The organism is Pseudomonas sp. MWU16-30323 (assembly GCF_020515595.1).
Lineage (GTDB): Bacteria > Pseudomonadota > Gammaproteobacteria > Pseudomonadales > Pseudomonadaceae > Aquipseudomonas > Aquipseudomonas yamanorum.
Genome location: NZ_JAIWYM010000006.1, coordinates 53583 through 167034, shown reverse-complemented (window position 1 = coordinate 167034; position 113452 = coordinate 53583). Strand labels below are relative to the sequence as shown.

The 113452-nt window shown below is 59.7% G+C and carries 114 protein-coding genes and 1 tRNA gene (2 of these 115 only partly in view); 71 read left to right on the top strand and 44 right to left on the bottom strand.

The annotated features are described in order from the left end of the window. Positions 1 to 466 carry the 3' portion of a hypothetical protein gene (locus LIY45_RS30795; RefSeq protein WP_177026302.1) on the top strand. The gene continues 56 nt to the left of window position 1, outside the view, so only the last 466 of its 522 coding nucleotides appear in the window; its start codon lies off the left edge, out of view; it ends in the stop codon at positions 464 to 466. A 239-nt stretch (positions 467 to 705) separates the two neighbouring features. Here the strand turns inward: LIY45_RS30795 and LIY45_RS10165 are convergent, their stop codons facing one another. After that, complete coding sequence (locus LIY45_RS10165; RefSeq protein ID WP_226476211.1) at positions 706 to 2037, bottom strand: LLM class flavin-dependent oxidoreductase; 1332 nt, start codon at positions 2035 to 2037, stop codon at positions 706 to 708. A 74-nt stretch (positions 2038 to 2111) separates the two neighbouring features. Continuing rightward, entirely contained in the window at positions 2112 to 2636 is a 525-nt protein-coding gene (locus tag LIY45_RS10160; RefSeq protein ID WP_226476210.1) for a MarR family winged helix-turn-helix transcriptional regulator, read from the bottom strand. Between the two features lie 120 nt (positions 2637 to 2756). On the opposite strand from LIY45_RS10160, the gene LIY45_RS10155 reads away from it, so the two are divergent. Further along, positions 2757 to 3557 (top strand): SDR family oxidoreductase, encoded by an 801-nt coding sequence (locus LIY45_RS10155; RefSeq protein WP_226476209.1) that lies wholly within the window; start codon positions 2757 to 2759, stop codon positions 3555 to 3557. A 14-nt stretch (positions 3558 to 3571) separates the two neighbouring features. Here LIY45_RS10155 and LIY45_RS10150 read toward each other — a convergent pair whose 3' ends face one another. Beyond that, positions 3572 to 3826, bottom strand: a complete 255-nt coding sequence (locus tag LIY45_RS10150; RefSeq protein ID WP_017477111.1) for a hypothetical protein — start codon at positions 3824 to 3826, stop codon at positions 3572 to 3574. Positions 3827 to 3912: 86 nt separating this feature from the next. After that, complete coding sequence (locus LIY45_RS10145) at positions 3913 to 4218, bottom strand: putative quinol monooxygenase (RefSeq protein ID WP_093198599.1); 306 nt, start codon at positions 4216 to 4218, stop codon at positions 3913 to 3915. Positions 4219 to 4370: 152 nt separating this feature from the next. Between LIY45_RS10145 and LIY45_RS10140 the strand changes: the two genes are divergently transcribed. Then, positions 4371 to 6086 carry an amidase gene (locus LIY45_RS10140; RefSeq protein WP_226476208.1) on the top strand — a complete coding sequence of 572 codons (1716 nt, stop codon included), beginning with the start codon at positions 4371 to 4373 and terminating at the stop codon, positions 6084 to 6086. On the opposite strand, the gene LIY45_RS10135 is transcribed toward LIY45_RS10140, so the two are convergent. From LIY45_RS10135 to LIY45_RS10125, 3 genes are all read right to left on the bottom strand, one after another. After that, the gene (locus LIY45_RS10135) at positions 6077 to 6352 is read right to left on the bottom strand and encodes a hypothetical protein (RefSeq protein ID WP_017477108.1); all 276 of its coding nucleotides are present in this window, start codon (positions 6350 to 6352) and stop codon (positions 6077 to 6079) included. The two genes, LIY45_RS10140 and LIY45_RS10135, sit on opposite strands and share 10 nt — an antisense overlap. 137 nt (positions 6353 to 6489) lie before the next feature. Continuing rightward, positions 6490 to 8640: a phospholipase C, phosphocholine-specific gene (locus LIY45_RS10130; protein ID WP_226476207.1), complete on the bottom strand. Its 2151-nt coding sequence runs from the start codon at positions 8638 to 8640 to the stop codon at positions 6490 to 6492. 54 nt (positions 8641 to 8694) lie between these two features. Next, a complete protein-coding gene (locus LIY45_RS10125; RefSeq protein ID WP_017477106.1) occupies positions 8695 to 9906 on the bottom strand; it encodes a DNA-binding transcriptional regulator in 1212 nt (403 codons plus the stop codon). Positions 9907 to 10059: 153 nt separating this feature from the next. Between LIY45_RS10125 and xylA the strand changes: the two genes are divergently transcribed. From xylA to LIY45_RS10105, 4 genes are all read left to right on the top strand, one after another. Further along, the gene (xylA, locus tag LIY45_RS10120) at positions 10060 to 11376 is read left to right on the top strand and encodes a xylose isomerase (RefSeq protein ID WP_017477105.1); all 1317 of its coding nucleotides are present in this window, start codon (positions 10060 to 10062) and stop codon (positions 11374 to 11376) included. A gap of 57 nt (positions 11377 to 11433) precedes the next feature. Next, complete coding sequence (xylF, locus tag LIY45_RS10115; RefSeq protein WP_093198614.1) at positions 11434 to 12435, top strand: D-xylose ABC transporter substrate-binding protein; 1002 nt, start codon at positions 11434 to 11436, stop codon at positions 12433 to 12435. A 68-nt stretch (positions 12436 to 12503) separates the two neighbouring features. Continuing rightward, positions 12504 to 14063 carry a D-xylose ABC transporter ATP-binding protein gene (gene xylG, locus LIY45_RS10110; RefSeq protein ID WP_226476206.1) on the top strand — a complete coding sequence of 520 codons (1560 nt, stop codon included), beginning with the start codon at positions 12504 to 12506 and terminating at the stop codon, positions 14061 to 14063. Continuing rightward, a complete protein-coding gene (locus LIY45_RS10105) occupies positions 14064 to 15200 on the top strand; it encodes a sugar ABC transporter permease (protein WP_017477102.1) in 1137 nt (378 codons plus the stop codon). It begins immediately after the preceding gene. A gap of 13 nt (positions 15201 to 15213) precedes the next feature. Here the strand turns inward: LIY45_RS10105 and LIY45_RS10100 are convergent, their stop codons facing one another. Beyond that, positions 15214 to 15360 carry a hypothetical protein gene (locus LIY45_RS10100; RefSeq protein ID WP_226476290.1) on the bottom strand — a complete coding sequence of 49 codons (147 nt, stop codon included), beginning with the start codon at positions 15358 to 15360 and terminating at the stop codon, positions 15214 to 15216. 73 nt (positions 15361 to 15433) lie between these two features. Here LIY45_RS10100 and LIY45_RS10095 point away from each other — a divergent pair, with 73 nt between their 5' ends. After that, a complete protein-coding gene (locus LIY45_RS10095) occupies positions 15434 to 15994 on the top strand; it encodes a fasciclin domain-containing protein (RefSeq protein ID WP_017477100.1) in 561 nt (186 codons plus the stop codon). Positions 15995 to 16050: 56 nt separating this feature from the next. On the opposite strand, the gene LIY45_RS10090 is transcribed toward LIY45_RS10095, so the two are convergent. Beyond that, positions 16051 to 16248, bottom strand: coding sequence for a hypothetical protein (locus LIY45_RS10090; protein ID WP_017477099.1), 198 nt, complete (start codon positions 16246 to 16248; stop codon positions 16051 to 16053). Between the two features lie 220 nt (positions 16249 to 16468). Between LIY45_RS10090 and LIY45_RS10085 the strand changes: the two genes are divergently transcribed. Further along, positions 16469 to 16723 carry a hypothetical protein gene (locus LIY45_RS10085; RefSeq protein WP_226476205.1) on the top strand — a complete coding sequence of 85 codons (255 nt, stop codon included), beginning with the start codon at positions 16469 to 16471 and terminating at the stop codon, positions 16721 to 16723. Positions 16724 to 16956: 233 nt separating this feature from the next. After that, positions 16957 to 18285 (top strand): OprD family porin, encoded by a 1329-nt coding sequence (locus LIY45_RS10080; protein ID WP_226476204.1) that lies wholly within the window; start codon positions 16957 to 16959, stop codon positions 18283 to 18285. Between the two features lie 128 nt (positions 18286 to 18413). On the opposite strand, the gene LIY45_RS10075 is transcribed toward LIY45_RS10080, so the two are convergent. Next, positions 18414 to 18872, bottom strand: a complete 459-nt coding sequence (locus tag LIY45_RS10075; RefSeq protein ID WP_017477093.1) for an Hsp20 family protein — start codon at positions 18870 to 18872, stop codon at positions 18414 to 18416. Between the two features lie 747 nt (positions 18873 to 19619). Here LIY45_RS10075 and LIY45_RS10070 point away from each other — a divergent pair. The 3 genes from LIY45_RS10070 (at position 19620) to LIY45_RS10060 (ending at position 23049) form a co-directional block, all read left to right on the top strand. Then, positions 19620 to 21245, top strand: coding sequence for a methyl-accepting chemotaxis protein (locus LIY45_RS10070; protein WP_226476203.1), 1626 nt, complete (start codon positions 19620 to 19622; stop codon positions 21243 to 21245). Positions 21246 to 21331: 86 nt separating this feature from the next. Further along, positions 21332 to 21838, top strand: a complete 507-nt coding sequence (locus tag LIY45_RS10065; protein WP_226476202.1) for a GAF domain-containing protein — start codon at positions 21332 to 21334, stop codon at positions 21836 to 21838. Between the two features lie 299 nt (positions 21839 to 22137). After that, entirely contained in the window at positions 22138 to 23049 is a 912-nt protein-coding gene (locus LIY45_RS10060; protein WP_226476287.1) for a bifunctional GNAT family N-acetyltransferase/nucleoside diphosphate kinase regulator, read from the top strand. Between the two features lie 259 nt (positions 23050 to 23308). On the opposite strand, the gene LIY45_RS10055 is transcribed toward LIY45_RS10060, so the two are convergent. Then, positions 23309 to 23399 (bottom strand) — tRNA-Ser (locus LIY45_RS10055). A gap of 152 nt (positions 23400 to 23551) precedes the next feature. On the opposite strand from LIY45_RS10055, the gene LIY45_RS10050 reads away from it, so the two are divergent. From LIY45_RS10050 to LIY45_RS10020, 7 genes are all read left to right on the top strand, one after another. Further along, entirely contained in the window at positions 23552 to 24223 is a 672-nt protein-coding gene (locus tag LIY45_RS10050; RefSeq protein ID WP_003219636.1) for a Bax inhibitor-1/YccA family protein, read from the top strand. A gap of 89 nt (positions 24224 to 24312) precedes the next feature. Continuing rightward, positions 24313 to 24705 carry a sulfurtransferase complex subunit TusD gene (gene tusD, locus LIY45_RS10045; RefSeq protein WP_226476201.1) on the top strand — a complete coding sequence of 131 codons (393 nt, stop codon included), beginning with the start codon at positions 24313 to 24315 and terminating at the stop codon, positions 24703 to 24705. A gap of 1 nt (position 24706) precedes the next feature. Continuing rightward, positions 24707 to 25057, top strand: a complete 351-nt coding sequence (gene tusC / locus LIY45_RS10040) for a sulfurtransferase complex subunit TusC (RefSeq protein WP_017479529.1) — start codon at positions 24707 to 24709, stop codon at positions 25055 to 25057. After that, complete coding sequence (gene tusB, locus LIY45_RS10035) at positions 25057 to 25350, top strand: sulfurtransferase complex subunit TusB (RefSeq protein WP_017479528.1); 294 nt, start codon at positions 25057 to 25059, stop codon at positions 25348 to 25350. The genes tusC and tusB overlap by 1 nt, the downstream gene beginning before the upstream one ends. Continuing rightward, entirely contained in the window at positions 25347 to 25682 is a 336-nt protein-coding gene (locus LIY45_RS10030) for a TusE/DsrC/DsvC family sulfur relay protein (RefSeq protein WP_226476200.1), read from the top strand. Before tusB ends, LIY45_RS10030 begins: the two co-directional genes overlap by 4 nt. Continuing rightward, complete coding sequence (locus LIY45_RS10025) at positions 25679 to 26680, top strand: glycosyl transferase family protein (RefSeq protein ID WP_226476199.1); 1002 nt, start codon at positions 25679 to 25681, stop codon at positions 26678 to 26680. The genes LIY45_RS10030 and LIY45_RS10025 overlap by 4 nt, the downstream gene beginning before the upstream one ends. Positions 26681 to 26768: 88 nt before the next feature. Next, positions 26769 to 27764, top strand: coding sequence for a glutathione S-transferase family protein (locus LIY45_RS10020; protein ID WP_226476198.1), 996 nt, complete (start codon positions 26769 to 26771; stop codon positions 27762 to 27764). Between the two features lie 145 nt (positions 27765 to 27909). Here the strand turns inward: LIY45_RS10020 and cysG are convergent, their stop codons facing one another. Genes cysG through LIY45_RS09990 form a run of 6 tightly spaced genes read right to left on the bottom strand, consistent with a single transcriptional unit; the run spans position 27910 to position 35415 of the window. Beyond that, entirely contained in the window at positions 27910 to 29304 is a 1395-nt protein-coding gene (gene cysG / locus LIY45_RS10015) for a siroheme synthase CysG (protein ID WP_226476197.1), read from the bottom strand. After that, positions 29305 to 30585 carry a serine--tRNA ligase gene (gene serS / locus LIY45_RS10010; protein WP_226476196.1) on the bottom strand — a complete coding sequence of 427 codons (1281 nt, stop codon included), beginning with the start codon at positions 30583 to 30585 and terminating at the stop codon, positions 29305 to 29307. 16 nt (positions 30586 to 30601) lie between these two features. Next, positions 30602 to 30976 (bottom strand): fluoride efflux transporter CrcB, encoded by a 375-nt coding sequence (crcB, locus tag LIY45_RS10005; protein WP_010172479.1) that lies wholly within the window; start codon positions 30974 to 30976, stop codon positions 30602 to 30604. Then, on the bottom strand, positions 30976 to 32298 hold the full coding sequence (locus LIY45_RS10000) for a replication-associated recombination protein A (RefSeq protein ID WP_226476195.1): 1323 nt from the start codon (positions 32296 to 32298) through the stop codon (positions 30976 to 30978). Before LIY45_RS10000 ends, crcB begins: the two co-directional genes overlap by 1 nt. A 27-nt stretch (positions 32299 to 32325) precedes the next feature. After that, on the bottom strand, positions 32326 to 32949 hold the full coding sequence (gene lolA, locus LIY45_RS09995; RefSeq protein ID WP_026078226.1) for an outer membrane lipoprotein chaperone LolA: 624 nt from the start codon (positions 32947 to 32949) through the stop codon (positions 32326 to 32328). A gap of 57 nt (positions 32950 to 33006) precedes the next feature. Then, a complete protein-coding gene (locus tag LIY45_RS09990; protein ID WP_226476194.1) occupies positions 33007 to 35415 on the bottom strand; it encodes a DNA translocase FtsK in 2409 nt (802 codons plus the stop codon). A gap of 487 nt (positions 35416 to 35902) precedes the next feature. On the opposite strand from LIY45_RS09990, the gene aat reads away from it, so the two are divergent. The 3 genes from aat (at position 35903) to infA (ending at position 37665) form a co-directional block, all read left to right on the top strand. Further along, complete coding sequence (gene aat, locus LIY45_RS09985; protein ID WP_076016782.1) at positions 35903 to 36583, top strand: leucyl/phenylalanyl-tRNA--protein transferase; 681 nt, start codon at positions 35903 to 35905, stop codon at positions 36581 to 36583. Between the two features lie 55 nt (positions 36584 to 36638). Continuing rightward, positions 36639 to 37346 carry an arginyltransferase gene (locus tag LIY45_RS09980; protein WP_177042653.1) on the top strand — a complete coding sequence of 236 codons (708 nt, stop codon included), beginning with the start codon at positions 36639 to 36641 and terminating at the stop codon, positions 37344 to 37346. Positions 37347 to 37446: 100 nt separating this feature from the next. Continuing rightward, positions 37447 to 37665 carry a translation initiation factor IF-1 gene (gene infA, locus LIY45_RS09975; RefSeq protein WP_002553999.1) on the top strand — a complete coding sequence of 73 codons (219 nt, stop codon included), beginning with the start codon at positions 37447 to 37449 and terminating at the stop codon, positions 37663 to 37665. A 260-nt stretch (positions 37666 to 37925) separates the two neighbouring features. Here infA and clpA read toward each other — a convergent pair whose 3' ends face one another. Then, complete coding sequence (gene clpA / locus LIY45_RS09970) at positions 37926 to 40196, bottom strand: ATP-dependent Clp protease ATP-binding subunit ClpA (protein ID WP_010172706.1); 2271 nt, start codon at positions 40194 to 40196, stop codon at positions 37926 to 37928. Positions 40197 to 40225: 29 nt separating this feature from the next. Further along, positions 40226 to 40594 (bottom strand): ATP-dependent Clp protease adapter ClpS, encoded by a 369-nt coding sequence (gene clpS / locus LIY45_RS09965; protein ID WP_003219604.1) that lies wholly within the window; start codon positions 40592 to 40594, stop codon positions 40226 to 40228. Positions 40595 to 40813: 219 nt separating this feature from the next. Between clpS and cspD the strand changes: the two genes are divergently transcribed. Beyond that, positions 40814 to 41080, top strand: coding sequence for a cold shock domain-containing protein CspD (cspD, locus tag LIY45_RS09960; RefSeq protein ID WP_275948701.1), 267 nt, complete (start codon positions 40814 to 40816; stop codon positions 41078 to 41080). 73 nt (positions 41081 to 41153) lie between these two features. Here cspD and icd read toward each other — a convergent pair whose 3' ends face one another. Beyond that, positions 41154 to 42410: an NADP-dependent isocitrate dehydrogenase gene (gene icd, locus LIY45_RS09955; RefSeq protein ID WP_226476193.1), complete on the bottom strand. Its 1257-nt coding sequence runs from the start codon at positions 42408 to 42410 to the stop codon at positions 41154 to 41156. Positions 42411 to 42905: 495 nt separating this feature from the next. On the opposite strand from icd, the gene LIY45_RS09950 reads away from it, so the two are divergent. From LIY45_RS09950 to aceA, 9 genes are all read left to right on the top strand, one after another. Beyond that, positions 42906 to 45131 (top strand): NADP-dependent isocitrate dehydrogenase, encoded by a 2226-nt coding sequence (locus tag LIY45_RS09950; RefSeq protein ID WP_226476192.1) that lies wholly within the window; start codon positions 42906 to 42908, stop codon positions 45129 to 45131. A 228-nt stretch (positions 45132 to 45359) separates the two neighbouring features. Further along, positions 45360 to 45806: an NUDIX hydrolase gene (locus tag LIY45_RS09945; protein ID WP_226476191.1), complete on the top strand. Its 447-nt coding sequence runs from the start codon at positions 45360 to 45362 to the stop codon at positions 45804 to 45806. Positions 45807 to 45865: 59 nt separating this feature from the next. Continuing rightward, positions 45866 to 46990, top strand: coding sequence for a tRNA 2-thiouridine(34) synthase MnmA (gene mnmA / locus LIY45_RS09940; RefSeq protein ID WP_226476190.1), 1125 nt, complete (start codon positions 45866 to 45868; stop codon positions 46988 to 46990). Further along, positions 46987 to 47610, top strand: coding sequence for a high frequency lysogenization protein HflD (gene hflD, locus LIY45_RS09935; RefSeq protein WP_226476189.1), 624 nt, complete (start codon positions 46987 to 46989; stop codon positions 47608 to 47610). The genes mnmA and hflD overlap by 4 nt, the downstream gene beginning before the upstream one ends. Positions 47611 to 47734: 124 nt before the next feature. Further along, positions 47735 to 49105 (top strand): adenylosuccinate lyase, encoded by a 1371-nt coding sequence (gene purB, locus LIY45_RS09930; RefSeq protein WP_226476188.1) that lies wholly within the window; start codon positions 47735 to 47737, stop codon positions 49103 to 49105. Positions 49106 to 49189: 84 nt separating this feature from the next. Then, positions 49190 to 50356 carry a cupin domain-containing protein gene (locus LIY45_RS09925; RefSeq protein ID WP_226476187.1) on the top strand — a complete coding sequence of 389 codons (1167 nt, stop codon included), beginning with the start codon at positions 49190 to 49192 and terminating at the stop codon, positions 50354 to 50356. Then, a complete protein-coding gene (locus tag LIY45_RS09920; protein ID WP_017479509.1) occupies positions 50349 to 50771 on the top strand; it encodes a GNAT family N-acetyltransferase in 423 nt (140 codons plus the stop codon). The genes LIY45_RS09925 and LIY45_RS09920 overlap by 8 nt, the downstream gene beginning before the upstream one ends. Positions 50772 to 50992: 221 nt before the next feature. Further along, entirely contained in the window at positions 50993 to 51730 is a 738-nt protein-coding gene (locus tag LIY45_RS09915; RefSeq protein WP_226476186.1) for a secretin N-terminal domain-containing protein, read from the top strand. A gap of 494 nt (positions 51731 to 52224) precedes the next feature. After that, positions 52225 to 53550, top strand: a complete 1326-nt coding sequence (gene aceA / locus LIY45_RS09910) for an isocitrate lyase (RefSeq protein WP_003219577.1) — start codon at positions 52225 to 52227, stop codon at positions 53548 to 53550. A 948-nt stretch (positions 53551 to 54498) separates the two neighbouring features. Here aceA and LIY45_RS09905 read toward each other — a convergent pair. After that, complete coding sequence (locus tag LIY45_RS09905; protein ID WP_226476185.1) at positions 54499 to 55587, bottom strand: LLM class flavin-dependent oxidoreductase; 1089 nt, start codon at positions 55585 to 55587, stop codon at positions 54499 to 54501. A gap of 250 nt (positions 55588 to 55837) precedes the next feature. Between LIY45_RS09905 and LIY45_RS09900 the strand changes: the two genes are divergently transcribed. The 3 genes from LIY45_RS09900 (at position 55838) to LIY45_RS09890 (ending at position 58233) form a co-directional block, all read left to right on the top strand. After that, positions 55838 to 56701: an ABC transporter permease gene (locus tag LIY45_RS09900; RefSeq protein ID WP_226476184.1), complete on the top strand. Its 864-nt coding sequence runs from the start codon at positions 55838 to 55840 to the stop codon at positions 56699 to 56701. A 1-nt stretch (position 56702) separates the two neighbouring features. Continuing rightward, the gene (locus LIY45_RS09895) at positions 56703 to 57470 is read left to right on the top strand and encodes an ABC transporter ATP-binding protein (protein WP_226476183.1); all 768 of its coding nucleotides are present in this window, start codon (positions 56703 to 56705) and stop codon (positions 57468 to 57470) included. A gap of 139 nt (positions 57471 to 57609) precedes the next feature. Next, entirely contained in the window at positions 57610 to 58233 is a 624-nt protein-coding gene (locus tag LIY45_RS09890) for a hypothetical protein (RefSeq protein WP_017475049.1), read from the top strand. Here LIY45_RS09890 and LIY45_RS09885 read toward each other — a convergent pair. The 3 genes from LIY45_RS09885 to rfaH form a co-directional block, all read right to left on the bottom strand. Continuing rightward, on the bottom strand, positions 58185 to 58532 hold the full coding sequence (locus LIY45_RS09885; protein ID WP_063030996.1) for a hypothetical protein: 348 nt from the start codon (positions 58530 to 58532) through the stop codon (positions 58185 to 58187). The two genes, LIY45_RS09890 and LIY45_RS09885, sit on opposite strands and share 49 nt — an antisense overlap. Next, positions 58529 to 58837 (bottom strand): phosphomannomutase, encoded by a 309-nt coding sequence (locus tag LIY45_RS09880; RefSeq protein WP_226476182.1) that lies wholly within the window; start codon positions 58835 to 58837, stop codon positions 58529 to 58531. Before LIY45_RS09880 ends, LIY45_RS09885 begins: the two co-directional genes overlap by 4 nt. 120 nt (positions 58838 to 58957) lie before the next feature. Beyond that, complete coding sequence (gene rfaH, locus LIY45_RS09875; RefSeq protein WP_226476181.1) at positions 58958 to 59467, bottom strand: transcription/translation regulatory transformer protein RfaH; 510 nt, start codon at positions 59465 to 59467, stop codon at positions 58958 to 58960. Between the two features lie 232 nt (positions 59468 to 59699). Between rfaH and LIY45_RS09870 the strand changes: the two genes are divergently transcribed. The 17 genes from LIY45_RS09870 (at position 59700) to LIY45_RS09790 (ending at position 77817) form a co-directional block, all read left to right on the top strand. Next, positions 59700 to 60140, top strand: coding sequence for a low molecular weight protein-tyrosine-phosphatase (locus tag LIY45_RS09870; RefSeq protein ID WP_226476180.1), 441 nt, complete (start codon positions 59700 to 59702; stop codon positions 60138 to 60140). Positions 60141 to 60185: 45 nt separating this feature from the next. Next, positions 60186 to 62414 carry a polysaccharide biosynthesis tyrosine autokinase gene (locus tag LIY45_RS09865; protein ID WP_226476179.1) on the top strand — a complete coding sequence of 743 codons (2229 nt, stop codon included), beginning with the start codon at positions 60186 to 60188 and terminating at the stop codon, positions 62412 to 62414. Positions 62415 to 62519: 105 nt separating this feature from the next. Next, complete coding sequence (locus tag LIY45_RS09860; protein ID WP_346269015.1) at positions 62520 to 63791, top strand: DUF6369 family protein; 1272 nt, start codon at positions 62520 to 62522, stop codon at positions 63789 to 63791. Then, positions 63788 to 65248 (top strand): oligosaccharide flippase family protein, encoded by a 1461-nt coding sequence (locus tag LIY45_RS09855; RefSeq protein WP_226476177.1) that lies wholly within the window; start codon positions 63788 to 63790, stop codon positions 65246 to 65248. The genes LIY45_RS09860 and LIY45_RS09855 overlap by 4 nt, the downstream gene beginning before the upstream one ends. Further along, complete coding sequence (locus LIY45_RS09850; protein ID WP_226476176.1) at positions 65245 to 66396, top strand: polysaccharide pyruvyl transferase family protein; 1152 nt, start codon at positions 65245 to 65247, stop codon at positions 66394 to 66396. The genes LIY45_RS09855 and LIY45_RS09850 overlap by 4 nt, the downstream gene beginning before the upstream one ends. Beyond that, the gene (locus LIY45_RS09845) at positions 66386 to 67261 is read left to right on the top strand and encodes a polysaccharide lyase (RefSeq protein WP_226476175.1); all 876 of its coding nucleotides are present in this window, start codon (positions 66386 to 66388) and stop codon (positions 67259 to 67261) included. The genes LIY45_RS09850 and LIY45_RS09845 overlap by 11 nt, the downstream gene beginning before the upstream one ends. Further along, positions 67262 to 67804, top strand: a complete 543-nt coding sequence (locus LIY45_RS09840; RefSeq protein ID WP_226476174.1) for an acyltransferase — start codon at positions 67262 to 67264, stop codon at positions 67802 to 67804. A gap of 53 nt (positions 67805 to 67857) precedes the next feature. After that, on the top strand, positions 67858 to 68820 hold the full coding sequence (locus LIY45_RS09835; protein WP_260525289.1) for a glycosyltransferase family 1 protein: 963 nt from the start codon (positions 67858 to 67860) through the stop codon (positions 68818 to 68820). A gap of 92 nt (positions 68821 to 68912) precedes the next feature. Next, entirely contained in the window at positions 68913 to 69311 is a 399-nt protein-coding gene (locus LIY45_RS09830) for a polysaccharide biosynthesis protein (RefSeq protein WP_017475061.1), read from the top strand. Continuing rightward, positions 69312 to 69788, top strand: a complete 477-nt coding sequence (locus LIY45_RS09825; protein WP_226476172.1) for a glycosyltransferase — start codon at positions 69312 to 69314, stop codon at positions 69786 to 69788. A gap of 54 nt (positions 69789 to 69842) precedes the next feature. Continuing rightward, positions 69843 to 71270: a mannose-1-phosphate guanylyltransferase/mannose-6-phosphate isomerase gene (locus LIY45_RS09820; protein ID WP_226476171.1), complete on the top strand. Its 1428-nt coding sequence runs from the start codon at positions 69843 to 69845 to the stop codon at positions 71268 to 71270. Between the two features lie 12 nt (positions 71271 to 71282). Next, a complete protein-coding gene (locus LIY45_RS09815) occupies positions 71283 to 72626 on the top strand; it encodes a UDP-glucose/GDP-mannose dehydrogenase family protein (RefSeq protein ID WP_226476170.1) in 1344 nt (447 codons plus the stop codon). 179 nt (positions 72627 to 72805) lie between these two features. Further along, a complete protein-coding gene (locus LIY45_RS09810; RefSeq protein ID WP_017475065.1) occupies positions 72806 to 73093 on the top strand; it encodes a hypothetical protein in 288 nt (95 codons plus the stop codon). A gap of 86 nt (positions 73094 to 73179) precedes the next feature. Then, a complete protein-coding gene (locus LIY45_RS09805; RefSeq protein WP_152416316.1) occupies positions 73180 to 74292 on the top strand; it encodes a polysaccharide export protein in 1113 nt (370 codons plus the stop codon). Positions 74293 to 74306: 14 nt separating this feature from the next. Continuing rightward, the gene (locus tag LIY45_RS09800; RefSeq protein WP_346269012.1) at positions 74307 to 74966 is read left to right on the top strand and encodes a YjbF family lipoprotein; all 660 of its coding nucleotides are present in this window, start codon (positions 74307 to 74309) and stop codon (positions 74964 to 74966) included. Continuing rightward, positions 74963 to 75730 carry a capsule biosynthesis GfcC family protein gene (locus LIY45_RS09795; protein WP_226476169.1) on the top strand — a complete coding sequence of 256 codons (768 nt, stop codon included), beginning with the start codon at positions 74963 to 74965 and terminating at the stop codon, positions 75728 to 75730. Before LIY45_RS09800 ends, LIY45_RS09795 begins: the two co-directional genes overlap by 4 nt. Further along, positions 75727 to 77817 (top strand): YjbH domain-containing protein, encoded by a 2091-nt coding sequence (locus LIY45_RS09790; protein WP_226476168.1) that lies wholly within the window; start codon positions 75727 to 75729, stop codon positions 77815 to 77817. The genes LIY45_RS09795 and LIY45_RS09790 overlap by 4 nt, the downstream gene beginning before the upstream one ends. A 279-nt stretch (positions 77818 to 78096) precedes the next feature. Here LIY45_RS09790 and LIY45_RS09785 read toward each other — a convergent pair whose 3' ends face one another. From LIY45_RS09785 to LIY45_RS09765, 5 genes are all read right to left on the bottom strand, one after another. Further along, positions 78097 to 79491: an undecaprenyl-phosphate glucose phosphotransferase gene (locus tag LIY45_RS09785; protein ID WP_026077666.1), complete on the bottom strand. Its 1395-nt coding sequence runs from the start codon at positions 79489 to 79491 to the stop codon at positions 78097 to 78099. A gap of 220 nt (positions 79492 to 79711) precedes the next feature. Then, a complete protein-coding gene (locus LIY45_RS09780) occupies positions 79712 to 80401 on the bottom strand; it encodes a winged helix-turn-helix domain-containing protein (protein WP_226476167.1) in 690 nt (229 codons plus the stop codon). Positions 80402 to 80433: 32 nt separating this feature from the next. Further along, positions 80434 to 81189 carry an EAL domain-containing protein gene (locus LIY45_RS09775; RefSeq protein ID WP_226476166.1) on the bottom strand — a complete coding sequence of 252 codons (756 nt, stop codon included), beginning with the start codon at positions 81187 to 81189 and terminating at the stop codon, positions 80434 to 80436. Next, entirely contained in the window at positions 81182 to 81910 is a 729-nt protein-coding gene (locus LIY45_RS09770) for a winged helix-turn-helix domain-containing protein (protein WP_017475074.1), read from the bottom strand. Before LIY45_RS09770 ends, LIY45_RS09775 begins: the two co-directional genes overlap by 8 nt. 290 nt (positions 81911 to 82200) lie before the next feature. Beyond that, positions 82201 to 83052: a helix-turn-helix transcriptional regulator gene (locus LIY45_RS09765; protein ID WP_226476165.1), complete on the bottom strand. Its 852-nt coding sequence runs from the start codon at positions 83050 to 83052 to the stop codon at positions 82201 to 82203. Between the two features lie 108 nt (positions 83053 to 83160). On the opposite strand from LIY45_RS09765, the gene LIY45_RS09760 reads away from it, so the two are divergent. Then, positions 83161 to 83571 (top strand): hypothetical protein, encoded by a 411-nt coding sequence (locus LIY45_RS09760; protein ID WP_226476164.1) that lies wholly within the window; start codon positions 83161 to 83163, stop codon positions 83569 to 83571. 91 nt (positions 83572 to 83662) lie between these two features. Further along, on the top strand, positions 83663 to 84571 hold the full coding sequence (gene glsB, locus LIY45_RS09755; protein WP_226476163.1) for a glutaminase B: 909 nt from the start codon (positions 83663 to 83665) through the stop codon (positions 84569 to 84571). A 61-nt stretch (positions 84572 to 84632) separates the two neighbouring features. Here the strand turns inward: glsB and LIY45_RS09750 are convergent, their stop codons facing one another. From LIY45_RS09750 to LIY45_RS09725, 6 genes are all read right to left on the bottom strand, one after another. Next, positions 84633 to 84980: a DUF6124 family protein gene (locus tag LIY45_RS09750; protein WP_226476162.1), complete on the bottom strand. Its 348-nt coding sequence runs from the start codon at positions 84978 to 84980 to the stop codon at positions 84633 to 84635. Positions 84981 to 85301: 321 nt separating this feature from the next. Then, the gene (gene mddA, locus LIY45_RS09745) at positions 85302 to 86024 is read right to left on the bottom strand and encodes a methanethiol S-methyltransferase (protein WP_226476285.1); all 723 of its coding nucleotides are present in this window, start codon (positions 86022 to 86024) and stop codon (positions 85302 to 85304) included. 146 nt (positions 86025 to 86170) lie between these two features. Further along, positions 86171 to 87439: an FAD-binding oxidoreductase gene (locus tag LIY45_RS09740; RefSeq protein ID WP_226476161.1), complete on the bottom strand. Its 1269-nt coding sequence runs from the start codon at positions 87437 to 87439 to the stop codon at positions 86171 to 86173. Further along, positions 87436 to 88188, bottom strand: coding sequence for an amino acid ABC transporter ATP-binding protein (locus LIY45_RS09735; protein ID WP_226476160.1), 753 nt, complete (start codon positions 88186 to 88188; stop codon positions 87436 to 87438). Before LIY45_RS09735 ends, LIY45_RS09740 begins: the two co-directional genes overlap by 4 nt. Then, positions 88185 to 88853 (bottom strand): ectoine/hydroxyectoine ABC transporter permease subunit EhuD, encoded by a 669-nt coding sequence (gene ehuD / locus LIY45_RS09730; protein ID WP_017475082.1) that lies wholly within the window; start codon positions 88851 to 88853, stop codon positions 88185 to 88187. Before ehuD ends, LIY45_RS09735 begins: the two co-directional genes overlap by 4 nt. Further along, positions 88850 to 89632, bottom strand: a complete 783-nt coding sequence (locus LIY45_RS09725) for an ABC transporter substrate-binding protein (protein WP_226476159.1) — start codon at positions 89630 to 89632, stop codon at positions 88850 to 88852. The genes ehuD and LIY45_RS09725 overlap by 4 nt, the downstream gene beginning before the upstream one ends. A 215-nt stretch (positions 89633 to 89847) precedes the next feature. Between LIY45_RS09725 and LIY45_RS09720 the strand changes: the two genes are divergently transcribed. Further along, positions 89848 to 90627, top strand: a complete 780-nt coding sequence (locus LIY45_RS09720; RefSeq protein ID WP_017475084.1) for an IclR family transcriptional regulator — start codon at positions 89848 to 89850, stop codon at positions 90625 to 90627. Positions 90628 to 90836: 209 nt separating this feature from the next. Here LIY45_RS09720 and LIY45_RS09715 read toward each other — a convergent pair whose 3' ends face one another. Then, positions 90837 to 92081 (bottom strand): saccharopine dehydrogenase family protein, encoded by a 1245-nt coding sequence (locus LIY45_RS09715; protein ID WP_017475085.1) that lies wholly within the window; start codon positions 92079 to 92081, stop codon positions 90837 to 90839. 29 nt (positions 92082 to 92110) lie between these two features. Further along, on the bottom strand, positions 92111 to 93208 hold the full coding sequence (locus LIY45_RS09710; protein ID WP_226476158.1) for a carboxynorspermidine decarboxylase: 1098 nt from the start codon (positions 93206 to 93208) through the stop codon (positions 92111 to 92113). A gap of 445 nt (positions 93209 to 93653) precedes the next feature. Here LIY45_RS09710 and LIY45_RS09705 point away from each other — a divergent pair, with 445 nt between their 5' ends. The 7 genes from LIY45_RS09705 (at position 93654) to LIY45_RS09675 (ending at position 100621) form a co-directional block, all read left to right on the top strand. Continuing rightward, on the top strand, positions 93654 to 94658 hold the full coding sequence (locus LIY45_RS09705; protein WP_226476157.1) for a LacI family DNA-binding transcriptional regulator: 1005 nt from the start codon (positions 93654 to 93656) through the stop codon (positions 94656 to 94658). Next, the gene (locus tag LIY45_RS09700) at positions 94658 to 95662 is read left to right on the top strand and encodes an ABC transporter substrate-binding protein (RefSeq protein ID WP_226476156.1); all 1005 of its coding nucleotides are present in this window, start codon (positions 94658 to 94660) and stop codon (positions 95660 to 95662) included. Before LIY45_RS09705 ends, LIY45_RS09700 begins: the two co-directional genes overlap by 1 nt. Further along, complete coding sequence (locus tag LIY45_RS09695; protein WP_017475089.1) at positions 95663 to 96484, top strand: ABC transporter permease; 822 nt, start codon at positions 95663 to 95665, stop codon at positions 96482 to 96484. Then, complete coding sequence (locus tag LIY45_RS09690) at positions 96481 to 97275, top strand: ABC transporter permease subunit (protein ID WP_017475090.1); 795 nt, start codon at positions 96481 to 96483, stop codon at positions 97273 to 97275. The genes LIY45_RS09695 and LIY45_RS09690 overlap by 4 nt, the downstream gene beginning before the upstream one ends. Next, positions 97272 to 98303, top strand: a complete 1032-nt coding sequence (locus tag LIY45_RS09685; RefSeq protein WP_226476155.1) for an ABC transporter ATP-binding protein — start codon at positions 97272 to 97274, stop codon at positions 98301 to 98303. The genes LIY45_RS09690 and LIY45_RS09685 overlap by 4 nt, the downstream gene beginning before the upstream one ends. 16 nt (positions 98304 to 98319) lie before the next feature. Beyond that, positions 98320 to 99153, top strand: coding sequence for a phosphodiesterase (locus tag LIY45_RS09680; protein ID WP_226476154.1), 834 nt, complete (start codon positions 98320 to 98322; stop codon positions 99151 to 99153). 148 nt (positions 99154 to 99301) lie between these two features. Then, the gene (locus tag LIY45_RS09675; protein ID WP_226476153.1) at positions 99302 to 100621 is read left to right on the top strand and encodes an OprD family porin; all 1320 of its coding nucleotides are present in this window, start codon (positions 99302 to 99304) and stop codon (positions 100619 to 100621) included. A gap of 45 nt (positions 100622 to 100666) precedes the next feature. Here LIY45_RS09675 and LIY45_RS09670 read toward each other — a convergent pair whose 3' ends face one another. Further along, positions 100667 to 101116, bottom strand: a complete 450-nt coding sequence (locus LIY45_RS09670) for a GNAT family N-acetyltransferase (RefSeq protein ID WP_226476152.1) — start codon at positions 101114 to 101116, stop codon at positions 100667 to 100669. Between the two features lie 239 nt (positions 101117 to 101355). Here LIY45_RS09670 and LIY45_RS09665 point away from each other — a divergent pair, with 239 nt between their 5' ends. Further along, positions 101356 to 102201, top strand: a complete 846-nt coding sequence (locus tag LIY45_RS09665) for a LysR family transcriptional regulator (RefSeq protein ID WP_026077672.1) — start codon at positions 101356 to 101358, stop codon at positions 102199 to 102201. A 1-nt stretch (position 102202) separates the two neighbouring features. Here the strand turns inward: LIY45_RS09665 and LIY45_RS30725 are convergent, their stop codons facing one another. Then, positions 102203 to 102328 carry a hypothetical protein gene (locus tag LIY45_RS30725; RefSeq protein WP_017475098.1) on the bottom strand — a complete coding sequence of 42 codons (126 nt, stop codon included), beginning with the start codon at positions 102326 to 102328 and terminating at the stop codon, positions 102203 to 102205. Between the two features lie 213 nt (positions 102329 to 102541). On the opposite strand from LIY45_RS30725, the gene metE reads away from it, so the two are divergent. Further along, complete coding sequence (gene metE / locus LIY45_RS09660; protein WP_226476151.1) at positions 102542 to 104830, top strand: 5-methyltetrahydropteroyltriglutamate--homocysteine S-methyltransferase; 2289 nt, start codon at positions 102542 to 102544, stop codon at positions 104828 to 104830. Between the two features lie 265 nt (positions 104831 to 105095). Here metE and LIY45_RS09655 read toward each other — a convergent pair whose 3' ends face one another. Beyond that, positions 105096 to 106154 (bottom strand): HoxN/HupN/NixA family nickel/cobalt transporter, encoded by a 1059-nt coding sequence (locus LIY45_RS09655; protein WP_226476150.1) that lies wholly within the window; start codon positions 106152 to 106154, stop codon positions 105096 to 105098. A gap of 103 nt (positions 106155 to 106257) precedes the next feature. On the opposite strand from LIY45_RS09655, the gene LIY45_RS09650 reads away from it, so the two are divergent. Next, positions 106258 to 106806 carry a DUF924 family protein gene (locus LIY45_RS09650; protein ID WP_226476149.1) on the top strand — a complete coding sequence of 183 codons (549 nt, stop codon included), beginning with the start codon at positions 106258 to 106260 and terminating at the stop codon, positions 106804 to 106806. On the opposite strand, the gene LIY45_RS09645 is transcribed toward LIY45_RS09650, so the two are convergent. Next, positions 106803 to 108233, bottom strand: a complete 1431-nt coding sequence (locus LIY45_RS09645) for a lipase family protein (protein ID WP_226476148.1) — start codon at positions 108231 to 108233, stop codon at positions 106803 to 106805. The genes LIY45_RS09650 and LIY45_RS09645 overlap by 4 nt on opposite strands. Positions 108234 to 108402: 169 nt before the next feature. On the opposite strand from LIY45_RS09645, the gene yfcF reads away from it, so the two are divergent. Both yfcF and LIY45_RS09635 read left to right on the top strand, forming a co-directional pair. Next, positions 108403 to 109035, top strand: a complete 633-nt coding sequence (gene yfcF, locus LIY45_RS09640; protein WP_226476147.1) for a glutathione transferase — start codon at positions 108403 to 108405, stop codon at positions 109033 to 109035. A gap of 33 nt (positions 109036 to 109068) precedes the next feature. After that, complete coding sequence (locus LIY45_RS09635; protein WP_226476146.1) at positions 109069 to 109800, top strand: GntR family transcriptional regulator; 732 nt, start codon at positions 109069 to 109071, stop codon at positions 109798 to 109800. A gap of 15 nt (positions 109801 to 109815) precedes the next feature. Here the strand turns inward: LIY45_RS09635 and LIY45_RS09630 are convergent, their stop codons facing one another. Beyond that, on the bottom strand, positions 109816 to 110079 hold the full coding sequence (locus LIY45_RS09630) for a hypothetical protein (protein WP_226476145.1): 264 nt from the start codon (positions 110077 to 110079) through the stop codon (positions 109816 to 109818). 143 nt (positions 110080 to 110222) lie between these two features. Here LIY45_RS09630 and LIY45_RS09625 point away from each other — a divergent pair, with 143 nt between their 5' ends. Beyond that, the gene (locus LIY45_RS09625; protein ID WP_226476144.1) at positions 110223 to 110861 is read left to right on the top strand and encodes an ATPase; all 639 of its coding nucleotides are present in this window, start codon (positions 110223 to 110225) and stop codon (positions 110859 to 110861) included. A gap of 29 nt (positions 110862 to 110890) precedes the next feature. Beyond that, entirely contained in the window at positions 110891 to 111232 is a 342-nt protein-coding gene (locus tag LIY45_RS09620) for a hypothetical protein (protein WP_017475107.1), read from the top strand. A gap of 155 nt (positions 111233 to 111387) precedes the next feature. On the opposite strand, the gene LIY45_RS09615 is transcribed toward LIY45_RS09620, so the two are convergent. Together LIY45_RS09615 and LIY45_RS09610 are read right to left on the bottom strand one after the other, a co-directional pair. Next, positions 111388 to 112137 carry a creatininase family protein gene (locus LIY45_RS09615; RefSeq protein ID WP_008435386.1) on the bottom strand — a complete coding sequence of 250 codons (750 nt, stop codon included), beginning with the start codon at positions 112135 to 112137 and terminating at the stop codon, positions 111388 to 111390. 86 nt (positions 112138 to 112223) lie between these two features. Further along, positions 112224 to 112937, bottom strand: coding sequence for a murein L,D-transpeptidase catalytic domain family protein (locus LIY45_RS09610; RefSeq protein WP_226476143.1), 714 nt, complete (start codon positions 112935 to 112937; stop codon positions 112224 to 112226). 37 nt (positions 112938 to 112974) lie between these two features. On the opposite strand from LIY45_RS09610, the gene LIY45_RS09605 reads away from it, so the two are divergent. Then, positions 112975 to 113452: the beginning of a L,D-transpeptidase family protein gene (locus LIY45_RS09605; RefSeq protein WP_226476142.1), read on the top strand. Its footprint extends 1085 nt past the window's final position; only the first 478 of its 1563 coding nucleotides appear in the window; it begins with the start codon at positions 112975 to 112977; its stop codon lies off the right edge, out of view.

Sequence of the window (113452 nt, the reverse complement as noted above, 5' to 3'; positions counted from 1 at the left end):
GTTCATCATCTTCATCATCAGCATGCAGCAGTTGTTCATCATGTCCATGCTCATGCCAGGCATCGGCATCATGGTGCAGGTCATGCAGTCGGCTTCCATCTTGCATTCCATGACGCACTTCATCATCGGCATGGGCATGCCCATCGGCATCATCATCGGCATGTTCAGGGTGGACATGCTGTTCATCATCGCCATGCCGTCCTTCGACATGCACATCATCGACATGTTGGCGCACTGCATCATCATCGGCATGCCGCAGTTCATCATCATCGCCATCATTTCGGCGTTGTTCTTGAACATCGCCATGTCCATGCCGGCGGCCGGCTTCATGGTGCACATCATGGCCTCGTCGGTCATCGTGCAGGTCATGGTGGCCATCATCATCGGCATGCCCATCATCGGCATCATTGGCATCGCGTTGTTCATTGGCATCTGCATGGCGTTCATCATGTTCGAAACTCCGTAATCGACAGGAAATGAGTAAGTTCTGGGGCCGATTCTAGAGATGCGCCGCAACGGCGCAAGGCGTTGGCCCAGCAGCAGAAATGGACGTTGCATAGGGGTTTATCGGAGCGAGACAGCCGATAATTCCGCGATGACAGATTTAGTCACGCGATCACGCCGACCCGCTCCGTTATCAGGGCCGAACCGGCGTGATGGATATGCGATTGGGGAATGGCCTCCAATCATAAGGAAATAAACGATCTAACCAGCGTGAAAATACCGGTTTACCGGACGCGGCAGCCCGAGGTTTTCCCGCAGGGTAGAGCCTTCGTACTCCCGCCGGAAGATCCCGCGCCCCTGTAACTCGGGCACCACCTTGGCGACAAAATCATCAAGCCCACCCGGCAGCCACGGGAACATGATGTTGAAGCCATCGCTGCCCTCTTCTTCCAGCCACTGCTGCATCTCGTCGGCAATGCTGCGGGCCGTGCCGACAAACGACAAGCCGGCATACCCGCCGAGGCGTTGGGCCAACTGGCGCACCGTCAACTGCTCGCGATCAGCCAGCGCCAGCACCCGCTCGCGAGCGCTTTGGCTGGCGTTGGTTTGGGGAATCGCCGGGAGGTATTGGTCGGGATCAAACTTCGTCGCGTCTGTACCCAGCGCTATGGACAGCGAGGCCATCGCGCTTTCGTAATGCACCAGGCTGTCGAGGTGTGCACGAATCCGCCGCGCGTCTTCCAGCGTATCGCCGACCACCACAAACGCCCCGGGCAGAATCTTCAGGTGGTCGGGATGCCGACCGACCGCCAGCATCCGGCGCTTGATATCCCCATAGAACTTGCGCCCTTCTTCCAGGGTGCCCGGCGCGACAAAAATCACCTCGGCGGTTTCCGCCGCCAGCTGACGCCCGGGTTCCGAGGCACCGGCCTGCACGATCACCGGCCAGCCCTGCACCGGCCGCGCAATGTGCAGCGGGCCGCGCACGTTGAGGTAGCGACCGTGATGGTTGAGGGTGTGCAGCTTATCCGGATCGAAGTACACGCCGCTGTCAGCATCGCGAATGAAGGCATCATCGGCCCAACTGTCCCAGAGCCCGGTCACCACATCGTAGAACTCCCGCGCACGGGCGTAGCGCTCGTCGTGATCGTAGGCCTGTTCCAGGCCGAAATTCTGCGCGGCATCCGGGTTGGCGGTGGTGACGATATTCCAGCCCGCGCGGCCGTTGCTCAGGTGATCCAGCGACGCGAAGCGACGGGCGATGTGGAACGGTTCGTCGTAGGTGGTCGAGGCCGTGGCCACCAGGCCGATGTGCTCGGTGGCTTGACTGAGGGCCGACAACAAGGTGAACGGTTCGAACGACGTGGCGGTATGGCTGCGCTTCAACGCGTCGATGGGCATGTTGAGCAAGGCCAGGTGGTCGGCCATGAAGAAGGCATCGAAACGCGCCTTCTCCAGGGTTTGGGCAAAAGCCTTGAGGTGCGTGAAGTTGAAGTTGGCGTCACGGTAAGCGCCGGGATAGCGCCAGGCGCCGGTGTGAATGCTGACCGGGCGCATGAACGCGCCCAGTTTCAGTTGGCGTGGAGTGGTCATGGAAAGCCCCTGATCGAGAGGGGCTCAGCATCGGATGCGCGAACGGCGTCTGTCTAATAACGAAAGGATCTGGCTTATGCCTGCGCGGACTGGCTGTTGTAGTCCGCCAAAAACGCGTCGGAGGCGATATGGTCTGCCATGGCCCGCAACTGCGCGGCCGAATCATGCCCCAGCACCTCCTCCACCCGGTTGTTGGCAGACGCCCAGAACACCAGGGCCTCATTGAACAGCGCTTCGCCCTTGGGCGTGAGCACACAGCGCTTGGTGCGCTTGTCCAAGGCATCCGGACGCAGCTCGACGATCCCGTCACGCACCAGCGGCTTCATGGCATGGGTCAGCGCCGACATCAGGATCGCCAGGCGTCCGGCCAGCTCCTGCAACGTCGGGCCCGCCTGCTCGTCGACCGCCGCCAATCGGGCGATTTCACCCAGCAAGCCGACCTGTGTGGCCTTCAGGCCGATCGGCGCCAGCGCTTCGTCATACAGCTGCCCCAGCCGCCTGGCGGCGCGGCGCAGTGCGTTGTTGGTGCACGCCACGTCCCCCAGCAGACTCAAAAGGTCGGCGCGAGCATCAGGCTTGTCAGTCTTCTCAGTTGGCATTTTCAGCTCCTCTCTGCCCCTAGAATGATTGAGTACTAAACCATTGACAAGGACAAACACCCAGCCTATAACTTGAGCCCTCAACAATATTGGTTGAGTACTCATCTATTGGAGCCGTTCATGTCGACCCCCGCTTCCACAAAAATTGCCCTCATCACTGGCGCGTCTTCCGGTATTGGCGCTGTGTATGCCGACCGATTGGCGGCTCGCGGCTACGATTTGATCCTGGTCGCCCGTCGCGAAGACCGCCTCAAAGCCCTGGCGGCGAAGATCACTCAAGCCCACGGGCGCCAGGTCCAGACCGTCGGCGCCGACCTGGTCAACCCCGCCGACCTCGCCCGTGTCGAAAGCCTGCTCGCCAGCAACCCGGCAATCCACGTGCTGGTGAATAACGCCGGCCTGGCCCGCCTGCACCCGCTGGCTCAATCCTCGGTCGAAGATTCCATGACCCAGATCGCCCTGAACATCACCGCCCTCACCCGCCTGACCCACGCGGCGCTGCCGGGCATGCTCGTGCGCAATGAAGGTGTGATCATCAACGTGGCGTCAGTGTTGAGCGTGCATTCGCTGCCGGTCAGTTCCGTGTACAGCGGCACCAAAAGCTATGTCCTGGCGTTCAGCCGTGGCCTGCAAGCGGAACTGGCGGAAACCGGGGTGAAGGTGCAGATTGTGTTGCCGGGGTCTACCGCTACCGAGATCTGGGACGCCTCGGGCATTCCGCTTTCGGCCCTGCAACAGGAGTCGGTCATGACCACAGAAAACCTGGTGGACGCGGCACTGGCCGGGCTGGATCAGGGCGAGACGATCACCTGGCCGTCGGTGGCCGATGGTTCGCTGTGGGATGCCTATGACGCGGCGCGTGGTGCGTTGTTTGCGGCAACGCAGACGGGTAAGCCGGCGCCCCGGTACGGGATTGTCTGAGGCGTCAACCGGTCTTATTGAATACCGATGGAAAAACGCCGCACAGTCTGCTCCTCACGGGGCAGGCTGATGTCGCCTTCGTAGGTGCACTCGCGGCCGGTGCAGCTGTTTTCCACGGTCACGGGCGCAACGCTTTTGACCGGGAAGCGCGGCTTGGGCTCAGCCTGCGGCGTGAGGGGGACAGCGCTGAGGATCGGTGCCTCGTAGGTCAGGTCCAGGTTGGACGCGTGGGCCGGGGTGGCCAGAACGGCAAGCAGTGCGCTCGCCATGACAGTCCTTGTAAACAACATCGAAATCTTTCCGGGCAGCAAAAAATGAAGGGCCAATGATAAACCCTTGAGCCACCGGGTTGAAGTCAGCGTACCTGGACCGCCGGTTCCAGCACCAATACGTTGGAGGGGCCCGCACGGAATGTCGGGTTGTGCTTGGCGGCTTCCAGCATGTGAGGAGCTGCGTGGTGATCCTTGAGCGCCGCCTTTGAAGCCCACGTCTCGATCAACACGAAACTGTCGCTGTTACCCTCAACCGGATGCAGGTCGTACTGGATGCAACCCGCTTCAGCCCGCACCAGCGGCGCCAGTCTGGCAAACGCGGCCAACTGGTCCGCCCCCCGCCCAGGCTGGGTATTAATGATGACGACAAGCCGCACTTCATCGGACATAAACCGCACCGTTATCGATAAGGAAATTGAGGGGCCACAGTAAGGGATGCCATGCTCTGGCGCTATGAAAAATCTATCAGTAAGCTACTTTCACTGAATGGATTGAGTCAGCACTCAACCCCTCCCCCTTTTCTGCACCCGGCGATAACCACGTGATCGAAGTAACCGAAGTTTCCATTGCCCAGTTGCGCGCTGCGCTCGAGTCCGGCCAGACCACGGCAGTTGAGTTGGTAGAGGCCTACCTCGCCAGGATCGACGCCTACGACGCGCCCAACACCGCCACTGCCCTCAACGCCGTGGTGGTGCGCAACCCTCAGGCACTGGAGGAAGCGCGCGCTTGCGATGCACGTCGGGCCAGCGGCAACACTCTGGGCCCGCTCGACGGCATTCCCTATACCGCCAAAGACAGCTACCTGGTCAAAGGCCTCACCGCCGCCTCCGGCAGCCCGGCTTTCGCGAACCTGGTTGCCTACCGCGACGCGTTCACCATTGAGCGGCTGCGCGCCGCCGGCGCCATTTGCCTGGGCAAGACCAACATGCCGCCCATGGCCAACGGCGGCATGCAGCGCGGTGTGTATGGCCGGGCCGAGAGCCCGTACAACGCCGACTACCTGACCGCGCCGTTCGCCTCGGGCTCCTCCAACGGCGCCGGCACGGCCACTGCGGCGAGCTTCGCGGCATTTGGCCTGGCGGAAGAGACCTGGTCCAGCGGGCGCGGCCCGGCGTCCAACAATGGCCTGTGTGCCTACACCCCGTCCCGTGGCGTGATCTCGGTACGCGGCAACTGGCCGCTGACCCCGACCATGGACGTGGTCGTGCCCTACGCCCGCACCATGGCCGACCTGCTTGAAGTACTCGACGTCGTGGTCGCAGAAGACCCCGACACACGCGGCGACCTGTGGCGGATGCAACCCTGGGTGCCGATCCCCAGCGTCGCTTCGGTTCGCCCCGAATCCTACGGCGCCCTGGCCGCGACCGGCGATGCACTCGCCGGCAAACGCTTCGGTGTACCACGCATGTACATCAATGCCGACCCCGAGGCCGGCACCAGCGACGCCCCGGGAATCGGCGGCCCCACTGGCCAGCGCATCAACACCCGGGCCTCGGTGATAGACCTCTGGGAAGCCGCGCGCAAGGCACTCGAAGCGGCCGGTGCAGAAGTGGTCGAGGTGGATTTCCCGCTGGTTTCCAATTGCGAAGGCGATCGCCCGGGCGCACCGAAAGTGTCTACCCGAGGCCTGGTGTCGAAAGAATTCCTCCACGACGAATTGTGGGAACTGTCGGCCTGGGCGTTCGATGATTTCCTGCGCGCCAACAACGACCCTGCGTTGAACCGCCTGGCCGATGTCGACGGCCCGAACATCTTCCCCCACGACCCCGGCACCCTGCCCAACCGCGAAGACGACCTGGCCGCGGGCATGGACGAATACGTGCGCATGGCCGAGCGCGGCATCACGCCGTGGGACAAGATCAGCACTGTGCCCGACGGCCTGCGTGGCCTGGAACAAACTCGGCGCATCGACCTTGAAGACTGGATGGATAAGCTGGGGCTGGATGCGGTGATTTTCCCGACCGTCGCCGACGTAGGCCCGGCGGATGCGGATGTGAATCCCGCGTCGGCGGATATCGCGTGGAGCAACGGTGTATGGGTGGCCAACGGTAACCTCGCCATCCGCCATTTGGGCGTGCCGACAGTGACGGTGCCCATGGGTGTCATGGCGGACATCGGCATGCCGGTGGGGCTGACCTTTGCCGGGCGGGCTTATGACGACTCGGCGTTGCTGCGATTGGCGTCGGCGTATGAGGCGACGGGGAGCAAGCGCCGGGTGCCGCCGCGTACGCCGGTGCTGGTGGCTCGTCAGGCCTGATCGGTTTCGCTGCTGATTTTGCGCATCAACCGATCGGCTTCCGACCCGGGTTCAAATCGAAAGCCGTTCATCTCGTCGAGGAGCAGGCAGTCGCTGATGGCCTCCCACAGCTGCGCCTGGGTCGGCTTGTTGCGCAGCAGAATGTACGAGAGCAAAAGTCGCTCGATGGGAACGCCTCGATTGGAGGCGGTTTCAATGATTGCCAGCAGGATAAAGCGCAGTCGAACTTCCCGCTCCGTGGGCCATACCGTTTTTCGCTTACCCAATGCCGGGCCTCAGTGTCAGGAAAAGCGTGAGGCTATGGCCGCGAGGGGTAGTGTTTCAAGCGCTGCATGGGAAGAAAGCCCTGCTCCTACGGAAAACAGGGAAAGGACCTACGCCCCCCCCAGTGATCAACAGCCTTTTACCCGCGCTTACCCATCAACGGATCACTGATACTGTGCGCCCCCGTCTCGATCCGCCCCGCCACTCGCCGCCCCCAGCCATGCTCGTCACGTAGCTTGAAATCATACCAGCCCCCATTCGGCTGGCAGGAGAACGTCCGTTGCACGGTACTGCCGCCCGCAATCTCAAGCAGCCAAGGCCCTTGTTTGGTGTAAGGGCAACGCTCGATGGTCACCGAGGCAGCATGCTTGCCGGGGTTGGCCAGGGTCAGCAACAAGCTGTCGCCGTGATACGCCAGGGATAACTCGGGCTCGCGACGCTGCAGGTGCCCCTTGAACGACCTGTGGAACCCATTCGGCCCCAACAGCCAGAGCTTGTAGGCCCCCGCGACTTGCCAGGTGTCGCTGAGGTGTTTGCCCGCTTCCACCGTGTAGCGGCGCGGGACCTCGTCCAGGTGCAAGCGATCGTAGACATGGAAGACCGCGCCTTGTTCGCCATTGTTGAAGAAGTCCAGGCTCACTGAGCTGGCGCGACGATCAACCGAGCTTTCGACGTTCAACTGGTACGGCAGCGCTCGGGATGGCCGCGCCATTCGCGCCTGGAACGGTGCCTGTTGCTGGCCCACGGTTGGCAGGGCGACCTGGGGCAGTTGCTCCTGACGTTGACGCAGGGAGTCGGCGGCCTGGCGGCTGATGGTGTGCAGCGGTGGCAAGGTCTCGGTGTTTGGGTTGACGAAGTTGAAGGCGGAGGTGAGGTCACCGCAGACGGCACGGCGCCAGGCGCTGATATTGGGTTCGCGTACGTGGAAGCGCTTTTCCAGAAATTGCAGCACCGAGGTGTGATCAAACGCCTGGGAGTTGACCCAACCACCACGGCTCCACGGCGACAGCACCAGCATCGGCACCCGCGGGCCGGGCCCGTACACGCCGCCGTCGGGCGCGGGTTGCTGGCTAGAACCGGGTGGCGCCGGGTGGGTGAAGATCTCGCTGTCGAACTTCACTGTGGACTTGCCGGCAAAGCTGCCGTCCAGGCGTTTGGAGGGGGCCGATGGCGACGGCACGTGGTCGAAGAAGCCGTCGTTTTCATCGTAGTTGACCAGCAGTACCGTCTTGCTCCAAACGTCCGGGTTGGCGGTCAGCGCCTTGAGGATTTCCTGGGTGAACCAGCCACCCTGCACCGGGCTGGAAGGCCCTGGGTGTTCGGAGTAATCGGCCGGGGCCACCAGCCAACTGACCTGGGGCAGGCGCCCGTCGTTCACGTCTTTGCGAAAGCCCTGGATGATCGCCTCAAGGTCGCTGCCGCTGACCGCCGGCAGGGTGTTGCCATTGCCTTTGTACAACGGCACCCGGGCATTCAGTTGGTCGCTGTAGGGCACGAAGTCTTTAAAGTCTTTCGGTGGCACGGCGGGGTTGCCGGCCGCGACGCTGGCCGCGCGAAACTGACGAAACCCGGCCAAGGGGTTGTCGCCAAAGTTATCCGGCAAGTACTGGTAAACCTTCCAGCTCACGCCCGCTTCTTCCAGGCGCTCGGGATAGGTTTTCCAGGTGTAGCCCACGCTCACGGCACCGGGGCCGTCCCATTCGTTGACCACCGCCGCCACATTCGCGCCGGTGGGGCCGTTGGTGCCGGTCCAGTGGAACAGCCGATTGGGATTGGTGCCGGCGTGCACCGAACAATGGTAGGCATCGCACACGGTAAAGGTGTTGGCCAGGGCGAACTGGAACGGCACTTCCTGCTCGCGGTAGTAGCCCATCGAGGTGGGCGTCTTGTACGTTGGCCAGGCATTCATCCGGCCACTGCCCCACGCGGCGTGCTCATCGACCCAGGAGTGGGGCGTACCACTGACCCGCTGCGCGTTGCCACGGGAACTGTCCAGGTGATAGGGCAAAATCCGCCGCCCGACGCCCTGCTGCTCCCACACCCGATGCCCACCCTGCAGTGGAATGGTGAAGCGGTCACTGAACCCGCGCACGCCGGGCAAGGTGCCGAAGTAATGATCGAATGAGCGGTTTTCCTGCATCAGGATCACCACATGTTCGACGTCCATGAGGGTGCCGGTGCGGTTGTTGGCGGGGATCGCCAGGGCCTGGCGAATGGAGTCGGGCAACAGGGTGTAGGCGGATCCGATGGCAGCTGCCTGCAGCAGCTTTCTGCGCGTAAGAGTCGGCATAAGACGATTCAATCCCTTGAGGTTCTGGAGCGAGGCTCAGGACAAAATAGGCACTCAAGGCGACAAAGAAATGACATCGCGCGAATCGCGTTCGAGCTGCCCCACCTGATACTCCCTCGGCGTACACCCGAACTCGCGCTTGAACACCGTGTGCAGGTACTGCGCCGATTTGAACCCGCAGTCGTAGGCAATATCAGCAATGCCAGCCCCGGTCTTTTCCAGGCTCGCCACCGCCGCCGCGAGTTTGAAGCGCAGGATTTCGTCGTGGACGCTGCGGTTCAGTTCGCTGCGAAAATGCGCTTCCAGGGACGACCGCGACACACCGACGTAGTTGGCGACCTGGGCGGTCTTGATGCCCTGGCAGGCGTACTGGCGAATGAAGTGCAGCGCCTGCATCACGTAGGGATGGCCGAGGGGTTGGTGCAGGCTTGAGGTCTGCACGTTGACCGCTTCCGGCGGCACCAGGATCTGGCTGCCCGCCGAGGGCATGCCGTGCAACATCTGATGCAGCAAGCGCGCGGCAGTGCGGCCCATTTTTTCGGTGCCCTGGATCACCGAGCTCAGCGGTACGCGGGTCAGGGTGCGGGTCAGCGGGTCGTTGTCGATGCCGATCAGTGCCACTTGCTCCGGCACCGGGATCCCGGCGGTGAGGCAGGCTTGCAGCAACTGCCGGGCACGGGCGTCGCTGACTGCAATGATGCCGATGGGCTTGGGCAGGCTGTGCAACCAGGCGATCTGCTGCTCCACCGCCGAGTCCCACAGCGGAGCACTGGTGCCCAGCCCGCGATACACCTCCACGGGCAGGCCATCGCGCTCCAGCAAACGGCGGAAAGCTTTTTCGCGCTCCTGGGCCCAGCGGTTGATATCGGCCTGCGGCAAGCTGAAACAGGCGAAACGCGTCAACCCGGCTTCGATCAGGTGTTCATACGCCAGCTTGATCAAGGCGAAATTGTCGGTGGCCACGTACGGAATATGCCGTGGGTAAGCCCGCTCATCTTCGTAGGACCCGCCCACCGCCACCACCGGCACATGCACACCCGCCAACGCCGGGCCCATCGCCGGGTCGTCGAAGTCGGCAATGATCCCGTCACCATGCCAACGCTCGATACCCTTGAGCCGGCAGACGAAATCCTCCTCCAGAAACAAATCCCACGACACCCGCGTGCTGCTCAGGTAGTTGCCGATCCCGGTGATGATGCCGCGGTCGTAGATCTTGTTGCCGTTGAACAGCAGGGCAATCCGGTGCACAGGCGGGACGGTTTTCACAGGGGCGGCTCCATGGGAGGTGTCGATCAACTATGCGCCCAAAACTACTCAAAATCGAACCCGGCTCTGGTGATTTTCATAATCGGTTGGCCGGGGGCCGTTGCTAGTATCGAGGCAAGGTTAACGTGCACTCATAACAACAAGGATCTGGCGATGCCCTACTTTCCCGCTGTCGATAAAATCCTTTACGAAGGCCCGCAAAGCGACTCCCCCCTGGCCTTCCGGCACTACGATGCAAACAAGCTGATCCTCGGCAAACCGATGCGCGAGCACCTGCGGATGGCCGCGTGTTATTGGCACAATTTCGTCTGGCCCGGCAGTGACATGTTCGGTTCCGGCACCTTCCAGCGGCCCTGGCAGCAACCGGGGGAAGCCATGCAAGTGGCACGCGGCAAGGCCGACGCAGCGTTCGAGTTTTTCTCCAAGCTGGGCATCGACTACTACAGCTTCCACGACACCGACGTCGCCCCCGAAGGCGCAAGCCTGGCGGAGTACCGCAACCACTTCGCACAAATGGTCGACGAACTCGAACGCCATCAGGAAGAGACCGGCATCCAGCTGCTGTGGGGCACGGCCAACTGCTTCAGCAACCCGCGCTTTGCCGCCGGTGCCGCGAGCAATCCCAACCCCGAGGTGTTTGCCTATGCGGCGGCCCAGGTGTTCAGCGCGATGAATGCCACCCACCGTCTCAAGGGTTCCAGCTATGTGCTGTGGGGCGGCCGCGAAGGCTACGAAACTCTGCTCAATACCGACCTCAAGCGCGAGCGCGAGCAACTCGGGCGCTTCATGCGCATGGTGGTCGAGCACAAATACAAGATCGGCTTCACCGGCGAGCTGTTTATCGAGCCCAAGCCACAGGAGCCGACCAAGCACCAGTACGACTACGACAGCGCCACCGTGTTTGGCTTCCTGCATCAGTTCGGCCTGGAGAAAGAGATCAAGGTCAACATCGAGGCCAACCACGCCACCCTCGCCGGCCACAGCTTTCACCATGAGATCGCCACCGCCGCGTCCCTGGGGATTTTCGGCAGTATCGACGCCAACCGCGGCGACCCCCAGAACGGCTGGGACACCGACCAGTTCCCCAACAGCGTCGAGGAACTGACCCTGGTCACCTACGAGGTACTCAAGGCCGGTGGTTTCAAAGGTGGCGGCTACAACTTCGACTCCAAGGTGCGCCGCCAAAGCCTCGATGAAGTGGACCTGTTCCATGGTCACGTGGCCGCCATGGACGTGCTGGCGCTGTCCCTGGAACGTGCAGCCGCCATGGTCCAGAACGATGCCCTCGAGCAGTTCAAGGCCCAGCGTTATGCCGGCTGGGACCAATCCTTCGGGCGCGCCGTACTCGGCGGGGACTTCAGCCTGGAGTCGCTGGCCGAGCATGCCTTCAGCCACCAACTCAACCCTCAAGCGGTAAGCGGCCGCCAGGAGATGCTCGAAGGCGTGGTGAATCGCTTTATCTATCCATGACCGCTACGCTCCAAGTCCAGAAGTGCGTCTAAACAACAATAAAAGGGACTCACCATCATGAAACACCTGAAAACCGTCTTGATCACCAGCGTTCTGGCACTGCTTTCCAATTCGGTCATGGCCGACGCGGCCCACCCGAAAATCGGCTTTTCCATCGACGACCTGCGCCTTGAACGCTGGGCCCGCGACCGTGACTACTTCACCGCCGCCGCCGAGCAGCTGGGGGCCAAGGTCTATGTGCAATCGGCAGACGCCAACGAACAGCGGCAGATCTCGCAGATTGAAAACCTGATCTCCCGAGGCGTCGACGTGATTGTGATCGTGCCATTCAATGCCACGGTGCTGAACAACGTGGTGGCCGAGGCCAAGAAAGCCGGGGTGAAAGTGCTGTCCTATGACCGGCTGATCCTGAATGCCGATATCGACGCCTACATCTCCTTCGATAACGAAAAGGTCGGCGAGATGCAGGCCCAGGGCGTGTTGAACGCGCAGCCTAAAGGCAATTACTTCCTGCTGGGCGGTGCGCCTACCGACAACAACGCGAAGATCCTGCGCCAGGGCCAGATGAAGGTGCTGCAACCTTCAATCGACAAGGGCGACATCAAGATTGTCGGCCAGCAATGGGTCAAGGAATGGAACCCCACCGAAGCCCTGAGCATTGTCGAAAACGCCCTGACCGCCAACAACAATAAAATCGACGGCATCGTCGCCTCCAACGACGCCACCGCCGGCGGCGCAATCCAGGCCCTGGCGGCACAAAAACTCGCGGGCAAGGTGCCGGTCTCGGGGCAAGACGCCGACCTCGCCGCGATCAAGCGCGTGATCGCCGGCACCCAGACCATGACCGTCTACAAACCCCTGAAGCTGCTGGCGTCCGAGGCGGCCAAGCTGTCGGTGCAACTGGTGCGCGACGAGAAACCGGCCTACAACTCGCAGTACGACAACGGCAGCAAACAGGTGTCGAGCATCCTGCTCAAGCCGACCGCATTGACCAAAGACAACGTCAACGTGCTGGAAGAAGACGGGTTCTACACCAAAGCGCAAATCGCCGGGCAGTAAGCGTACGGCTCACTGCAGGAGCGGCTTGAAGCCGCTCCTGCCTTTTCGCTGTGGAATGAGTGCCCGCCATGTCCGACTACCTGCTGGAAATGAACAACATCGTCAAAACCTTCGGTGGCGTCAAAGCCCTGAATGGCATCGACATCAAGGTAAAACCCGGGGAGTGCGTGGGGTTGTGCGGCGAGAACGGCGCCGGCAAATCGACCCTGATGAAGGTGTTGTCGGCGGTGTATCCCCATGGCACCTGGGACGGCGAAATCATCTGGGACGGCCAGCCGCTGCGCGCCCATTCCATCGCCGAAACCGAAGCCTGCGGCATCGTGATCATCCATCAGGAACTGACCCTGGTGCCCGACCTCTCGGTGGCCGAAAACATCTTCATGGGCCACGAGCTGACGCTGCCCGGCGGGCGCATGAACTACCCCGCCATGATGCACCGCGCCGAAGCCCTGATGCGCGAGCTGAAAGTGCCGGACATCAACGTCGCCCTGCCGGTGTCTCAGTACGGCGGCGGCTACCAGCAACTGGTGGAAATCGCCAAGGCCCTGAACAAGAAAGCGCGCCTGCTGATCCTCGACGAACCCTCCTCGGCGCTGACCCGTTCGGAAATCGAGGTGCTGCTGGACATCATCCGTGGGCTCAAGGCCAAGGGCGTCGCCTGCGTGTACATCTCCCACAAGCTCGATGAAGTCTCGGCCATCTGCGACACCATCGCGGTGATCCGCGACGGCAAACATATCGCGACCACGGCCATGGCCGACATGGACGTGTCGCGCATCATCACGCAGATGGTGGGCCGTGAGATGAGCAACCTCTACCCCACCGAACCCCATGCGGTCGGCGAGGTACTGTTCGAGGCGCGCCACATTACCTGCTACGACGTCGATAACCCAGGCCGCAAGCGCGTGGACGATGTCTCGTTCAGCCTGCGCCGTGGCGAAATCCTCGGCATCGCCGGGCTGGTGGGCGCGGGCCGTACGGAACTGGTGTCGGCGCTGTTCGGCAGTTACCCCGGGCGCTACGAAGGCGAGGTGTGGCTGGACGGCAAACCCATTGATACACGCACGCCGCTGAAGTCGATTCGCGCCGGGCTGTGCATGGTCCCGGAAGACCGCAAGCGCCAAGGCATCGTGCCGGACCTGGGGGTCGGGCAAAACATCACCCTGGCGGTGCTGGACAGTTTCTCGCACCTGACGCGCATCGATGCCGAGGCAGAACTGGGCAGCGTCGAGCAGGAAATCAAACGCATGCACCTGAAGACGGCGAACCCGTTCCTGCCGATCACCAGCCTGTCCGGCGGCAACCAGCAAAAAGCCGTATTGGCCAAGATGCTCCTGACCAAACCCCGGGTGCTGATCCTCGACGAACCCACCCGTGGCGTGGACGTGGGCGCCAAATATGAGATCTATAAATTGATGGGCGCACTGGCGGCCGAAGGCGTGTCGATCATCATGGTGTCGTCGGAGCTGGCCGAAGTGCTTGGGGTGTCCGACCGGGTGCTGGTAATCGGCGAGGGCCAACTGCGCGGGGACTTCATCAACCAGGGCCTGACCCAGGAACAGGTACTCGCCGCCGCCCTCAGCCAACCGAACGGGCATGACAATAATAATGATCGGAAGTCCGCGTAAATGAACCAGGTCAAACAGCTTTTTACCCGCTACAAAATGCTCGCCCTGTTGATCGCCGTGGTGCTGATCTGGGTGTTTTTCAGCTGGCAGACCGAAGGCGGTTTCCTGACCCCGCGCAACCTGTCGAACCTGCTGCGGCAGATGTCCATCACCGGCATCCTGGCCTGCGGCATGGTGCTGGTGATCATCAGCGGCGAGATCGACCTGTCGGTGGGCTCGATGCTCGGTTTGCTCGGCGGCGTCGCGGCGATCCTGGATGTGGTTTATCACATTCCGCTGCCGCTGAACCTGGCCATTGTCGCCCTCTGTGGCTTGTTGATTGGCCTGGGCAACGGCTACATGACCGCGTACCTGCGCATCCCCTCCTTCATCGTCGGCCTGGGTGGCATGTTGGCGTTTCGCGGGGTGCTGCTGGGCATTACCGGCGGCACCACGATTGCGCCGGTTTCACCACAACTGGTGTACATCGGCCAGGGCTATCTGCCGACGGTGGTGGGTGTGATCCTCGGCGTGTTGCTGTTCGGGCTGGCAATATTCCTGACCTGGCGCCAACGCCACAACCGCGCCCTGCACGGCTTGGCGCTGCCGTCGATGCTGCGGGACAGCGTGCGCGTGGTGTTGATCGGTTTCGTACTGGCGGGCTTCGTCTACACCCTCAACAGTTACGATGGGATTCCCGTACCGGTGCTACTTCTGCTGGTGCTGCTGGGGGTGTTCAGCTACGTCACCAGCCAGACCGTCTTTGGCCGGCGCATCTACTCGGTGGGCAGCAACATGGAAGCCACGCGCCTGTCGGGGATCAACGTGCAGGCGGTCAAGCTGTGGATCTTCGGGATCATGGGCGTGATGTGCGCCTTCGCCGGGCTGGTCAATACCGCGCGCCTGGCGGCGGGTTCACCCTCGGCGGGCAACATGGGGGAGTTGGACGCCATCGCGGCCTGCTTCATTGGCGGCACGTCGATGCGCGGCGGCTCGGGCACGGTGTACGGCGCCCTGCTCGGTGCGCTGGTGATCAGCAGCCTGGACAACGGCATGTCGATGCTGGATGTGGACAGCTACTGGCAGATGATCGTCAAGGGCAGCATCCTGGTGCTGGCGGTGTGGGTGGATGTGAGTACGCGGACTGGGCGGCGCTGAGAGTGCCAGCCGGTCACTGCGTCGGCAGGAAACTCATCAGCAGCAAGGAGCTCAGTGCGGCCAGGTCGCGCTGATCCCCAAGAGTGGGCAGCGGCTGGCGAGGTTCGATGGCCTGGCGAACTTGCCGGGGGCGGCAAACCGAATAATTTTTTCGACACATGCATCCACTTTGCTCCTTGGTACGTAGATTCAATACCCTCATCTGGAGGGCATACGAACCCAGGAGATACATCATGCATGCTTTCTACAAAAAAATGGCTGCCGTCGCCTGCTTCACGATCCTCTCCATCACCACCACCCTCAGCGTTGCCGCCGACACCGTGATGGTGGGCGGCGCGGCGATGTATCCGACAAAAACCATCGTCGAAAACGCCGTCAACTCCAAGGACCACACCACTCTGGTGGCGGCGGTCAAGGCAGCGGGTCTGGTTGATACCCTTAACAGCAAAGGCCCGTTCACCGTATTCGCACCGACCAACGAAGCCTTCGCCAAACTCCCCGCAGGCACCGTGGATACGCTGGTGAAACCTGAGCACAAAGCCGACCTGACGAAAATCCTGACCTATCACGTGGTGCCTGGTACCCATACCTCTGCCCAACTGATGGCCGATGCCAAGAAAAACGGCGGCATGGTGATGTTGAAAACCGTGCAGGGTGAATCCCTGACGATCAAGCTGCACGACGGCAAGCTGTGGGTGGTGGATGCCAAGGGTGGCAAGGCCGGCATCAGCATTGCGGATGTGATGCAGTCCAACGGCGTGATTCATGTGGTTGATTCGGTGCTGATGCCGTAATCGCCGCTCGATACCGAAAAGCCCGGCGCAGCGTGCGTCGGGCTTGTTCGGAGGCGTCAGTTGTCGGGGTGTTCACTCGCGACAGCATCAGCGGCATCCACGTCCGACATATCCTCCTCCAGAGGCGCGTCATCGTCCGGTGGTAGAGGCGCTTCAGGTTGATCGCGCCGAGGATCATGACCGGCTTCATTGTCTGTACCACGGGTTACGCCTTGCTGGGATAGGTTTCCAGGGGCCTTCTCGTCAATTTCCATGCTGGCTCTCCGTTCTGGCGCGCGGGATGTCCGTGCTTGAACATGAGAAACGATGCGGTGTCGCAAGTGCCGGGCGATGGACGAACGGCTTATCACGCGAAAGAACCGCGTACAGCTTGATGAAATGAGTGTATTGAAAGAATGCGTCCACTTGCGGCCGCACGCTGGCGCGGTGTATGAGCGGGTGGCACTGAACAACTTCTTTGGGGAGCACGGGTAAATGGCAGAACTGATGGAAATGCTCGACGGCCCAAGGACCGCACAACAGGAACTGTTCTACGACCTCGAAGATGCGATGGCTGTTATCGCCTGGTCGGTCAATGAGCTGGCCACTATCGCGGGGGTCGCCAAATCGCCCGACGAAGCTGTCGCCCTCATGAAGATGGGCGCCCTGCTCGCAGCTCAGCAGGAAAAGCTCAGCGGGTACGCGGATGAGGTGAAGGCCGGAAGGATTGTGCGGGGGGAGGATCAATAGCGGTCAATACGCTACGCCCCCAACAACCTTTCACATCCCTTTCACAGTTGAGCGCTTATGGTTACCCCAGCTCCTAAGTGAACACCTTTAAGCCCGCACTCCCCATCGCGGGCTTTTCTTTGCCTGGAATTCAGTAAAAGGGATATCAAAACATTCATCCAGTTTCATTTGTTGATGGCCTGGGCTGTCGCCTTAATGCTCCAACACGAACTCGTGCACAGGAGCAAAAAATAATGAAAAAACGTCAACCGTTACTTCAGCTCAATACCTTGGCAGTGGCGCTGGCATTTACCTTGCCGGCCATGAGCTACGCCAGCGATCAGTCCGACTCCAAGGGCTTTGTCGCCGACAGCAGTTTGAATATCCTCAACCGCAACGTCTTCTGGAACCAGAACGGCAGCGGCAACCACACCCGTGACTGGAGCCAGGCGCTGATGGCGACCTACAGCTCGGGGTTCACCCAAGGTACCGTTGGCATCGGCATTGATGCGTTTGCCGACCTGGCGTTGCGCATCGACGGGAACACCGACCGTGCCGGTGGCCCGACCATGCCATCCGACGCCAATGGCAATCCGGATCGAGGCTATGCGAAGGCCGGCGGAGACATCAAATTCCGTGTTTCCAACACCACGCTCAAGATCGGCGACTTGCAGCCCACGTCGCCGGTATTCGCCACCGCCGACAACTACCTGATGCCCCAGACCGCATCAGGCTTCCAGATCGACAGCCATGAAATCACCGGCCTGAACCTGGAGGCCGGCCATTACACCTCCGGCACCGGTAACACCACCACCTCGCGCAGCGGCGACATTCTGGCCAGCTATGCAGGCGTGGCTGCGTCGTCGGCCAGCTTCGCCGGGGGCAAGTACCAGTTCAGCAAGGAATTCACCGCGTCGCTGTACGGCGCGCACCTGGAAGACGTCTGGAACCAGTACTACGTCAACTTGAACCTTGTTCATCCACTGACCGATGACCAATCCGTCGCGCTGGACTTCAACCTCTATCGCACACTGGATGATGGCAGCGCCAAGGCCGGGACCATCGACACCACCGCCGCCTCGCTGGCGGCTGCCTACACCCTGGGCGCGCAGACCTTCACCCTGGCCGGACAGAAAGTTCATGGTGACGAGCCATTCGACTACGTCGGCTTTGGGGAGACCAATGCCGGTGTCGGTGCTGGCCGCTACGGCAACTCGATCAACCTCGCCGACTCGGTGCAGTACTCCGACTTCAACGGCCCGGGCGAGCGGTCCTGGCAGATGCGCTACGACCTGGACATGGGTGCCTTCGGCGCCCCGGGCCTGAGCTTCATGGCCCGTCATATTCGCGGTTCCGGCATCGACGGAACGCATACTCCCGGCAATTCGGCCTACACCGGGTTCTATGGTGCCAACGACCAGGAACACGAAACCGACGCCGAAGTGAAATACGTCGTACAGAGTGGCCCGGCCAAGAAACTGTCCTTCCGCCTGCGGGAAGCTTGGCACGATGGCGATGCGTCCACCGGGGGGCATCTGGTGCAGACGCGCCTGATTACCGAGTATCCGTTGAATATCTTCTAAACAGACGGGAGTGCCCGGTTGATGGATCGACCGGGTACTCTGCGTGGCCAGGTATTGTTCGGTAGGCGTTTTGATTCCACACGCACAAAAAAGGCGCTACCAAGAGCGCCTTTTTTGCTACCGCTGACTTATTGCAAACTAACCTGACGCAGTTCGGGTTCTTTCCCGCTGCCAATCGTGATGCGCTTGGGTTTGGCCTCTTCAGGAACCACGCGCAGCAAGTCGATGCTTAGCAGCCCGTTGTTCATCGAAGCACCGCGCACCTCAATGTGATCGGCCAGACGGAACGACAACCGAAATGCTCGTTGCGCGATGCCCTGGTGCAGATAGGTGACTTGTTTCTCGGTTTCGCGCTTGTCGCCAACGACTGTCAAAACGCCCTTCTCGACCTGAATATCCAGATCCGCTTCAGTAAGCCCAGCGACTGCAATGACAATGCGATATTCGTCATCACCGTGCTTTTCCACATTGTGAGGCGGATAAGTGTTCGGAGCCTCGCTGCGAAGCGCCGACTCAAACAGGTCATTGAAGCGATCGAAGCCCACGGATTGACGGAACAAAGGGGCCAACGAAAGGGTAGTAGCCATCTCAAAATCTCCTGATTAAATCCAAGTGATTAAGTGCGCGACCCGCATTCGGCGTCGCGTGATGAAAATTTATGTTCGCCGGAAAAATTTTCAAGAGGGCAGATAAAAATTTTTACGTTTGAGTGCCAGTCGGGGGCGACTGGCTCGGTTGGATAAACAGGCCGCCAGCCTACCTCGAGCGCCCTTCGTTACGATTTTGTTGTTTTCTTACGCCTTTCCCGGTTATTCGTTCGTATTGGTGGTGAATAAACCACACGACCAAGAGCAGGCCAGACAAACCAATAACGAACAACAACAGCTCTAGTGCGGGACCTTCGTGTGAAAACATTTTTCGTTCCTCATCCTGAAGTAGTGTGACCTGAAAATGGTCACCACCGAAATTGTTCGTAACAATTCATACATTCTCAGGGTAGTCGCCATAATCCCAGGTGGCAACCCTGAATGACTCTAAAACCCTTGATCTAGACACTTCTCTCGGCCAGGGCCCTTTGTGCACGGCGCTTGGGGATCACGGCCGTACTGGGCGAAAGACCGGGCTCGCGACTTGCGGTAGTCAGTCACACCACCCATCAAGAAGCTAAGCGCACAATTATTTAGCGCGCCTATTATCTTGATTCATTTTTTTGTATTCCTTAACCCACACACAACCACCAAGCTGCGATCGAGATCAAAGGCTTCCCTTGCACGCGATCAACAAATTGACGTAACGGGCTCCCTCCCCTGACACCTCGGCCCTCGGAGGCCTATATGAAATTAAGATCCATGAATATCGCACGCAGAGCCTTCATCTGTTTTGGTCTAATCACGCTTTTACTGATCAGCCTGGCAGGTTTTTCTTATCTACAAATCGGCCACTTACGCACTGCAGAGCAGGATATCGAGCAAAACTCCCTGCCCAGCATCCAGGTAATTGACGACATTCAAATTGCCCTTCTTCATGCCCGCCTGGAGAGCATCCGCATGCTCTCAAGTACCACCAAAGATGTGCATGATGCATCCCTGTCAAAAGTTGAAGAGGCCATACGGACACTTCAGTCAAAGACAGAGTTTTATCGTAAAAATTTGATATCTGGCGAGCAAGATCAAATTCAATTTGAAAAGGCAAGCCAAATGATGAACACCTATATTGAGGGGCTCAAAAAAGTACTGGCACTGGATTTATCTGATCATGAGCAAGCGGTGACGTTTGCTAATACGGAACAGGCGCAACGAGCAAGCGTCTATCAAGACCAACTGACAATCCTACGTGAGCAAAATGCAAGTCAGGCAGTTGTGTCTGGCCAGGAGGCGGCGGACGTATATGCCCATAGCGTAAACGTACTCATCGCCGTACTGGTTGTTGCATTTGCGCTCACCCTTCTCCTGGCTACTTTATTTACCAAGAGCATTGTGAGTCCTATCAGCTCATCTCTGAAATTGGCAGAGGATATAGCGGCAGGCGACCTTACCCATGACCTTGATGTCACTGGCTCAGATGAAGCATCGCGCTTAATGCACGCGCTCAATTTGATGCAGAAGAACCTCAGGAACACCATATTGGAAATCTCAGGAGCGTCAGCTCAGCTGAGTACTGCAGCCGTCGAAATGACCTCAATCACAGAAAGTGCTGATCGCACCTTACAACAGCAGAACAGCGAGATAGAGCAAGCTGCCACAGCGGTCACCGAGATGAGCGCTGCTGTTGAAGAGGTAGCGCGGAATGCCAACTCCACCTCTGAAGCGGCCATGCAGTCGAGCTTGGCAGCAGATCTCGGCAACAAAAAAGTGACTGAAACGCTTACCGCCATGCGAGGCCTTACTGAACTGGTCGAGGTTTCCTCAGATCAAGTAAAAGAGCTCGCGGGCCAGGCTCAAGACATTAGCAAAGTTCTAAGCGTCATCAGGGCGATTGCCGAACAAACCAACCTGTTGGCTTTGAACGCTGCCATTGAAGCCGCGCGTGCAGGAGAACAAGGCCGTGGCTTTGCGGTGGTCGCCGATGAAGTTCGCGCCTTGGCGCACCGGACCCAAACGTCGACTCAAGAAATTGAACAGATGATTTCGACGATTCAAGCCGGTTCGTCTGCCGCAGTAGAATCGATGCAAAAGAGCACGTCTGAGGTTTACAGCACGCGAGATACGGCAGAGCAGGCAGGCCAATCGCTTCGACAAATCATAGATTCAGTGCTCGAAATCAATGACCGCAATATCCAGATTGCAACGGCCTCCGAAGAACAAGCTCACGTAGCACGTGACGTTGACCGGAGCTTGATTAGCATTCGCGACCTGGCCATTCAGAGCAGTGAGGGTACCCGACAGACGCTGACGGCGAGTAATGAACTGTCACGATTGGCAGTCAACTTGAACGACTTGGTTCTGCGATTCAAGACATAGAGGCTGGATAAAGCGCCCCACCAGATTCATCAAACAAATTTATAAAGCCCGGTCACCCGCTCAGCTACAGATAGCAGAGGATAAAAATGGATTCTCATGAGATCGCCTTGCACTCTGTGCTGAGCACAGATGAACGCTCAGCAATAGCTGAACTTGAGGCCACAAGCGCTATCTTGCAGCTTATTACGCGCCTGACAGGGATGCGATTTGCCGGAATTGCCAAATTCACCGAAACGGATTGGATAGTTTGCTCAGCTTACGACCCCGTCCATCTGGGTATAGAGTGTGGAGATACTTTAGAGTTGGAGATCACACTTTGCAGCGAGCTCCGAAAGGACCCCAAAGCACTCTTTATTCCAAAAATCAGTGAAGACGGCAGGTACTCAAATCGCCCCGTAGTCAAGCGATACGCAATAGAAAGCTATGCAGGTGCTCCTATCTTCCTTCCTGACGGCCGGCTTTACGGTGCTCTGTGCGCGCTGGACTCACGACCCATGCTGTTTGACGATCCGTGCCTCGAAGGCACGTTGACCTTGTTTGCTCGGTTAATTGGCTGCATCTTCTTCGCAAGCCTAAGTCCGGACGGAAACTAACAAAGCAATATTGTCTGTCGCTGTTACTTCACATGCCCTAAATCGCACCGGGTTTCAATGCGCAATAGCCGTGACATACACCTGGCACGCCCACAGTGCGATCACGGCGTTATCCTCGCTTGCTCTGCAAGTTCAGGTTGCAGATGAAGCCAGGTTCAGGTTCAGCAAGCGATGGTCTCTTGGAACTCTCTGGGACGTTCGCCATTACTTGCGGTATGTCTTAAAATATCCGGTTGCCGAAGAACCGCCATGACATATCCATGAAGGGCTTCAATCCTTTACAAATAAGTGTGGTCAAGATGAACAAGCCTTTCATTTCGCTGTGCCCAGAAATTACTCGGGCGCACGCGCTGACGTTGATGGATTGGTTAGAGGATGAGCGCATCACCTGCTATCTGAGCGATTCGCGTCATGTCTCCCGCTCCATTGAGCACGTCATTGATCGGACTCAGTTGCCGATCCTGACTCATCTATTCAACCGGGGCGGCAGATTCTTTATGGCCTATGACCGGCATGACGCCCCGGTGGGCTTTGTCCGTCTTATCAAGACCGGCTCAAATTGCGAGATAGTCCTGGTCATCGGAGACAGCGACAAATGGGGTCGAAATCTCGGCGCCCGCACGATCCGCGAAGGCATGAAACTGGCCTTCCTCGACATGCGGGCCGAGAAGCTCATCGCCAAGATTCACCCGGACAACTCGCGCTCGCTGAAAGCCTTTCTGCGCAGCGGCTTTATGCTTGAGAGCGAAACGCCGACATTGAAGTCATTTTCCATGACAGCGGCGCGCTATCTCCAGTTCTTGCGCGAAGGCGCCGGTGGCGACTCCACCAGGATCTACATCACTGAAATCGACAAGGCCAGGCTCGAGGAGCTAATCGCGTTCGAGCAAGGCCCGGCGGTTGTTGAACTCGAACATGAGCTTGAGCGAGCCATTGTCGTCAAGCCGCAGCAGGTGGCGCGTAATGTCATCACGATGAACTCCAGGGCGTTGCTGCAACTGGACGACGAAGAGTTCGAAGTGGCCTTGGTCTACCCTGAAGACGCGGACAGCAACACAGGAAAGCATTCCGTGTATTCCGACATAGGCGCCGCCATCCTTGGCTATCAGGAGGGAGACGCCATCGACGGGCGAATTTCGGATCGGACCCGCCGGATTGAGATCAAGAAAGTGCTTTACCAGCCGGAGGCTGCGGGCCATTTTCACCTATAACGGCGCCTTTTTCTCAGTAACGAATCACGCTAGCTGGCTCGCCCGGCTTGGGCGCCTGACTTATCCGGAGTGAACTGATAAACGGGACGGTTTATCGGCGCGTGGGTGAGATCGTGAAACCTACCCGTTGACTCCCACATTTGGCAGAGTTGCGGAAACTGCCTGAACTGATGCGGAAACGATTAGATGTTTCACTGCCAATATTCCTGAACCCCAGAAACGCAAAAGCCCCGCAATAGCGGGGCTCTTGAGTCAATCTTGGCGGGAAACCAGGGATTCGAACCCTGGGAACGCTATTAACGTTCGCCGGTTTTCAAGACCGGTGCATTCAACCACTCTGCCAATTTCCCTTGTGCAACACAGGATTAGCGTAGCCCATCCTGTGTCAGCGGGCGCCATAATACCCGAATGAAACACACTGTCAAACTCTCGCCATAGCTTGTTACAGAGCGTCTGTTATGATCCTTGCGACTGAATGTTTCAAAACTGAAGGAGTGTCGCCATGCGCGAACAAAATTACGCAGTGAATGGAAACGCGCAGGCTGAGCAGCTAGAAGTTAGCCGCGTCCTGCGCAATACATACGGTTTGCTCGCTCTCACCCTCGCTTTCAGCGGCGTGATGGCCTTCGTAGCTCAGCAAATGCGCGTCGGCTACCCGAATATCTTCGTCGTGTTGATCGGCTTCTATGGTCTGTTCTTCCTGACCAACAAGCTGCGCGACTCGGCCTGGGGCCTGGTGTCGGCGTTTGCCTTGACCGGTTTCATGGGCTTTATCCTTGGCCCGATCCTTAACCGTTACCTCGGCATGGCCGGCGGCGCGGAAGTGGTCAGCTCGGCATTTGCCATGACTGCCCTGGTATTTGGCGGCCTGTCGGCTTACGTGCTGATCTCCCGCAAGGACATGAGCTTCCTGGGTGGTTTCATCACCGCCGGTTTCTTCGTGTTGCTGGCTGCCGTGCTGGCAGGCATGTTCTTCCAGATCAGCGGCCTGCAATTGGCGATCAGCGCCGGTTTCGTGCTGTTCTCCTCGGCGTGCATCCTGTTCCAGACCAGCGCGATCATCCAGGGTGGCGAGCGTAACTACATCATGGCCACCATCAGCCTGTATGTATCGATCTACAACCTGTTTATCAGCCTGTTGCAGATCTTCGGCATCATGGGCCGCGACGACTGATCGCAGCCACATGCAAAAAGCCCGCTTCGGCGGGCTTTTTGTTGTCTGCGGCTTTATCATTGCCACAGGTTTTGCCTTCAGAGTGTTCCATGAAGTTCGCGATTGCGCTTTTTTCCGCCGCCCATGCGCCCTCCTCGCGCCGTGCCTTGCTGTTCGCCCAGGCGGCACTGGCCGGCGGGCATGAAATTGTGCGGCTGTTTTTTTATCAGGATGGCGTCTACAGCGCGTCCACCAACATTGTTGCGCCGCAGGACGAGCAGGATATCGCCCGTCAGTGGCGCGAGTTTGTCAGCGATCATCAGCTTGATGGCGTGGTGTGCATCGCGGCGGCCCTGCGTCGTGGGGTGCTGAATGCCGAAGAGGCCACCCGCTATCAGCGCAGTGCGGTAAACCTGGAAGCGCCTTGGGCGTTGTCCGGACTTGGGCAACTGCATGACGCCGCCCAGGCCGCTGACCGTTTGATTTGCTTTGGAGGGCCGTGACATGTCGAAATCCTTGCTGGTGATCAGCCGACAGGCACCGTGGTCCGGCCCGAGTGCCCGCGAAGCGCTGGATATCGTGTTGGCTGGCGGCGCGTTTGATTTGCCGATTGGCTTGTTGTTTCTGGACGATGGCGTGTTTCAACTGGCTGCAAGCCAGGACGCCAAGGCCGTGCAACAGAAAGACCTCAGCGCCAACCTCCAGGCCCTGGAGTTGTTTGGGGTTGAGGATGTGTTTGCCTGCAGCCATAGCCTCACCGAGCGTGGCCTGACCGCATCCGGCAACGCGCAGCCGCTGAGCAGCGAACAGATCTCACAAATGATTGACCGTTACGACCAGGTGATTACCCTCTGATGTCGACTTTGCATGTGGTCTCCCACTCCCCGTTTGCCGATAGCCGGCTGGACAGCTGCCTGCGCCTCTGTGGCGCCTCGGATGCGATCCTGCTGTGTGGCGACGGTGCCTACGCCCTGCAACCCGCCAGCGCACCCTGCCAAGCCCTGCAAGCCAAGGGCATAAAGGTGTTTGTACTGGCCGAAGACAGTCAGGCGCGCAGTCTCGCCGTGCCTGCGTGGGCCGCCAGCGTCGATTACCCGGCCTTCGTCCAGCTGTCGATCGATTACGACAAGGTCAACACCTGGCTATGAACACCCTGACCGTAGGCGAACGCACCCTCGAACTGGACAAGGACGGCTACCTCGTCGACTTGAACGCGTGGTCCAGCGACGTGGCCAACGCCCTCGCCACCACAGAAGACCTGAAGCTGAGCCCGGAACACTGGGAAATCCTCGAACTGTTGCGAGGCTTCTACAGCGAATTCCAGCTGTCCCCCGCCACCCGGCCGCTGATCAAGTACACCGCCTTGAAGCTGGGCCCGGAAAAGGGCAACAGCCTGCACCTCAACCGACTGTTCAAAGGCACTCCCGCCAAACTCGCCGCCAAGCTGGCGGGCCTGCCCAGGCCGACGAATTGCTTATGACCGATTTTGCCCCGTTGATCACTGAAACCCCTGCCGAACATCCGTTCGCACAGTTCGTGCGCATCCTTGGCAAAGGCAAGCGCGGCGCCCGCAACCTCACCCGTGAGGAAGCCCGGGAAGCCATGGGCATGCTGCTGGATGAGAAGGTCGAAGACACCCAACTCGGCGCCTTCCTGATGCTGTTGCGGCACAAGGAAGAAAGCCCGGAAGAACTCGCCGGTTTCACCGAAGCCGTGCGCGAACGCTTGAATGCACCGTCACTCAATGTGGATGTCGACTGGCCTACCTACGCCGGTAAAAAACGCCACCTGCCGTGGTACCTGCTGGCAGCCAAGTGCCTGGCACAGAACGGCGTGCGCATCCTGATGCACGGCGGCGGCGCACATACCGCAGGCCGGCTCTACACCGAGCAATTGCTGGATGGCTTGCAGATTCCGCTGTGCCGCAATTGGCAACAGGTGGAAGCGGCCCTTGAACAGGGCAACCTGGCATTTATTCCGCTGGGAGACTGGGCGCCACAGCTGCAGCGCATGATCGACCTGCGTAACACATTGGGCCTGCGTTCGCCGATCCACTCCCTGGCGCGCATCCTCAACCCGTTGAGCGCCCGCTGCGGCCTGCAAAGCATCTTCCACCCGGGCTACCAGGGCGTGCACCGCGATGCCAGTGGCTTGCTCGGTGACAACACCATCGTGGTCAAGGGCGACGGCGGCGAAATCGAGATCAACCCGGACACCATCAGCCACCTGTATGGCACCACCGGCGGCGAAAGTTGGGATGAAGAGTGGCCAGCCCTCTCCGCCCAGCGCCACGTCAAACCTGCCGCCCTGGAGCCCGAGCACCTCAAGGCGCTATGGCGCGGCGACGTGCAGGACAGCTACCCGCAACTGGCATTGATCGCCACCATGGCCCTGGCCTTGCGCGGTCTCGGCCACCCGCAGGAACAGGCGTTCGATCTGGCCCAGCAGTACTGGGATGCCCGGGATAAATCGATTTAGTCGATCATTAACCCCCAGCCTTTGCGCTTTTTGTTCGAACTCAGACCTTTAGACTGCACTCCAACGCTTATTAGCCAAGGAGTCAGTCATGGGTTTGCTGATCGAAGGACGCTGGCACGACCAGTGGTACGAAAGTAGCGCAGACGGCGCCTTCCAACGGGAGCAGGCGCAACGCCGCAACTGGGTGACCGCCGAGGGTGAACCCGGCCCGACCGGCGAAGGCGGTTTCGCGGCTGAAGCCGGTCGCTATCATCTGTACGTCTCCCTGGCCTGCCCCTGGGCGCACCGCACATTGATCCTGCGCAAGCTCAAAGGCCTGGAAAGCCTGATCGAGGTGTCCGTGGTCAGTTGGTTAATGCTCGAGAACGGCTGGACCTTCGACAAGGCCCATGGCTCCAGCGGCGACAAACTCGACGACTTCTCCTACATGCACCAACGCTACACCGCCGACACCACCAACTACACCGGGCGGGTCACGGTGCCGGTGTTGTGGGACAAGAAGCTCAAGCGGATTGTCAGCAATGAATCGGCAGAGATTATCCGCATGTTCAACAGTGCGTTTAATGAACTGACTGGCAATCAACTGGATTTCTATCCCGAGGCCCAGCGTTCAACCATCGATGCACTGAACGACCGGATCTATCCCGCCGTGAACAACGGTGTATACCGCGCAGGTTTTGCCACGTCGCAAAAGGCGTATGAAGCGGCATTTGATGATGTGTTTGCCGAACTGGATCACCTTGAACAGCACTTGGGTAAGCACCGCTACTTGGCGGGGGAGTACCTGACTGAAGCCGATGTAAGGCTTTTCACCACCGCGATTCGGTTTGATGCGGTGTACTACAGCCACTTCAAATGCAACCTGCGACGGATTGCGGATTATCCGAATTTGTCGAATTGGCTAAGGGAGCTGTATCAGTGGCCGGGGATTGCCGAGACGGTGGATTTTGCTCACATCAAGGGGCACTACTACGCCAGTCATCGCACGATTAATCCGACGGGGATTGTGCCGAAGGGGCCGTTGCAGACGTTTGAGGCGGAGCATGACCGGGAGCGGTTGAGCGGGAAAGGTATCTTGAACTGAAACACCCTGTGGCGAGGGAGCTTGCTCCCGCTGGAGTGCGAAGCGCTCCCAGGATTTTGGGGCCGCTGCGCAGCCCAGCGGGAGCAAGCTACCTCGCCACAGCAAGCTCCCTCGCCACAGAGACGGTCTCGCCACAGGAGAGGTATCAGACTTGCGACTGAGCGCCTTCAAACCACTTCAGCTTCTCACGCAACAGCACCACTTCTCCCACAATCACCAGTGTCGGTGCATGAACTTCATGCTCCGCCACCATACGTGGCAGGTCAGCCAGGGTGCCGGTAAACACCCGCTGGTTGGACGTGGTGCCCTGCTGGATCAACGCCGCCGGCGTATCCGCTGAACGGCCATGCTGGATCAGCTGTTCGCAGATGATCGGCAACCCGATCAACCCCATGTAGAACACCAGGGTTTGCGACGGCCCCACCAGGTCACTCCATGGCAGGTCCGAAGTCCCGTCCTTCAAGTGCCCGGTAATGAAGCGAACCGATTGCGCATAATCGCGGTGGGTCAGCGGAATACCGGCATACGCCGCGCAACCACTGGCTGCCGTAATGCCCGGCACCACCTGGAACGGGATGCCATGGGCCGCCAGCTCCTCAATCTCTTCACCGCCACGCCCAAAGATGAATGGGTCACCACCCTTGAGCCGCAGCACGCGTTTGCCTTGCTTGGCCAGGTCCACCAACTGCTGGTTGATCTGGTCTTGCGGCACCGCATGGTCGGCGCGTCGCTTGCCGACGTACACCCGCTCGGCATCTCGGCGGCACAGTTCAAGAATCGCCGGCGCCACCAAGCGGTCGTACAGCACCACATCGGCCTGCTGCATCAAGCGCAGCGCGCGGAAGGTCAGCAGGTCCGGATCACCCGGGCCTGCACCCACCAAGTAGACTTCGCCCGGTGCGTGCGGCGGCGCGCCGTTGATTTTCTCCACCAGCAAACGCTCGGCTTCATCGCCCTGCCCGGCCAGTTGCCGATCAGCAATCGGGCCTTGAAAGACCTCTTCCCAGAACGCGCGACGTTGCTGCACATCCGGAAACAAGCCTTTGACCTGGCTGCGAAACCGCGCCGCCAATCCGGCCAATTGGCCGTAAGTCGACGGAATCCAGGTTTCCAGCTTGGCGCGGATCAAGCGTGCCAGCACGGGCGCATCGCCGCCGCTGGACACCGCGATCACCAAGGGCGAACGGTCGACAATCGCCGGGAAGATCACGCTGCACAAGGCCGGCGCATCCACCACATTGACCGGTACGCAACGACGCCGGGCATCGCTGGACACTTGCGCGTTCAGCGGCTCGTCATCGGTCGCGGCGATGATCAGGGTGCAACCGTCGAGGTCGGCCTCCTGATAACCGCGCAAAATCAGTTCACCGCCACTGCCCTGGACCAGTTCACGCAACTGGTCTTCAATCTGGGGAGCAACCACCCGCAACAACGCGCCGGCGTCGGCCAGCAGCCGGGATTTGCGCAAGGCAATCTCCCCGCCACCGACGACCAACACACGACTGCCGCGCAGGTTATGAAACAGCGGCAGAAATTCCATTTAGCCGATGACCTCAACGCCCGCCATGTACGGCTTGAGCACGTCAGGTACGCGGATCGAACCGTCAGCCTGCTGGTAGTTTTCCAACACGGCTACCAGGGTACGGCCTACCGCCAGGCCCGAACCGTTGAGGGTGTGGACCAGCTCGGGCTTGCCGGTTTCCGGGTTACGGAAACGCGCCTGCATGCGACGGGCCTGGAAATCACCGCAGTTGGAGCACGACGAAATCTCGCGGTATTTGTCCTGGCTCGGCACCCACACTTCCAGGTCGTAGGTCTTCACGGCACTGAAACCCATGTCGCCGGTGCACAAGGCCAGAACGCGGTACGGCAGTTCCAGCAGTTGCAGGACGCGTTCGGCGTTGGCGGTCAGGCCTTCCAGCGCTTCCATGGAGGTCGACGGCTCGACCACCTGCACCATCTCGACCTTGTCGAACTGGTGTTGGCGGATCATGCCGCGGGTGTCGCGGCCCGATGCACCGGCTTCGCTGCGGAAGCACGGCGAGTGGGCGACAAACTTGAGCGGCAGTTGCTTGGCGTCGAGGATTTCCCCGGCCACGATGTTGGTCAGCGACACTTCGGCGGTCGGGATCAGGTACAGATCGGCTTCGCCATCGCGGCTGATCTTGAACAGATCTTCCTCGAACTTCGGCAGCTGGCTGGTGCCCATCAGCGCCGGCGCCTGAACCAGGTACGGGGTGTAAGCCTCTTCGTAGCCGTGTTCGCCGGTGTGCAGGTTGATCATGAACTGCGCCAGGGCACGGTGCATGCGCGCGATCGGGCCGCGCAGCAAGGCAAAGCGCGCGCCGGACATTTTGGCCGCTGTCTCGAAGTCCAGGCCACCGGTCAATTCGCCCAGGGCGACGTGGTCCTTGATCTCGAAATCGAAGGCTTTTGGCGTACCCCAGCGACGGACTTCGACGTTGCCGTCTTCGTCTTCGCCAATCGGCACGGATTCGTGTGGCAGGTTCGGGATACCCAGCAGGATCGAGTCCAGCTCGGTCTGGATCGCGTCCAGCTCGACTTTGCCGGAAGCCAACTCACCAGCCATACGCTCGACGTCCGCCATCAACGGCGCGATGTCTTCGCCGCGCTGCTTGGCCTGACCGATGGACTTGGAACGCGCATTACGCTCAGCCTGCAGTGCTTCGGTGCGGGTCTGGACGGTCTTGCGCTGTTCTTCCAGCGCTTCGATGCGCGCAACATCCAGGCTGAAGCCACGGGATGCCAGGCAGTCCGCTACGTCCTGAAGGTTGCTACGTAACAGTTTGGAATCGAGCATGTCGGTCTCTCGTTTATCAAAGTTTGGTCAAGGACAGGCCAGCCCAGGTGGCGAGCAGCCCGCCGAACACGCTGATGGCCAGGTACCCGAAGGCGACCGGTGCCTGCCCGCTTTCCAGCAGGCGCAGCGTGTCCAGTGAAAAGGATGAAAAGGTCGTCAGACCGCCTACAAAGCCGACAATCAAGCCGGCCCGAATTTCAATCGGCACTTCCGGGCGAATCAGAAACCACCCGTACAACAAGCCGATGATCAAACAGCCCACCAGGTTGACCGCCAGGGTCGCCGCATAAAAATGCTTCGGCCAGTTGGCGCTGACCCACGTGCTGGTGGCGAAACGCAATAATGTACCAGCGATGCCGGCCACGGACACGGCAAGAATCGTTCTGAGCACTACTTTCTCCGCTGTTTCGGACTGAGCCGGTCAAGTTGGGCGAGGTGATTGAGCTTTTCGCCGATCTTCAGCTCCAGGCCGCGAGGCACCGGCTGGTAGAACGGCTGCGGCTCAAGGTCATCCGGGAAGTAATCTTCGCCAGCCGCATAGGCGTCCGGCTCATCATGGGCGTAACGGTATTCATCGCCATAACCGAGCTGCTTCATCAGCTTGGTCGGCGCATTGCGCAGGTGCAGCGGCACTTCCAGGGAACCATGCTCAGCGGCGGCACGCAGGGCGGACTTGAAGCCCATGTACACCGCGTTGCTTTTTGGCGCGCAGGCAAGATAAGTGATGGCCTGGGCCACCGCCAACTCGCCTTCCGGGCTGCCCAGGCGCTCCTGCACTTCCCAGGCGGCCAGGCACAGGCTCAGCGCACGCGGGTCGGCATTGCCGATGTCTTCACTGGCCATGCGCACCACGCGCCGGGCCAGGTACAGTGGGTCGCAACCGCCGTCGATCATCCGCGCAAACCAATACAGCGCGCCGTCGGGGTTGGAGCCGCGAACTGACTTGTGCAACGCGGAAATCTGGTCGTAGAAGGCTTCGCCGCCCTTGTCGAAACGTCGGCGGGTGTCGCCCAGCAGGCTTTGCAGCAGGTCGACGCCGATTTCGCTGCCGTCTTCTGCCAGGTCGGAGGCGTTCTCCAGCAGATTGAGAAAACGTCGACCATCGCCGTCCGCAGCGGTCAGCAGAATCTTGAAGCCTTCCTCGCTGACACTCAGTTGGCGCTTGCCCAGGCCCTTGTCTTCGCTCAGCGCGCGCCGCAACAGCTTCTGCATCGCGGCTTCATCGAGGCTTTTGAGCACATAGACACGCGCCCGGGACAGCAAGGCGTTGTTCAGTTCAAACGACGGGTTTTCAGTGGTGGCGCCAATAAAGATCAGCGTGCCGTCTTCGACATACGGCAAGAACGCATCCTGCTGCGACTTGTTGAAGCGATGCACTTCGTCGACAAACAGGATGGTGCGCTTGCCGTATTGCCCGGCCTGCTGCTTGGCGACTTCCACCGCCTGGCGGATTTCCTTGACCCCGGCGAGCACCGCCGAGACCGTTTCGAAGTGGGCATCCGAGACTTTCGCCAGGAGCCGCGCCAGGGTGGTTTTACCCACGCCCGGCGGCCCCCAGAAAATCATCGAGTGCAGCGCACCCTGCTCCAGGGCTTCGCGCAAAGGCTTGCCGCGAGCCAGCAGGTGTTCTTGCCCGACGTACTCGTCCAGGTTGGTCGAGCGCAGGCGCGCCGCCAGAGGCTGAGCAATCGGGTCACTTCGAAACAGGTCCATGGGCAGCGTTTGAAACCTCTAGGCAGTTTATTCCTGGATCACGTCGGCACCCTTCGGGATGTCGAACTTGAACTTGGACGCGGCCACCGGTTCGTTGGCCTTGACCCCGGTGAACAGGATATTGGTGCGTTGGCCGACGCTGTCCACCAACTGCATGTCGTTGATCACACCGTTGCGGAACGACAGGCGCAGGCTGTCGAACAGCGTGTCCTTGGATTTCGGCTTCAGCGTGAAGTCGATGACGTTGCTGGCCTGCTTGGAGGTGATATCAAAACTCTGGCTGATCTGCGACACATCGCCCGACAGCAGCAACGCCGGGGTCTGGCTCAGGCGCGGATCGAGCTTCTTGATGGTCGCCTGTTCCAGGTCCGGGTCCCACAGAGTGACTTTCTGGCCGTCGGAAACGATGGTCTGCTCGTTTGGCGCGTCGGTTTTCCAGTAGAACAGTCCAGGACGCTGCACGGCCATTTCGCCGGCGGTTTCCTGCAATTGAGTGCCGCCACCGTCCAGGGTCAACTGGGAGAAGCGCGCGCTCAGGGTCTTGGATTTGTCCAGCAGGTTGGTCAGGCTCGCAACGGAAGCCGGATCAGCGTGAGCCGAAACAGCAGTCAGGGCCAATGCCGGCAACAACAGCATGCGGATAAGACGCATGGGAGTCCTCTTAGATTCGTTTGCAAGGCGTGCCGCGTGTTGCCACGCGGAACGTAATCAGTCACGCATCTGCGCTGGCGCAATCACTTCGCGCGAGCCGTTGGTGTTCATCGAGGTGACCACGCCGGCCATTTCCATGGCTTCGATCATGCGGGCAGCGCGGTTGTAGCCAATCTTCAGCTTGCGCTGTACGGCGGAGATCGAGGCGCGGCGGCTTTCAAGCACGAACTGCACCGCTTCGTCGTAGAGCGCATCGGTCTCGGCATCATCATCGCCACCGCCGCTGCCACCGTCGAAGCCGCTGCCGGCCTCTTCGACGCCCGCGAGGATGTCGTCGTTGTATTCCGGCGCACCGCGCAGCTTCCAGGCTTCCACCACGCGGTGCACTTCATCGTCGGAGACGAAAGCGCCGTGAACACGGATCGGCAGGCTGGTGCCCGGTGGCATGTAGAGCATGTCACCGTGACCCAGCAACTGCTCGGCGCCGCCTTGGTCGATGATGGTCCGGGAGTCGATCTTGCTCGATACCTGGAACGCCATGCGGGTCGGGATGTTGGCCTTGATCAGGCCGGTGATCACGTCCACCGAGGGACGCTGGGTCGCCAGGATCAAGTGGATACCGGCGGCCCGTGCCTTCTGGGCGATACGGGCGATCAGCTCTTCGACCTTCTTGCCAACGATCATCATCATGTCGGCAAATTCGTCGACCACCACCACGATGGTCGGCAGCTTGGTCAGCAGCGGTGCTTCGTCGTGAATGCTTTCGCGCTTGTACAGCGGGTCGGTCAGCGGCGTGCCGGCGTCCTGGGCTTCCTTGACCTTGGCGTTGAAGCCCGACAGGTTACGTACGCCCATCTTCGCCATCAGCTTGTAGCGGCGCTCCATCTCGGCGACGCTCCAGCGCAGGGCGTTGGCGGCGTCCTTCATGTCGGTCACTACCGGGCACAGCAAGTGCGGAATGCCTTCGTAGATCGACAGCTCAAGCATTTTCGGGTCGATCATGATCAGCTTGGCGTCTTCCGGGCCAGACTTGAACAGGATCGACAGGATCATCGCGTTCACACCCACCGACTTACCGGAACCAGTGGTACCGGCAACCAGCAAATGGGGCATTTTCGCCAGGTCAGTGATCACTGGCTTGCCGCCGATGTCGTGGCCCAGGGCCAGTGTCACCGGCGATTTGAAGTTGTCGTATTCCGGGGTCGACAGCACTTCGGAGAAGCGCACGATCTGCCGGTCTTCGTTGGGAATCTCGATACCGACGGTGGTCTTGCCCGGAATCACTTCCACCACCCGCACGCTGGTCACCGCCAGCGAACGCGCCAGATCCTTGGCCAGGTTGGAAATGCGGCTGACCTTCACGCCGGCAGCCGGCTGGATTTCGTAGCGGGTAATCACCGGGCCCGGGTGGATCGAATCCACCGAGACTTCGACGCCGAATTCCTTGAGCTTGATTTCCAACAAGTGGCCGACGGCCGCCAGGGATTCAGGGGAATAGTTGAGCTGTTTCTTTTCCGCCGGGTCGAGAATCGAGATCGGCGGCAAGGTGCCTTCCACGGCGCTGTCGACAAACAACGGCGCCTGTTTCTCTTTCTGCACGCGGTGGCTTGGCTCGGGCGCCTTGGGCGGCGCAGGCGCAATCACCGGCGGTACCTGCTTCTCGCGGTCCGACATGTGCTTGGTCAGCGCCTGTTCACGTTCGATCAGACGCTCCTTGACCTTGGCTTGCTCACGCCGGTCCGGCGTGCTCGGGGCTACCACCTCGTTGACGCGGGTATCGACCTCACGCAGTTGCGCAACCATGCGCTTGCGGTCAACCCGGGCCGACCACCAGCGATTGGCGGCGCCCTGGAACAGTTCCAGCAGGTCGAGGGTGATCTTGCCGGTCACGTCCATGACCTTGAACCACGACAGGTCGGTAAACACGGTGAGGCCGAACAGGAACAACGCGATAAACATCAGGGTACTGCCCTGGATGTTCAGGGTCCTGCGGGCCAGGTCGCCGAGGCTTTCGCCCAGTGCGCCGCCAGCACCGGCCGGCAAGCCGGTGGGTGCGTGGAAATGGATGTGGGCCAGGGCCGCGCCCGACAGCACCAGGAACACCAGGCCGATCAGGCGCCAGGAGAACAGCCAGCCGCTCCACTGCCACGGCTCATGACGCTGGCGGAAGATCTGCCAGGTCTTGACGGCCAGCAACAACGGGAAGATATAGGCGAAATAACCCAGCACCATGAACAGGATATCGGCGCTGTAGGAGCCGGCCGGGCCACCGAAGTTCTGCACGTCTTCGATCTTGCTGTTGTGGCTCCAGCCTGGATCGTCCTTGCCATAGGTGAGCAAGGCCATCATCAGGAACAGGCACAGGGCGCCGATGGCGATCAGTGCACCTTCCTTGAGTCGATAGTGCAGGTGCTGGCGCCAGGCGGGCACGACTGCGGCTTTAGGTGTTGCGGCGGATTTCTTCAAAACGGGTCTATTCCTGCGCCTTTAGCGCGTCCATCTATTGAATGACTGCAAAATACTGCTCAATCCGAGCAGGTAAAAAATGAACGAGTGCCAGTGAAGCTACTTTTAACACCCTGCAACTGATTCATGAAACGGCGATAACGCCTGAATGGCCGCATTGTACGGGTTTGTGTGCGCGATGCCACGCACTTGGCCCTACGTTACACAGCATAGCCAATCTTCGGTTTCATAACGTTCAATTTGAGCATGCATTGTCTTTGCTGACAAAGGCTTATGAGCTGTTTTTGCCAATCCAGGCTAGCGTGCCGACCGACGTACGCGATTACGACCACGCCCCCGGCATAGAGTTGCAGAAACACCCATTCATGCTTATCTGCACCGATCCCATGTTCGGGGTAGCCCCAGAGCGTTTCGTCGACAATAATCACAGCTCTTGCAACGGGCAACATCGCCGTTACCGCCCTCCCCTTCCGTAAGCCTGGATGCCATGCTGACCTGGTTACAACGCAACACCCTGACGTTTCCACCGCTGGCCAAGGCCATGCGCGAACCCAATGGCCTGCTCGCCGCCGGTGGCGACCTGTCGGCCGACCGCTTGATCCAGGCCTATCGCCATGGCTGCTTTCCCTGGTTCTCGGAGGGCCAGCCCATCCTGTGGTGGTCGCCCGACCCGCGCACCGTGCTGTTCCCCGACGAGCTGCATGTTTCCCGCAGCCTCGGCAAACTGTTGCGCCAGCAGCGTTACACGGTGACCTTCGACCAGGATTTTGCCGCCGTCATCCAGGCGTGCGCAGCGCCACGCAGCTATGCCGATGGCACCTGGATCACCGAAGCCATGCAGAGCGCCTACCTGCAATTGCACCAGCGCGGCTATGCGCACTCGGTGGAGGTCTGGGACGAGGGCGAACTGGTCGGCGGCCTGTACGGCCTGGCGATGGGCCAGTTGTTTTTCGGCGAGTCCATGTTCAGCCGCGCCGACAACGCCTCGAAATTCGGCTTTGCGACCCTGGTCAGGCAATTGCAGGCCTGGGGCTTTGTGCTGATCGACTGCCAGATGCCTACCGACCACCTGCACAGCCTCGGCGCCCGCGCCATTCCCCGCAGCGACTTTGCCAACTACCTGCGCGACCATTTGGACCAAACCAGCTCTGCGCCATGGGTTTCCTAGGCGACTTCCCCGCACCTGGCTTACACTTATTTCAAAGCTTATCCGAGGGTTGATCATGACCGAGCTGGCGCGTTTGAAGTTTTATGCCACTCAACCCCACTCTTGCAGCTATCTGCCCGATGAGCAGGCCACCACGCTGTTCCTCGACCCCAGCCAGCCGATGGACGTGCATGTGTATGCCGATTTGTCGGAAATGGGCTTCCGGCGCAGCGGCGACCACCTTTACCGGCCCCACTGCCAGAACTGCAACGCCTGCGTACCGGCGCGTATCCCGGTGGCGCAGTTCCTGCCGGACCGTAATCAGAAACGCATCCTCAAGCGCAACGCCGACCTGACCGTCACCGCTGCGAAACCGGGCTTCAGTGAGGAGTATTTCGACCTCTACCAACGCTACATCGAACAGCGCCACGCCGATGGCGACATGTTCCCACCCAGTCGCGACCAGTTTTCCACCTTCCTGGTGCGCGACCTGCCCTTCTCGCGTTTCTACGAGTTCCGCCTTGAGGGGCGCCTGGTCGCCGTAGCCGTCACCGACCTTTTGCCCAATGGCCTGTCCGCGGTCTACACCTTTTATGAGCCCGCCGAAGAGCGCCGCAGCCTGGGACGCTTTGCGATCCTGTGGCAAATCGGCGAAGCCTTGCGCCTGGAATTGGAGGCGGTGTACCTCGGATACTGGATAAAAAACTGCAAAAAGATGAACTACAAGACCCAATATCGCCCCATAGAACTGCTAATTAACCAAAGATGGGTCACCTTGAACTAGAACCTCTTGGCTTAAACACCCTTTTTCGGGCACAATGCACGCCGCTTTTGCCTGGCGCAGTTGCACCGGGCCATTCACTGGATACCGAGGGCTTTACTGCATGTCGAAAGAAGACAGCTTCGAAATGGAAGGCACTGTCGTCGACACCCTGCCCAACACCATGTTTCGTGTGGAGTTGGAAAATGGGCACGTCGTAACCGCGCATATCTCCGGCAAGATGCGCAAGAATTACATCCGTATTCTTACCGGTGACAAAGTGCGCGTCGAACTGACGCCCTATGACCTGAGCAAAGGGCGCATCACTTACCGCGCCCGTTAATCAAGTCAATACAAGACGCCCGGTTATGCCGGGCGTTTTTGTGCGCGCGCCATTTAACAGTCGCCACTTGACCCTGTGGGAGCTGGCTTGCCTGCGATAGCGGCCTGTCAGTTACTGCATGCTTGACTGGCCCACCGCCATCACAGGCAAGCCAACTCCCACAGCTGATCTTCAACGGTCGATAGGTTTCGACCCCACCCCATTTATCCAGACAGCAAAAAGGCGCCTCTCGGCGCCTTTTTGTTTTGTTGCGTCAACTATCAGGCCATTTCAGCCGTGGTCTCGAAGTCGAAGGTCAGCTCGCCATCCTTCAGATCGATATGCACCACGCCACCATGGTCTGCCAGTTCGCCGAACAGGATCTCTTCCGCCAGTGGGCGCTTGATCTTGTCCTGGATCAGGCGAGCCATTGGCCGAGCGCCCATTGCCGCGTCGTAGCCACCTTCCGCCAGCCAGTTGCGTGCCGCGTCCGTAACCTCCAGCTGCACGCGCTTGTCTTCCAACTGCGCCTGAAGCTCGGTGAGGAACTTGTCCACCACGCTTTTGATGACCTCATGGCTGAGGCGACCAAACTGGATAATGGTGTCCAGGCGGTTGCGGAATTCCGGCGTAAAGCTCTTCTTGATCACTTCCATGGCGTCGGAAGAGTGATCCTGATGAGTAAAGCCAATGGAAGCTCGCGCGGCCGTTTCGGCACCGGCGTTGGTGGTCATGATCACGATCACGTTGCGGAAGTCCGCCTTGCGCCCGTTGTTATCGGTCAGCGTACCGTGGTCCATCACCTGCAACAGCAGGTTGAAGACTTCCGGGTGCGCCTTCTCGATCTCATCGAGCAGCAGAACGCAATGCGGCTGCTTGGTGATCGCCTCGGTCAACAGGCCGCCCTGGTCGAAGCCAACATAGCCCGGAGGCGCACCGATCAGGCGCGACACAGTGTGCCGCTCCATGTACTCGGACATGTCGAAACGCACCAGCTCGATACCCATGGCCTTGGCCAACTGCCGCGCCGCTTCGGTCTTGCCGACACCGGTAGGCCCGGCGAACAGGAACGAACCGACCGGTTTGTCCGGCGACTTGAGCCCCGCACGGGACAGCTTGATCGCGGTGGACAGCGAATCGATGGCCGCATCCTGACCAAACACGGTCAGCTTGAGGTCGCGCTCCAGGTTACGCAGCAGCTCCCGGTCGGACGTGTTGACGTGTTTTGGCGGAATCCGCGCGATCTTCGCCACGATGTCCTCGACCTGAGGCACGTCGATGCGCTTCACACGCTTCTCCACCGGCTGCAGGCGCTGGTAGGCACCCGCCTCGTCGATCACGTCGATGGCCTTGTCCGGCATGTGTCGGTCATTGATGTAGCGCGACGCCAGCTCGGCGGCTGCACGCAGCGCTTCATCGGTGTACTCGATGCCATGGTGCGCTTCGAAACGCCCCTTGAGCCCGCGCAGGATGCCGATGGTGTCTTCAACCGACGGCTCGGACACATCCACTTTCTGGAAGCGGCGCGCCAGGGCACGGTCTTTTTCGAAGATCCCGCGGAATTCCTGGAACGTGGTCGAGCCGATGCAACGGATATCACCCGAAGACAGCAGCGGCTTGAGCAGGTTCGAAGCGTCCATCACCCCACCGGAAGCAGCACCGGCACCGATGATGGTGTGGATTTCGTCGATGAACAGGATCGCCTGCGGGCGTTTTTTCAGCTCACCGAGCAGCGCCTTGAAGCGCTTCTCGAAGTCGCCACGGTACTTGGTCCCGGCGAGTAACGCGCCCAGGTCAAGGGAGTAGACGACGCTGTTGGCCAGCAGGTCTGGCACCTGGTTATCAACAATGCGTTTGGCCAGGCCTTCGGCAATCGCGGTTTTACCCACGCCTGCTTCACCGACCAACAGCGGGTTGTTCTTGCGGCGACGCGCGAGGATCTGCGCCACGCGCTCAACTTCCAGCTCACGCCCTACCAGCGGATCGATCCGCCCCTGGCGCGCCAGTTCGTTGAGGTTGCTGGCATAGGCATCCAGCGGGTTGCTCGAAGAAGAAGACTCACCGCCCTCGTCATCCTGCATATCCTGCTCACCTTCTGAGTGATCGCCATGCCCTGGCACTTTGGAAATGCCATGGGCGATGTAGTTGACGACATCAATACGGGCAACGCTTTGCTGCTTGAGCAGGAATACGGCCTGGCTTTCCTGCTCGCTGAAGATCGCCACGAGCACATTGGCCCCTGTGACTTCGCGCTTGCCGGAGCTCTGTACGTGGAAAACGGCACGCTGCAGTACCCGCTGGAAGCCCAGGGTTGGCTGGGTCTCGCGGTCCTCGTCATGAACGGGGATCAACGGCGTGGTGGAGTCGATAAACTCCTGCAGGTCATGCTTGAGTTTGTCGAGATTGGCACCACACGCACGCAGTACGGTGGCGGCAGCTTCGTTATCCAAAAGTGCCAGCAGCAGGTGCTCGACGGTCATGAATTCATGACGCTTCGAACGAGCCTCCTTGAAGGCAAGATTGAGGGTGACTTCGAGCTCGCGGTTTAACATAGCTTCACCTCATACCCAAGTGGTCGGAGTTAACCGTCCTTCTCGATTTCACAGAGTAGCGGATGCTGGCTTTCCCTGGCGTACTGGTTGACCTGCATGGCCTTTGTCTCGGCGATGTCGCGGGTAAACACTCCACATACTGCCCGTCCTTCTGTGTGAACGGCCAGCATTACCTTGGTCGCCAACTCGCGGTTCAGGTTAAAAAACACCTCGAGCACTTCGACGACGAAATCCATCGGTGTGTAGTCATCATTGAACAAAACCACCTTGTACATCGGCGGCGCCTGTAAAGCAGGCTTGGCCTCCTGAACAGCAATGCCTGCAGAACCGTCGTCGTCTTCTTGATGATCCGGGCGATCCTGATTGAATGTTAGTCGAATCTGGCTGATTGCATGCATGGAAAGAAAGGTTCGTCAGTGGTTCAAATACAGTGGTGGGGGCGGCCTGTCAGAATTTCAACTCTGACCGACTGGTCGCCTTGACTATCGGCAAATCAGTGTTACAACCAATAGAACCCACAGTGGGTAAAAAAGGTCCGCGCAGTCAACCTTAATTTATTCGGGTTAGGACGGATAAACTGGATGATACTCCAGTGATGGAGTCTGGTGCAGAGGGATATGGGCATGGCGAGCGGTAAGGTGAAGTGGTTCAACAATGCCAAGGGCTACGGCTTCATCAACGAAGACGGCAAGACTGACGACCTATTTGCGCATTACTCCGCTATCCAAATGGATGGCTACAAGACACTAAAGGCAGGGCAATCGGTTTCCTTCGATATCATTCAGGGACCCAAAGGCTTGCATGCGGTGAAGATAGACGCTCTAGACAGAGCCAGCACAACTAAAGAAGACGTCGCTCAAAAATCACAAAAACAGCCGGCCTGATCAGCCGCCGAGCAAACGCTCAAAAAAAAAACCGGCCATCAACAGGCCGGTTTTTTTATACCTGCTTATAAGCCTACATATGCGAAATCAGCGCATCCCCGAACGCTGACGACGAGAGCAACTTGGCACCCTCCATCAACCGATGGAAGTCATAGGTCACCGTCTTGGCCGAAATTGCGCCATTGGTGCCCTTGATAATCAGGTCGGCCGCTTCGGTCCACCCCATGTGACGCAGCATCATTTCCGCCGACAGGATCAGCGAACCCGGGTTGACCTGGTCCTTGCCGGCATACTTCGGCGCAGTACCGTGGGTGGCTTCGAACATTGCCACGGTGTCGGACAGGTTGGCGCCCGGCGCAATACCGATACCGCCCACTTCCGCCGCCAGGGCGTCGGACAGGTAGTCACCGTTAAGGTTAAGCGTAGCGATCACATCATATTCCGCCGGGCGCAGCAGGATCTGCTGGAGCATGGCGTCGGCAATGGCGTCCTTGACCACCACATTCTTGCCGGTGCGCGGGTTCTTGAATTGCATCCACGGCCCGCCATCCAGCAGGGTCGCGCCGAATTCTTCAGCCGCCACTTCGTAGGCCCATTCCTTGAAGGCACCTTCGGTGAACTTCATGATGTTGCCTTTGTGCACGATGGTCAGCGAGTCGCGATCGTTATCCACGACATACTGCAAGGCCTTGCGCGCCAGGCGCTTGGTGCCTTCCAGGGACACCGGCTTGATGCCGATCCCGCAGTTCTGGTCGAAACGGATCTTGGTAACACCCATCTCTTCTTTCAGGAACTTGATGACCTTGATCGCTTCCGGGGAACCGGCCTTCCACTCGATACCGGCGTAAATGTCCTCGGAGTTTTCACGGAAGATGGTCATGTCCACATCGCCGGGCTTCTTGACCGGGCTTGGCACGCCTTCGAACCAGCGCACCGGGCGCAGACATACATAAAGGTCGAGCTGTTGGCGCAGGGCCACGTTCAGCGAACGGATGCCGCCACCGACCGGGGTGGTCAGCGGGCCCTTGATGGAAACCACGTAATCCTTGACCGCATCCAGGGTTTCCTGGGGCAGCCAGGTGTCCTGGTCGTAAACCTGAGTGGCCTTTTCGCCGGCATAGACCTCCATCCAGGAGATCTTGCGCTTGCCGCCATAAGCCTTGTTAACAGCTGCATCAACAACCTTGATCATCACCGGGCTGATGTCGACGCCAATACCGTCACCCTCAATAAAAGGAATGATCGGGTTGTCAGGAACATTGAGAGAATGGTCTGCATTGACGGTGATTTTGTCGCCGACTGCCGGAACCTGAATCTTCTTGTATCCCATGCTGAACTCCATCTATGGATTAAACATCTGGCTGCGTTCGAGCCTACTCCAGATAAATGAGGACTGAAACCTCAGGCCCTGCACATTTGCGTCGAAAACAGCACATTTAGTGGCCTACAAGCTTGAAAGCAAAGGGAAAAGCGCCAATCTTGAGCACATCATACGACTTTAGGCGCAACCCGCTGCCTGCGACCTTTAGACCAATGGACGACACACCTTTTGTATGAAGGCTCGGCGTAAGCATAGCGACCTATGTATAATGCCGCCGCTGACCAAAGAGTCACGATGGCCGACAGCTCTACATTGATGCCCTCCGCCTGAAAAAGCCGGGTTGCCACAGCAGCCCACCCGCTTGACGCTCGACTGATGCAACCCAACATCACCGCGAAGAAACTTCGACATTTCGCTCATGGATGACTTTGAACGAACGCGCTTTACCCGGCGCATCTCGAGTTTCTGCGCATGCTTTCAGCAAAGAAGAGAGTTAATCCGAATATGCCCACCCGCTCGAAGATCATCTACACCTTCACCGACGAAGCACCAGCCCTCGCCACCTATTCACTGCTGCCTATCGTAGAGGCCTTCACCGCTTCCGCTGATATTGCCGTGGAAACCCGCGACATTTCCCTGGCCGCGCGCATCCTCGCAAGCTTCCCCGAGCAACTGGGCGCCAAGGCTGTGCCGGACCACCTCGCCGAACTGGGCGACCTGGCCGTAACCCCTGAAGCCAACATCATCAAGCTGCCGAACATCAGCGCTTCGACCCCTCAGCTGCAGGCTGCCATCAAGGAACTGCAAGCCCAGGGCTTCGACCTGCCGGACTACCCGGAAACCGTAACCACCGACGCGGAAAAAGAAACCCGTGCACGTTACGACAAGGTCAAGGGCAGCGCCGTGAACCCGGTACTGCGCGAAGGCAACTCCGACCGCCGCGCACCGCTGTCGGTCAAGAACTACGCACGCAAGCACCCGCACAAAATGGGCGCCTGGGCTGCCGACTCCAAGTCCCACGTTGCCCACATGAGCAACGGCGACTTCTACGGCAGCGAGAAAGCCGTACAGATCGAAGGCGCTGATGCCGTTAAGATCGAACTGATCGCCAAAGACGGTACCGCTACCGTCCTGAAAGAAAAAACCAGCGTACAAGCTGGCGAGATCATCGACAGCGCCGTGCTGAGCAAGAAAGCCCTGCGCAGCTTCATCGCCGCTGAAATCGAAGACGCCAAGAAACAAGGCGTACTGCTGTCGGTTCACCTGAAAGCCACCATGATGAAGGTCTCCGACCCGATCATGTTCGGCCAGATCGTTGCCGAGTTCTATAAAGAGGCACTGGCCAAGCACGCGGTCGTGCTGGAGCAGATCGGCTTCAACCTGAACAACGGCATCGGCGACCTGTACGCTCGCATCAAGGCCCTGCCGGCCGAGCAGCAGGCCCAGATCGAAGCTGACATCCAGGCGGTCTACGCTGCTCGCCCTTCCCTGGCGATGGTCAACTCCGACAAAGGCATCACCAACCTGCACGTGCCGAGCGACGTCATCGTCGACGCCTCGATGCCTGCGATGATCCGTGACTCCGGCAAGATGTGGGGCACCGACGGCCAGCTGCACGACACCAAGGCCGTGATCCCGGATCGCTGCTACGCCACCATCTACCAGGCGGTGATCGAAGACTGCAAGGCCCACGGCGCCTTCGACCCAACCACCATGGGCAGCGTGCCAAACGTTGGCCTGATGGCGAAGAAAGCCGAAGAGTACGGCTCCCACGACAAGACCTTCCAGATCAAGGCTGACGGCGTAGTCCGCGTCACCGACAGCAAGGGCAACCTGCTGATGGAACAGGCTGTTGAAGCCGGCGACATCTTCCGCATGTGCCAGACCAAGGACGCGCCGATCCAGGACTGGGTCAAACTGGCCGTCAACCGTGCCCGCGCCAGCAACACCCCGGCCATTTTCTGGCTGGACCCACAGCGCGCACACGATGGCGTCGTGGTCGAGAAAGTTCAGGCTTACCTGAAAGACCACAACACCGAAGGCCTGGACATCCGCATCATGTCGCCGGTCGACGCGATGAAGTTCACCCTGGAACGCACCCGCAAAGGCCTGGACACCATCTCGGTGACCGGCAACGTATTGCGCGACTACCTGACTGACCTGTTCCCAATCATGGAACTGGGCACCAGCGCCAAGATGCTGTCGATCGTGCCACTGATGAACGGTGGCGGTCTGTTCGAAACCGGCGCCGGCGGTTCGGCTCCGAAGCACGTACAGCAACTGGTTGAAGAAAACTTCCTGCGCTGGGATTCCCTGGGCGAGTTCCTGGCCTTGGCCGCGTCTCTCGAGCATTTGGGTGTGAACTACAACAACCCGAAAGCCCTGGTGCTGTCCAAGACCCTGGACCAGGCCACCGGCCAGTTCCTCGACAACAACAAGTCGCCATCGCGTAAAGTCGGCAACATCGACAACCGCGGCAGCCACTTCTACCTGGCGCTGTACTGGGCTCAAGCCCTGGCCGCCCAGACCGAAGACACTGCACTGCAAGCGCAGTTTGGCGAGCTGGCCAAGACCCTGACCGAGAACGAGGCGACCATCGTTGCCGAGCTCAACGCCGTCCAGGGCAAGCCCGTGGACATCGGTGGCTACTACGCACCGAACGCCGAGCTGACCAGCAAGGCCATGCGCCCAAGCAACACCCTCAACGCGGCGATTGCCAAGTTGAAGTAAGGTTGTAAGGATGCAAAGAAGCCCCGGCCCTGTGCCGGGGTTTCTGTTTCTGGATATCGTGCTTTTATTGAAGAAACCCAATCAAAATGTGGGAGCGGGCTTGCTCGCGAAAGCGGTGGATCAGTCAATGTCTCTTTAACTGACACGCCGTATTCGCGAGCAAGCCCGCTCCCACACTGAATGCAATCGCGCCTGAAGACAGCGTTACTCTTTGAATCGAGGCACTTTATGACCTGGCTCCCCCACATCACCGTCGCCACCATCGTCGAAGACAACGGCCGCTTCCTGATGGTCGAAGAGCTCAAGGGCGGCCGCGCCGTGCTGAACCAGCCCGCCGGCCACCTCGACCCGAACGAAACCCTGACCGAGGCCGCCGTGCGCGAAACCCTCGAAGAAACCGGCTGGGACGTCGAAGCCACCGCAATTGTCGGGATTTACCTGTACACCGCTCCCAGCAATGGCGTGACCTATCAGCGCGTGTGCTTCATCGCCAAGACCCTGAAACACCACCCGGACTACCCGCTGGACGACGGCATCCTGCGCGCCCGCTGGCTGACCCGTGACGAATTGATGGCCCTGCGCGAAGACTGGCGCAGCGAGCTGATTATCCGCTGTATCGACGATTATCTGGCCGGCCAACGCCACAGCCTCGAATTGATCCGCCCTTCTCTTTAGCCTTGCAGACGCGAGCCTGCTAGAATCGCGTCCTTTTTAAAGACACCCGTTGAAATCCTATGCGTGATCCAGCCCCTTCTGACACACAAAAGAAGCGCGTCATCGTCGGTATGTCCGGCGGCGTGGATTCTTCCGTTTCCGCCGTTCTGCTCATGGAGCAGGGTTATGAGGTGGAAGGCCTGTTCATGAAGAACTGGGAAGAAGACGATGGAACGGAATATTGCACCGCCATGGACGACCTGGCGGATGCCCAGGCCGTCTGTGACAAAATCGGCATCAAGCTGCACACCGCCAACTTCGCCGCCGAGTACTGGGACAACGTGTTCGAGCACTTCCTGGCCGAATACAAGGCCGGCCGCACGCCGAACCCGGACATCCTGTGTAACCGCGAGATCAAGTTCAAGGCGTTCCTCGACTACGCGATGATCCTTGGCGCCGACCTGATCGCCACTGGCCACTACGTGCGCCGTCGCGACATCGATGGCCGCACCGAGCTGCTCAAGGGCCTGGACGCCAACAAGGACCAGAGCTACTTCCTGCACGCCGTCGGCGGCGAACAGATCGCCAAGACCCTGTTCCCGGTGGGCGAGCTGGAAAAGCCCGAAGTGCGCGCCATTGCCGAGAAACACGGCCTGGCCACCGCCAAGAAGAAGGATTCCACCGGAATCTGCTTTATCGGCGAGCGCCGTTTCAGCGACTTCCTCAAGCAATACCTGCCGGCGCAACCGGGCGAGATCAAGACCACCGAAGGCGAAATCATCGGCCGTCACCACGGCTTGATGTACCACACCATCGGCCAGCGCCAGGGCCTGGGCATCGGCGGCCTGAAAGACGCCGGCGAAGAGCCATGGTACGTGCTGGTCAAGGACCTGGAGCACAACGAGTTGATCGTGGGCCAGGGCAATGACCACCCATGGCTGTTCTCCCGCGCCCTGCTCGCTTCGGACATCTACTGGGTCAACCCGGTGGACCTCAGCAGCCCGCGCTGCCTGACCGCCAAGGTTCGCTATCGCCAGAGCGACCAGCCCTGCACCCTGGAAAAAACCGCCACCGGCTACCGCGCCACCTTCGACGACCCGCAGCGTGCCGTAACGCCGGGCCAATCGGTAGTGTTCTACGACGGAGAGATTTGCCTGGGGGGCGGCGTGATCGAAGTTGCCGAACCCTGGAGCAGCAAGGCATGAGCCCGACTCAGGAGCAATTGACAGCACTGGGCGGCGTGTTTCTCGCTGCGGTACTGGTGGACAAGATCGCCAAGACCGGCCAGGTCACCGAGACAGGCCTGACCTGCATGCTCGGCAGCCTGCTGATCCGCGACCCCAAGGACACCCTGGAAGTGTACGGCGGCGACGATCTGGCCCTGCGTGAAGGTTATCGCGCACTGGTCGGCGCCCTCGAGCGCGATCCGAGCACCTTGCAGCGCGAGCCACTGCGCTACGCCCTGTCGATGCTCGGCCTGGAGCGCCAATTGGCCAAGCGTGATGATTTGCTGGAAACCATCGGCAAGCGTTTGCCGCAGATTCAGTCTCAGGTCGAACATTTCGGCCCGGCCCACGAAAACGTGATCGCTGCTTGTGGCGCGCTGTATCAGGACACCCTGAGCACCTTGCGCCAGCGGATCCAGGTGCACGGCGACATGCGCAACCTGCAACAACCGAACAACGCCTCGAAAATCCGCGCCCTGCTGCTGGCCGGTATTCGTTCGGCGCGGTTGTGGCGCCAGTTGGGCGGTCATCGCTGGCAACTGGTCATCAGCCGTCGCAAATTGCTGAAAGAGCTTTACCCGTTGATGCGCAACGAATAAGTCGCCGCAACTGATTTTTTTATAGCCCCACGCGTAATACGCCGGTCAGTTGGCAACGGACCGGCGGATTTTTTCATGTATGATACGCGCCCCATTTCGTTGCCCGACTGTCCGAGAACACCCCATGCAGCTTTCTTCGCTCACTGCGGTTTCCCCTGTTGACGGCCGCTACGCCGGCAAAACCCAGGCCCTGCGCCCTATTTTCAGCGAATACGGCTTGATCCGTGCTCGTGTTCTGGTTGAAGTGCGCTGGCTCCAGCGCCTGGCCGCTCACCCTGGCATCAGCGAAGTGCCGGCGTTCTCCGCCGAAGCCAACGCGGTGCTGAACGCCCTGGCGGAAAACTTCGCTCTGGAGCACGCCGAGCGTGTCAAAGAGATCGAGCGCACCACCAACCACGACGTTAAAGCCATCGAGTACCTGCTCAAAGAGCAAGCGGCCAAGCTGCCGGAACTGGCCAAGGTCAGCGAGTTCATCCACTTTGCCTGCACCAGCGAGGACATCAACAACCTGTCCCACGCTCTGATGCTGCGCGAAGGCCGTGATGACGTCATGCTGCCACTGATGCGCCAGACTGCCGACGCTATCCGCGAACTGGCCATCCGTTTCGCCGACGTACCGATGCTGTCGCGCACCCACGGTCAGCCGGCTTCGCCGACCACGCTGGGCAAAGAACTGGCCAACGTGGTGTACCGCCTGGAGCGCCAGATCGCTCAAGTGGCCGCCGTGCCACTGCTGGGCAAGATCAACGGCGCCGTAGGCAACTACAACGCCCACCTGTCGGCCTACCCTGAGATCGACTGGGAAGAAAACGCCCGCGCCTTCATCGAAGACGAGCTGGGCCTGGGTTTCAACCCATACACCACGCAGATCGAACCCCACGACTACATCGCCGAGCTGTTCGACGCCATTGCGCGCTTCAACACCATCCTGATCGACTTCGATCGCGATATCTGGGGTTACATCTCCCTGGGCTACTTCAAGCAGCGCACCATTGCCGGTGAAATCGGTTCGTCGACCATGCCCCACAAGGTCAACCCGATCGACTTCGAAAACTCCGAAGGCAACCTTGGGATCGCCAACGCCCTGTTCCAGCACCTGGCCAGCAAGTTGCCGATCTCCCGCTGGCAGCGCGACCTGACCGACTCCACCGTACTGCGCAACCTCGGTGTGGGCTTTGCCCACAGCGTGATCGCGTACGAAGCCAGCCTCAAAGGCATCAGCAAACTGGAGCTCAACGCGCAGAAAATCGCCGCTGACCTGGACGCTTGCTGGGAAGTCCTGGCCGAGCCGATCCAGACCGTGATGCGCCGCTACAACATCGAAAACCCGTACGAGAAGCTCAAAGAGCTGACCCGCGGCAAGGGCATCACCTCTGAAGCGCTGCAAACTTTCATCGACGGCCTGGACATGCCAGCCGCCGCCAAGGCTGAGCTGAAACGGCTCACCCCGGCTAACTACATCGGCAACGCTGTGGCCCAAGCCAAACGCATCTGATAGAAGCTTGACCCTTTGAGACGCCCGGCAGCGCCGGGCGTTTTTATTCCCGTCTGAAAAGTGCTTTTTTTCAATAGGTTACACATGAATCCTGATATTCCTCTTCAACTTCTGGGCGGCATCACGGCACGGGAATTCCTGCGCGACTACTGGCAGAAAAAACCCCTGCTGATCCGCCAGGCCATTCCTGACTTCGAAAGCCCGATCGACGCCGACGAACTGGCCGGCCTGGCGCTGGAAGAAGAAGTCGAGTCGCGCCTGATCATCGAACACGGCGAACGCCCGTGGGAGCTGCGTCGCGGCCCGTTCGCCGAAGATGCCTTCAGCACCTTGCCCGAGCGTGAATGGACCCTGCTGGTGCAGGCCGTTGACCAGTTCGTGCCGGAAGTAGCCGAGTTGCTGGAGAACTTCCGCTTTCTGCCAAGCTGGCGCATCGACGATGTGATGATCAGTTACGCCGCCCCGGGTGGCAGCGTGGGCCCGCACTTCGACAACTACGACGTGTTCCTGCTGCAAGGTTCCGGCAAGCGCAACTGGAAAATCGGCCAGATGTGCAACGCCGAAAGCCCGCTGCTGCAGCACGCCGACCTGCGCATCCTCGCCGAATTCGAAGAAACCGCCGAATGGGTGCTGGAACCGGGCGACATGCTCTACCTGCCGCCACGCCTGGCCCACTGCGGTGTTGCCGTGGATGATTGCATGACCTACTCCGTAGGCTTCCGCGCCCCGAGCGCGGCTGAAGTGCTGACCCACTTCACCGACTTCCTCAGCCAGTACCTGACTGACGAAGAGCGCTACACCGACGCCGACGCCCAGCCGGTCAGCGACCCGCACCAGATCCAGGCCGACGCCCTCGACCGCCTGAAAAGCCTGCTGGCCGAGCACATGAGCGACGAGCGCATGCTGCTGACCTGGTTCGGCCAGTTCATGACCGAGCCACGCTACCCGGAACTGGTTGCCGGCCCGGAAGTGGAAGAAGAAGACCTGCTGGGCAGCCTGGAAAACGGCGCTGTGCTGATCCGCAACCCGAGCGCGCGCCTGGCCTGGTCCGAAGTGGACGACGACCTGCTGCTGTTCGCCAGCGGTCAGAGCCGCCTGCTGCCAGGCAAGCTGCGGGAACTGCTGAAGCTGGTGTGCGCCGCCGATGCACTGCACATCGACAACCTCGGCCCATGGTTGGCGGATGAAGATGGCTGCGCCCTGCTGTGGGAACTGGTCAAGCAAGGGAGCCTGGGGTTTGCCGATGAATAAGATTCACGTAAGTGTCGCGGACTGGCAAAAGGATATCGCCGAGATACGGCGCATTCGTGAAGCGGTATTTATCGCTGAACAATCGGTTCCACCGGAACTGGAATGGGATGCTGACGATGCAGGTGCCGTGCACTTCCTGGCATTCGAAGGCGACTTCCCCATCGGCACCGCCCGCCTGCTGCCTACCGGCGAGATCGGGCGCGTGTCGGTTCTCAAGGACTGGCGCGGCCTGAAGGTCGGCGACAAGCTCATGGAAGCCGTGATCGGCGAGGCCGAGAAACGCGGCCAGACCCGGCAGATCCTCAGTGCACAGGTCCATGCGGCGCCGTTTTATGAGCGCCTGGGCTTCAAGATTGTCAGCGATGAGTTCCTGGAAGTCGGGATTCCTCACGTTGATATGGTGCGCGAGGGCTGATCCGAGACCGCGCCGCTCCCATCGCAGGCAAGCCAGCTCCCACAGGAGAATGCATTCCAAATGTGGGAGCTGGCTTGCCTGCGATAGCGGTATCAGCAACACCTCAAAAGGCCCTGCCATCCACCGATGCCAGGGCCTTTTGCCGTCCAGGATTCAACTTGCACCCCGCCAGGCCGACAAACTGGCACTATCTAGCCTCATGACTCGCAGAGATAACGGACATGTCCCTACGCACCCTGCTCACTACTTTGCTCCTGGCCACCAGCTTCTCGGTGATGGCCGCCACCGAAGTCGTGCCCCTGAGCAACCGCACCAGCGCCGACCTGTTGCCCGTCGCGCAGAACTTTATCGGCAAGGACGGCACCGTCAGCACCTACGGCAACCAACTGATCGTGAACGCCGAGCCAGACAAGATCCAGGGCCTGCGCGCCCTGCTCGCGCAACTGGATACGCCTTCCAAGCGCCTGCTGATCACCGTCGACACCAACGAGAACAACCAGCAGAGCAACGGCAACAACCAAACCCAGGTCATCACCTACAGCACCGAGAGTCGCGACGGCGGGATCCAGCAGATCCAGGCCAGCGAAGGCGTGCCCGCGCTGATCCAGGTCGGCCAGAGCGTGCCACTCACCACCACCCAGCCTGATGCCTACGGCCGCCCGCAGAACCAGACGCAGTATCGCAACGTGACCCAGGGCTTCTACGTCACCGCCAGCGTCACCGGAGAGACCGTTCACCTGAGCATCAGTACCAATCGTGACCGCATGAGCCAGGAACGTCCCGATGTAGTGAACGTGCAAAGTACCGACACAACTGTCAGCGGACGCCTGGGCGAGTGGATCACCCTGGCCGGAATCAATCGCCAGACCCAGGCCGACAAAAGCACTACAACCCGCAGCTACTCTACTCAAGGGCGCGATGACCTGAGCCTGCGGGTCAAAGTCGACACCCTGAACTGAAGCACCAAAAACTGACTGGCGAGTCGTATTAGACTAAAGATGTAGTGCTTGAAAAAAAGCACTACAAAACATTTGACGATCCAAAAAAGCATGGGCATGATGGCCTCGCTCCCGCTAATCAGGGGCCCTGGCAAGGGCCTTCGGATCGTCGCTCAAAGCCACCCACCTGAGCCGATTCGTGTCTGTACCGCCCACAAGGTGTGTTTGACGAGGTTGCGACTGGAACGAAGTTGTCCCGAGGGACGGAAGCTAACCAGGTAACCCGGCAACACACTGATGGATCGTACAAAGGCCCACGACGCCCGAAGACTGTTCGCAGTTCGCCCTTACCTGCTCAACTCCCCCTCTCGCCACTCGTTCATCCCGTCGCCTTCCCCGCCAAGCCTGACTTGACCGCCTAAGCTTCTGGTCAGCGAGCAGCCATAACCACGCAGTGATTACGTGGCTGGCAAATGGAATTTTCCACCTAGACCTATGCGACGAGGTTTTTCCCCATGGCACTGACACGCGAACAGCAAATTGCAGCCCTTGAAAAAGACTGGGCTGAAAACCCACGCTGGAAAGGCGTGACCCGCGCTTATTCCGCTGCTGACGTCGTCCGCCTGCGTGGCTCGGTTCAACCTGAGCACACCTTTGCAAAACTCGGCGCCGAGAAGCTGTGGAAGCTGGTCACCCAGGGTGCCAAGCCGTCCTTCCGTCCCGAAAAAGATTTCGTCAACTGCATGGGCGCCCTTACTGGCGGCCAAGCGGTTCAACAGGTAAAAGCCGGTATCCAGGCGATCTACCTGTCCGGCTGGCAAGTGGCAGCGGACAACAACTCCGCTGAATCCATGTACCCCGACCAATCGCTGTACCCGGTGGACTCCGTGCCAACCGTGGTCAAGCGCATCAACAACTCGTTCCGCCGCGCCGACCAGATCCAGTGGAAAGCCGGTAAAGGCCCGGGCGACGAAGGCTACATCGACTACTTCGCACCGATCGTTGCAGACGCTGAAGCCGGTTTCGGCGGCGTACTGAACGCTTACGAGCTGATGAAGAGCATGATCGAGGCGGGTGCTGCCGGCGTTCACTTCGAAGACCAGCTTGCATCAGTGAAGAAATGCGGCCACATGGGCGGCAAGGTACTGGTTCCGACCCAGGAAGCCGTTCAGAAGCTGACCGCTGCTCGTTTGGCTGCTGACGTTGCTGGCACTCCGACCATCATCCTGGCCCGCACCGATGCCAACGCGGCAGACTTGCTGACCTCGGATTGCGACCCGTACGACCAGCCGTTCGTGACTGGCGAGCGTACCCAGGAAGGCTTCTATAAAGTACGCGCCGGTCTCGACCAGGCGATCGCTCGCGGCCTGGCCTACGCGCCGTACGCCGACCTGATCTGGTGCGAAACTGCCAAGCCGGACCTGGACGAAGCTCGTCGCTTTGCTGAAGCAATCAAGAAGGAATACCCGGATCAACTGCTGTCCTACAACTGCTCGCCTTCTTTCAACTGGAAGAAGAACCTGGACGACGCGACCATCGCCAAGTTCCAGCGCGAACTGTCTGCCATGGGCTACAAGCACCAATTCATCACCCTGGCCGGCATTCACAACATGTGGCACAGCATGTTCAACCTGGCGCACGACTACGCCCGCAACGACATGACTGCCTACGTGAAACTGCAGGAGCAGGAGTTCGCTGATGCTGCCAAGGGTTACACCTTTGTGGCGCACCAGCAGGAAGTGGGCACCGGCTACTTCGACGACATGACCACCGTGATCCAGGGCGGCACCTCGTCCGTGACTGCGCTGACTGGTTCGACTGAAGAAGAGCAGTTCCACTAAGCACTGAGTACACGGCCATTGCAGCCTCAAGGAAGACCTAACCGCAGTGCCGCACGATCTGACGCCCCGACTGGTTCGGGGCGTTTTTTTTGCGTCTCTGAAATGGGGTGTATATCCGTTATTTGGGTGATGGCCGCCTAGGGTTCCGCTCTTACAGCGGGTCACTTTTGAAAGGAGCCCAAAAGTAACCAAAAGGCTCTTGCCCCACCACTCGGCTCCTCGCCTAGGCTCGGAGTGCCCTCACTCCGGCTTTGGACCGTGGGCCGCCGCGATGGGCCATCCATGGCCCAGCGCGGCTAACCCGGCGTCCTGCCGGGTTACCCACGCTCCAAAGCCTGCGTTCGGCCAGCGTGGTTTAACGGGGCGCCTAAGATCAAGATCAAAAGCAAGAGCACAGCGGCCTACCGGCCGGCTTGAGTGTTGAAGAGCCAAATCAAAAGCTAAAGCGGGCACGGTCAAATGTGGGAGCTGGCTTGCCTGCGATGGCATCAACTGGGTGTACCTGATGCACCGAGGTGTCTGCATCGCAGGCAAGCCAGCTCCCACAGAAAAGCAGAGCTGCATCCGCTTCAGATTTGGCTTTCGCTCTGGATCTTGCCTTTGCTTTTAACACTCAAGCCGGCCTGTAGGCCGCTGTGCTCTTGCTTTTGATCTGCTTTTGATTTTGATCTGCGGGCCCCGTTAACCACGATGGCCGCAAGTAGGCACGGTGGAGCGGGTAAATCGGCAGGGATGCCGATTTAGCCGCGCCGGGCCATGGATGGCCCGTCGCGGCGGCCCGCGGAGGCGTGCCGGAGTGCGGGCATGCCGAGCCTAGGCGAGGCACCGAGTGGTGGGGCAAAGACCTTTTGGTTACTTTTGGGGCGTTTGCCAAAAGTGACCCGCTGTAAGAGCGGAACCCTAAGTCGCCGTTACCTAAATAACGGATATGTACTCGGTCCCCCTTCCTCAGGCCACTTTTCCAGCCGCCTGGCGCTCCCGCTCAGCCACCAACTGCCGAGTCAGCGGTATCAGCCGCTTCCCGTAATCGATCGCATCATTGAGCGGATCAAACCCACGAATCAAAAAGGTCGTAATACCCAGGTCGTAATAGTCGAGCAACGCCTCAGCCACCTGATCAGCTGTACCCACCAGCGACGTAGAGTTACCCTGAGCCCCCAGCAACCCCGCAATCCCGGTCCACAACCGCTTATCCAACCGCGAACCCTGAGCCGCCGCCGCCAACAACCGACGCGACCCCTCATTCGGCGGTTCACGCCTCACAAACCCACTCTTCTCAGCCAACGCCGTCGCCTGCTCCAGGATGCGATCCGCACGCTCCCACGCCAGCGCTTCAGTCTCCGCCAGAATCGGCCGCAACGACAAACTGAAGCGAACCGTACGCCCATGCTTGGCCGCCTCAGCCCGCACCTGGGCGACCACGTCCTTCACCTGCTCGTAGGTCTCACCCCACAGCGCATACACATCCGCATGTTTGCCCGCCACCGCAATGGCCGCCGCCGAAGACCCGCCAAAATACAACGGTATATGCGGCTGCTGCGGCGACTTCACCGTCGAAAACGCACCCTCGTACCGGTAGTAAGTGCCGTGATGGTCGAAGGGCTTTTCGCTGGTCCATTCCTGCCGCACCACGCTCAAATATTCGTCGGTGCGGGCATAACGTTCGTCCTTGTCGATATGGCTGCCATCGGCCCGCAGTTCACGGTCGTCACCGCCGGTGATGATGTGCACGGCGGTGCGCCCGCCGTTGAACACATCCAGCGTCGCGAACTGCCGGGCGGCGAGGGTGGGCTGGACAAAGCCGGGCCGGTGGGCAATCAGGAACTGCAGCTTTTTCGTCACGCTGGCCGCGTGGGCGGCGATCAATGTGCTGTCCGGGCTGTTGGAGTGGAACGCCACGAGGGCGCGGTCGAAGCCGGCTTCCTCATGGGCGCGGGCCACGGTTTCCACGTAGTCGGGCTGCAAGGTCGGGCCGCTGCGAGGGTGGATCTCGGAGGCGTGGTGGCCGCCGATATAGCCGATAAATTCGATGCTCATGGTCAGTCCTTGTTGAGGGCAGGAATAAAGCTGCTATCGAAAATAGGGGCCGCACCCGGGCCTGTAAAATGCCGATTGGTTCTATCCTAATTATAAAAATACAGAATCATAGTTTTGGATGGTTATCAGTAATGTGCATTTTATTCGCATTAGGTTATTCCCAAATAGAATTTCACTGAGGTTTTTTATGCGAATAGCATGAAACCGCAGCGGCGCTCCTGGCCGTGTTCTTGATGAGGAAGGAAGCCCGATGACTGAAAAGTCCCTTAACGCCAGTTCGTTTTCCGTCGACAAGGCCGAGGGTCAGGCCGGGGTCGCATCCCGCTTGATTCCACGCTGGTTGCGCAACTGGCGCACTCCCGATGTGTTGCTGCGGCTGGTGAGCCCGATTGTGTTGTTGCTGCTGTGGGAACTGGCCTCTGAGCTGGGCTTTATTCCGGCCCGGATCATCGCCGCGCCGTCGCAGATTGGCGGCACCTTGTGGGCGATGATTGTTTCCGGTGAGTTGGGCAAGCACCTGCTGGTGTCGCTGCAACGGGCGCTGCTGGGCTTGAGCATCGGCGTCAGTATCGGCGTGGTGGCTGCGCTGATCACCGGCCTGTCCAAGCGGGGTGAGGTGATCCTCGACTCACCGATGCAAATGCTGCGCACCATTCCTTCCCTGGCGCTGGTGCCGTTGTTCATCCTCTGGTTCGGCATCGGCGAGTTCACCAAGATCGCGCTGATCGTCACCGGCACCACGTTTCCGGTGTACCTCAACCTGTTCGCCGGCATCCGCAACATCGACCCCAAATTGATCGAGGCTGCCCACACCCTCGGCCTTAACCGCCGCGAGCTGATCTGGCATGTGATCCTGCCGGGCTCGCTGCCTTCGTTTTTTGTCGGCCTGCGCTATTCCCTGGGCATCTCCTGGCTGGCCCTGGTGTTCGTCGAGCAAATCAACACCACCGCCGGTATCGGCTACCTGGCCAGTGATGCGCGGGACTTCATGCGCACCGACGTGATCGTGATCTGCCTGTTGATCTACAGCGTGTTGGGCCTGCTGATCGATGGCCTGATCCGCACCCTGGAACGTTTTGCCCTGGCCTGGCGCCCTTCGTTTGTGAGGAACTGACATGTCGATTCTCGAAGCTTCAACAGCACCGGTGCAGTTGCGCAATGTGGTGCGCCAGTTCGGCCAGCAGCGGGTCATCGACGGCCTGGACCTGGACATCGCCCCTGGGGAGTTTGTCGCGTTGCTGGGGGCCAGCGGTTCCGGCAAGACCACCTTGCTGCGCAGCCTAGCGGGCCTGGACAGTATCGACAGCGGCCAGTTGCGCGTGCCCAAGGCCCGCGCCGCAGTCTTCCAGGAGCCGCGCCTGATGCCGTGGAAACGTGCCTGGAAAAACGTGATCCTCGGCCTGCGCGTTCCCGACGCCAAGGCCCGCGCAGTGCAGGCGTTGACGGAAGTCGGGCTGGCCCATCGGCTGGAGGCTTACCCGGCGACCCTGTCCGGCGGCGAGGCTCAGCGCGTGGCATTGGCCCGTGGCCTGGTGCGCGAGCCCAAGCTGCTGTTGCTGGACGAACCCTTCGCCGCGCTGGATGCGCTGACCCGCATCAAGATGCATCGCCTGATCATCGAGCTCTGGCGCACACACACGCCGGCCGTGTTGCTGGTGACCCACGACGTCGACGAAGCGATCCTGCTGGCCGACCGCGTGATCGTGTTGGCAGATGGCAAGATTGCCGAACAACTGACCATCGACCTGCCCCGTGCACGGGATACCGGCCAGGACGGTTTCCAGGCGATTCGCGCGCGCTTGCTCAGCCTGCTGGGGGTGGAAGTGGACGCCCCGGCCACTCAGGCGGTTAATGCCACTGTACGGCGGTTCGCCCATGGTTGAGCTGAGGACGGTAGGGCGGTAGGTGGCGGCGCTTTTGCTGGGCGGCTGCGACAAAGCCGCTTCGCCCTGAAGTCGTTGTGTTTTGCCCGGGTCTGAGGTCTCATTGGGGCCGGGAAAACTGGCGGGTAAGGAACAGCACTTGATACGGGAAGAACTGGCGCAATATGGCGGGATCACCGTGATGATTCCGGCCGCAGTGGTCATCGCCGTCTGGCTCTGGTACTCCCGGCCCCAGGCGGTCAAGTGGTGGCTGATGACAATCGCCTGCACCTATTCCATCGTCGCGTTCAGCAAGCTGTTGTTCAAGGGGTGGGGCGTGTCGCTCCAGCACCTTGATATTGCTGTGCTCAGCGGTCACGCCATGAATACCTCGTTGATGGTCCCCGTGGCGATAAGCCTGGTGGCGCGCCGCATCAACCCCGATTGGCGCTGGCCGGCGGCGGTTTGCGGGCTGTTGATCACCGCCTGGTTCAGCGCTTTTTGCGTCGCCCCCTATATTCACCCGCTCAACGAGGCGCTGGCCGGTGGCTTCTTGGGTGGGATGGCGGCGATCGCTTTTCTATGGCGACTGGAAGTGGTTGAGGTGCGGGTTTCCCCATCCTTGATCGGTGGGGGAATGGTGATTCTGTTGCTGAGTGCGATGGTGCCCAAGTACAACGCCGAGAAACTGCTCAACCATGTCGCCGTGGCGGTTTCAGGGGCCGATCAGGCCCATCAGGAGCCTTCCTGGCGGGCCTCTTCCATGCCGATGAACGCCGAGTAAGTGGCCAGGTCCAGGGCCAGGTTACTCTCCACCAGCAGCTCCAGCAGTACCGTCTGGCAATTGAAGCGCCGGGCATCGCCACGGCGCTGAGCGCGCTTCATTTGCTTGAACAGCGTATCGGTGATGTCCTGCGGCGAGTTGTCCCGCAAGCGATCCAGCCAGTGGGACAGCACCTGGGTGTTGCGCGCGTATTGCTCCGCCGGCAGCTGTTCGTTGGGCGCCAGGCCCACGAATCCTTCAAACGCGTTCGTCAGCCTTTTCAAGGCGTAGGCCCGTTTCAGATCCTCATAAATGCTCATGGCCGCTCCTCGGTGCAGGAGATATTGGCCAGTAACTCGGCGGTCTTTATTTGCATCAGGTGGCTGTCGCCGCGACTTTCCACGCACAGGCAAATGGACAGGGGATTGCTCACCTGCAACTTGAAGCGCCAGTCGGCAAAGACCATTGAAAGCCCGCTACAGGATTCATCGCTGTCCAGTGAGTTGCTGGCGTATAACACCTGCATGCGTTCTACAACCGTGGTTGAACTATTAACCTTGACGTGGATGTTTCCCGAAGAAGGAAACAGGCCGATACGCTCTACCAATAGCTTTGAACTTTTCATGGCCGTCCCTCGCTGTTTATTCACGTATTACTTTATTCTGAAGAGGCGAAAAAGTAAGGGGATGTTATTTTTAGTCTGCTAATAAGCGGGATGTTATTTTTGGTCGACTCAAGGCAATTATCAGAAAGTTGTCCGGACTCGGCTGATTTCCGCTAAAGGCACGTTGATGCGCTGTTCCCGTTGCAGGAAGTTCATCAGCAATACCACACGTTCTTCTCCGTCCATGGTCAGGAAGACGGCCTCAAGTTCGGCAAACGGCCCCTCATTGATGCGCACGCTTTCACCCGGCTGCAACAGGGTTGCCACAACGCCCTGGTGGTCTCGCTCCTGCAGTTCATCCACCAGCGCGTCGCTGATGGGCAGCGGATGTGCGCCGAATGCCACGACCCGCGACACCCCGCGGGTCGAGCGCAGGGAGCTCCAGCTGTCCTGCAGGCTCATTTGAATAAACAGATAACCGGGAAACAGCGATTCCCGCGTGGTCCTGCGCTGGCCCTTCAACAGCCGTTCGCGTTTATAGGTAGACCGAAAACAGGTGTAGCCCTGGCGCTGAAGATGTTCCTCGGCGCGCTCGTCCTGCCGGGATTTGCACTGGACCAGGTACCAGGCTTTGTTGGCATTTGCGCTCATGGAACTTCCTCTGTGTATATATAGCGAAACTCGGTGGTCAGGTAATTTAAAGCCGGTAGAGGCTGCAAAGGCATGAATGTTATAAAACGTCGGGTTGGTGCGGGTGTTGTTATTTTTCGTCCGGAGATAGTTTTGGGTGAAGTGGGGGTTCCATGGTAATAAATACTGCCGTGAAGTTATGAAGTTTATGTCAGCGCTTCATGGGGTAATGGATGGCCCAGGGAATAGTGCTTTGTTTAAAAGAGTGTTGATTGTCTGTATTGGCAATATTTGCCGTAGTCCCACCGCAGAAAGCCTTTTGCGTGGCGCACTCAGTCGCTGCGATATCAAGGTCAGCTCCGCCGGCATTGCCGCACGGGTCGGCAAACCGATTGAAAGCACCGCGCGTGCGGTACTTGAGGCCCATGGTCATTCGGCCGTTGAGCACCAGGCTATCCAGCTGGAGCCACAGGCGATCAGTGAAGCCGACCTGATCCTGGTGATGGAGCGACAGCACATCAGCGCCGTACTCAGCATGGCGCCCGAGGCACGGGGCAAGGTCTTGCTGCTGGGTAAATGGCAAAACGAGCGCGAGATCAGCGACCCCTACCGGCAAGGGAAAGCTGCTTTTGTGCACGCTTATGCGTTGATCGAAGAAGCCGTAAACGCATGGGCGCAGCGTCTCGTACGCTGATCGCCATGACTTTTTGAATCGATATAAAGGCTAAGAATCCGACTTATGCAGCAAGCGCCAGCAGTCACCGTACGGGAAGACGATAACGAGGAGATTGATCTCCTCGGTCTGTTTGGAACACTGATCGACCATAAGTGGTTGATCGCCGCGGTTACCGGCGCCTTTATGCTCACCGGCGCCGCGTATGCGGTGTTGGCGACCCCTGTCTATCAGGCGAATGCCCTGTTGCAGGTCGAAGCGAAAAAGAACGACTTGCTGGGCTTCTCGGACATCGGCGGCATGCTGGGCAAGGAGTCGCCTTCGGCCACTGAGATCGAGCTGATCCAGTCCCGCTACGTGATTGGCAAAACCGTCGACAACCTGAAACTCGATATCGTCGTACAGCCCCTGTACTTCCCGGTGGTCGGTGAGTTCCTCGCGCGCCGCTTCCAGAAGACCAACCCCGGTGCAATCGCCGAGCCCTTGCTGGGGCTGGATAGCTTCGCCTGGGGCGGCGAGTCGCTGAAGATCTTCAAGCTGGACCTGCCCGACGGCCAATTGGGCAAGAAGCTGACCCTGACCGTGGGTGAAAACGCGCATTTCACCCTGGTGGATGAAGATGACCAAGTGCTGGCGGCCGGCAAGGCTGGGCAACTGATCGAGCAAAATGGCGTCGCCTTCCAGATTGAAGAACTGCGCGCCAAACCCGGCACGCGTTTCCGGGTGATCCGCAATGCGCGCCTGACCAGCATCCTCGACTACCAGGAAAACCTGGACGTGGTCGAGCGGGGGAAAGAGTCGGGCATGATCGGCCTGGCGCTGGAAAGCACCGACCCGGACCAGGCGATCAACATCCTTAATCAGATCGCGGCCATCTATGTGCGGCAAAACGTCGAGCGCACCTCGGCTGAGGCGGCGCAAAGCCTGGCGTTCCTCAAGGAGCAACTGCCAGAGGTCAAGAAGGACCTGGAAAAAGCCGGCAAGGCCTTGAATGAATACCAGACCCGCAGCAAGTCGGTGGACATCACCCTGGAAACCAAGGCGATTCTCGACCAGATCGTGGGGCTCGACACCAGCATCTCCGAGCTGAAGTTGCAGCAGGCCGAGATGGACCGCAAGTTCACCCGCCAACATCCCGCGTATCGCGCGTTGCTGACCCAGATCGGCGAGTTGACCAGCAAGCAACAGAGCCTGGCAAGCCGGGTCGAGAGCCTGCCCTCCACCCAGCAGGAACTGCTGAGCCTGACCCGGGATGTCGAGGTCGGCACGGCCATCTATACCCAACTGCTGAACAAGTCCCAGGAGCTTGATGTGATGCGGGCGGGGACCGTGGGCAACGTACGCCTGATCGACACCGCAGACGTCAATTACTTCAAACCGATCAAGCCGAAAAAGATCCTGATCGTGCTGATCGCGACCTTGCTGGGCGGCTTCCTCGCGGTGGCCCTGGTGCTGCTGCGCAAGGCCTTGAACCGTGGCCTGGAAAGCCCTGAAGCCATCGAGCAACTCGGGTTGCCCGTGTATGCGTCGATTCCGTACAGCCCGCTGCAAAAAGTTGAAGAAGACAAAATCTCCCGAGGGCGTGGGCGTACCGATGCCGGTTCTTCGTTGCTGGCCATCAGTCACCCAACGGACCTGGCGGTGGAGGCCCTGCGCAGTTTGCGCACCAGCCTGCACTTCGCGATGCTCGAGGCGTCGAACAACCGCATCATGATCTCCGGCCCCAGCCCCGAGGTGGGCAAGACCTTCGTCTCGGTCAACCTGGCGGCGGTCATCGCGCAAACCGGGCAGCGCGTCTTGTTGATTGATATGGATATGCGCCGCGGCTACCTGCACAAGGTGCTGGGTGTGCCGGCCAAGGATGGGCTTTCCGACATCCTCTCCAATCAATGCACCCTTGAAGGTGCGATCCACAAAACCGGCATTGAAAATCTCGACATCATCAGCCGTGGGCAGATACCGCCGAATCCTTCCGAGTTGCTGATGCATCGCAACCTGACCGAACTGTTGTCGCACGTCAGCGAACGCTATGACCTGGTGATTCTGGATACGCCACCGCTATTGGCCGTGACCGACGCGGCGATTGTGGGACGGCAGTCGGGGACCAACCTGATCGTCACGCGCTATGGCTTGAACCCGGCCAAAGAAATCGAGCACACCATGCGCCGGTTTGCCCAGAACGGCATCGTGCTCAGGGGCGCGATCTTCAACGGGGTTGAAAAGAAAGCCTCGGCCAAATATGGCTACGGCAACTACGGGTATTACCAGTACGAGTACCAGGCTGATCGGAGCTGATTCACCACTGTAATTGCAGGATAGCGGTCACGTTCTCAGGAAATGAACGAAAAATCCTGGGGCGGTAGCGTGCCAAATTCAAATCAGCATAAAGAATACCCAGCCATGTTTTACCTGTTATCCCTTATCGCGCTGTCAGCGGGTTTGCTCGCGGCGAAAAATCCAAAATACTCAATTGTAGTGTTTGGGATAATGCTGGCTGTTATTCCCACGGGTAACTCCTACAGCGAAATAATCTCGCTCAAAGGCATCTACTTCTTTGACTTTTACATCGTCGGTGGGCTGGGTGCACTGCTGGTCAGGCAGGTGGTTTCTCAGAAGAATCAACTGACAGCGCCAGGCGGCCTGCTGTTTGGCTGTGGACTGTATGTGGTGTTACTGGCGTGCGGCCTTCTGGAGTCTTCCAACAAGTACCTGTTGAAGGATGTGCGGCCTTTCATAATGATCCTGTCATTTATCGTGCTCTCGAACATCGCGACCCTTGCCGCGAAAGCCCTGAAGCTGCAAACCGTGCTTTTGCTATTGATCGCGATGACGGCATTCAATGTGCTGGATATCGCGTGGTTGCGGTTGGGCTTGTACAAGTTTCAAGACGTCTACTATGAAGAAAACGCCTATCGGTACCTGGATGGCGGTACGTACGCCGCCGTGGCCTATCTGATTTATTACTTCATCGACCCACGGCTGTTTGAACAGCGAAAAAAGCTCGCCAGAATTTGCCTGGCCACCTCATTCATCTGTCTGTTTATCGCCAATTCGCGCTTCATCTTCGTGTCGGTGTTTGCGGCGATCATCATTCACCAATACACAAAGCCGGCCCGCATGATCGGGGTCGCCCTGGCCGGGGCCGTTGTACTGATGGCGTTTATTGGCGTCAGCAACATGATCGGCGCTGACCGAATCAATGACGGTTTGTCGTCCGAGGGCATGGCCGCTCAACTGGGCACTCGCTTCAGCCCCGCACTGGAGCTGATCCGCGGCATGAACCCGCTGCATTACTTTGTCGGATTGGGCGCGGGAACGCCGTTCGAAATTCCCTGGTTTGAATATCGTGGCCTCGATGACAAGAACTCGAATATCGACAGTGCCTACTTAACGTATTTCGTTAAGTACGGGCTGATCGGTTTGTACCTGTTGTACGTGTTCATTACCTCGATTACCCAACGCATGAACAGCCGGGTGGCGGTCTCGATCGCTGTGTTTTTGGGGGTGATGTTCGTCGTGTCGGCCACGCCTTATCAGCCGTACGCCATCGGGATCGCTTATGGCGCCATCGTCCTGCGCGTCTGTGCTGAGCACACGGCCAGGCAACGCAAAAAGCTGCTTAAGCCGGACCTGCCGCTGATAACCATGCCCTTACAGGTGAAAGCCGGATGAACAGCACAGTGTTGAAAAAATTCGTCTCCAGTACGGCCTGGAGCTTCATCTCCGCCGTCGCCACCAAAGTGTCAGTGGTGATCACTGGCATCCTGGTGGCCCGGGTATTGGGCGCCCAATCCTTTGGTGAATACGGCCTGATCCAAAGCGCGATTGTGATGCTTGCCAACGTCGCCGCCCAAGCCACCACCACGGCAACGGCCAAGCATATCGGGCAGTTCAAGGAGATCTGCCCCGAGAAAACCGGCCGGGGTATTGCCCTGACGCTGATGTTTTCGGTGTTTTTCAGTGGGATGATCATCGGGACAGCGCTGTTTTTTCCGCACTTCTTCTCCAGCGTTATCTTGGGCGCAGACCGCCTGAGCGCGGCGTCGCTGATTGTACTGAGCACCATCACGTTGATTATTTTGTCGGGGTGGACCCAAGGCTGTCTGACCGGGTGGGGGCAATACCGGTCGATTGCGACGATCAACGGAATCATCGCGATGGTCGCGATCCCGGCGACGTATTTCCTGACCATCAAGTTCCGGCTCAACGGTGCGTTGTTGGGATTGGCCGGTTCCCAATTGCTGATCGTGTTCTTCAGCGCACTGGCCTGCTGGAAAATACTCAAGGCCCGAAACACCACGCTGAGCTTCAAAGGCGCCATGACTGAAAAGCATGCCGTGCTGTCGGTGGGCCTGCCGGTATTGCTGACGGGCTTGATGGTCGCCCCGATGAACTGGTTCGCCAACAAGTTATTGGCGGAAACCACCAACGGCCTTGCCGCGTTGGGCATGTACGCCGCTGCCATGCAATGGAACGCGATCTTTTCCCATGTTTCCGTGGTGTTGGGCTCTGTACTGGTACCGATGCTGGCCGCCGCGCTGGGCGGTAAAAACCGCAAGCTGGATGCCTTGAACTTTCTGTCGGGCTGGCTGGTGGTGTTGGTGATCATACAGCCGGTGATCATGTTTCCTGAGTTGCTGGCCAAACTCTATGGCAGCAGTTTCCTCGGGCGGGATTTTGAAGTGACGTTGGTCCTGGTGATTCTGGGGTCTCTGCTCAGTGCATTTAAGTCCGGTATTTCAAGAAAGATGATCGTGATGGACCTGGCCTGGTTCAGCGTCATGAGTAACGTTCTATGGGGCCTGCTGTTTATCGCCGGTGCGCTATGGCTCAGGGAGGAGGGCGCAATCGGGATTGCCAAGGCCTTTATTGGTTCGCAGTTCATCCACTTCCTGTTAGGGCTTCCTTATTTTGTTTATAAGAAAATACTGCCTTTGGAACTGCTTATATCTCCCAGGATTTTGATCCTCTGGACATTGCCTTTTATCAGTTTCATAGCCAGCGCCTACGTTGAAAGTGTGCTGTATCGATTGATGATTATGGCGACGATATTTATCTACATTCTCGCAACAACGGTTGCCTTGAATGCCGTGTTTAATGACCCCGTGGAAAATGGAAGCCCAGCATGAATGTCAGTAAAGTTTATATCCGGGGTGCATACGGTCCGGGTAACTTGGGTGATGACGTATTAATGCTATGCGTGATCAATATTCTGAAAAAACGCTTTAAAGAGTCGGATATTGCGGTGGGTGTCGATCATCCGCAGATCGCCAGGAACTTTAATCCGCGCATCAAGTGGCTGCATATCAAGGAGCCGGTCAAGGCTGACCTGGTGGTGTTGGGCGGCGGCGGCCAGTTCTTCTCGTTCATCCCGCCGGCCAAGGAAGTCACCGCTCCTACCGGTCGATTGGCGAAGGCCTATAAGAGCATCAAGGCTCAAACCGACCTGAAGTCCACGCTGTTACGCCTGTATGTCGGGCTGCGTGGCGGTGTCGACAAGATCTATTTCCACCGGCGTCTGGCGGCGTTCTGTATCGGCCTGGGCCCGTTTGATGGCGGCGGCAAGTTGCTGACCCGCGCCGTCAGCGTGATCAATCGCTGTGACTACATTTCCGTGCGGGACGGCACCAGCCAGCAGCATTGCAATACCTTTGGAAAGAAAGACGTGGAGGTGTACACCGACCCCAGCCTGCTTTCCGATCTGTGGATCTCCAGCAAAGACCTGGAAATAGGCAGCCTCAAGAAGGGCAAATACCTGTCCTTTATCCTGCGCGACTGGCCCCACGACGCGAACGGGCAACAGTTTATCAAGGCGATGGTCCAGGCCGCTGATGAGTTGGCCAAACGTGGCGAGCAGGTGCGCCTGGTCTCGCTCTACAAAGAGCGTGACCAGCACCTGATCGACAAGTACGACACCTTCGAGTGGTTGTGCTGGGACGCCGCCGGCGATACCCCTGAAACCTTCATGGCGAAGCTGATCGTTGAGTCCGACGTGATCATCAGCGCACGGGCCCACGGCGTACTCCTGCCGGCTTCCCTGGGTTTCCCCACCATCGCCGTTGAAATCGAAAACAAGCTGAAAAAAGTCCATGAAATGCTGCCGCACGGCACGAAGCTGGTCAGCGTCCCGGACCCCGACGTGATCATCACGACCATCAGCGAATTCCGCCAATCGAAAGCGCAAATGGCCGAGCACCTCAAGCAAGAAATCGCCCAGCGATCTTCCCTTGCGCAAAAAGCGGTGGACGACTTTTTGAAATGGGTCGATGGAAAATAAAGTGGAGGGGGCAATCGACGTGAAAAAGACAGCCTCGACGCTACTCGCTTTGGCGTTCGCTCTGCAGGTGGCCGCGAGCGGTGCATCGCAGATCAGCGACCGCTGCGAGCAACGCATCAAGAACATCTATCCGTCACTTCCTGACGTGTCGCAGGTGCTCGACGGTGCTCAGGCGCAGAACAGCATCAAGGGCCGCGCCAATTTAACCAACAAAAGCTACAGCCAGAAAATCAAGGACATCGTCGTGTATTTTCCTGCCGGCTCGTACGACCCGGGCTCGATGGTTCGGCTCGGATTGCCCTACGGTGGAATCGAATTCAAATCCCCGCTCCCGCAACCGGGCAGGGAGTGCCTGGTGCTGACGTACGAGTTGAAGTTCGACAACAATTTCAATTTTGTAAAAGGCGGCAAGCTCCCTGGCCTCTACGGCGGCATCGGCAATACCGGCGGGAAAATACCCAACGGCCATGACGGCTTTTCCACGCGCTACATCTGGAAAGAGAAGGGGGCCGGTGCCATCTACGCCTATTTGCCCACCAGCAAAACCTGGGGCACGGCAGTCGGCCTGGGGTCCTGGATCTTTACGGTCGGGCAGTGGCACAGGTTGGAGCAACTGGTGAAGTTGAATACGCCGGGGCAGGCCGACGGTGTGATTTCCATCTGGTACGACAAAAAGCTGGTGCATTCCGAAGCCGGGCTGACGTTTAGAGACACCCCGGACATCACCATCGATGGCCTGCTGTTTTCTACGTTCTTTGGTGGGAATAACCCGTCGTTCGCCACGCCGGTCAGCACCAATATCCGCTTCAGGAATTTTGTGATGAGCTCCCAGCGCGTGACTGATGCATCAGGGCAGGGTGACTAAGTGAAAAACCTGAAACTGAATATCAAGAAGGCCGCTGTTGCGCTGTTTAATTCGCTGCTCAGCCTGGCGTTGTTTTTCAACCTGAGGCGTTCACTGCTCAGGCTGACCGGATGCCAGGTGGGCGCGAAAACCACGGTTCACCGCAAGGTGGTTTTTTTCACCTTCGGCAACTTCTCCATCGGGAAAAACTGCACGGTCAATTACGACTGCTACCTGGACAACCGGGCCGGTATCCAGATTGGGGATAACGTCAATATTTCCCATAACGCCCGGATTTATACCCTGGGTCACGATATCGATGACCCCATGAGTGGCCTGGTGGGCAAGCCCGTGGTGATTGAAGACAACGCCTGGATCTTTCCCAATGTGATGGTGATGCCAGGCGTCACCATCGGAAAAGGCGCCGTGGTTTATCCAGGCAGTGTGGTCACGCGCAACGTTGAAGCGTACTCGATTGTGGGCGGCAACCCGGCCAGACATCTTCGCTTCAGGAATAAAAATATTCAGTACAACGCCGACTTTCCGATTTGGTTTGCCGTGTAAGTACCTCACTGGCTCCACCCTTATTCAGGCAGGATTCTGACGTGAAATCATTAATGATCGCGTGGATTGGCTATCAACGACGCGCCGATACCATGAAGCAATATTGGGCCTATGACATTCTGCACTTGCCCAACCAGTTCAAGCAGAAATCGGCGCGGCCACTGGACTACTTGATCAAGTCGTTTAAAACCATCAAGACGCTGTTGGCCGGTTCGCCGGAAGTGCTGTGGGTGCAGTTGCCACCGAGTCCGGTATTGCATATAGCGCTGGCCTACAAGTTTATATTCAACCGGCGCTTGAAGATTATCGCTGACGCCCACAACAGCTTGTTGCGCAAACAGTGGATAGGCTTTCCGGGCACTGTGTCCCTGTTGAATAGAATCGACGCAGTGGTCGTGCATAACTTTAAAGTCAAAGAAGAATTGGCAGGCCTTGGCGTCAAGGAAACCAATATCTTTATCCTGGAAGACTTGCCGTGTGACTTCCCGGCGGCGCCCGCCACTGAGCGCGAGAGGCCCTATGTGCTGTTTCCGTGCTCCTTTGATATCGATGAGCCCATAGAGGTCGTGATCAACGCCGCCCGGGCAATGCCGGAAGTCGACTTCCTGATCACCGGCAAGCATCAGGGGAAGCTGTCTGAAGAACTCGTTGCGGCACTTCCCGCGAACATCAAGCTGACCGGTTTCCTCAGCAAAGCGACGTTCGAACAGTTGCTGTGCAACGCGAATGTGGTGCTCGGCCTGACCACCCGCGACAACGTCCAGTTGAGCGTGGCCAACGAAGCGGTCAGCGCCGGCCGGCCGATGGCGCTCTCGAATACCACGGTACTGCGCTCGCTGTTTTCCGAAGCCGCAGTGTTCGTGGACACCCTGAACCCGCTGTCCATAAAGGCCGGCGTCGCGCAGCTCATCGCCAATCAAGACATCTATAAAGAGAAATCAGCCTTGCTCAAAGCCAAGCGAATAGCCCGCTGGAAAGGCCAGGCCCAACAGTTAAGAACTGCCGCCACTATTTAATGATGTCTATTACACCTGACAGGAAGGGAACCGTCATGACTCAATCAAGTGATGTTTTATTGATTTGTTCTGGAGGTGGGCACTGGGTACAAATGAGCAAGTTGCTGCCGGCCTTCGACGGTCAGAAAGTTACCATCGCCACCGTTGATATCAGCATTGGCTCGCAGTATCCCGCCCACGCGTTTGCGCAAGTCCCGGACTTTAATCGCAGTGAGCCGATGAAGATCATCAAGGGCTTTTGCCAGATCTTCGCGATCGTCTACCGCAGCAAGGCCAGGTACGTGATCTCCACCGGCGCCGCTCCGGGGTTGCTGGGATTGGTCGCGGGAAAACTCATGGGGAAAAAGACCCTGTGGATCGACAGTATCGCCAACCCCAAGAAACTCTCGTTGTCCGGCCGCATCGCTGTTTATTTTGTCGATGAGTTGCTGACCCAGTGGCCCACACTTTCGCAAAACAGCCGGGCCCAATATAAAGGGAGGATTGTGTAAATGATATTTTGCAGCGTTGGCACTCAAGCACCCTTTGAACGAATGCTCGGCTACTTGCATGAGTGGAGTCATGCAAACCCTGAGGTCCCGATTGTCGCCCAAGTGGGCAATCAGGAACACGACCTGGGCCGCATTACGGCGCACAAGACCATTGCCGAGCCGCTGTTTTCCAAGAACTTCAATGCGTCAAAGGTGATCGTTTCCCATGCGGGCATGGGCAATATCATTCGCTCCCTTGAACTGGGCAAACCCATTGTTATCGTCCCGCGCGACAGCCGACGGGGTGAACACATCAATAATCACCAGTACGACACCGCTGAGAACTTTTCAGATATTCCGTCGGTGTTTATCGCCCACGATAAGGACGGCTTCTTTTCGGCGATTGATTCGGCACTTAACTACAGCAGTTCGGAAAGTCCATTGGACTTTACCGAAAGAGACCGTTTGATCAGTTATGTGAAGTCATTCACGTCCTGAGTTTCGGCTGTTTGTCGACACGCTCCCATTACGTTTAATCATCGAGTAATCGCTATGATCCCAGTGATATTGTCTGGCGGCTCAGGCACGCGCCTGTGGCCGCTTTCTAGAGCACTTAAGCCAAAGCAGTTTATAGCGCTGCACGGTGACTTGAGTTTGTTTCAAGCCACGCTGGACCGCATCAAGCACCTGTCGATAGAGGGCGAGAACGTCAGCCCTCCGATCATTGTGTGTAACGAAGAACACCGTTTCATCGTGGCCGAGCAAAGTCGATCGCTGGACCTGATACCCCAGAAAATCCTCCTGGAACCCACGGCCCGGAATACCGCCCCGGCGATCGCTGCGGCGACGCTGTCAGCCCTGCAAGACGGCGATGATCCGATCCTGCTGGTGTTGGCGGCAGACCATGTGATCGGTGATACCAGCGCCTTTAATGCGGCCTTGACGTTGGCCACGGTGGAGGTCAACAAGGGCAAGATCGTTACCTTTGGGGTGGTGCCTACCAAACCGGAAACCGGCTATGGCTACATCCGTACTCAAACCGCTGCCCTCGATGGCGCGGCGCATGTCGAGGCCTTTGTCGAAAAGCCCGACCTTGAGACCGCACAAAGCTACCTGGCCCAAGGCAACTACTTCTGGAACAGCGGCATGTTCATGTTCCGCGCCTCCGTGATGAAGGCTGAGCTGGAGCGCTTGAGCCCGGAGATCGTGGTGGCCGCGGAACTGTCCCTCTCCAATGCTACCCACGACCAGGATTTCACCCGGCTCAACCAGGTGGATTTCGTGAACGCGCCCAACGTGTCGATTGACTACGCGGTGATGGAAAAAACCGACATCGCGTCGGTGGTCATCCTCAATTCCCCGTGGAGCGACCTGGGGGCCTGGGACTCGGTCTGGGAAGCGGGCCTCAAGGACCAGAACCAGAACTGCACCCAGGGCGACGTGCTGCTGCAAGACGTGACCAACAGCTATGTGCATGCCAGCCACCGCCTGGTCACCGTTGCCGGGATCAATGATGTGGTGGTGGTCGAGACCGCCGACGCGATCCTGGTGACCACCAAGGATCATGCGCAAGACGTCAAGAAAATCGTCGCGCAGCTCACTGAAAAGCACCGGATCGAGAGCGCCAGCCACCGCGAAGTCTATCGGCCGTGGGGCAAATATGACTCGGTGGACCAGGGCTATCGCTACCAGGTGAAGCGGATCACGGTCAAGCCGGGGCACAAGCTGTCGGTGCAGCTCCACCACCATCGGGCCGAGCACTGGATCGTGGTGTCCGGCACCGCGAATGTGCAGATCGCCGACAAGCAGGTGCTGCTCACCGAAAACCAATCCACCTACATCCCCATTGGCGTTGTGCACTCCCTGGAAAACCCGGGACGCATTCCCCTGGAGCTGATTGAAGTGCAGTCCGGCTCCTACCTGGGCGAAGACGACATCATCCGCTTTGAAGACCGCTATGGCCGCCTCGAGCTTGTTTAAAGGACTATTGAAATGAACGTAACTGTATTTGGAATCGGCTATGTGGGCCTGGTGCAAGCGGCGGTGCTGGCCGATGCGGGGCATGAAGTCTGTTGTGTCGACATCGACGCCACCAAAGTCGAGAACCTCAAGAGCGGGATCATTCCGATCTTTGAGCCCGGGCTGAGTGCCCTTGTGCAGAAGAACCATGATGCCGGGCGCTTGCAGTTCACCACTGACGCTGCGCAAGGCGTGCGGCATGGTGAGGTGCAATTCATCGCCGTGGGCACGCCGCCGGATGACGATGGCAGCGCCGACATCAAGTACGTGCTCTCCGTTGCCGCGACCATCGCGCTCAACATGACCGAGCCGAAGATTATCGTGAACAAGTCCACGGTGCCGGTGGGGACGGCGGATAAAGTCCAGGCCAAGGTGTCCGAGGTGTTGGCGTCCCGGGGGCTGGAGGTGGCGTTTCAGGTGATCTCGAACCCCGAGTTCCTGAAGGAAGGTTCGGCCGTCGCCGACTGCACTCGCCCTGACCGAATCATCATCGGCAGTGACAGCAGCTATGCCGTGGAGCGCATGCGGGAACTGTATGAACCGTTCAACCGCAACCACGAAAAAATCATCACGATGGACATCCGCAGTGCCGAGCTGACCAAGTACGCGGCCAACTGCCTGCTGGCCACGAAGATTTCCTTCATGAATGAAATGGCCAACTTCGCCGAACGATTGGGCGCAGACATTGAGGCCGTTCGTAAAGGTATTGGCTCGGACCCTCGGATTGGCTACGACTTTATCTACCCCGGCTGCGGTTACGGCGGCTCGTGTTTCCCGAAAGATGTACAGGCCCTGGAGCGCACCGCGTCGTCGATCGGCTATCAGGCAACGCTGCTGTCGGCCGTCGAGGAAGTTAACAAGCGCCAGAAGCAGCACCTGTTCGGGCATATCCACCATCACTTCGGTGGGCAACTGGAGGGCAAGACCTTTGCAATCTGGGGCCTGGCCTTCAAGCCCAATACCGACGACATGCGTGAAGCCTCCAGCCGCGTGCTGATCGAACAATTGCGCAGCGTGGGCGCCAGGGTTCAAGCCTTCGACCCGGAAGCAATGGCCGAAACCCAGCGCATTTACGGCATGAACGAAGACCTGCTGCTCATGGGGACCAAGGAAGCTGCGCTGCAAGGTGCCGATGCGTTGGTGATTGTGACGGAGTGGCGTGAGTTCAAAGCCCCGGACCTGGACTTGATTAAAGAAAAACTGAGCACGCCAGTGATCTTTGATGGCCGCAATATATTTGATCCGCAGCGGATGAAAGCCAATGGCTTTGACTATTACGGTATTGGTCGCGGGTTATCAGTACGGCCAGTCGTTTAAACCTGACGATTATTAACATGGGTGGTTTGAGCTATCCACAAGTGAGATGATTTCGAGGGGCTAAGTGCGTGATCCAACAGGATCTTTGTACAGTTTGCATAGCCTGTTTATCTCCGTTCCATCACTACGCCCTTATGTGCAAAGTTTGATAAGGGGTAAATATCGAGAAGGAGTCTGATATGAGGAAATTACTGTTGGCCGGCTTGCTGGCTTTCACAAGTACTGCGGCACTGGCGGCGGGTGAAGTCGCCGGCGCTGCGGTGAGCGAGGCGGCCAGCACCGGCGGCGAGTCACTGTCGTTGAGCACCCCGCTCGTGGGCGGCGTGACGCTCGGTGAAGGGGTAGGCGTCGGCACGGCCGTTGTCGGCGCTGCGGCAGCCGCTTCCAATTCGGGCGGCAGTTCCAATGGCGGTACTGCCGGCACCGGCGGCACCACCGGCACAGGCGGTACCACGGGTACCAACTAATAACCCGCAATGTGTGTTGTTCAAGATCACCCGGAACTTTCTGGGTGATCTTATTTAGACTCGCCCTCGACTAGCGTAGTGCCATTATGATTCGTAGGTTACCTGTTCTTTTGCTGGCAAGTATCAGCTTGCACGGCTGTATGTTTTCGCCTGGTCAACACATGGACACCCGTCAAATGTCCAGTGAGGGCTCGCCCGAAAGTACCCGGGTGGAGTTGATTCCGATCACGCCTAAATTGATCGCCATGGATGCCGCCACGCACGTTCGCGAATCACTGCCTTCGGAATTATTGTCTTATGTCCCGGGTGGCTATCGTGTAGGCGCCAATGACCTGTTGTTTATCACGGTCTGGGATCACCCCGAGTTGACGGCACCGTCCGGGCCGCAACAGCAGATCGACGCCAACGGTCGCTTGGTGCGCCCCGACGGCACGCTGTTTTATCCGTATATCGGCAACGTCCCGGTGGCCGGTAAAACCATCGAAGAGCTGCGCGCCTTTATCGCCGGGCGACTGTCGCAATTTATTGAAAGCCCTCAGGTCGACGTCAGCGTCCTGCGGTTTGCCAGCCAGACCGTGGTGGTGAGCGGTGCGGTGATCAAAGCCGGCCAACAGCCGATCACCACCACGCCCTTGAGTGCGGTGGAGGCCATCGGCGCTGCGGGTGTAGACCCGACGAATGCCGACCTGTCGGGCCTGACACTGACGCGCGACGGCCGTGAGTACAGGCTGGACCTGGACAGCCTGAATCGCCAGGGCTCGCAACTGCAGGGCATTTACCTCAAGGGCGGCGATCGGCTGTATCTGCCCTATAACGACCAGAAACGTGTGTACCTCATGGGCGAAGTCAATCAGCCCCGGGCCCTGAGTTTCAAGGGCAAGTCGATCAACCTGACCGATGCCCTGGGCACGGTGGGTGGCTTGAACCAGACCACCTCCAATGGCAACGCGGTCTACGTGATTCGTGGCGTGGACAACCTGGAAGCAGAACCCGCCAAGGTGTTCCAGCTCGATGCCCAATCACCGTCCGCGCTGGTGCTGGCCACCCGGTTCGACTTGCAGCCCCAAGACATCGTGTACGTCGGGCCGGCTGGCGTGACGCGCTGGAACCGCCTGATCAGCCAACTGCTGCCAACCGCCAGTGCCGTCGGGATCGGTGCCCGATCGTTTAATGACCTCAGTGAAGCCAACAGCAGATAAGGCTCAAGCCCTCCGTGAACATTTTGCCTACCTGCGCCTGCCTGTCGATGGCGCTCTTGTTGAGCGGCTGTAACCCGTTGATGAGGGCGTCCTGGTACACCCTCGAAACCTCCGTCAGCGGCCCGGCCCCCCTCCACGTGACCCGTGCCCAGGTCGACGCCGTGCCGTACCCGCAGATCCTGGTCACCACCGCTGTCAGCGAGGGGGTGATGGCCAGGGCACGGCGCCGGGGCGACCTGGAGTTCTGGGTCGCTTCCGGCAAGCAAGTGGTGATGATGCGTGACGGCCTGGTGGTACGCACCGTCGGGCTAGGCGTCTCCCTGGACGGCACTCGCTTCAGTGGCGAGTCACCGTTCAAGCGCGGCCTCCAGCACCTGCCCGATGGCTACACCAGCACACGCTGGATCGACGTCTACGACGGCAACCGGATCGGCGTCGCGGTCAACAGCCGTTTCAGCCCCCGCGACGTCGAGACCCTTCGCATTCTGGACAAGGATCATGCCGTGCTGCGCATCGACGAGCAGGTGGAGGTTCCCACCTTGGATTTCCGCGCCACCAACCATTATTGGGTCGACCCGCAGGATGGTTTCATCCTGCGCAGCGAGCAGCATCTGACGCCCCGGTTGTCCCTGAAAATCCTGCAGCTACGCCCTGATCGGGAGGCTGCCCGGTGAAGTCTCTGAATCTTCTATGGCTGGGCCTGTTGTTGATCGGCCCCGGAGCGAGCCAGGCAGCCGTCACGGTCAGTGGCGATGCACGCAGCCCTGGCGCCTATGCCGTCAAACCGGGGGCGCGCTTGCTGGACGTGATTCGCGTGGCCCAACCGAATGCCGAAAGCTACTGGTTGGGTGCCGCGTGGCTGCACCAGTCATTGATGGCGCCGCAGGCGCGTTTGAAGGCCGGGGTTTTGTTCGATTTGAAACTGCTGCAACGGGGAGCCTTGCTGGACGACCGGCCCACCCGAGCGGACTTGAGTGCGCGTCTGTATCGGCAGGTCGAGCAGTTGCCGGTCACTGGCCGCCAGGTGGCGGTGCTGGACCCGATCGCCGTGGAGGCAGGGTTCGCGCGCAACGCGTTGCTCGATGACGGTGACCAGCTGGTTTACCCCGAAAGGCCGTCTACCGTGGAAGTACTCGGGGCCGTCGCGCAGCCCTGTGAGGTGCCGTACCGCGCCATGCAAGAGGTCGGGGAATATGTTCGCGACTGCACCATCCTCGACGACGCCGAGCGCGATGACCTGTGGCTGATCCAGCCCGACGGTCAGGTACGACGGGTGGGCGTGGCGGTGTGGAATCGGGAGGACGGCATTGTGGCTGCTCCCGGGAGCCGGATCCTGGTGCCGGTGCGCAGCGATGACCTTGAGACGCCGACCCCTGATCTCAACCAACAACTGGCCGAGTTTTTTGCCACTCAACCGTTGGCTGAGGTGAACCCTTGAATTTACGTTTTGCTGCTGTATTGCTTTTGCCCTGCGGACTGGTTCACGGAGAACCCCGTTACACCCAAAATGATTTCGGCGGCGTGGGCCTGCTCCAGACCCCCACCGCACGCATGGCCCCGGCGGGAGAGTTGAGCGCCAACGCCAACCGCACCGATCCCTACTCGCGCTACAGTTTTTCCTTGCAGCCGTTTGACTGGCTGGAGGGTTCGTTTCGTTACACCGCCATCAGCAACCGCAGGTACGGCGCCGAGGCGTTGAGCGCAAGTCAGAGCTTCAAAGACAAGGCCATCGACTTCAAGGCACGGCTCTGGGAAGAAAGCCACTGGGCGCCCCAACTGGCCTTCGGCGCCCGGGACATCGGGGGTACCGGGTTGTTTTCCAGCGAATATTTCGTCGCCAACAAGCGTTATGGCAACCTGGATTTCAGCCTCGGTATCGCCTGGGGCTACCTGGGTAATCGGGGGGATTTCGGTAACCCGCTGTCAGTGTTCGGCAGCAAGTTCAACGACCGGCCGAAGAGCACGGCGGTCGTCGCCAGGGCAGGGGATGTGAACTCCAACGCCTACTTCAGGGGGCGTCCTTCGTTGTTTGGCGGGATCGCCTATCAAACGCCCTGGGAACCCCTGAGCCTGAAACTCGAGTACGAGGGCAACGACTACAAGCACGAGCCGTTGGACAACCCGATCAAACAGGATTCGCCGGTCAATATCGGCGTGGTCTACAAGCTGGCCGACAGCGTCGATCTGAGCGCAGCCTGGGAGCGCGGGAATACCGCGATGTTCGGCATCACCCTGCACACCAACTTTGTCAGCCGCAAGGCGCCGGTCAAGACCTACGATCCTCCCGCCGAACCGTTGCCGGCGCGCATGCCGACGACCCCGGCCGACCAGGTTGACTGGGCCAACGTGTCCGATCGTTTGCAGCAGAATGCCGGCTACAAAGTGGAGCGTATTGCCCAACGCGGTTCCGAGCTGATGGTGTATGGCGAGCAACAACGCTACTTCTATTCAGCCAAGGCCGTGGGGCGCGCCAGTCGGATTCTCGACAACAGCGTCAATCAGGATATCGATTGGTTCACCCTGGTGAACAAGCGCTATGACATGCCCATCGAAGAAACCAGCGTGCCTCGCGACACGTTCCGCGCGGTGGTCAACAACGATCAGCCGTTGAAGGACCTGCACCGTACCACCGAGGTCAACCCGGCGATTGCCCATCGGGAAACCACGCTCTACACCGGCACCCGCCAGCCGTTCAACTACGGGCTCGGCCTGGGGTACAAACAGAACATCGGCGGCCCCAACGGGCTGCTCTATCAGTTCACTGCCGACGCCGATGCGCAATACCGGTTTACCCGCAACACCTGGTGGAGCGGCTTGGTCAGCGCCAACCTGCTGAACAACTACGACAAGTTCACCTACGACGCGCCAAGCGGGTTGCCGCGGGTGCGCACCGACCTGCGCCAATACATGACGACGTCCGATGTGACGATGCCGACGTTCCAGTTCAACCATGCGGCGCGGCTGGATCGGGACCTGTATGGCATGGTCTACGGCGGTTACCTGGAGTCCATGTACGCCGGGGTTGGCAGCGAGGTGCTGTTCCGGCCGGCGGGCAAACACTGGTCGGTGGGCGCAGACCTGAACTTCGTGCGCCAGCGTGATTTCAATCAGGGCTTCGGCCTGCGGGACTACCAGACCATCACCGGGCATGTCACCAGCTACACCGAGCTGCCCTACGACACACTCGCGGCCGTCAGTGTGGGGCGTTACCTGGCCCGGGACTGGGGCACCACGGTCGACATCTCGCGGCAGTTCAAGAACGGCGTGAAATTTGGTGGCTGGGTCACGCTGACCACGGCCTCAAAGGAAGAATATGGTGAAGGCAGCTTCGACAAGGGCATCTATATTTCCGTCCCGTTCGATGAGCTGATGAGTACCTCGACCATGCGTCGCGCCAACGTCGTATGGGCCCCGCTGACCCGTGATGGCGGCGCCCGCCTGAACCGCGCGTACTCACTGCAAACCATGACCGACGGGCGTGACAGCGAGCTGTTCTACAACAACTTCGAGAAGATCACTGAGTGATGTAGCGGCGTCTGCCGACGAGGTAACTCACTGCCCGGTGCTCATGCGCCGGGCGGTGAGCAAGCCGCAACAGTAAAGCGCCAGGTGCAATGCCGGCGCGCGACACGTCCCTGACTTTCCTCTCTGACTTTTATACGAATGGCTTGGGCCTGGGGCCCAGGCGCTTCTGTGGGCGTTAGCTACGCGCCGGGCGGGGGTGATGAGGGGACGGGGAGGATAACGCCCCTAAGGGCGGGTGGTGCCCGCGCCGCCGGTATGGCGGTGCGGGGAAGGGAGGGGTCAGTAGATGTCTTTGGAGAGCAGGGTAAACGGCGTCTTGAACAGGATCTTGATGTCCAGCCACAGCGACCAGTTGTTGATGTAGCGCAGGTCGATATCGACCCGTTGCTGCATCTTTTCCAGGGTCTCGGTTTCGCCCCGGCAGCCGTTGACTTGTGCCAGGCCGGTGATACCGGGCTTGATGCGATGCCGCGCCATGTACGCGCGAATCTTGCCCGAGTAATAGTCATTGTGGGCCACGGCATGGGGGCGTGGGCCCACCAGCGCCATATGCCCTTGCAGCACGTTGAACAGCTGCGGCAGTTCGTCGATGGAGGTACGGCGGATAAAGCGCCCCACCGGGGTTATGCGTGAGTCGTTGCGGCTGGCCTGGCGCACCTCGCGGTCGTCATGCACACGCATCGAGCGGAACTTCCAGACCTTGATCACTTCGCCATTCCAGCCGTGACGGTCCTGCTTGAAAATCACCGGGCCGGGGGAGGTGAGCTTGATCAGCAGGGCGAACAGCAGCAGCAAAGGGCTGAGCAGCACGATCGCCACCAGCGCCAGGCTCTTGTCCAGCAGTGACTTGCTCAGCGCCGCCGTGGGGCGGCTGGTCAGCGGGCTCTCATTGAGGAAGATCGCGGGTAGGCCGTCTACCTCGGCCACGCTGTGATTGAGCAGCAGCATATTGTTGAGGTCGGGCACCCAAATCACGTCCACGCTGATCTCCAGCAGGTTGAGGTACAGCGCCTCGATGTGCGTGGCTTCCTGGAGGGAGTGAGTGATGTACAGGCGGCGTATGCCGTGTTGTCGGATCAATGAGGGAAGGTCGGGCAAGTCGCCGAGAATCTGCGGTTGAGTGCTGTCTTGAGGTGAAGCGGGGCCGGGACCGACGAGGCCGACTAAGGGTGAGCGTTTTTGTCTGGCAAGCGTATTGGCCAAGTCGGTTGCTAGTTTACCCGTGCCAATAATCAGTGATTTCTGGCGCTCGTGAAGTTGCCGATGGTAGTACCTGGACAGACTGTGAATCGGAATGTAGCAGAGTGCTAGTATTGGGTAGCTGACGGCTGCCCAGAGTAGCAGGATCTCCAAGGGAAACAGCGAGCTGGCATTACAGGCAATGCCAACCGCCGATAATATGCCCAAGGTCAATAACCAGCCGGTAAATAATCGTCCCAGTCCTACAAAAAAATCATCTTTTTTGCTATAGACGTCACATAACATGTAAGCGGGGATAGAGGCCAGTATTGTAATGGCCGCCAATATCCGGTAGTGGGATTCCAATTGTCCGGTCTTGAACAGTACCAGTGAAAACAAAAGTACAACGACCACACTCAAGGCAATTGCCCACTGCCCCCAAAAGGTCAAGCCCTTGGGTGTAAGGTTACGATGCATTCTTCTGTTGTTAAGCATACTTCTGCTCCCTGTGGTATCCACTCACGTACTGGCAGGTTAAAGCGAGGCGTGGTTTTAATGACTATCAAATGGCAGGCGCACGCGTAGGCGTGCGTATTGATAGTAATGAATGGCAGGGAGCAATGGCTGACGACTTATAACGCGGTCATGTTGTTATAAAATGGCAGATATAACGAGGTTTTAATAGGCAGGGTGAATTGTAATTTTTATGAAATAATTATTGTTCGGCGACGTTGTTGCGGTTGCTCAACGGGCTTTTTATTTTTTGTGTGAGGCAATAACCGCGATTGCGTACCGCCCGGAACAGACGCTCGCCATCGTTGACGCGTTTGAACTTGTCCTGCAGCCGGCTAAGGCACATTTCAAGCCCGCGATAAAGGTCGGGTTCGCGCCCAATGTTGCGAATAAGTTCTTCCTTGCTCACCACGCGTTCTTCATGGTGCAGCATCTTTTTAATCAGCGCCGACTCAATGGTGGTCAAGGAAATTCGTAGCCCGCCTTTGACCAGTGCTCGGTCTTGCTGGGTGAGCAGCCAGACATCGGGAGTGCGTAATACGGGTGTTGCATTAACAGTTTCGGTTGGCGTGTTATTAGGGGTCGGGTGTGGGGTGTCTGATTTTAGTGCAGTGATGTTCGGGTTTTTTGAGGCATCGTAAAGTTTTCGGGTCAGGCGATTGCTGGCCTCGTACAGTCTTTTCGCGGCCACATAGTTGCTGAGCCAGAGATTAAAGTTCTGCTCACTGGTAACGGCATAGGAACTGGTCGAAGCGTCCGATGTTTTTTCTGCCGTTTCGATCAGCGGTCCGCTGTCGACGTCGTAATGTAAAAATGCCACATTCGGCGTGAAGTCCTGCAGTGCGATTGACGGGTACGTCGATGTAAATGTGTGTTTCTTGAGAGAACTCATGGCATTCACCGATTCCAGGAAAGTACGGGGGTTCATAAACTATCAGCAGGGGAGAAGTAGGGGCCCTGAAAATAGTCAAAAGGCAAGCGTCTGGCGAGAAGTGCGCTGTCGGCGTGCTCGACGTTTTCGGCGATGAACGAGACCCGGGAGGTGCTCATCACCCCCAGCATCTGGTCGTAAAGCCGGTCGAACAGGCCCGAACGGGTGTTCAGACTGAGCCTGAGGGCCGAGTCTGGAAAAGGCATTTTTATATAGTCATAAAGACTCAAGTCAGTCAGCAGGTCAGCTTTTTTTGTATCGAGTGTGTAATTGTTATAGGCAAGTTTCAGGCTGCTTCGGTCTTTCAGGCTATAGAGTTGGCGGATCATATTTCGACGCTCCACCGGGCCCGGCAGAGTATCCAGCGTGTTTTCGACGCTGACGATGAGTTGTTGTTTGTGTTTTTCCAAGGTATTGGAAGTGCTGACAATTTCCTTGAGCAGGTCCTCATTCATCAATAATGACTGCTCGATTCGGAGAAACTTATGGAGGCCCGAACGTTTGTCCACACGCAAACGTTTTGCTGGTTGAACGACCGAACTCGGTTTGGTGTATTGCAGGGCTTCACTGTAGGCGACTTTAAGTTGTTCAGAATAAAAGGCGCACGTATCAGCGGGCAGGTTGTCAAGAACATGCTCGGCATGGACCCGGATCTCGCTGCCCCATAACGCACAACTTCGTTCAAGTATCGCTTGTCGTGAAAATGTAAACTCGACAGAGTCCGCAAGCAATAGAGTTCCGCTATTCACGGTTCGGCCGCTCCCTGACGGGTTGAATATGATTAACCGAAGCCAGCCCTCTGCTCAGTTTGTAGCCGTAACCCCGGATGCTTTGAATAATATTACTTCCATAGTGCGATTTTATTTTGCCGCGCAAACGGCTGATTGATTTTTCGAGCGCCCTGGAATCATAAAATCGGGCGTTAAGCCCCATCACCACGGCAATTTCATCGTGGCTGAGCAGCCGGTTATGAATGAGTGCTTCAAGCACTTTCATTTCAACGAAGGAAATTTCGAGTTTTTTGCCTCCCCCGTAGATGCACATGCGGTCCTGATCAAGTAGCAAATCAGTATTACTTAGCCAGTACGTCTCGCTGAGGAACGCGGCAAACAGGGCAAGTTTTTTCTCGGGCGAGCTCTCGACGACCTTTATGCAGTAGTCGGCGCCTGCGAGATAGTATTTGGTTTTGCTTAGTGTCGTGGCGAAGGTGACAACCAGGAAAATCGTGCTGCCAGGATTTTCGGATCTGGTTTTTTTAATAATGTCCAGCGTTTGGGTGCTGGCGGAGGGGGTGTCGATCTCTATGATGATGGCACGGTAATGTCCATGGCTTTCACAGGGACCAATTAGTTGGCCGTAGGAGCGTGTATCGACTTTTAGATTTTTCGGTACAGTCCGAACTATAAGCTCGCTGAAGTCCTCGGATTTCGATGGGGTCCGTGCAATAGCGAGGACGTTGGAAAAATGCATCACGTTGCTCCCTTTTCCGGCATGCGAGGCCGTCAATTCAATCGCTGCAGGCGTTTAGATGTTAATCGAATTGAATACGCCAAAACGTGACAAATTTTAACATTCGCCACGTTATTTACAGGGGATAAGGCGGATTTCAGGCGGGTGTTGAAAGCGGATTTCTGGGCAGGAGTATTCATATGCTAGTGCAAATTTTTTAGTGTGCGATAAGTATTTTAGGCGGGTTGATATTTTTTGGCTGGAATGATTTAACCCTTCTAGTCCTTAAGCTCTAAAGAGCTTATACGTGACTATTTATAATAATCCAGCAAGGCGATAGCGGGGGTTGTGTGCTGGGAGATGCTCGCGCGGTCGGCGAGGTAGCGGGCCGGGGGTTGGCCGATGGCCTTGCGGAACATGGTGATAAAGCCGCTGGCGTTTTCATAGCCGAGGTCCAGCGCTACCGTCTGCACGCTTTCGCCTTTCGCCAGGCGCTGCAGTGACAGGATCACATGCAGCTGCCGGCGCCAGCGGCCGAAACTCAGGCCAATCTCCTCCAGCAACAGCCGGGTCATGCTGCGTTCGCTCATGCCGATGCGCACGGCCCATTCACCCAGGGTGGCCTTGTCGCTGGGGTTGGCCAGCAAACTGTCGGCCAGGCGCCGCAGCCGAGTGTCCCGGGGCATGGGCAGGTGCAGGGCCTCCACCGGCGCCAGCGCCAGTTCGTCCAGCAGTGTGGCCACCAACCGGCCTTGGGCGCCTTCGGTGTCGTACAGCGGCGGGAAGCTGACGGTCTTGCTGATCAATTCGTGTAACAACGGCGATACCGCCAGCGTGCAGCATTGCTGTGGCAGGGCACCGGCAGCGTCCGGGTCGACCAGCAGGCAGTAGACATCCGCCGCTCCCGACCCGCGTGCGGCATGGGAAAGTCCGCCGGGAATCCATAGTGCGCACTGGGGTGGCACGATCCAGATACCTTCTTCGATGACGCAATGGATCACCCCGCGCAACGTGTACATCAACTGACCCTTGCGATGCTGGTGCGGTGCGTGCTCCCAACTGGCAGAAGTGCTCGAGGCGCTCACCGCGACCACGGCACGGGGAATCGCATCGGCAAGGGCCGGGCGCAATGGGTCACGGGTTTCGAGGCGGTGCTTGTACATGGTGGGGGGCGTCGTGGCTGGATTGCGAAACATTCTGGCCATTCTGTGCAATGGCGTCCAGTGATGGCATGGTTACTATGAGAAACATTCTCGTTAAAGGAGCTTCCCATGCAACTCGACAGTTCAGCATTCCCCGTGGTGAAAATCGTGTTTGACGCCCCCAGCGACACGCCATCGCACGACACTTTTGGGGCCTTCGAGGCCTTGTTGCAGCGCGAAGAACCCTTCGTACTGCTGCATGAAAAAGCCGTCGACGAAAGCGCTCACGAGCACTCCCATGAAGAGCGCAAACAAGCTTCTATCTGGATGAAGAAGAACAAGGCGGCCCTGCGTGCTTTCGTTAAAGGCATGATCCAGGTCGAGCCCAGCGCGGCCAAACGCCTGGCGCTCAAGCCGTTTGCGGTGACGTTTGGCAAGGCGTGGGGTTACCCGTTGCTGGTAGTTGAGTCCACGGATCAGGCCTGGGCATTGGCGCGGGACGTGCTGGATACCCAGGTGTCGGATGTGGCGCATTATTGAGGCGAGGGCGGGGCTTTATTCAAGCCCCGGCGTTTCAGGTATCCTCCGCGCCCCGCTCAACAACTATTCCCAAACCATGCCAGAACACAACATGCAGGCCCTTTTGGAGTCGATCCTCGACGAAGTCCGTCCACTGATCGGCCTCGGCAAGGTCGCCGATTACATCCCCGCATTGGCCGACGTACCGGCGCAGCAACTGGGCATTGCCGTGTATGGCAATGACGGCTCGTTCTACTGCGCGGGTGATGCTCACACCCTGTTCTCCATACAAAGCATCTCCAAGGTGTTCAGCCTGGTGCAGGCCATCGACCATGGCGGCGAAAGCATCTGGGAACGCCTGGGTCACGAACCGTCGGGGCAACCGTTCAACTCCATGGTGCAACTGGAGTTTGAGCGCGGCCGGCCACGCAACCCGTTTATCAACGCCGGTGCGCTGGTGATTTGCGACATCAACCAGTCGCGCTTTGCCGTGCCGATTTTGTCCATGCGTGATTTTGTGCGGCGGCTGTCGGGCAATCCGCAGATCCTGGTCAACAGCGTCGTGGCTGAATCCGAAGCCCAGCACGGCGCGCGCAATGCGGCCATGGCGTACCTGATGAAGTCGTTCGGTAACTTCCACAATGATGTGGATGCAGTGCTGCACAGCTACTTCAACTACTGCGCCTTGCAGATGAGCTGCCTGGATTTGGCCAAGGCGTTTTGCTTCCTGGCGAATGAGGGCGTGTGCACCCACAGCGGTGAGCAGATTCTGACGGCGCGGCAGACCAAGCAGGTGAACTCGATCATGGCCACCAGCGGGCTGTATGACGAGGCGGGGAATTTTGCTTATCGCGTTGGCTTGCCGGGCAAGAGCGGGGTAGGCGGCGGAATTCTCGCGGTGGTGCCGGGGCAGTTTACGGTGTGCGTGTGGTCGCCGGAGTTGAATCCGGCGGGCAATTCGCTGGCGGGGATGAAAGCGTTGGAGTTGTTGAGTGAGCGGATCGGGTGGTCGGTTTTTTGAAGAGACTTGATCGCTCCCACGCTCTGCGTGGGAGCGCTGCCCTGGACGCTCTGCGTCCCGCTTAGCGCGGGCTATTTTCCGCGCATCTATCCAGCGCTCTGTCGACCAGCATCTGTGCACCTTCCAACATCCGGCAAATGCCCAGCGCCACATTGCGCTGTGTACCGTCGACTTCGAAGGCCAGGTGAGCGGCGATGACATTGATCGACGCCAGGTCCTGCGAGGCATTGGCCAGCAAGGTTTCCGTGTCCAGGTCCGTACGCACGGTAAATAATCCATCGAACGGTAGCTCGGCGGGTTCAGGTGTCTGGGGTTGGGCGTCAGGTTTCAAATAGTGATGGATGGCGCGGTAAGCGGCTTCTTGAAGCCGGTCGGCATGATTCGGGGGATTTGGACTGTCTTTAATCATGGTGTAGCTCCGTCGATAAGTGGAGCCACCACCGTTCGCGGTCAAACGAGGAGGGTGGCAGCTGTACGCGGGTTGACCGACCGGTTATCAACGAACCCGGCATACCCGAAGGTATCCCGCGCACAGCCGCCGCGACACGATAACTCAGGCACAAAAAAAACGCCTGAAATAGGTGTTGGGCGTTGCAGTCGTTGATTGGTCGGACGGTCAAATCCGGTCGCTGAATTGGCAGCGACGGCGAAGGTTAATCAGCCCCCGTCCGACCGACAACCTGAAACGGTTGTCGGAAAAATCCGAGCACGTCTCCCTGAGCTTTGACCTTCACGGCTGGCCTTTCCGGCGCCACGGCAGCACCATGCCGACCTCTTTCTGATAGCGCCGGTAAGTCTCCCCAAACAGTGCCACCAGGTCCTTTTCTTCAAGGTGCGCCCCGATGAAGAGGTAGGCGGTGAAGGCCAGGGCGAACAGCAGATGCCCCGCGGTCATGTCCGGGGTCGCCCAGAAGGCAATCAGGAACCCCAGGTAAAGCGGGTGACGAACGATCTTGTACAGCGCCGGTGTCTTGAACGGTTGGGCTTGCGGCGCAATGCCTCGAAGGTTATCAAGCGCCTGCCTGAGGCCGAACAGCTCGAAATGGCTGATCAGCAATGTCGCCACAAAAACCACTGCCCAACCTATCCAGAACACACCGGTTATCAACGCCCTTGCGAGCGGCGACTCCACCGTCCAGACAGAAACGGTAATGGGCCGCCACAGCCAGAAGAGCAGCACGAGTGTCAGGCTGCTGATCAACACATAGGTGGAGCGCTCAATGGCGGTCGGCATGAGCCGGGTCAGGCGCGCCTTGAACCCTTTGCGGGCCATGACCGAATGCTGGACGGCAAACAGGGTGATCAGGCCGATGTTGGCCAACGCCGCCAGGGGCCAGTCGAGGGTGACGCCGTCATCAATATGCTTGGGCACGAACAGGCGACCAAGAAAACCGATCAAGTACACCACGCTGATCAAAAAAATCCCGTAGCTGACGGCGCTATAGAGCAGCATGGCCAGGCGTGCTGCCCTACCGTTTGGGGATGTTCCACTGTTCACGGACAACTCCTTTCGTACATGTTGGGTCAACACGCAAGGATGGATGTAGTAATCGTTGCCGGACAGGGTTGGGGGCGTGACACAAGCGCGCCCCCACGTCCTCAGCTCACATTCAAACGATCGAGCAAGCTGTACCACGCCACGCCCGCGCCGATGTAGAACCGCTGCAATCCATGCAAGGGTAGTCGCTGCAGTGGCGTGACTGGATAAGAAAAATCCGAACGGCTGTCACACAAGCGCCCCGCCACTTGCTGGCCCAGGCTGGTACACAACGCAATCCCGCGCCCGTTGCAGCCCAGCGCCAGGGTCAAGCCGGGTGCGGGCTCATGAACGTGGGGCATAAAGTCCCGGGTGATCGCGATCCGTCCTGCCCAGCGGTACTCGAAATCCAGCTTGCCCAACTGCGGGAACAACAACGCCAGGGAGCGTTCCAGGTGCGCAAAGTCCGCTGGCCCGGTGGGGTCTTCGAACAACCCGCGCCCGCCCATCAGCAGGCGACCATGGGCATCCTTGCGGAAGTACAGCAGCAGGCGTTGGGCGGTTGAGACGGTTTCCTGCCCGGGCAAAATGCTTTCTGCCGCAGCCCCGCTCAAGGGCCGGGTGGCGACGATAAAACTGTTGGCCGCGAGCACGCTCTGGGCCATGCCGGGCCACAAGTCGCCGCTGTAGCCGTTGGTGGCCAGTACCACTTGGCCCGCCGACACCTGTGGGCCGTTGGCGGTCTGCAACTTCCAGCCAGCCCCCGCCTGTTGCATCGCAGTCACCGCGCTTTGCCCGTGAATGCGTACGCCCGCCGCCTGGGCTGCACGCACCAGGCCGCGCGCATAGGCCAGGGGTTGAATGGCACCGGCGCGACCGTCCAGCCAGCCGCCGGCAAACGCCTGGCTGCCCATGCGGGCGGACACCGCTCGGGCATCGAGGCGCTGCACCGGCACCCCGCGACGCTCCCATTGTTCGGCCCGGGCATGCAGGCCCGCCACGCCTTTTTCGGAATAGGAAACCTGCATCCAGCCTTTGCGCGTGGGGGCGCAGTCGATGCCATGGCGTTCGATCAGGTTGAACACCAGGTCTGCCGAGTTGGACACGGTGTTGATCAGCGGCTCGGCGCGCTCGGCACCGTACCTCTGCACCAGTTGATCCGGGTCGTATTTGAGCGTTGGGTTGACCTGCCCGCCATTGCGCCCGGACGCGCCCCAGCCGGGTTCGTTGGCTTCCAGCACGCACACGCTCACGCCACGTTCCGCCAGGTGCAGGGCCGTGGACAAACCGGTATACCCGGCGCCGACGATGGCCACGTCCACCTTCAACGACTCAGCCAGCGCGGGTGTTGGCGGTGCAGCGGGCGCCGTCGCCGCCCAGAGTGACTTCATGACAGGCTCCGGGTGTTGGCGGTGGGATGCAGCACGCGGCGCAGGAAGTCCTGGGTGCGCGGCTGTTGCGGGTTGCCCAGCACCTGCTCGGCCGGCCCGCTCTCGACGATGTAGCCGCCGTGCAGAAAGCACACGCGGTCGGCCACTTCTCGGGCAAAGCCCATTTCGTGGGTCACCACAATCATGGTCATGCCCTCATCGGCCAGGGTGCGCATCACCTCCAGCACGTCGCCCACCAGCTCCGGGTCGAGGGCCGAGGTGGGCTCGTCGAACAGCATGGCGTCGGGCTTCATCGCCAGTGCGCGGGCGATGGCCACCCGCTGTTGCTGGCCGCCGGAGAGTTGTTCCGGGTAGGCATCGGCCTTGGCCGACAGGCCGACTTTATCCAGCAACGCCAAGGCCTCCTCCCGGGCCTGTTTCAGCGGTTCGCCTTTGACGTACACCGGGCCTTCCATCACGTTTTCCAGCACGGTGCGATGGGGGAACAGGTTGAAGCGCTGGAACACCATGCCCATGCGGCTACGCAGGGCGTGCACGGTCTTGTTGCCACGTTGCACGGTCTCGCCGAATACGCGGATGGTGCCACCGTCGTAGGCTTCCAGGGCGTTGATGCAGCGCAACAAGGTGGATTTGCCCGAGCCGGACGGACCGATCAGGCACACCACTTCGCCCTTGGCCACGTCCAGGTCGACGCCGTGCAGCACACGATGGGTGCCGTAGTGTTTTTGCAGTTGGCGAATCTCGATCATGCTTTTTTCCTCCGGCCCAGGTGCTGTTCCATGCGGCGCAGGCCATACACCAGCGGCAGGCTCATCAGCAGGTAGAGCAGGGCGACCAGGGTGTAGACGGTCATGTTCTGGAAGGTGGACGAGGCGATCAGTTGCCCCTGGCGCGTCATCTCGGCCACGGTGATGGTCGATACCAGGGACGAGTCCTTGAGCATCATCACCAGGGTGTTGCCATAGGGCGGCAGCGCGATGCGAAAGGCCTGGGGCAGGATCACCCGGCGCATCATCAGCACCGAGCGCATGCCCAGGGCTTCGGCGGCTTCACGCTGGCCTTGCTCCACGGCAATGATGCCGGTACGGAAGTTTTCTGCCTGGTACGCCGAGTAGGCGATGCCCATGCCGATCACGCCCGCCTGGAACGCGCTGAGGTGCACGCCCATGTCCGGCAACACGAAGTAGATGTAGAACAGCTGCACGATGATCGGCAGGCCGCGAATCACATTGATCACGGTGCTCGCTGCCCACGACAGCGCACGGATCGGCGACAGCTTGAGCAACGCCAGCACCAGGCCAATCGCGCTGCTGAGCAGGAACGACAACACGGTGATCTGAATCGTCACCCAGGCGCCCTGCAGCAGGATCGGCAGGAAGTCCCGGGCGTTTTGCAGGAATTCAGCCGGGTTCATGGCTGCACCTGGGCATCAAGCCCCCACTTCTTGAGGATCGCCTCCAGGGTGCCGTCGGCCTTGATGCTGGCGATGGCCTGGTTCAGGCGGGCGAGGGTTTCGCTGTCGCCCTTGCGCACCACCAGGCATACCTCACCGACGTTGACCGGCTTGTAGTCGGCGGCAAGCTTCACGCCTTTGAACAGTTTTTGGCGGATCTGGTAGGCCACCACCGGATGGTCACCCACCGCGGCCTTGATGCGGCCCAGGCTCAGGTCGCGGACCATTTCGCCGATGGAGTCGTAGGTGCGGATTTCCTTGAAGATCCCCAGCTTGTTGAGCATGTCGTAGAAGATCGTGCCGGCTTGTACGCCGACCACTTGGTCCTTCAAGGAACTGAGGTCGGCATAGGTCGCGTTGTCGTCCGCACTCACGATCAGGCCTTCGCCGTAGGCGTACACCGGTGCGCTGAAGTCCACCACCTGGGCGCGCTCTGGGGTCTTGAGCATGCCGGCGGCGATGAAGTCGAGCTTGCCGGAGGTCAGTGACGGGATCAGCGCGGCAAAGTTGGTCTGCTCGATTTCACTGGTGAAGCCACCGGCCTTGCCCACAGCATTGGCGACGTCGACCATCACGCCCTGGATGCTGTTGCTCTTGATATCGAGGAAGGTGAACGGCGAACCGCTGGCCGTTGCACCGACTTTGTACGAGGCCGCACCGGCGGCGTGCACGCTTGCCACGCAAAAGGTAGCGCAGAGACCGAAGGCGAGGCGGCGAAACAAGGGCGAAAGACTGTTCATCGGGTTACTCCAGAAGGAAAACGGATCGTCAGTACCGCGAGCGGTTACAGAGCAAACCGCAAGCTTTGTGCCATTTCGATTCAATAAAATCGTTTTACGGTATAGAAAATCGACAAAATGAACCATTCGTATCGATATGCGATTTTAAGTAGTCGAATTTGGCCATTTGGTGTAGAAATATCGCCACGCTTGATCGACCTGACCGCGAGTTCGCCATGTCTGAAGAACGCAACAGCTTGCACAACCAATCCCTGGAAAAAGGCCTGTCGGTGCTCAAGGCATTCAGCGCACAGCGCCGCAGCATGAGCCTTGCAGAGGTGGCCGAGGCCGCCGGCATGACCAAAAGTTCGGCCCAGCGCATGGTGTTTACCCTGGAGAGTCTGGGTTACCTTCGGAAACACTCGCGCACGCGCCATTACCAACTCACACCGCGGGTGCTGGAGTTGGGCTTCAGTTATCTGGATGCGCATTCGTTGATTGAGGTGGCCAACCCGTTCCTCTCGGAATTGACCCGCCTGACCGGAGAAACCTCCTGCCTGACCGAGCCTGCGGGTTACGACATGACCTATATCGCGCGGTTTGTCAGCGCGGGCTTTGTGCCGGTGCACATGCCGATTGGCTCGCGGGTGCCGATGTACTGCACGGCGTCGGGGCGGGCGTATTTGAGTGCGTTGCCGCAGGATGAGGCGTTGGTGTTGATTGAGAACAGCCAGCGGGTGGCCCATACCAGCCAGACATTGACTGAGGTCGACAGGATCATGGCGTCGTTGCAGCAGGTGCGCGAGCAGGGTTATGCGGTGAATGGCCAGGAACTGTTCCTGGGCGACATGACCATCGGCGCGCCGGTGCTGGGGGCGAATGGCCGGCCGGTGGCGGCGGTGCATGTGGTGGCGCCCACCAGTCGGTGGAGCCGGGCGGATGCGGAGAAGCAGTTGGCGCCGGCGTTGTTGCAGTGTTCAAGGGCGTTGAGCAATTCGGCGCGCAACCTTGAATAGATAAACTATCGAACAAACAACACGGTCAGTGTGGGAGCTGGCTTGCCTGCGATAGCGGTGGTTCCGTTAGCCCATGCGGTTCTGACCCACCGCTATCGCAGGCAAGCCAGCTCCCACATTTGATTTTCATTGTGTTTGAGGTTTGGGTTGGCCCCAACAAAAAATGCGCCCCTTCGGGCGCATTTTTTTGTTCGGTCAACGATCGCCTATCAGGCAATTGCATCCCAGGCACGGTCACCGTTCTCGTCTTTGATCCGAGTCGGCAAGCCCATCACGTCCAGCGCTTTCAGGAACGGCTCAGCCGGCAGTTCCTCGACGTTGGCCATGTGCTTCACGTCCCACTCGCCACGGGCAACCAGCAGCGCTGCGGCCACAGGTGGCACGCCAGCGGTGTAGGAGATGCCCTGGCTGTCGGTTTCGGCGAAGGCTTCTTCGTGGCAGGCCACGTTGTAGATGAACAGCTCGCGTGGCTGGCCATCCTTGGTGCCCTTGACCAGGTCGCCGATGCAGGTCTTGCCGGTGTAGCCCGGTGCCAGCGACGACGGGTCGGGCAGCACGGCCTTGACCAGTTTCAGCGGCACGACTTCCAGGCCTTCGGCGGTGGTGACCGGTTTTTCGGAGAGCAGGCCGAGGTTTTTCAGCACGGTGAACACGTTGATGTAGTGTTCGCCGAAGCTCATCCAGAAACGCACATTGGGCACGTCGAGGTTTTTCGACAGCGAGTGCACTTCATCGTGGCCGGTCAGGTACAGGTTCTGCGAACCAACCACAGGCAGGTCGTCGGTACGTTTGACTTCGAACATGGTGTTGCTGGTCCACTGGCTGTTCTGCCAGCTCCACACCTGTCCGGTGAATTCGCGGAAGTTGATTTCCGGGTCGAAATTGGTGGCGAAGTATTTGCCATGGGAGCCGGCATTGACGTCGAGAATGTCGATCGAATCAATGCGGTCGAAATGCTTTTGCTGCGCCAGCGCGGCATACGCGTTGACGACACCCGGGTCGAAGCCCACGCCGAGAATGGCCGTGATGTTCTTCTGTTTGCACTCTTCCAGGTGGTTCCATTCGTAGTTGCCGTACCACGGCGGGGTCTCGCAGACCTTGCCCGGCTCTTCGTGGATGGCGGTGTCGAGGTACGCCACGCCCGTGTCGATGCAGGCACGCAGTACCGACATGTTGAGGAACGCGGAACCGACGTTGATGACGATCTGCGATTCGGTTTCGCGGATCAGTGCCTTGGTCGCTTCCACGTCCAAAGCGTTCAGCGCAAAGGCTTGAATCTGGGCGGGTACCTTGAGGCTACCCTTGGCCTTGACGCTGTCGATGATGGCCTGGCATTTGGAGATGTTGCGCGACGCGATAGCAATACGACCGAGTTCGTCGTTGTGCTGCGCGCACTTGTGGGCCACCACCTTGGCGACACCTCCTGCACCAATGATAAGAACGTTCTTTTTCAATTGCTTTATCTCTCCTTTATCTGTCCGCTTTACGAAAGGCTGGACAGGTAGTCGTCGTAACCAAATTCACGAACCACTTCGACTGTACCGTCGAGTTGTTTCACTACGATGGACGGCATTTTCAGGCCGTTGAACCAGTTTTTCTTGACCATGGTGTAGCCTGCCGTGTCGATGAACGACAGTCGATCGCCGATGGCCAGCGGCTGATCAAATTGGTACTCACCGAAGATGTCCCCGGCCAGGCACGACTTGCCGCACACCATGTAGGTGTGTTCACCATTGCTTGGCGCCAGCTTGGCGTTCAGGCGATAGATCAGCAGGTCCAGCAGGTGGGCTTCGATGGAGCTGTCTACCACGGCGAGGTTCTTGCCGTTGTAGAGGGTGTCGAGCACGGTCACTTCCAGGGAGGCGCTGTGGGTGATCGCCGCTTCGCCGGGCTCCAGGTACACCTGCACGTCGTACTTCTGCGAGAACGCCTTGAGGCGCTGGCAGAAGGCGTCGATGGCATAGCCTTCACCGGTAAAGTGGATGCCGCCGCCGAGGCTGACCCAGTTGACCTTGTGCAGCAGCGCGCCGAAGCGTTCTTCGATGGTGTTGAGCATCTGGTCGAACAGGTTGAAGTCACCGTTCTCGCAGTTGTTGTGGAACATGAAACCGGAGATCTGCTCGATCACACCTTCGATCTTCACCGGGTCCCACTCGCCCAAACGGCTGAACGGGCGCGCCGGGTCGGCCAGCAGGTAGTCGGAGCTGCTCACCTGCGGGTTGACGCGCAGGCCGCGGGTCTTGCCTTCGCTGCGCTCGGCAAAGCGCTGCAGCTGGCTGATGGAGTTGAAGATGATCTTGTCGCAGTTATCCAGCATCTCTTCGATTTCATCGTCGGCCCAGGCCACGCTGTAGGCGTGAGCTTCACCTTCGAACTTCTGGCGACCCAGCTTCAGCTCGTACAACGACGACGAGGTGGTGCCGTCCATGTATTCCTGCATCAGGTCGAACACCGACCAGGTGGCGAAACACTTGAGGGCCAGCAAAGCCTTGGCGCCGGACTGTTCGCGCACGTAGGCGATCTTCTGCATGTTGACCAGAAGCTTCTGTTTGTCGATGAGGTAGTACGGCGTTTTGATCATTTTCAGAGCCTGCGGCGGTGCCTGCCAAAAAAGGACACGCATTGTGCCCGCACTTGGGACAGATCGAAAGGTTAGTCAGCGGAATTTGCTGGCCCGGTTATAAGCTGGCCTGTGAATATGACAGCCCGTAGGTATGATGAGCCGCTTTGATAACGGACCACGGCTTCGGCGACGAGAGGTGAGAATGGACGCTGCATCTGTGATCGTTCCCACGCTCTGCGTGGGAATGCCGCCTCGGACGCTCTGCGTCCATCGGGTGCTGCAAGGTTCAAGTCTTGCGCAGTGGTGACGCGGAGCGTCACGGGATGCATTCCCACGCAGAGCGTGGGAACGATCAAACTCGACAGCTCCCACACTGACATCAAACCGTCATCTCCCCATCGCCTGACTGCCACATTCCCCCGTTACTGTCCTCGCCAATGAGATCGATCTCAAGCGAGTGACAATGACTGATTTGAAAGACGTAGCGCGGTTGGCCGGCGTATCCCGCGCCACCGCCGCCCGCACCTTTGCCTCCCCGGAACAAGTGCGCCCGGCCACCCGTGAACAGGTATTCGCCGCCGCCCGGGAGCTGGGCTTCAGGCCCAACCTGCTGGGCCGCCAACTGCGCCTGCAAACCACCAACCTGATCGGCGTGGTGGTGCCCAACCTGCTGAACCCGGTGTTCGCCGAGCAGTTCCAGGCCATGGAGCGCGCCGCACGGCTGCGTGGCTATAACCTGTTGCTGGCCACCACCGACTACAGCGCCGAGCGCGAAAGCAGTGTGGTGGAAGAGCTGCTGCGCCAGCGTGTCGATGGTTTGGTGCTGACCGTCACCGACGCCGAAAGCAACAGCGTGCTCCACAGCCTGGCCACGGAAGAAACGCCGTTCGTGCTGGCCTACCACCAACCCGATAACCCCAACTACAGCGCCGTCTCGGTGGACAACCGCGCCGGCATGGCCCTCGCTACCCGTTATCTGCTGGAAGCGGGCCATCGGCGGATCGCCATGGTCGCCGGCCCCGCGTTGCAGTCCGACCGCGCCCGCCTGCGTTATGCCGGGTATTGCGATGCCATGGGCGAGTACGGTCTCGATAGTCAGCCAGTGATTGAGATGCCGGCCCATACCCAGGCCGAATTCACCGCCATCGAACCCTTCCTGCAAGGCCCGCAGGCCCCCACAGCGCTGGTCTGCTCCAACGATTTTCTCGCCATCAGCCTGATCGCCGAACTGCGTCGCCACGCCTGGAACGTGCCCGAACAACTTTCGGTGATGGGGTTTGACGGTATTTCCCTGGGCACCCAGATGCACCCGACGCTGTGCAGCGTGGTGCAGCCCATCGCGCTGTTGGCCAGCACCGTGATCGACCAACTGCTGGCGCAAATCGCCGGCAACGCGCCGACTTCCCACTGCCTGCCGTGCCATGTCCGGCCGGGCGAAAGTACCCAACCCCATAAAGGAGACGCTTGATGAGCATGCTCAGTAAAACCCTGGCGGCATTGCTGCTGTGCGGCACGGCCAGCCTGGCCCAGGCTGCGGACACCGCGATTTGCTACAACTGCCCGCCAGACTGGGCGGACTGGGGCACGCAACTCAAGGCCATCGCAGCGACCACCGGCGTGCAGGTGCCGCTGGATAACAAGAACTCCGGCCAGTCCCTGGCGCAGTTGGTGGCCGAGAAAGCCGCGCCGGTGGCCGATGTCGTCTACTACGGCGTGACGTTCGGCCTGCAAGCGCAGAAGGCCGGGGTGGTGGAGGGCTACAAACCCAAAGGCTGGGAGCAGATTCCCGCCGGCCTGAAAGACCCGGACGGCCAGTGGTTCGCGATTCACTCCGGCACCCTGGGCATCATGGTCAACGTTGATGCCCTGGGCGGGCTGCCGGTGCCGCAAAGCTGGGCCGACCTGCTCAAGCCTGAGTACAAAGGCATGGTGGGTTACCTCGACCCGTCCAGCGCTTTTGTCGGCTACGTCTCGGCGGTGGCGATCAACCGCGCCCTGGGCGGCGACCTCGATAACTTCGCCCCGGCCATCGACTACTTCCAGAAGCTGGCGAAAAACGCCCCCATCGTGCCCAAGCAAACCGCCTATGCGCGGGTGCTCTCCGGCGAGTTGCCGATCCTGGTGGACTACGACTTCAACGCCTACCGCGCCCGCTACAAGGACAACGCCAACGTCGCCTTCGTGATTCCCAAGGAAGGCAGCATCAGCGTGCCGTACGTGATGAGCCTGGTGGCGAACGCACCCCATCGTGCCAACGGTGAAAAGGTCCTGGACTTCGTCCTGTCCGATGCGGGCCAGGCGCTCTGGGCCAAGGCCTACCTGCGCCCGGTCCGGCCCGTGAAGATGCCGGCGGACGTCGCCGCGCAGTTTCTGCCGGACAGCGACTACGCCCGGGCCGGCGTAGTGGATTACCAAAAAATGGCCGCTGTGCAGGAAGCCTTCGCCGCGCGTTACCTGAGTGAGGTCAAGTAAGTGAAGGCACTCTTGCGGCCAAATCCCGCCTGGGCGCTGGCCCCGGCGTTTGCGGTGCTGCTCGCGTTCTGGTTGTTGCCGTTGGCGCACCTGATGGTGCTGGGCGGTGAACGCCGCGACAGCCACGGCAGCGGTTACTGGCAGGTCCTGAGCAGCGCGCAATACCTGGGCAGCCTGGCGCAAACCTGCGTGCTCGCGGTGCTGGTGACGTTGGCGGCGCTGCTGGTGGGCGGCATCGCCGGTGTGTTTCTCGCCCGCCAGCAATTCTTCGGGCGTTCGGCGCTGGTGGCGTTGTTGACGTTTCCCTTGGCGTTCCCCGGTGTGGTGGTGGGCTTCCTGGTGATCCTGCTGGCGGGTCGACAAGGCTTGTTTGCCGCACTCGGGCTTCAGTTGGCCGGTGAACGCTGGATCTTTGCCTATTCATTGGCAGGGTTGTTTGTCGGCTACCTGTACTTCTCGATTCCACGGGTGATCCTCACGGTGATGGCGGCCTGTGAAAGCCTCGATCGCAGCCTGGAGGAAGCGGCCCATTCACTGGGGGCCGGGCATTGGCGGGTGGTGTGCGACGTGATCGTGCCGGGCCTGGCGCCGGCGTTGGCCTCCTGCGGGGCGATCTGTTTTGCCACGTCCATGGGCGCCTTCGGCACGGCGTTCACCCTGGGCACGCGGCTGAACGTGACGCCCGTCGCTATCTATAACGTGTTCACCAACTACGCCAACTTTGCGGTAGCCGCGGCACTCTCCGTGGTGCTCGGCGCGGTGACCTGGGCCGTGTTGTTGCTGACGCGGCGCCTGGTGAAAAACGCGGGGACTGTCCTGTGAAGCGCTCATCGCTGTTTGTCATCCAGTTGCTGTTTACCTTGCTGGTCTGCGCCTTCATGTTGGTGCCGGTGTTGATGTCATTGCTGGCGGGGCTGACGCGCAACTTCTTCGTCGGCCTGTCCAGCGGCCTGACGTTCGACTGGTTGATTCAGGTCTGGCAGGCCTACTCGCCGACGGTCTGGCTCTCGCTGCAACTGGCCCTGGCCTGCGCGGTGTGCGTCTGTGTGATCGGCGTGCCGGCGGCGTACGCCCTGGTGCGCATGAACAACCGCTTCAGCCGCGCCTTCGAGGAATTGATGGTGCTGCCGGTGGCCATGCCCGGTCTGGCCAGTGCCCTGGCGTTGTTGCTGACCTACGGCCAGTTCGGTGGGTTTCGCAGCAGCTGGTTGTTCATCCTGGTGGGGCACGTGTTGTTCACCTTGCCGTTCCTGGTGCGCCCGGTGATGGCGGTGATGCAACGCCAGCAGTTGCCGGTGCTGGAAGAGGCCGCTGCGAGCCTGGGAGCCGGTCCCCTGCGACGCTTCTTCAGCGTGGTAGTGCCCAATTGCCGGGCGGGGATTCTCGCCGGGGTGCTGATGGTCGTGACCCTGTCCCTGGGGGAGTTCAACCTGACCTGGATGCTCCATACGCCGATGACCAAGACCTTGCCCGTCGGCCTTGCCGACAGCTACGCCTCGGCCCGCCTGGAAATCGCCAGCGCCTACACCCTTATCTTTTTGCTGATGATCGTGCCGCTGCTGATTGCGTTGCAGGCCATCAGCGCTCGTCTGTCCCGTGGAGAGCGTCGATGACCGCTATCACCATTCGCCTGAAGGGTTGCCGCAAGGCATTCGCCGACGGCACCGTTGCCGTGCAGAACCTCGACCTGACCATCGAGGGCGGCGAAACCCTGGCCATTCTGGGCCCGTCCGGTTGCGGCAAAACCACCACCTTGCGCTTGATCGCCGGCCTTGAGCGTCCCGATGCAGGCCAGGTTTTTTTCGGTGATACCGACGTCACCCGCCTGCCCATCGAGCGGCGTGATGTGGGCATGGTGTTCCAGAATTACGCCTTGTTCCCCAACCTGGATGTGGCCGGCAATATCGTCTACGGCCTGAAAATTCGCGGCGTCGCGCCGGCAGAGCGCAACAAGCGCTGTGACGAACTGCTGGAGTTGGTGGGCCTGCAGAACCACGGCAAGCGCAGCATCCATGAACTGTCCGGCGGTCAGCGTCAGCGTGTGGCACTGGCCCGCGCCTTGGCGCCTCGACCCAAAGTGCTGTTGCTGGATGAGCCGTTGGCCGCCCTCGATGCACAGTTGCGTGAACGCCTGCGCAGTGAGCTGGATCAGCTATTGCGCGGCCTCGGCATCACCTCGGTGTTCGTCACCCACGATCAGGGCGAAGCCATGGCCCTGGGAGATCGCATCCTCGTGATGGAGCAGGGGCGTATCGCGCAACTGGCCAGCCCGCGGGAGATCTACCAGCAGCCGGCCAACGCGTTTGTTGCAGGCTTTGTGGGCAACCTGAATGCCTTTTCGGTGGTTGATCGCACGGCCCATGGCTTGAAAGTGTGCGGCGGCGAACTGCCGTGGCACGAAGCCCATCTGCCGGCCACCGTGTACTGCCGCCCCGAGCACCTGCGGGTGATGGAGAGCGAAGGGCACCTGCACGGGCATTTGCTGGCGCAGTTTTTCCAGGGCGCCCAAAGCCGCCTGCTGGTGGATGTCGGTGGCCCGCAACCGTTGCTGGTGGACAGCAGCGACAACCAGCTTCATGCCGTCGGCGCGCCGATTGCCCTGGCCATCGCCCCGCACAAGCTGTTCACCCTGCATGCCTGACTTCAGAGAGCCTATTTTGAACCGTCCGTTTCTTGTTGCGCAGATCAGCGATCTGCACCTTAAAGCCGGCCAGCGCCTGACTTACGGCGTGGTCGACACCCTCGGTGCATTGCGCCGTGCCGTCGACCACCTGAACGCCAGTTACCCACGGCCCGATATCGTGGTGATCAGCGGCGACCTGGTGGACTTCGGTCGCGCCGATGAATACGCCGTGCTGCACCCCGAACTGGCCCGTTTGCAGATGCCTTGCTACCTGGTGCCGGGCAATCACGATAACCGCCAGCATTTGCTCGACGCCTTTGGTGATCACCGCTATTTGCCGGCGAGCGCCGATGGCCCGCTGGATTGGGTGGTGGACGACTATCCGGTGCGGCTGATCGGCCTGGATTCGACGATTCCCGATGCCCATGGCGGCCAGCTGCTGGACAGCCAATTGCAGTGGCTTGATGAGCAACTGGCGCTGCAACCGAACGTGCCGACCCTGCTGATCTTGCATCACCCGCCGTTTATCAGCGGCATCGGCCATATGGACCGCGAGCCGTTCATCAACGCCGCTGCGCTGGAAAAGGTCATCGCTCGTCACCCCCAGGTGGAACGCCTGTTGTGCGGGCATTTGCACCGGCCGATGCAGCGCCGTTTCGGCGGCAGTGTGAGCTGCGTATGCCCGGGCACGTCCCATCAAATCGTGCTGGATCTACAGGAGGCTGCTCCAGCGCATTTCAACCTGGAACCGGCGGGTTACCTCTTGCACCGCTGGGATGAACAGCAAGGGTTGGTCAGCCACAACGGCGTATTCGGGGACTACCCGGGGCCGTACCCGTTTTATGACGCTCATGGATTGATTGACTGAAGTTTCCCGGAGGTCCATCTCGCCCAACTTAATACCCAAGCACTTCTGAACCGTTGTTAACGCACCGGCCAACCGAAGTTTGGCCGAGTGCTTCCTGCTGCCTTTTTTATGCGCCCGCAACAGTGATTGCGCGCCGGAGTTCGTCCTGATGAAAGCCACACTACCTGTATTAAGCGTATTGACCGGCGGCCTGGGCATGGCCCTGAGCCCCTTGGCTTCTGCTGATTTCCTGGGGGACAGCAAAGCCAACTTGAGCATGCGTAACTTCTACTTCAACAACGACAACCGCGACGGCGCCGCTGCACCGTCGAAGACCGAAGAGTGGGGCCAGGCGTTCATCCTCAACTACCAGTCGGGCTTCACCGACGGCACCCTCGGCTTTGGCCTGGACGCCATCGGCATGCTCGGCGTGACCCTCGACAGCAGCGCGGCGAAGCATGTCGGCAGCTCGATGATCCCCACCGATGATGGCAAGGCCGCCGACGATTGGACCCGTGGCGGCGTGACCGCGAAGGCGCGCTTTGCCAAGACCGAACTGCGCTACGGCTACTTGCGCCCGAACCTGCCGATCCTGGTGAGCAACGACGGCCGGCTGTTGCCGCAGTCGTTTGAAGGCGGGCAAGTCACCAGCAACGACATCGACAACCTGACCCTGATTGGCGGCCAGCTTGAGCATACGACGGGCCGCGGTTCCAGCGACGCCAGCGGCCTGGCGGTGGCCGGCGCGACCCAGGAAAGCAACAAGTTCACCTACGGCGGCGCCGACTACAACCTGACCAAGAACCTCTTGGTGCAGTACTACTACGCCAACCTTGAAGACTATTACCAGCAGCACTTCGCCGGCCTGGTGCACGTATTGCCCATGGGCGACTACGGCTCGCTGAAAACCGACTTGCGTTACTTCAAGACCACCTCCGACGGCAAGAACGCAAGTGCCGCCGGGCGTGCCGATGGCTACAAGTTTGGCGGCTATACCAAGGGTGGAACCGGGGAGATCGATAACGACACCTGGAGCGCCGCGTTCATCTATTCCCTGGGGCCCCATGCGATCACGGCGGGCTACCAACGCGTGTCCGACGACAGCAACTTCGCCCAACTCAACCAGGGCGGCCTGGTGGGCAAAGGCGAGGCGGGCCCGAGCCTGTACCTGTACACCGACCGAACCATCCAGACCTTCATCCAGGCCGGTGAGCGTACCGCTTTTGCCCAGTACGCCTACGACTTTGCGGCGCTGGGCGTACCCGGCTTGAAGGCCTCGGTGATGTACCTCAAGGGCGACCATATCCTCACCACCAGCGGCAACGATGGCAGCGAGTGGGAGCGGGATATTTCGCTGGATTATGTGGTGCAGAGCGGCACGTTCAAGAACGTCGGGTTCGGCTGGCGCAACGGCATGTCCCGCAGCGACGTGGCACGGGATCAGGACCAGAACCGGGTGTTTGTGAACTACTCGATTCCGTTGATGTAAATCCTGAAGTCCATGCACCAGCCCTTGCGGTGAGGGCTGGTGCGTTCATAGCGACTTTATATGCGTTGCATGCTCATCCTGTATCGGCTCAAAACCGCAGCGCAGATAAAAGGCGGCGCCCTCGTGGGTGTCGGTAGACAGGCGCACAACACGAAACTGCTGCGCAGCGCGTTCCAGCAGTTGGCCCACCAACGCCTTGCCTACATGCCGTTCCCTCGAAGCCCGTGCGACGTACACCCGGCGCAGCCTGCCAACGTCGGGCCCGGCGTAAGGGTCACGGGACAAACCGCCAACGGCGATCAATTGCCCGCTATTGAAAACGCCCAGAAGACATTCGCCTGGCTGGTCGAAACGGTTGGCGCCGCTGTGCCACTCTGCAACGAGTCGCGTGAGAAACCTGAATCCTTCGGCGACGGCTTCTGCTTCCAGTATCAGGATCTCTCCGGGCAACGCCGAGAGGGTGCGTATCGACAAACCGTTCGTTGATCTATCCACTGTATTGACTCAATTCCCTGTTCAATGCAGCGACTATAACGCTCTCCCAGTATCACGTATTGGTCTTCAACATGGTCCACAACCGAGTGGTCAACCGGGCAATCGCCGGCGGGGTGTATGCGCTGTGCCTGCAACCATCGGCGGCGTCACACCCAGACTGTGCGCTGATCATGCAGTGGTTTGGGCAGCAGGCGCGGCATGCTAACGTCACGTCTTAACTTTCTATCGCCAGTTCATCCATGAAAATGCCCGATATCGACGCCATCCAGGCGTTCGTCCTGGTCGCCGAACTCAAGAGCTTTACCCGCGCTGCCGATGCCATCGGCGGCACTCAGGCGGCTATCAGCCTGAAGATAAAACGCCTCGAAGAAAGCCTTGGCCGCAAGCTGCTGGAGCGCACACCGAGACGGGTCACGTTGTCGGCCCATGGGCAGATGTTTTTGGCCAGCGCGCGCCGTTTGCTGGACAACTACCAGGAGGCGATGAACTGTTTTGGCCCGCAGAAACGCACCTTGCGCGTGGGCGTCAGCCACCACATTGTCGGCGCCGATCTCAGCCTGTGGCTGCGGCGTTTGGCGACCACCGACCCTGACGTGATCGTGGCGTTCAGCCTCGGCACCTCGCGGGACATGTTGATGAACTACGAGCAGGGCAAGCTGGATGTGGCGATGATCCTGCGGCATGACAACCGTCGCCAGGACGGCGAAGTGGTGGGCGTCGAACGCTTTGGCTGGATGGCTTCCCACGACTTCGAATTACGCCAGGGCGGGGCGTTGCCCCTGGCGATCCAACCGGAACCCTGCGGCATGCGCAGCATGGTGATGGCGGCGCTGGCCGAACAGAACCTCGCCTGGGAAGAGGCGTTCGTGGGCAGCGGGATTCTGGCGATTGGTGCTGCGGTGGTGGCGGGGATTGGCATCGGCGCGATGGTGGGGCGGATGGCGCCTGGTGGCTGCGTCGACGTGGAGCAGCGTTTCGACCTGCCGCCGCTGCCCAGTCGTGAAGTGGTGCTGTATACGGCGCAGCGGGACACTCAGGCGCAGGCGCTGATCCGCACCTTGAGCGCCGATATTCCCGCCGATTGAACTAGAACATCAGGCGCCCGGCCCAGGCCATCAGCAGGGCCAGGCTACTGATGCCGAGGATGGCCACGCCCAACGCGGCGAGGTGAACGAGCAGGGCGGTTACAGGCTGACTTCGATGGGGTTCCATGTGAGGACTTCCTTGGGTGTTCGGGAAGCAAAAGTATGGGTAGCCATCGCGCACCAAAACAGACGCTGCTGGCTATTTCAGTGATAAGCAAAACCGAAGGAACGCCCGAGTATCATGAGTGGAACTTGTGATCATCTGGAATAAAATGAGTTTGTCTCACTATCCGCCGATCCCGACAATAGCTCCCATACACACACATTGGAGCTTTACGTCATGGCTGTTGCCCATTCCCTTGGATTCCCGCGCATTGGTCGCGATCGTGAACTGAAAAAAGCGCAGGAAGCGTTTTGGAAGGGTGAACTCGACGAAGCCGGCCTGCGCGCCGTAGGTCGTGAGCTGCGCAAGACGCACTGGGACCTGCAAAAGAAGGCCGGCATCGAGTTGCTGCCCGCCGGTGACTTCGCCTGGTACGACCAGGTGCTGACTCACTCCTTGATGTTCGGCGTGATCCCTGAGCGTTTCCGCCCGGCCGATGGCAAAGCCACCCTGCACACCCTGTTCGGCATGGCCCGTGGCGTCAGCGACAGTTGCTGCGGCGGTGCCCACGCCCAGGAAATGACCAAGTGGTTCGACACCAACTACCACTACCTGGTGCCTGAATTCAGCGTCGACCAGCAGTTCCAGCTGGGTTGGGAGCAACTGTTCGACGAGGTCAAGGAAGCCTGTGAACTTGGCCACACCGTCAAGCCGGTGGTCATCGGCCCGCTGACTTACCTGTGGCTGGGCAAGGCCAAGGGTGGCGATTTCGACAAGCTTGACCTGCTGGACCGCCTGCTGCCGCTGTACGGCCAGATCTTCCAGCGCCTGGCGGACCTGGGCGTGGAGTGGGTACAGATCGACGAACCGATCCTGGTGCTGGACCTGCCACAGGAGTGGAAAAATGCCTTTGAGCGTGCCTACAACCTGATCCAGCGTGACCCGCTGAAGAAGCTGGTGGCCACCTACTTTGGCGGCCTGGAAGAGAACCTCGGCCTGGCTGCCAACCTGCCGGTGGACGGCCTGCACATCGACCTGGTGCGTGCACCGGATCAGTACCCGACGATCCTTGATCGCCTGCCGGCGTATAAGGTGCTGTCCCTGGGTGTGGTCAACGGCCGTAACGTGTGGCGCTGCGACCTGGAAAAAGCCCTGGCCACCTTGCAGCATGCTCATGAGCGTCTGGGTGATCGCCTGTGGGTGGCGCCGTCCTGCTCGTTGCTGCACAGCCCGGTAGACCTGGGCCGTGAAGACAAGCTGGATGCCCAGCTGAAAAGCTGGCTGGCGTTTGCCGTGCAGAAGTGCGAAGAAGTGGCGGTGCTGGCGCAGGCCGTGAACCAACCTGAAGCGCCAAACGGGGTCGCCGCCCTGGCTGAAAGCCGCGCCGTGCAAGCTGCCCGCGCCGCTTCCCCACGTATCCACAAGCCCGCCGTGCAAGCCCGTGTGGCGGCGATTACCGCCAAGGACAGCCAGCGCCGCTCGCTGTTTGCCCAGCGGATCGAGAAACAACGGGCCGGCCTCAACCTGCCGCTGTTCCCGACCACCACCATCGGTTCGTTCCCGCAAACCGCCTCGATCCGCCTGGCGCGCCAGTCGTACAAGGCCGGCAAGTTGAGCGAAGCCGAATACGTCGAAGCCATGCACAGCGAGATTCGTCACGCGGTGGAAGTGCAGGAAAACCTTGGCCTGGACGTACTGGTGCACGGTGAAGCCGAACGTAATGACATGGTCGAATACTTCGCCGAACAGTTGGACGGTTATGTATTTACCCGCTTCGGCTGGGTACAGAGCTACGGTTCCCGTTGCGTGAAACCGGCGGTGATTTTCGGTGACCTGAGCCGCCCGAAAGCCATGACCGTGGAGTGGATCCGCTACGCCCAAGGCCTGACCAACAAGGTGATGAAGGGCATGCTGACCGGCCCGGTGACCATGCTGATGTGGTCGTTCCCCCGGGAAGATGTAAGCCGCGAAGAACAGGCGCGGCAACTGGCCCTGGCGATTCGTGACGAAGTGGTGGACCTGGAGGCCGCCGGGATCAAGATCGTACAGATCGACGAAGCCGCGTTCCGCGAAGGCTTGCCGTTGCGCCGGGCGCAGTGGAAGGAATACCTGGACTGGGCCACCGAAGTCTTCCGCCTGTGCGCCTCCGGCGTGCGCGACGAAACCCAGATCCACACCCACATGTGCTACAGCGAGTTCAACGATGTGATCGAGTCCATCGCGGCCATGGATGCTGACGTGATCACCATCGAAACTTCGCGCTCGGACATGGAACTGCTGGAGGCGTTCGAAGCCTTCGCCTACCCGAACGACATTGGCCCCGGGGTGTACGACATCCACTCGCCACGGGTGCCGGATGCCTCGGAGATGGCCAACCTGCTGCGCAAGGCGGCCAAACGCATCCCGGCGGAGCGCCTGTGGGTCAACCCGGATTGCGGTTTGAAAACCCGTGGCTGGCCGGAGACTGAAGCGGCACTGGTTCACATGGTGACTGCGGCACGTCAACTGCGGGCCGAACTGGCCTGATCCAAACACCCGGGATCACAGGCCGGGTGGAGATCAAAAATGTGGGCGCGGGCTTGCTGTGGCGAGTGAGCTTGCTGTGGCGGGGGAGCTTGCTGTGGCGAGGGAGCTTGCTGTGGCGAGGGAGCTTGCTCCCGCTGGGCTGCGAAGCAGCCCCAAAAAAAGGCCACGGTGTTCTTTCAGGTGGATCTCGATTGCCTTATTGGGGCCGCTTCGCGGCCCAGCGGGAGCAAGCTCCCTCGCCACAACAAGCCCAAATGTCCCACGGTCAACCCGCATTCACCTCAATCCGGTCAAAGCCCTTGAGGCGATACAGCATCACCGAGATCGCCCAACTGGCAACGAAGATCCCGATGATCAGGTAGCCCAGCATCCCGAAGCTGTCGTTCAACGCACCGATAAAGCCCCAGAACGATCCCTTCAAATCCAGCTGGTCACCCATCAACCCCAGCGCTTCAATGCTGCCGATCACCACCGCAACCACCACCGACACCAGGGTGATGGTCATGTTGTAGTAGATCTTGCGGATCGGCTTCATGTACGCCCAGCCATACGCCCCCAGCATCAGGTGACCGTCGAGGGTGTCCACCAGGGACATGCCAGCGCTGAACAGCAGCGGGAACACCATGATCGCCCACGGCGACAGCCCTTGAGAGGCCTGTGTCGCGGAAATCCCCAGCAGGCCGATCTCGGTGGCGGTATCAAACCCCAGGCCGAACAGGAAACCCAACGGGTACATGTGCCAACTGCGGCTGATCAGGCGAAACACCGGGCGGAAAATCCGCGCCATGAAACCCCGGTCCGCCAGCAACAGGTCGAAGTCATCCTCCACATACGCGCCGCCCTGGCGCACATGGCGCCAGGCCTTGTAGATCGCGTGCAGGATCACCAGGTTCATCAAGGCGATAACCAACAGGAACGCGGCCGAGACCGACGTGCCGATCACCCCGCCAATGGCCTTGAACCCTTCAAACCGCTCCTGCATGGTCGACGCCGCAAACGCGACGCCAATGGATGCCAGCACCACCACCGAAGAATGCCCGAGGGAGAAAAAGAAACCGACCGCCACCGGGCGTTTCTTCTCCTGCATCAGCTTGCGGGTTACGTTGTCGATGGCGGCGATATGGTCGGCATCCACCGCATGCCGCAGCCCGAAGCCGTAGGCCAGCAACGCGGTGCCCAGCAGCACCGGATGCTCATGGAACGCCACCAGCGCCCAGATCCAGGCGGCCACGTTAATGCCGATCAACAGCCCGTAGATGCCAAACAGCTTGGCGCGAACCTGGGTGTTGGAGTCACTGAAAACCTGGGCAAGGCGTAGGATCATCAACGGTACCTTTGTACAGTGGAAACATTCAGACATATTCCGGAACTTTAAAGGTTTTGTTTAAGGCGATGATGAAACCTGTGGGCTTATTGAGGAGAGGACGGTGACGACGATCGAGAATGGAGCGCTGGCGGTTATTGAATTCTGGAAGGAGGCGGGGCCCAAGCTCTGGTTTGCCAAGGATGAAGGGTTTGACCGGCGTTTTCGCGAGGCTTTCTACACCGCGCATTTGCAGGCGGCCCGCCGCGAACTGGAGAGTTGGATGCAAACGCCGGAAGGCGCGCTGGCGTTGCTGTTGCTGCTGGACCAGTTCCCGCGCAATACCTTCCGGGGCACGGCGCATATGTTCGCCACCGACCCGCTGGCGCGCCTGTATGCGCGGCAGATGGTCGAGGCGGGGATGGACACCTTGATCGAAACCCCGTTGCGGGCTTTTTGCTATTTGCCCTTCGAGCATTCTGAAGACCCCGAGGATCAACAACGGTCGCTGGCCCTGAACAAGGACCTTGATGCCAATACCTATCGCTGGGCCAAGGAGCATGCCCGCATCATCGAGCGGTTCGGACGCTTTCCTCATCGTAATGAGGTGTTGGCCAGGGTCACGACAGAGGAGGAGCGGGCGTTCCTGGAGGACGGTGGCTTTTCGGGCTAGGACTCTGGTTCGGCCACTGCGTCTCTGACGCCTGTCTGGCGAAAACGCCGCACACCCTTGAGGTCAATCGCCCAACGCAACGCTTCAGTCGCCGACGGACGTTCGCCTTGGGTAATTGCCGCGTCATCGGTGGTCAGGTTATTGAGGTAGCCCTTGGCGCCACCGCGTTCGCTCCAGTAGTGGGTGTGGCTGAGCCAGGACTTGGCGAGCCAGCCTTTCCATTTGCCCACGGTGACCGGCAGGTCCAGCACGCCGGGGCCCATCACTGGGCTGACCGGGCCGCCGACGATGTCGCCAAACAGGCCCAGGGGCGCGGGGAAGTAGAGGTTGGTCCAGCGGGTCACGGCGAAGGCCGCGGCATGGTGCAGGTACAGGGGTGAAAATGGGCGACCGCCCACCGTGAAAGGAAGCCGGCCGCTGTAGCCGTAGCCCTTTTCGTCGAGCGTCGGCGGGCACGCGGGGGCTTCGCGGCGTTCGATGCGGCGCTTAAAGTCGCTCACGCTGCGGCCCAGCAACAGGCTGGCGTGGGCCATCGGGCTGCCGAGGGTGACCAGGTCGGTGATGCGCCACGGGTTGCCGAGGTTGCGTTGTTCGATAAAGGCTTCGGCCTGCTGCTCGCGAAACCTGAGGAGGCTTTGAAGGCGGCCGTCGAGGGCGTTCCCGGCCTTCGGCAACGTGTCCTGCACCACCGGCTGCAGTCGCTCGTGGTTGGCGTAGCGGGCGGCGAGTTCCGGGTTGTTGGGGTGCACCTGGTCGTGATGTTCATGCCACAGGTAACCGACGATGTCGTAGGCAATCACGCTGCCCAGGCTGTGGCCGACGACGATGATGCGGTCGTAATCACCCTTGTCGTGCAGGGCACGCAGCAGGTCGACGCCATCGGCGCGGATCTGTTCACGCACCACCACGTTCTGCGGGTTGGGGCTCAGGTAGCGGGCGGCGTCGCCAAGGTACGACAGTGCCGAGTACTTCAAGGCCAGGCCGATCACCGCCAGCAGCACCGGGATCAGGGCAAAGGGGTTGTCGCTGTGGGGAAACCGGCCATACAGCGTCGCCAGGGTGCCGCTGACCAGCAGCACAAGCATGGCCAGCAAGGTCCAGCGGGTGGCGCGCCAGATCGGCACGATGGCCGTGGGAATATCCCGGCGCGGGCGCTTGAAAATGTCCCACAGCCAACTGAGCAGGTGGCCGACCTTGGTGCCCTGCATCTTGTGGGCCCAGTAGTACTCATAGAAGTCGGTGGAGTTACGGCCCGCCGACTTCAACACGCGCAAGTCGAAGTTGCGCGAAAACCGGTCGGGTTTGCTCCAGTAGAACGGTGTCGCTTCAGGGGTGTTCGCCGGGATCACGGCTTCCACGAAGCCGCGCAGGGTGTCCATCGGGCGCTGCTCGCCGATTCCGTGGATGACGACTACCGCTTGTTTCATCTGTTGATCGTTCCTTGATCTGTTTTCGGGGTGCTACGGGTGGGGGCAAGGGGCCATAGTATTGCCATTATCGATGGTATTCCAGCCAGGAATGCCCCCATAAAAACCGCGCATTTTATTTGCACGGCGCGATCTCGTAGTGTGTTGCTCCCACCAAGGAGATGTCGCCGTGAACCATCCCCCGCTGAGCCTGTACGTTGACGCCCACTTCACCAGTCCCTACGCGATGTCGGCGTTCGTGACCCTGCGGGAAAAAGGCCTTGAATTTGAACTGCTCCCCCTGAACCTCGACACGGGCGAGAACCAGACCGAAGCGTTCACGCACTTGTCGCTGACCGGGCGCGTGCCGACCCTGGTACAGGGTGAGTTTGCGTTGTCGGAGTCGTCGGCGATTACCGAGTACCTGGAGGACGTGTTCCCGCAGGCACCGGTGTACCCGGCCGAACCCCGCCAGCGGGCGAGGGCGCGGCAGGTGCAGGCGTGGTTGCGCAGTGACTTGATGCCGATTCGGCAGGAGCGCTCGACCCTGGTGGTGTTCTACGGGCTCAAGGGCGAACCATTGTCGTCGGCAGCGCAAGCGGCGGCCCACAAGCTGATCAACGCGGCACAGGCGCTGTTGGCCGACGGCCGCGACTACCTGTTCGGCGAGTGGTCGATTGCCGACGTGGACCTGGCCGTGATGCTCAACCGGCTGATCCTCAACGGCGACAGCGTGCCCGGCAACCTGGTGGCGTATGCCCAGCACCAATGGCAACGGCCTTCGGTCCAGGAATGGGTCAAGCAGGCACGACCGTCGCTGTAGTCACCTCCTCAATTACTAAGTGAATCCTGATCCATGAATAGACTGTCGAGTGACTCCCGCCTGCCGTTGTATCAGCGTTTTCGGGATCATCTGATTGAGCAGATTGCCAATAATCACTGGCGTGCCGGTGCGGCTATTCCTCCTGAAGCGGTGCTGTCCACCCAGTACCAACTGTCCACCGGCACCGTGCGCAAAGCGATCGAGGCGTTGGTGGGGGAAGGCATTCTGGAACGTCAGCAAGGCCGGGGTACGTTTGTGCGTCGTCCGAAGTTTCAGTCGTCGTTGTTCCGGTGCTTCCGCTTCCAGGGCCCGGGTGGCGAATGCCAGCTGCCCCAGAGCCGGATCCTGTCGGTCAAGCCGGTGAAGGCGCCGTTGTCGGTGAGCGAGGTGCTGGGGTTGGCGCCGGATGCGCCGGTGATTTGTATTGTGCGGGTGCACGTGCTGGACACGGGGCCAGTGCTGGCAGAGGAAATCTGGCTGCCGCGCGAGCGGTTCCAGGCGCTGCTGGACGTGGACCTGACCCGGCAGGGATTGCTGTTGTACCCCACCTACGAAGAAGTCTGCGGGCAAGTCGTGGCATCTGCCGAGGAAGCCCTCACCGCCGAGTCCATCGATGACGTGTGGGCCCGCTGGCTGCAGGTGCCGGTGGGCAGCCCGGTGATGGTGATCGAGCGGCTGGCCAGGGATTACGCTGGCCAACCCCTGGAGTTGCGACGCGGCCGTGGCCACGCCGAGCATTTCCGTTATCGCGTGGATATTCGCTGAACGGATAGCGCGCTGCTATTCGGCTTTCAGTAGCACCAGCCAGGCTTGCACCACCCGGCGGTCAAGGTCTTCCCAGTCGGCCATGCCCAGCACCCGGGTGGTGTTCAAACCGCGCAAGTAGCCACGCAGTTGCTGGGCGATGGCGTAGACCCGTTCGGGTTCTGCGGCGTCATCCAGCAGCACTTCCTCATAATCGACCAGGTAATCGGCAACCCGGTCGCGAAATTCCGGCAGCACGGCTTCACGGATGCGGTCGAAGGTTTTCTGGTGGGGCTTCATAGGCGTTCCTTATCATTTTGTGTGAGGCGGCCTGCACGACACTATTGCTCTAGATAATAGTCACCATCAAGTATTGCGAGTTCTGTTTTTCTGAAAAAGGAGGACAATTGCCATCATTGAACCTGATGTGCAAGGACCCTGCGATGAGGACTTTTACCGGATTGGCCCTGGTGGCGCTGCTGATGAGCACAATGGTTGGCGCTGCGTCGGCCGGGGGGCTTCAAGCCAGCCACCTGGCGCCAATCGTCGCCAGCCCGATGAGTTTGCAGCATTCGCAAACGGTCGGCGTGCTCTACAGCGACAATACCCTCGACAACCTGCAGTACCTGGCGCGTTACCACACCATGGCAGTCAATGGAGCCAAGGATCAGTTGGACGAGCGGATTCGCCAGGCCTTCGTCGACAGCTCCGACCCGGACCTGGCGATTGACTGGCTGATGGCATCGTTGCGGCACACCTTTGCCTCCGTCACCCGTTACGACAACCTGGATGCGCTGTTACAGGCGCACCCGGATGTGGTGGTGATGCTCGACACCTACAACCAGTTGCTGACCCAGCGGAACGACCTGGTGGAGGCGCGATTTGTCGCCAAATTCTATGACCTTGACTTGCAGTACATCGACAAAGCCGAGGGTTCGGCGCAATTGCACTTGCCTTCTGTATGGGTACATGACAAAACGGCGCCCCAGATCGCTGCACAGATTGGGCAGCAGCGCGACGTTCAGTTGAATGCATTAAAGCAGTTCGATGCCTCGCTCAAGGCGTTGGTCGCTGCCGGTTAGCCCACTTCGTTTATTTTTCAGGAATTTCTATGCGCTTGTTGTTAGTGCCAGCGATGGCTTCTGCTTCTTTATTGATGACGGGCTGCGCGTCTGCCCCCAACGCACCAACCCTGACGCTGCAAACCAGCAAGTCTCCCGATGCGTATGTTGAGTGCGTGGTGCCCAAGTTCGAGAAGAACGGCATGACCTCCACGGTCACGCAGAACTCTCGGCATGCACGGATCGTGGTGACCAGCAAGATCGCTGCGGATAACATCCTGGAGGTCTACAAGGCGCAGGACGGCGGCAAGGTGTTCTTGTATGAGCGCAAACCGTTGGCGTCGGCGTTCAAGCCATCGCGGTTCGAGCATGCGGCGCAGGATTGCCTGTAATCGACTGGCGAGGATCTAATGTGGGAGCTGTCGAGCTTTAGCGAGGCTGCGATGGCATCGCTGCGGTCTGACAGTGACACCGCGGTGATCCCATCGCAGCCTCGCTAAAGCTCGACAGCTCCCACAGTTGATCTTCATTGCATTGAGCGAATGATTCAGCTCGGCTTTGGCTCGCTGCTGAACGTCTCGACAGCCTTCACCAACCCCTTGGCCGCCAGCGCCACCAACTCACCGCCTTTTTGCGGGGTGGCCAGTGCCGGGTCCGAACCCATGCGCCCATCCGGGAAACGCGCGCGGAAGTCGCGGGCTTCGCGGATCGGGCCGGTGTTGGCGATTTGCGGCGAGTAGTCAGCCGATTTGATCGCGTCCGGGTAGGCCCATTGGGTCACGGCGATCTCCGACGGCGTGGCATGGCTGCCATGGCCCACCGGGAACTGTTGGTGCGCCAGCTCGTTCACGCCTTCCAGGTCCCACCAGTTGCACAGTTTCAGCGCATAGCCTGACGGGCGCCCGCTGAAGCTGGCTTCGGCGTACAGCTCGGAGAACGCCGCTTCGATCGAGGCGATGTTGCCGCCGTGGCCGTTGAGGAACAGGATTTTCTCGAAGCCATGACCCGCCAACGAACGCACCCAATCGCCAATCGCCGCGATAAAGGTCGAAGGGCGCAGGGAAATGGTGCCGGGGAAACCCAGGTGGTGTTGCGCCATGCCGATATTGAAGGTCGGGCCGATCAGGATGTCGGCGTTTTTTTGCGCTTCATGGGCGATGATTTCCGGGCACATCCAGTCGGTGCCCAGCAGGCCGGTGGGGCCGTGTTGCTCGTTGGAGCCGATGGGAATCACGATGCTGCGGCTGCGTTCCAGAAACTGGCCAATCTCGATCCAGGTGGATTGATGTAAAAGCATCTCAGGTTCTCTCTCTCATCAAGCCCAGGAACACGGTGGAGTTCCTGGTGGCGTGTGCCGCATGGTGCACGGCAACGGCCAGCCCATCAACCGCCTTTGACGGTACCGGCACTCGCCATCTGGCGCGGCTTGCAGTTGAGATACGCCGATGACTTCAGCCAGCGCTGGTCGGGGTACCAGGAAAACATGAACTGGCCGTCCTTGAGTTTATCCACCACCTGGCGCGCCACTTGCGGGCGCACGGCCGGGCAGCCCTGGCTGCGGCCGATGCGGCCCTCGCGCTTGCTCCACAAGGGGCTTACGTAGTCGGCGGCATGAATCACGATGGCGCGGTCCCGCGCACGGTCATTGAAGCCGGGCTCCAGGCCGTCCATGCGCAACGAGTAGCCATGGGCGCCTTCGTAGCTCTCCTGGGTGCGGAACAAGCCGATGCTGGACTGGTAGCTGCCTTCGCGGTTGGAGAACTGGGTGGCAAAGTTTTCCCCGGATTTTTGTCCGTGGGCCACCAGGTCCCGCAGCACTAATGTCTTCTTGCGCAGGTCGAAGATCCATAGACGACGAGCGGTCGAAGGTTGGGAATAGTCGATAACGGCCAGCCGGTCGGACTGTTCGATGCCATTGCCCACCGCACACTGCATGGCGCTCAAGGCTCTTTTCAATACGTCGGGGTTGAGTTCTGGAGCGGCGTGGGCGAGGCTGCTATACAGAGTAAGAGGTTTACCCGTGTCTGCGAGCGCAACGGTGCTCAGCGAGGCAAAGGTCGAGATGATCAGGCCAAGTCGGCAGCAAAAGGTCCGCATGTATAAAGCATCTCCGCCGTGGATGGGAGTTAAGCGATTGTTCAAAAAACACGCATGTTACTTGAGCATTTGCCTGCTCGTTGCACCGCTGGTCGCGACAGCCGAAGACCTGTTGGTGGTGTCACCGGCCCCGGTGCAACTGGCGCTCTCGCAATTGTCGACGGTTTGCCCAGGCCTGGCCGGGCAGGTCGATGCGCCTTCCCAGGCGCGTTTGCAGGCGTTTTATCAGCAGCAGGGCGACGTGGTGCTGTGGGCCGAGGGGGATCGCCGCGCCACCTTGCAAGCCCAACTGCAGTTGCTGGCCGACGATGGCCTGGACCCGACTCACTATAGACTGCCCCCGGCGGATGCCACGGGGAACGTGCTGTGCATCGACATCGGTACCAGCCAGCAGTACCTGCAAGCCCTGCAGGATCTGCATTTCGGCCGCTTGCAGCAGTCGCGCTTCGAGCCCGTCTGGCACTCGCAACCGGCCCCGGACTCCGACACCCAAGTACTGGCCATGGCCGAAGCCG

Coding starts and splice junctions, on each gene's coding strand:
- LIY45_RS10165 (WP_226476211.1), bottom strand. CDS start 2,037: ATGACCACTCCACGCCAACTGAAACTGGGCGCGTTCATGCGCCCGGTC.
- LIY45_RS10160 (WP_226476210.1), bottom strand. CDS start 2,636: ATGCCAACTGAGAAGACTGACAAGCCTGATGCTCGCGCCGACCTTTTG.
- LIY45_RS10155 (WP_226476209.1), top strand. CDS start 2,757: ATGTCGACCCCCGCTTCCACAAAAATTGCCCTCATCACTGGCGCGTCT.
- LIY45_RS10150 (WP_017477111.1), bottom strand. CDS start 3,826: ATGGCGAGCGCACTGCTTGCCGTTCTGGCCACCCCGGCCCACGCGTCC.
- LIY45_RS10145 (WP_093198599.1), bottom strand. CDS start 4,218: ATGTCCGATGAAGTGCGGCTTGTCGTCATCATTAATACCCAGCCTGGG.
- LIY45_RS10130 (WP_226476207.1), bottom strand. CDS start 8,640: ATGCCGACTCTTACGCGCAGAAAGCTGCTGCAGGCAGCTGCCATCGGA.
- xylA (WP_017477105.1), top strand. CDS start 10,060: ATGCCCTACTTTCCCGCTGTCGATAAAATCCTTTACGAAGGCCCGCAA.
- xylF (WP_093198614.1), top strand. CDS start 11,434: ATGAAACACCTGAAAACCGTCTTGATCACCAGCGTTCTGGCACTGCTT.
- xylG (WP_226476206.1), top strand. CDS start 12,504: ATGTCCGACTACCTGCTGGAAATGAACAACATCGTCAAAACCTTCGGT.
- LIY45_RS10105 (WP_017477102.1), top strand. CDS start 14,064: ATGAACCAGGTCAAACAGCTTTTTACCCGCTACAAAATGCTCGCCCTG.
- LIY45_RS10100 (WP_226476290.1), bottom strand. CDS start 15,360: ATGTGTCGAAAAAATTATTCGGTTTGCCGCCCCCGGCAAGTTCGCCAG.
- LIY45_RS10095 (WP_017477100.1), top strand. CDS start 15,434: ATGCATGCTTTCTACAAAAAAATGGCTGCCGTCGCCTGCTTCACGATC.
- LIY45_RS10090 (WP_017477099.1), bottom strand. CDS start 16,248: ATGGAAATTGACGAGAAGGCCCCTGGAAACCTATCCCAGCAAGGCGTA.
- LIY45_RS10085 (WP_226476205.1), top strand. CDS start 16,469: ATGGCAGAACTGATGGAAATGCTCGACGGCCCAAGGACCGCACAACAG.
- LIY45_RS10080 (WP_226476204.1), top strand. CDS start 16,957: ATGAAAAAACGTCAACCGTTACTTCAGCTCAATACCTTGGCAGTGGCG.
- LIY45_RS10075 (WP_017477093.1), bottom strand. CDS start 18,872: ATGGCTACTACCCTTTCGTTGGCCCCTTTGTTCCGTCAATCCGTGGGC.
- LIY45_RS10070 (WP_226476203.1), top strand. CDS start 19,620: ATGAAATTAAGATCCATGAATATCGCACGCAGAGCCTTCATCTGTTTT.
- LIY45_RS10065 (WP_226476202.1), top strand. CDS start 21,332: ATGGATTCTCATGAGATCGCCTTGCACTCTGTGCTGAGCACAGATGAA.
- LIY45_RS10060 (WP_226476287.1), top strand. CDS start 22,138: ATGAACAAGCCTTTCATTTCGCTGTGCCCAGAAATTACTCGGGCGCAC.
- LIY45_RS10050 (WP_003219636.1), top strand. CDS start 23,552: ATGCGCGAACAAAATTACGCAGTGAATGGAAACGCGCAGGCTGAGCAG.
- tusD (WP_226476201.1), top strand. CDS start 24,313: ATGAAGTTCGCGATTGCGCTTTTTTCCGCCGCCCATGCGCCCTCCTCG.
- tusC (WP_017479529.1), top strand. CDS start 24,707: ATGTCGAAATCCTTGCTGGTGATCAGCCGACAGGCACCGTGGTCCGGC.
- tusB (WP_017479528.1), top strand. CDS start 25,057: ATGTCGACTTTGCATGTGGTCTCCCACTCCCCGTTTGCCGATAGCCGG.
- LIY45_RS10030 (WP_226476200.1), top strand. CDS start 25,347: ATGAACACCCTGACCGTAGGCGAACGCACCCTCGAACTGGACAAGGAC.
- LIY45_RS10025 (WP_226476199.1), top strand. CDS start 25,679: ATGACCGATTTTGCCCCGTTGATCACTGAAACCCCTGCCGAACATCCG.
- LIY45_RS10020 (WP_226476198.1), top strand. CDS start 26,769: ATGGGTTTGCTGATCGAAGGACGCTGGCACGACCAGTGGTACGAAAGT.
- cysG (WP_226476197.1), bottom strand. CDS start 29,304: ATGGAATTTCTGCCGCTGTTTCATAACCTGCGCGGCAGTCGTGTGTTG.
- serS (WP_226476196.1), bottom strand. CDS start 30,585: ATGCTCGATTCCAAACTGTTACGTAGCAACCTTCAGGACGTAGCGGAC.
- LIY45_RS10000 (WP_226476195.1), bottom strand. CDS start 32,298: ATGGACCTGTTTCGAAGTGACCCGATTGCTCAGCCTCTGGCGGCGCGC.
- lolA (WP_026078226.1), bottom strand. CDS start 32,949: ATGCGTCTTATCCGCATGCTGTTGTTGCCGGCATTGGCCCTGACTGCT.
- aat (WP_076016782.1), top strand. CDS start 35,903: ATGCTGACCTGGTTACAACGCAACACCCTGACGTTTCCACCGCTGGCC.
- LIY45_RS09980 (WP_177042653.1), top strand. CDS start 36,639: ATGACCGAGCTGGCGCGTTTGAAGTTTTATGCCACTCAACCCCACTCT.
- infA (WP_002553999.1), top strand. CDS start 37,447: ATGTCGAAAGAAGACAGCTTCGAAATGGAAGGCACTGTCGTCGACACC.
- clpA (WP_010172706.1), bottom strand. CDS start 40,196: ATGTTAAACCGCGAGCTCGAAGTCACCCTCAATCTTGCCTTCAAGGAG.
- clpS (WP_003219604.1), bottom strand. CDS start 40,594: ATGCATGCAATCAGCCAGATTCGACTAACATTCAATCAGGATCGCCCG.
- cspD (WP_275948701.1), top strand. CDS start 40,814: ATGGGCATGGCGAGCGGTAAGGTGAAGTGGTTCAACAATGCCAAGGGC.
- icd (WP_226476193.1), bottom strand. CDS start 42,410: ATGGGATACAAGAAGATTCAGGTTCCGGCAGTCGGCGACAAAATCACC.
- LIY45_RS09950 (WP_226476192.1), top strand. CDS start 42,906: ATGCCCACCCGCTCGAAGATCATCTACACCTTCACCGACGAAGCACCA.
- LIY45_RS09945 (WP_226476191.1), top strand. CDS start 45,360: ATGACCTGGCTCCCCCACATCACCGTCGCCACCATCGTCGAAGACAAC.
- mnmA (WP_226476190.1), top strand. CDS start 45,866: ATGCGTGATCCAGCCCCTTCTGACACACAAAAGAAGCGCGTCATCGTC.
- hflD (WP_226476189.1), top strand. CDS start 46,987: ATGAGCCCGACTCAGGAGCAATTGACAGCACTGGGCGGCGTGTTTCTC.
- purB (WP_226476188.1), top strand. CDS start 47,735: ATGCAGCTTTCTTCGCTCACTGCGGTTTCCCCTGTTGACGGCCGCTAC.
- LIY45_RS09925 (WP_226476187.1), top strand. CDS start 49,190: ATGAATCCTGATATTCCTCTTCAACTTCTGGGCGGCATCACGGCACGG.
- LIY45_RS09920 (WP_017479509.1), top strand. CDS start 50,349: ATGAATAAGATTCACGTAAGTGTCGCGGACTGGCAAAAGGATATCGCC.
- LIY45_RS09915 (WP_226476186.1), top strand. CDS start 50,993: ATGTCCCTACGCACCCTGCTCACTACTTTGCTCCTGGCCACCAGCTTC.
- aceA (WP_003219577.1), top strand. CDS start 52,225: ATGGCACTGACACGCGAACAGCAAATTGCAGCCCTTGAAAAAGACTGG.
- LIY45_RS09905 (WP_226476185.1), bottom strand. CDS start 55,587: ATGAGCATCGAATTTATCGGCTATATCGGCGGCCACCACGCCTCCGAG.
- LIY45_RS09900 (WP_226476184.1), top strand. CDS start 55,838: ATGACTGAAAAGTCCCTTAACGCCAGTTCGTTTTCCGTCGACAAGGCC.
- LIY45_RS09895 (WP_226476183.1), top strand. CDS start 56,703: ATGTCGATTCTCGAAGCTTCAACAGCACCGGTGCAGTTGCGCAATGTG.
- LIY45_RS09885 (WP_063030996.1), bottom strand. CDS start 58,532: ATGAGCATTTATGAGGATCTGAAACGGGCCTACGCCTTGAAAAGGCTG.
- LIY45_RS09880 (WP_226476182.1), bottom strand. CDS start 58,837: ATGAAAAGTTCAAAGCTATTGGTAGAGCGTATCGGCCTGTTTCCTTCT.
- rfaH (WP_226476181.1), bottom strand. CDS start 59,467: ATGAGCGCAAATGCCAACAAAGCCTGGTACCTGGTCCAGTGCAAATCC.
- LIY45_RS09865 (WP_226476179.1), top strand. CDS start 60,186: ATGCAGCAAGCGCCAGCAGTCACCGTACGGGAAGACGATAACGAGGAG.
- LIY45_RS09860 (WP_346269015.1), top strand. CDS start 62,520: ATGTTTTACCTGTTATCCCTTATCGCGCTGTCAGCGGGTTTGCTCGCG.
- LIY45_RS09855 (WP_226476177.1), top strand. CDS start 63,788: ATGAACAGCACAGTGTTGAAAAAATTCGTCTCCAGTACGGCCTGGAGC.
- LIY45_RS09850 (WP_226476176.1), top strand. CDS start 65,245: ATGAATGTCAGTAAAGTTTATATCCGGGGTGCATACGGTCCGGGTAAC.
- LIY45_RS09845 (WP_226476175.1), top strand. CDS start 66,386: ATGGAAAATAAAGTGGAGGGGGCAATCGACGTGAAAAAGACAGCCTCG.
- LIY45_RS09835 (WP_260525289.1), top strand. CDS start 67,858: ATGATCGCGTGGATTGGCTATCAACGACGCGCCGATACCATGAAGCAA.
- LIY45_RS09830 (WP_017475061.1), top strand. CDS start 68,913: ATGAGCAAGTTGCTGCCGGCCTTCGACGGTCAGAAAGTTACCATCGCC.
- LIY45_RS09825 (WP_226476172.1), top strand. CDS start 69,312: ATGATATTTTGCAGCGTTGGCACTCAAGCACCCTTTGAACGAATGCTC.
- LIY45_RS09820 (WP_226476171.1), top strand. CDS start 69,843: ATGATCCCAGTGATATTGTCTGGCGGCTCAGGCACGCGCCTGTGGCCG.
- LIY45_RS09815 (WP_226476170.1), top strand. CDS start 71,283: ATGAACGTAACTGTATTTGGAATCGGCTATGTGGGCCTGGTGCAAGCG.
- LIY45_RS09810 (WP_017475065.1), top strand. CDS start 72,806: ATGAGGAAATTACTGTTGGCCGGCTTGCTGGCTTTCACAAGTACTGCG.
- LIY45_RS09805 (WP_152416316.1), top strand. CDS start 73,180: ATGATTCGTAGGTTACCTGTTCTTTTGCTGGCAAGTATCAGCTTGCAC.
- LIY45_RS09785 (WP_026077666.1), bottom strand. CDS start 79,491: ATGCTTAACAACAGAAGAATGCATCGTAACCTTACACCCAAGGGCTTG.
- LIY45_RS09780 (WP_226476167.1), bottom strand. CDS start 80,401: ATGAGTTCTCTCAAGAAACACACATTTACATCGACGTACCCGTCAATC.
- LIY45_RS09770 (WP_017475074.1), bottom strand. CDS start 81,910: ATGCATTTTTCCAACGTCCTCGCTATTGCACGGACCCCATCGAAATCC.
- LIY45_RS09765 (WP_226476165.1), bottom strand. CDS start 83,052: ATGTACAAGCACCGCCTCGAAACCCGTGACCCATTGCGCCCGGCCCTT.
- LIY45_RS09760 (WP_226476164.1), top strand. CDS start 83,161: ATGCAACTCGACAGTTCAGCATTCCCCGTGGTGAAAATCGTGTTTGAC.
- glsB (WP_226476163.1), top strand. CDS start 83,663: ATGCAGGCCCTTTTGGAGTCGATCCTCGACGAAGTCCGTCCACTGATC.
- LIY45_RS09750 (WP_226476162.1), bottom strand. CDS start 84,980: ATGATTAAAGACAGTCCAAATCCCCCGAATCATGCCGACCGGCTTCAA.
- mddA (WP_226476285.1), bottom strand. CDS start 86,024: ATGCTGCTCTATAGCGCCGTCAGCTACGGGATTTTTTTGATCAGCGTG.
- LIY45_RS09740 (WP_226476161.1), bottom strand. CDS start 87,439: ATGAAGTCACTCTGGGCGGCGACGGCGCCCGCTGCACCGCCAACACCC.
- LIY45_RS09735 (WP_226476160.1), bottom strand. CDS start 88,188: ATGATCGAGATTCGCCAACTGCAAAAACACTACGGCACCCATCGTGTG.
- ehuD (WP_017475082.1), bottom strand. CDS start 88,853: ATGAACCCGGCTGAATTCCTGCAAAACGCCCGGGACTTCCTGCCGATC.
- LIY45_RS09725 (WP_226476159.1), bottom strand. CDS start 89,632: ATGAACAGTCTTTCGCCCTTGTTTCGCCGCCTCGCCTTCGGTCTCTGC.
- LIY45_RS09720 (WP_017475084.1), top strand. CDS start 89,848: ATGTCTGAAGAACGCAACAGCTTGCACAACCAATCCCTGGAAAAAGGC.
- LIY45_RS09710 (WP_226476158.1), bottom strand. CDS start 93,208: ATGATCAAAACGCCGTACTACCTCATCGACAAACAGAAGCTTCTGGTC.
- LIY45_RS09705 (WP_226476157.1), top strand. CDS start 93,654: ATGACTGATTTGAAAGACGTAGCGCGGTTGGCCGGCGTATCCCGCGCC.
- LIY45_RS09700 (WP_226476156.1), top strand. CDS start 94,658: ATGAGCATGCTCAGTAAAACCCTGGCGGCATTGCTGCTGTGCGGCACG.
- LIY45_RS09685 (WP_226476155.1), top strand. CDS start 97,272: ATGACCGCTATCACCATTCGCCTGAAGGGTTGCCGCAAGGCATTCGCC.
- LIY45_RS09675 (WP_226476153.1), top strand. CDS start 99,302: ATGAAAGCCACACTACCTGTATTAAGCGTATTGACCGGCGGCCTGGGC.
- LIY45_RS09665 (WP_026077672.1), top strand. CDS start 101,356: ATGAAAATGCCCGATATCGACGCCATCCAGGCGTTCGTCCTGGTCGCC.
- LIY45_RS30725 (WP_017475098.1), bottom strand. CDS start 102,328: ATGGAACCCCATCGAAGTCAGCCTGTAACCGCCCTGCTCGTTCACCTC.
- metE (WP_226476151.1), top strand. CDS start 102,542: ATGGCTGTTGCCCATTCCCTTGGATTCCCGCGCATTGGTCGCGATCGT.
- LIY45_RS09655 (WP_226476150.1), bottom strand. CDS start 106,154: ATGATCCTACGCCTTGCCCAGGTTTTCAGTGACTCCAACACCCAGGTT.
- LIY45_RS09645 (WP_226476148.1), bottom strand. CDS start 108,233: ATGAAACAAGCGGTAGTCGTCATCCACGGAATCGGCGAGCAGCGCCCG.
- LIY45_RS09635 (WP_226476146.1), top strand. CDS start 109,069: ATGAATAGACTGTCGAGTGACTCCCGCCTGCCGTTGTATCAGCGTTTT.
- LIY45_RS09630 (WP_226476145.1), bottom strand. CDS start 110,079: ATGAAGCCCCACCAGAAAACCTTCGACCGCATCCGTGAAGCCGTGCTG.
- LIY45_RS09625 (WP_226476144.1), top strand. CDS start 110,223: ATGAGGACTTTTACCGGATTGGCCCTGGTGGCGCTGCTGATGAGCACA.
- LIY45_RS09620 (WP_017475107.1), top strand. CDS start 110,891: ATGCGCTTGTTGTTAGTGCCAGCGATGGCTTCTGCTTCTTTATTGATG.
- LIY45_RS09615 (WP_008435386.1), bottom strand. CDS start 112,137: ATGCTTTTACATCAATCCACCTGGATCGAGATTGGCCAGTTTCTGGAA.
- LIY45_RS09610 (WP_226476143.1), bottom strand. CDS start 112,937: ATGCGGACCTTTTGCTGCCGACTTGGCCTGATCATCTCGACCTTTGCC.